Here is a 114,857-nt window from a genome sequence, read left to right on the forward strand (position 1 = left end):
TAGGAGCGGCTTTAGCCGCGAAGAGGCCAGTCAATTTAGAGGAGATTCAGCGGGTAGCTCACGATCAACCGGTTTTCATCGAACGAGTTGGTGCTGAAATCCCGGCGCATCGTGGAGTTGCGCCACTTCACCGACAAGTCCTTGAAGGAGCCAGACTGGATCACATAGGCCAGCTCGCTCTCCCGCGCCCATTCCTTGCCGTCGGTCACGCCGCCGGCGGTGACATTGTCGCCCTTGATGTAGCGGTTCATCAGGGTCAGGCCGGGGATGCCGACGGTGACGAAGTTGAAGTCGTGGCGTACCTGCCAAGAGCGTTCCTTGGCATTGTCGAAGCTTGAGTTGTAGCTGTCGTTGGCCAGGGTGCCACCGCTGGTGCCGTTGACCCGCAGCCATGCGTTGTCACCGCTGACCTTCTGCAGGCCGACGTAGAAGGTGTTGCCCTTGTAGCGCGCCGACAGCATTGCCGATGCCGTGCGGTTGTCCAACTGGCCTGCGCGTTCCGCGCCATCTTCCTTGCCCCAGAAGTAGCCCAGGTTGGCACCCAGGGTCCACTCGCCCAGCGGCTGGCTGTGCACCAGGTTCAGGTATTGCTGGCGGTAGATATCCTTGAGCTGGGCGTCCCACAGGCCGATCATGGTGCGCTTGTCGTTGAAGGAGTATTCACCGCCGCCGAAATTGAAGCGGTCTGAGGTGAAGGCAGCGCGGCCGTTTAACGACATGTCTTCCATGCTGGCATCGTTGCGCGGGCTATTGCCGCGGAACTGGCCGGCGTACAGGGTCAGCCCTTCGATTTCCTTGGAAGTGACCTGGCCACCACGGAAGGTCTGCGGCAGCGAGCGGCCGTCGTCCGAGCGTAAAATCGGCAGTACCGGCATCCATTCGCCGACTTTCAGTTCGGTCTCGGACAGCTTGGCTTTCAATGCCACACCCAGGCGGCCAAAGTCGTCAGCCGGGCGGCCGTCGTCATGCACCGGTAGCAACTGGGTGTTGGCAGTACCTTTGCCGCCATCGAGCTTGACCGAATACAGGCCCAGCACGTCCACGCCGAAGCCGACGGTGCCCTGGGTGAAACCGGAGCGGGCATCGAGGATGAAGCTCTGGGTCCATTCTTCGGCCTTGCCTTGCGGGTAGGCGGGGTCGACGAAGTTGCGGTTGATGTAGAAGTTGCGCAGGTTGAGGCTGGCCTTGGCGTCCTCCATGAACCCGCCATTGTCGGCGGCGCATACAGGCAGGGCGCAGGAAATGGCCAACAGGCCGGGCAGCAGCTGGCGTGCGGGTTGCGAAGTGCTCATCTGTCGTGGATCTCTTGTTTTTATGGGCGAGCCTGCGCTGCAGGGTGCGGCCTGCAGGCACGGGTCTTTTGATGAACTTGTGCAGCGTTGCGTGGGGGATGGTGCGGGGCAGGGCGAGGGTGAGGCAATTCGCCGCAAACGGTATTGGGCGATAATCGAACGCTATGTTCCGGTTGGTTAATTTTGCCCAATAAAAAGCCCAGCGCGAGGCTAGGCTTGATGCTGCTGCAGTTCGATCAGCTCTTCGGCGTGTCTACCGAGGCTTGCTGATTGGCTTGGCCAGTCTGCTCGTACCAGCCACCGCCGAGCGCCTTGTACAGGTTGACCTCGCTGGTCAGCTGCGAGAGGCGGTCGGTGATCAGCGACTGCTGCGAGGAGTACAGGTTGCGCTGGGCATCGAGGAAGGTCAGGTTGCTGTCGATACCGATGCGGTAGCGGCGCTCGGCCAGGCGGTAGTAGTCCTGGTTCGCCTGCACCAGGTCGCGTTGCGCCTGCAGCTGCTCTTCGAAGGTCTTGCGCGCCGCGAGGCCATCGGAGACTTCCTGGAAGGCGGTCTGGATGGTCTTTTCGTACTTGGCGACGTTGATGTCCTTCTGGATCTTCGAGTAGTCCAGGCTGGCCTTCAGGCTGCCGGCGTTGAAGATCGGCAGGTTGATCTGCGGCTGGAACAACCAGGTGCCCTGGCCGCCCGCGAACAGGTGACCCATGTCGGGGCTCAGGCTGCCGGCATTGGCGGTCAGGCTGATGCTCGGGAAGAACGCTGCACGGGCCGCGCCGATGTTGGCGTTGGCGGCCTTGAGCAGGTGCTCGGCTTCCTGAATGTCCGGGCGGCGCTGAAGGATGTCGGACGGCAGGCCGGCTGGCACTTCGGCCAGCTGGTCGGCATTGAGCTCCAGCGGCTTGGCCAGGTCGGCCGGAATGCCGGTACCCAGCAGCACGGTCAGGCTGTTGACGTCCTGGGCGACCAGGCGCTGGTATTGCGAGTACTTGACCCGTGCACCTTCCACGGCGGTACGCGACTGGCTGACGTCGAGCGCCGAAGCCACACCGACTTCATTGCTGCGGCGGGTCAGGTTGTAGCTTTCCTCGTAGGTCTTGAGCGTCTCTTCGGTCAGCTTGAACAAAGCCTGGTCGGCCTGCCAGGTGTAATAGGCGTTGGCCACGCTGGCCACAAGGGCGATCTGCGTGGAACGGCGCGCCTGCTCGCTGGACAGGTAGGTTTCCAGTGCCTGCTCGGTCAGGCTGCGTACGCGGCCGAACAGGTCCAGCTCATAGGCGCTGACGCCCAGGGTGGCCGAATACTGGCTGGTGATGCCTGACTCGCCGGTTTGCGACATGTTCGCTGGCACGCGCTGGCGGCTGCCGCTGCCGGTGGCCGAAACCGCCGGGAACAGGTCGGCACGCTGAATGCGGTACTGGGCGCGGTAGGCGTCGATGTTCAACGCTGCCACACGCAGGTCGCGGTTGTTCACCAGCGAGGTCTGGATCAGCTGCTGCAATGCCGGGTCATGGAAGAACTGGCGCCAGCCCTGTTCGGCGGCGGCAACCTCGGCCGACTGGGTCGGCGAGTACGCAGGGCCTTGCGGCCACTGCGCAGCCACCGGCGATTCCGGGGTCTGGTAGTCAGGGATCAGCGAGCAGCCGCCGAGAATGAAAGCGGTTACCGCCAGGGACAACAAAGACTTGGTCATTGCCCAGCCTCATAACGTGGAGTTTCAGGGGAGTCGTGTTTTTCCGGCTCTTTGCTGCCGAACAGCGACGACACTGCGACGAAGAATAGCGGTACCCAGAAGATTGCCAGCACGGTCGCACTGATCATGCCGCCGATCACGCCGGTGCCGATGGCGTGCTGGCTGCCGGCGCCAGCGCCGCTGGCGATGGTCAGCGGTACTACACCGAGGATGAACGCCAGCGAGGTCATGATGATAGGGCGCAGACGCATGCGGCATGCCTCGATGGCCGCGTCATACAGGCTGCGGCCCTGCTCGTGCAGTTCCTTGGCGAATTCGACGATCAGGATCGCGTTCTTCGCCGCCAGGCCGATGGTGGTCAACAGGCCGACCAGGAAGTACACGTCGTTGGACAACCCGCGCAGGCTGGTGGCGATCAGTGCACCGATGATACCCAGTGGGACTACCAGTACGACGGCGATCGGGATCGACCAGCTCTCGTACAGTGCTGCCAGGCAGAGGAACACGAACAGTACCGAGAGGGCGAACAGCGCCGGCATTTGCGAACCGGAGAGTTTTTCCTCGTAGGACATGCCGGTCCAGGAGAAGCCGATACCGCTTGGCAGTTCGCCGGCGATACGCTCGACCTCGGCCATGGCCTCACCGGTACTGTAGCCCGGCGCTGGCGCACCCAGGATTTCCATCGCCTCGACGCCGTTGTAACGCGACAGCTTCGGCGAGCCGTAGGTCCATTCGCCCTTGGCGAAGGAGGAGAACGGCACCATCTCGCCCGCGCCGTTGCGCACGTACCACTTCTGCAGGTCTTCCGGGCTCATCCGTGAGTTGGGTTCACCCTGGATGTACACCTTCTTGACCCGGCCACGGTCGATGAAGTCGTTGACGTAGCTGGCACCCAGGGCAATCGACAGGGTGTTGTTGATGTCGGCGATGGTCACACCCAGGGCGCTGGCACGTTCGTCATCGATGGTCAGCTGGTATTGCGGTTCATCGTTCAGGCCGTTCGGGCGCACGGCGCTGAGGATCTTGCTCTGCGCGGCCTTGGCCAGGAACTGGTTGCGAGCCTCCATCAGCTTGGCGTGGCCGACACCGCCGCGGTCCTGCAGGAACACGTCGAAGCCGGTGGCGTTACCCAGTTCGAGTACCGCAGGCGGGGCGAAGGCGAACACCATCGCGTCACGGAACGTGAAGAAGTGCTGCTGGGCACGCTGGGCCAGGGCGAATACGCTGTTTTCCTTGGAGCGTTCATCCCAGGGCTTGAGCATGATGAACGCCATGCCCGAACTCTGCCCGCGACCGGCAAAGTTGAAGCCGTTGACGGTGAACACCGACGCTACGGTGTCGGATTCTTCCTTGAGCAGGTACTCACGCATCTGGTCAACCACCACCTGGGTGCGCTCGGCACTGGAGCCGGCCGGCGTTTGTACCTGGGCGAACAGTACACCCTGGTCTTCTTCAGGCAGGAACGCAGTAGGGATGCGGGCGAACAGCCAGATCATGCCGACCACGATCAGCGCATAGGCCAACAGGAATGGAACCTTGTTGCGCAGGATCGTGCCAACACTACGCTCGTAACCATTGACGCTGCGGTCGAAGTTGCGGTTGAACCAGCCGAAGAAGCCACCTTTGGCGGTGTGGTGCTCGCCTTTCTTCAGCGGCTTGAGCATGGTTGCGCACAGGGCCGGAGTGAAGATCAGCGCCACCAGCACCGAAAGGCCCATGGCCGAAACGATGGTGATGGAGAACTGCCGGTAGATCACGCCGGTGGAGCCACCGAAGAACGCCATGGGCAGCAGTACCGCCGACAGCACCAGGGCGATACCCACCAGGGCACCCTGGATCTGCTCCATCGAGCGCTTGGTCGCCTCCTTGGGCGGCAGGCCCTCTTCGGACATTACCCGCTCGACGTTCTCCACCACGACGATGGCGTCGTCCACCAGCAAGCCGATGGCCAGGACCATGGCGAACATGGTCAGGGTGTTGATGCTGAAGCCCGCAGCGGCAAGGATGCCGAAGGTACCCAGCAACACCACCGGGACAGTCATGGTGGTGATGATGGTGGCGCGGAAGTTCTGCAGGAACAGGTACATCACCAGGAACACCAGGACCACGGCTTCGATCAAGGTGTGGATCACACCGCTGATCGATTCGGTGACCACCGGAGTGGTGTCATACGGGAATACCGCTTTCACCCCAGGCGGGAAGAACGGTTCCAGGTCGGAAATGGTCTTGCGCAGGGCCTTGGCAGTGTCCAGGGCGTTGGCGCCAGTGGCCAGTTTTACTGCAAGGCCGGAAGCCGGCTTGCCGTTGAACTGGGCGCTGACCGCGTAGTTTTCGCCGCCCAGGCCGACCTGGGCAACATCACCCAGGCGCACCTGCGAACCGTCGGTATTGACCTTAAGCAGGATCTTCTCGAACTGCTCGGCGGTCTGCAGGCGGGTCTTGCCAATGATGGTGGCGTTCAGCTGGGTGCCAGGCATGGCTGGCAGGCCGCCGAGCTGGCCGGAGGACACCTGCACGTTCTGCGCGGCAACGGCGGTCTTGACGTCGACCGGGGTCAGCTGGAACTTGTTCAGCTTGGCCGGATCGAGCCAGATACGCATGGCGTACTGCGCACCGAACACCTGGAAGTCACCCACACCGGCAGTCCGCGAAATCGGGTCCTGCATGTTGGAGACGATGTAGTTGGCCAGGTCATCCTTGGTCATGCTGCCGTCTTCGGACACCAGGCCGATCACCAACAGGAAGTTCTTCACTGCCTTGGTGACGCGGATACCTTGCTGCTGCACTTCCTGCGGCAGCAGCGGGGTGGCCAGGTTCAGCTTGTTCTGCACCTGGACCTGGGCGGTGTCAGGGTTGGTGCCCTGCTCGAAGGTGGCGGTAATGGTCATGCTGCCGTCGGAGTTACTTTCCGACGACACATAACGCAGGTTGTCGATACCGTTGAGCTGCTGCTCGATGACCTGCACCACGGTGTCCTGCACGGTCTGCGCCGAGGCGCCCGGGTAGGTCACGGCGATGGCGATGGCCGGCGGCGCGATGCTCGGGTACTGGTTGATCGGCAGCTTCAGGATCGACAAGGCGCCGACCAGCATGATCACCAAGGCAATCACCCAGGCGAAGATCGGGCGATCGATAAAGAACTTCGACATGGTTTACTCCGCTTTGGCGTCTGCTTTGGCCGCGTTGGCCTGATCAGGGCTGCCTGGCTTCTTGACGTTGGTGGCGTCGCTGACCTTGACCTCGACGCCTGGGCGTACGTACTGCAGGCCTTCGGTGATCAGGCGGTCGCCCGGGTTCAAGCCTTCCTCGATCAGCCAGTCGCTGCCCAAGGTACGGCTGGCCTTGAGCTGGCGCAGTTCGACCTTGTTCTCCTGGTTGACCACCAGCGCGGTTGGCGCGCCCTTGAGGTCGCGGGTCACGCCCTGCTGCGGGGCCAGGATGGCGTTGGCGTTGACCCCGGCCTTGAGCCGCGCATGCACGAACATGCCAGGCAGCAGGGTGTGATCGGGGTTGGGGAAGAGCGCGCGCAGGGTCACGGAGCCAGTGGTCTCATCGACCGCGACTTCCGAGAACTCCAGGCGACCTTCCTGCTTCAGCAGGCTGCCATCCTCAAGCACAAGCTGCACCGAGGCGGCGTTGTCGCCGGCCTTCTGCAGCTGGCCGCTTTCCAGGTCACGGCGCAGCTTGAGCAGCTCGGCAGTGGACTGGGTGACGTCGACGTAGATCGGGTCGAGCTGCTGGATGGTGGCCATGGCGTTGGTCTGGCCATTGCTCACCAGGGCGCCTTCGGTAAACGAGGAGCGGCCAATACGGCCGCTGATCGGGGCGAGTACCTTGGTGTAACGCAGGTCGATCTGCGCGCTTTTCAGCGAAGCTTCGGCCTGCAATCGTTTGGCACTGGCGTCGTCGTATTCCTGTTTCGAGACCGCCTGTTCGTTGACCAGCTGCTTGTAGCGCTCGGCCAGCGACTTGGTCGCCTGCAGGTTGGCCTGGGCGTTGGCCAGGGTGGCTTCGTAAACGGCAGGGTCGATCTGGTACAGCTGCTGGCCTTCCTTGACCTCGCTGCCTTCCTTGAACAGGCGCTTGAGGATGATGCCATTGACCTGCGGGCGCACTTCGGCGACGCGGAAGGCGCTGGTGCGCCCTGGCAGTTCCGAGGTCAGGGTGAAGGATTGTGGCTGAATGGTCACGACGCCGACCTGAGGAGCCTGCGCTGCGGGCGCGGCTTCTTCTTTCTTACAGCCACTTAGCAGGGTTGCCAGGGCGACGGCGGAAACCAGAGCGGTAACGGCTGGCTTGAATTGCATGAGGATCCTCGGGTCGCAAGAGCAGGGAGACGCTCAAGAGTAATGGAAGAGTCTTGTCAGAAAAAAACTATCCGGTGGATAAATAGCTTACTAACGAATATACTTACATTCACGGTTGTTTGTAAATACCGCTGGGTAGTACTTGGCTACTACCACAGCCCTTGATTAGCCCATCCGGGAGGCACCCTGCAGAGGTGACCCCGGCGATTTTCCCCGGCTGCGCAGCGCAGCGGGCCCAGATGAGGTTGCACTGCCATGGTCCGTCGAACCAAAGAAGAAGCCCAGGAGACCCGCGCCCAGATCATCGAGGCCGCGGAAAAGGCCTTCTACAAGCGCGGGGTTGCGCGAACCACACTGGCTGACATCGCCGAGCTGGCGGGCGTGACCCGGGGGGCCATCTACTGGCACTTCAACAACAAGGCAGAACTGGTGCAGGCACTGCTCGACAGCCTGCATGAAACCCATGACCACCTGGCGCGGGCCAGTGAAAGCGAAGACGAACTGGACCCGCTCGGCTGCATGCGCAAGCTTTTGCTGCAGGTGCTCAATGAGCTGGTGCTGGACGCCCGTACCCGGCGTATCAATGAAATCCTGCATCACAAGTGCGAGTTCACCGATGACATGTGTGAAATTCGCCAGCAGCGCCAAGGTGCGGTGCTGGATTGCCATGTGGGCATCAAGCTGGCCTTCGCCAATGCCGTGCGCCGCGGCCAGCTGCCTGCGGATATGGATATAGAACGAGCGGCCGTGGCTCTGTTCGCCTATGTCGATGGCCTGATCGGGCGCTGGCTGCTGCTGCCGGACAGTTTCGATCTGCTGCGCGACGCTGAAAAATGGGTCGACACAGGGCTGGATATGCTGCGCTTGAGCCCAGCGCTACGCAAATGACACTTTGTTAAGGATTGTGAGGAAGTGTTTTCCTTGTGTATTAAGCGAGCATTAATACCTTTCGGCACTCGAGCTTAGATGAAGCTCCACAGCTTTCAACGGCCGCGCAACTGACGGTCTGGCAATGCCAGGGCCGCCAACAGCCCCAGCAGCGCAACCCCCGCACTGCCCAGCAGCAGGTGACGGAACGTTTCCAGCAGCCGCATCTGCGTAGCTGGATCCGCTTCGCCGGCCTTGAGGCTCCCCAACAGCGGGTTGCCCAGCAACTCGAAACCACCCTGTTGCAGCAGCGCCAGCAGCAGGCTGGACATGCATGCCACACCCATGGCTCCACCCAGCGAGCGGAACAGGTTGGTGGTACTGGTGGCCACGCCGATGTCCTTGCTTTCCACTGCGCTCTGCGTACCCACCAGCGAGGTCGGGAACTGCAGGCCACAGGCGATACCAGTCAGCAGCATGAACACGGCACTGAACAAGCCTGACTGCGGTGGGGTGATGGCCATGGCGAAGATCGCCACGGGCATCAGCACGGCGCCTGCCAGAATCTGTGGTTTGAAGCGCCCGGTGCGGCTGGTCATGCGCCCGCCGGTGAAGGCGCCGATGGGCAGGCCCATGGCCAGCGGCAGCAGGTGCAGCGCGGCGCTGTCGGCACCGGCCCCGGTGATGCCCTGGTAGCGCAGCGGCATCAACATGGTCAGCGAGATCGACTGGAAGCTGGCGAAGAAAATCACCCCCCAGCACAGCACGGCAACCCGGTTGCCGAACAGGCCCATGGGCAGCAGCGGTTCCTGGCAGCGCCGCTCATGGCCGATGAACAAGCTCAGGCCAAGCAATGCGCAGGCGAACAGGGTCAGCACGGCGGGTGAGCCCCACGCCTGGCCCTGGCCGACCAGGGTAATGCCCAGCAGCAAACTGCCCAGGCCCAGGATCATCAGCATCGCGCCGAGGTAGTCGACCCGCGCCTGGCGACGCTGCACCGGCATCCCGGCCAGGGCGCGGCGGATCGCCCACAGCGCGACCAGGCCTAGCGGCAGGTTGATCCAGAATACCCAACGCCAGGACAGGTACTCGGTCAGCCAGCCGCCGAGCACTGGCCCAGCCACGCTGGCCACGGCGTACATGCTGCTGAAGTAGCCCTGGTAACGGCCACGTTCGCGCGGTGGCACGAAGTCGCCGATGATCGCCTGGCTCACCGACACCATGCCGCCGGCACCGATGCCTTGCAGCACGCGCGCCATGACCAGTTGCTGCATGTCCTGGGCCAGGGCGCAGGCGATCGAGGCCAGGGTGAACAGGCTGATGCCGGTGAGGATCATGCGCCGGCGGCCATACAGGTCGCCGAGCTTGCCGTAGATCGGCACCGCCACGGTCATCGCCACCATGTAGCCGGAAATCACCCAGGCCAGCAGGCCGACGTCATTGAACTGGGCCGAAATGGCCGGCATGGAAACGGCGACGATGGTCTGGTCGAGGGCGCCAAGGAAGATCGCCAGCATCAGGGCGGTCAACACATTGCGCAGGACGGTCGGGGGCAGGGCGGCGGTCACGGGGGGTACCTTGTCTGGGAGGTGACGCGAATAGCGGAATTGTAACCCGAGTTAGGTAGCTTCCTATGTACTATCTGCATCGCCTATGCAAGATCGGCATTGGCGCATTCATCCAGAGCTGCATGGCCGCGTGATATCGTTGGTATGCCACAGAGGCTGAAAGCCGCGGCCTGCACCAGCTTGGTGCAGCATTTTGCCGCAGGTCTGCACGCCGCTGTCTCCCACACCTTTTATTCCTCTGCCTGCATGTCGAGCATGACCGCCCAGATGGCGACGGTTGGAACAGGTCAGGTAGACCCGATTCAGGGGTCGGTAGCAACCGTTCAATTTCCACATATATAAGCGGAGTGATCATGCCCAAGGCTTCCCATCAAGATCTGCGTTTTGCCTTCCGCGAGCTGCTCGCTTCAGGTTCCTGCTATCACACCGCCTCCGTGTTCGACCCGATGTCGGCACGCATCGCTGCCGACCTGGGCTTCGAAGTCGGCATCCTCGGCGGTTCGGTGGCTTCGTTGCAGGTGCTGGCCGCACCCGACTTCGCCCTGATCACCTTGAGTGAGTTCGTCGAGCAGGCCACCCGTATTGGCCGCGTTGCGCAACTGCCGGTGCTCGCCGATGCCGACCACGGTTATGGCAACGCACTCAACGTCATGCGCACGGTCATTGAGCTGGAGCGTGCCGGCGTGGCTGCGCTGACCATCGAAGACACGCTGTTGCCCGCCCAGTTCGGGCGCAAGTCCACCGACCTGATCTCGGTCGAGGAGGGCGTGGGCAAGATCCGCGCGGCCCTGGAAGCGCGCGTCGACTCTTCGCTGTCGATCATCGCCCGGACCAACGCCGGGGTGCTCACCACCGAGGAAATCATCGTTCGCACCCAGAGCTACCAGAAGGCCGGTGCCGACGGTATCTGCATGGTCGGGGTGAAGGATTTCGAGCAGTTGGAGCAAATTGCAGAGCACCTGACCGTGCCGCTGATGCTGGTGACCTACGCCAACCCCAACCTGCGTGACGATGAACGCCTCGCTCGCCTGGGCGTGCGTATCGTGGTCGATGGCCATGCCGCCTACTTTGCCGCGATCAAGGCCACCTATGACTGCCTGCGCCTTCAGCGCGGCCAGCAGAACAAGTCCGAGAACCTCAGCGCCACCGAACTTTCGCACACCTATACCCAGCCAGAGGACTACATCCGCTGGGCCAAGGAGTACATGAGCGTCGAGGAGTGATCGGCGTGGCGCCGCTTCACTAACGAACGGCGCTCAAGGTTGCGGTGTGGGGCACGCAGTGTTCCTGCTCGCAACGGTTGGCCGTACTGGGCTGGCTGCGAAGCAGCTCGGCGCGCCAGCAGGCGGAGCCGTACAGCGCCGCGACCGCGGTCAGGGCCATGACCATGGCGACTCTTCTGGACTTGATGCCCATGGTGCTCACCTCCTGTTAACTGCCACAGGTGACACCTTTAAGCATAGTCAATACAGATCGCGGTCCCACTCCGGTTCGTCCTTGAACCGATGCACCAGAAAATCCAGCATGCTGCGCAAGGTCGCCGGCATATGCTTGCGCGAGGTGTATACCGCGTTCAGGTTCAGCTCCCGTGGCCGCGCTTCGGGCAGCAGGCGCAGCAGGGCGCCACTGCGCAGGGCCGTGGCTGCCTGGTAGGTCGGCAGCATGGCGATGCCGGCGCCTGCCAGTGTTGCATTCTGCAGTGTCATGACCTCGTTGGCGCTGATGTTGCCTCGCACCGGCACGGCGATCTGCTGGCCGTCTACCTCGAAATGCCAAAGGCTGTGGCCGAAATAGGCATGGGTCAGGCAGTTGTGCTGGCTCAGTTCCTCGACCCGTTGCGGTGTGCCGTGCTCGCGCAGGTAGGCGGGCGTCGCGCAGATCACCGAGCGGCACACGGTCAGGCGCCTGGCGATCAGGTTCGGGTCCAGATCGTTGCTGGTGCGGATCGCCAGGTCGATGCGCTCATCCACCAGGTTGACCGTGCGATCGAGCATCTGTAGTTCAACGTTCACGCCTGGGTAACGCCGTACATAATCGGCTACCGCACTCACCAGCTGCGCTTGGCCAAACGACGTACTGACGCTGATGCGCAGTGCACCCTTGGGCGCATCTTCCGGTTGTTGCACGGCGGCCTGCAGGTCGCCGGCCAAGTCCAGCAACTGGCGGCAGCGGGGCAGGGTCTCCTGGCCGGCGGCTGTCAGGCTCAACTTGCGCGTGGTGCGCTGCATCAGCCGTGCGCCGACCCAGTCTTCCAGTTCGGCCAGGTAACGTGACACCACAGGCCGCGATAGTTGCAGGTGGTCTGCCGCTGCCGACTGGCTGCCCAGGTCGACGACGGTGACGAAAACGCGCATGGCGTTGAGACGGTCCATGATTTGCTCGATTTCAGAAACAAACTATGTCTGAGCATCGCATTTTTTGTCATGGATCGGGCAACTAAGCTGTTGTGCATTCGTTGTTCAACTGCTGGAGAATCTACCCATGAGCAAGATCGCAATCATTGGTGCCACCGGCCGTGCCGGCAGCCAATTGCTGGAAGAAGCCCTGCGCCGTGGCCACAGTGTCGTGGCCATCGCCCGCGACCCGTCAAAGCTGCAGGGGCGCGCCGGGGTAACCACCCAGGCGCTGGATGCCAAGGACAGTGCGGCCCTGCAGCAGGCGGTCGCGGGTGCCGATGCGGTGTTGAGTGCAGCGCATTTCTCGACTCTCGACCCCCACGCCATCATCGAGCCGGTCAAGCGCGCCGGGGTCAAGCGCCTGTTGGTAGTAGGCGGTGCGGGCAGCCTGCTGCTGCCTTCCGGGCACCGTGTGATCGACAGCCCGGACTTCCCCGAAGCCTACAAGGCTGAAGCCACTGCTGGTGTGCGTTTTCTCGAGGAGTTGCGCAAGGAGCAAACCTTGGACTGGACCTTCCTCTCGCCGTCGGCGGAGTTCGTCGAAGGTGAGCGCAGCGGGCACTACACGCTGGGCAAGGACCACCTGCTGATCGGTGCGGATGGCAAAAGCTGGATCACCTTTGCCGACTTTGCCATTGCCATGCTCGATGAGCTGGAGAAGCCAGCGCATTCGCGCAAGCGTTTCACCGTCGGTTACTGAGCCGCCTGCGCTTTTCTGTAGGAGCGGCCTTGCCGGGGCGCCGGACCGGTCGGAAAGGGCTGCGCAGCAGCCCCAGCAATTCAAGCATCAAGGCTGAATCCAGGGGCCGCTTTGCGGCCCTTTCCGACCGGTCCGGCGCCCCGGCAAGGCCGCTCCTACATTCGAAAATTGGCGCGATCTTCAAGCCAATCCAGCAACTCCACCAGCCCCGGCGGCAGGCTCTTCGCCTGGCTCACCAGGTAATATCCTTTGCCGGTTTGAACCTTCAGTGCAAATGGCATGCACAGCCGCCCACCGCGCAAGTCATCAGCGATCAGCGCCCAATCACCAATCGCCACCCCGGTTCCCTGGGAGGCCATTGCCATGGCCATGTCCAGGGTTTCGAAATGCTGCTTCGGCCCTTGCGCCTCCAGTACTACGCCTGCTGCTTGAAGCCACAGTCGCCAATCATGCTCATCCCGTGACGGGTGCAACAGCATATGGCGCGCCAGGTCCTGGAGCTGTTGCAGCGCAACCGGCCCATTCAACAGCGACGGCGCGCACACCGGCGTCAGTTGCTCGTCGAACAGCTTGCGCACCCTTAGTCCATGGTTGGGCACATCGCCATAGACGACGGCGGCATCAAACCCTTCACGCCGAAAGTCCACCCCATGCTGCACCGTGGTGGTCAACTCCACCGGCACGTCGGGCCGCAGCGCCTGCCACTCCATCAGCCGCGGCAGCAGCCAGCGCATCACGCAGGTTGGTGCCTTGAGCTGCAAGGTGGCTCTGCGCCCGCCCACTTCACGCACGCCTTGTTCGATGAGGCCGAAGATCTGCTGTACCCGTGGCAGCCAGTCCTGGCCCTCGCGGGTCAGGCTCAGGCCGCGGGCCTGGCGCTGGAACAAGGCGTAGCCCAGGTGCTCCTCGAGCCCGGCGATCTGCCGGCTCACGGCACCTTGGGTGATGTGAAGCTGCTGCGCGGCGCGGGTGAAATTGCAGTGCTGCGCGGTGACCAGAAAGGTGTGCAGGGCGGGTAGGGGCGGCAGGCGTTTCATTGTACTGAGCCATGATTACAGAACATGGCTAGTATGTGTTTTTTTGCATTGTGGCGGTAGCGGTGCCTTGGGTCCAATGGGGGCAGATTCCAACAAGATTCTCTCAAACAAAATCCTAGGTGAAACCCGATGGCAACCTGCGGCGAAGTTCTGGTCAAACTCCTTGAAGGCTATGGCGTGGACCATGTCTTTGGCATTCCCGGCGTACATACCGTGGAGCTCTACCGTGGCCTCGCGGGCTCGTCGATCCGCCACATCACCCCGCGCCACGAGCAGGGCGCCGGGTTCATGGCTGATGGCTACGCGCGTACCCGTGGCAAGCCAGGCGTGTGCTTCATCATCACTGGCCCGGGGATGACCAACATCACCACCGCCATGGGCCAGGCCTATGCCGATTCGATCCCAATGCTGGTGATCTCCAGCGTGCAGTCGCGCGATCAACTGGGTGGTGGCCGCGGCAAGCTGCACGAATTGCCCAACCAGGCAGCGCTGGTGTCGGGCGTAGCAGCGTTCTCGCAGACGCTGATGAGCGCAGATGACCTGCCACAGGTGCTGGCTCGCGCCTTTGCCGTGTTCGACGGCGCCCGCCCGCGCCCGGTGCATATCGAGATCCCGTTGGATGTTCTGGTCGAGCCCGCCGACCACCTGCTGCCTGGTCGCCCTGTGCGCAGTGCCCGCGCCGGCGCCTCACCCCAGGCAGTGGCCGCCATGGCCGAGCGCCTGGCCAAGGCACGCCGGCCACTGATTCTGGCTGGTGGCGGTGCGCTGGCTGCGGGGGCGCCGCTGGCGCTGCTGGCCGAGCATTTGCAGGCACCGGTGGCACTCACCATCAATGCCAAAGGCCTGCTGCCGGCCAGCCATCCATTGCAGATCGGTTCGACCCAATCACTGGTTGCCACCCGTGAGCTGGTGGAAGAGGCCGACGTTGTGCTGGCGATCGGCACCGAACTGGCCGAGACCGACTATGACGTGACCTTCAAGGGTGGCTTCAAGATTCCGGGCAGCTTGCTGCGCATCGACATCGACCCGGACCAGACCGTGCGCAACTATCTGCCGGAACTGGCGCTGGTGGCCGATGCCGAACTTGCCGCCCAGGCCGTGCTCGAGGCCTTGCGGCAGTTACCATCGCCGGTGCCTGCCGAGGGTTGGGGCGTTGCCCGTGCGCAGCGTTTGCGCGAGTCGTTGGCGGCAAGCTGGGACCAGCCGACGCTGAGCCAGACCCGCTTGCTGACAGGCATCTTGGAACGGCTGCCGAACGCCATCCTGGTCGGTGACTCGACTCAACCGGTGTACACCGGCAACCTGACCCTGGACATGCAGGCGCCACGCCGTTGGTTCAATGCTTCAACCGGTTACGGCACCTTGGGTTATGCGTTGCCTGCAGCGATGGGTGCCTGGTTGGGCTGCGCCGAAAACATCACCGAGCGAGTACCTGCGGTCTGCCTGATTGGCGATGGTGGCATGCAGTTCACCCTGCCGGAACTGGCCAGCGCGGTTGAGGCCCAGGTGCCGCTGATCGTATTGCTGTGGAATAACCAAGGCTACGAGGAGATCAAGAAGTACATGGTCAACCGGGCCATCGAGCCGGTCGGCGTGGATATTCATACCCCGGACTTCATTGGCGTGGCGCGGGCATTGGGCGCCGATGCCGAGCATGTGGCCGATGTCGAGCAACTGCAGGCTGCGCTGGGAAGGGCGGTGGAGCGCAAGGGGCCGACGCTGATCCAGGTTGACCAGAACCAATGGCAGGCGGCGGTCGCGGGCTGATTTCAACCCGCGCTGGAGCGCAACCTCGCCACATCCCGAATCGGCGGAGCACCATATAGCCGGCTGTACTCGCGGCTGAACTGCGACGGGCTTTCGTATCCCACCCGATAGCCCGCCACCGCCGCTTCCAGGCCATCGTTGAGCATCAGCCGCCGCGCCTCCTGCAGGCGCAGTTGCTTCTGGTACTGCAGCGGGCTCATGGATGTCACGGCCTTGAAGCGGTGATGCAAGGTCGAGGTGCTGAGGTTGACCTCGCGGGCCAGGTCTTCGATGCGCAGCGGTTGCTGGAAGTTCTGGTTGAGCCAGGTGATGGCCTGGCACACCCGATGGGTCTGGCTGTTGGCCAGGGCAATTTCATACAGGCGATAGCCCTGTGGCCCACGCAGCAGGCGGTACAGAATCTCGCGACGAATCAGCGGCGCCAGCATGCCGATGTCGCGCGGCGAGTCCAGCAAGCGGACCAGCCGCAGCAGCGCGTCGAGCAGTTGCGGGTCGGTGCGCTCCACATACAAGCCGCGGCCAGAGGGCAGGTTGGGCACCAGCATTGGCCCGCTCTCTGCGATCAGTTGGCTGATTTCGGCGGGGTCGAGGTCCATGCGGATGCCCAGGCTCGGGTTCTCCGGGCTGGCGTCCAGCTTCACGCCACTCAGTGGCAAGGTCACCGATACCACCATGTAATGCAACGGGTCGTAGGCGTATTGTTCGTCGCCGAGGAACAGGCTTTTGCTGCCTTGCGCCAGGATGCACAGCGCGGGTTGGGCCAAGGTTGGTACTGAACGGACGTTCTCGGTATAGCGCACCAGATACAGGTCGTCGATGGCCGAGGCGGGGCCATAAGGCTCACCGGCGTGCTTGCGAATCAGCTCGGCCAGTTCCTGGCGTTGCACTTCCAGAGTCGGGTCGATGGACGGGGCGGTGGTCATGATGGCTTTCCTCTGCTGACCGACGCAGCATAGGTTTGGGCAATGGCGGGCGCTAGTCGAAAGCTGCACGTCGATTGCCTGATCCTGCAGCGCTGCAGGATCAGGCAATCGGTGAGCAGTAATGGCCTAACGCGCCGCGCGCGCCAGCCCCTAACCTTGGCAGCCTGGTTTTTCCGCCCGCCTGCTTCAAGGAGATCGTGCAATGACCCTACGACAACCGGTCACCCACCTGGCTTTCATCCGTGCCAGCAGCGGTCGTTCCGCAGAGCTAGGCGCCCGCCTGCGCGACCTGCTGGAGCCGTCCTTGCGCACCCCGGGCTGCCTCAGCTTCACCGTGCAGCGCTCCCAGGCCGACGCTGACCTGTGGCTGCTTAGCGGCAGTTGGCAGGATCAGCAGGCGATGAGTGGCTACTTCGCTTCGCCTACCCTCAATGTGTTCGGCGAGCTGGTTCAGCAGCAGGTCGTCAGCAGCCTCGACTTGCATACCTTCGATTGAAACACGGTTAGAATGCCGCCCCTCGATCAACAGGCGGATGGCAACATGGCACGTAGAGAATTCCCGCATTTCGAAGCGGTTTCGGCGATGGTCCCGGTGGAAGGCGGTGGCTATAACGCCGCCATCGCGGTCAAGGCCCTGGGCATGGGCGGCGCACCGCGCTTTCACAAGGTACTCGACGAGCAGGTGTTCAAAAGCGCCATGGCGGCCGACGAGGCCGCCTGCGCAGAGCTCGCTCGCCTGCAGGGCGTGGGCGAGGAAGGCGAACTGATCTGGTGATCAAGCCTGTGGGCGAGCCATCTTGAACAGGTTGCCCAACTCGAAGTAGTCCGCCGGGCCACCGCCACGCAGGATCGGTTCGGCGGCAGCGGTATCGTAGATACCGTTCTTGAGCAGGTGCTCGGCAATGTGCACCGCCACCACTTCACCCAGAATCAGCCAGCTCGGTACCAATTCCTGGTCGGCGCGCTTGAGCTGGACAATCTGGCTCACCTTGCACTCGAAGGCTACCGGCGTTTCGCCCACGCGTGGCACCTTGACGATAGACGATGGCACCGCAGTCAGGCCGCTCAGTTCGAACTCGTTGACATCGGCGGCAACGGCCGCGCAGCTCTGGTTCATCTGCTCGGCTAGCGGGCGGGTAGCCAGGTTCCAGACGAATTCGCCGGTCTGCTCGATGTTGTTCAGGCTGTCTTTGCGCCCGACGCTGCAGAAACCGATGATCGGTGGAATGTAGTTGAAGGCGTTGAAGAAGCTGTACGGCGCTAGGTTAAGCTGGCCGTCCTGGCTCTGCGAGGAGATCCAGCCGATCGGGCGAGGGCCGACGATTGCGTTGAACGGGTCGTGGGGCAGGCCGTGGCCTTTGGCGGGTTCGTAGTAGTACATCTGCCAGCATCCTGGGAACGAAGTGCCTAGTGTGCCAAGCCTTTGTCCGCCTGGAAATGATCAAGCCCGGCCGAGGCCGGGCTGGTAGCGCGCAACAGGGATCAGCTGATGCGGTGGGCGTTGGTGCGGTCGAAGCCATCTTCGGCGAAGCGTTGGCCGCCAGTGCGGTCGAAACCGTCTTCGGCAAAGCGTTGGGCGCCAGTGTGGTCGAAACCGTCTTCGGCGAAGCGTTGTGCGCCAGTGTGGTCGAAACCGTCTTCAGCGAAGCGTTGTGCGCCAGTGTGATCGAAACCGTCTTCGGCATAGCTGGCCGATTGAGTCTGGGCGGCGGCGAAGGTGTGGGCGTTGGTACGGTCGAAGCCATCTTCGGCGAAGGCGCCAGCAGCAAAAACCGACAGGGCCAGGGTGAGGATCAGTTTGCTTTTCATGGTCGTTGCTCCTTTGGGTGCGAGAGGTTGTTTGTTTCTATGGGGTTAATGCTACGCCGATTAATTTGATTAAAAAGCGCAAAAAATAGCGCCTAAAAATCGAATTAATAGATGTATTTGGCCGCAAGCGATGCCAATAAAGGGCTGCGTATGCCTTATTTGATGTGCTTCAAATCCAAGGCGAGTGCAATGCTTTGCCAGCCATTGCAGATTGAGGGTGTGGGATTAATCGGGGGTTAAGAACTAAAAATCTTAATTTGTAACAGCGTATGAACGCTTTTTTCATATATCGCCAACCGATTTTTCAGGCCCGGCTCAGCACCATCGCCGCACCTATTTCCGGAGCGGCGAACAATGAACAAACTTCCGCAAATCACCTTGGCCTTCTGGGTCATGAAGATCTGCGCCACCACCCTTGGCGAAACCGCCGGTGATCTGCTGTCGATGACCCTCAACGTTGGCTATGCGGTCAGCTCGATGCTGCTGATCAGCGTGTTCCTGGTGACCTTGTTCGGTCAGCTGTATTCGCGGCGCTATCACCCGATGCTGTACTGGCTGGTGATCCTCTCGACCAGCACGGCCGGCACCACCATGTCCGACTTCATGGACCGCACCTTGGGCCTGGGTTATGCCTCGGGCTCTGCAATCCTCATTGGTATCCTGCTGCTGACCTTCCTGGTCTGGCGCCTGAGTGGCAACCCGCTCGACGTCACCCGCATCAAGAACCGCACCGGTGAAATCTTCTACTGGGTGGCCATCCTGTTCTCCAACACCCTGGGTACCGCGTTGGGTGACTACCTGGCGGATGACTCGGGCCTGGGCTTTGCCGGTGGCGCACTGCTGGTCGGCAGCGCCATCGCCCTGGTGGTACTGGCCCGTTACTGGACGCGCATCCCGGGTGTGGTGCTGTTCTGGGTAGCCTTCGTATTGACCCGCCCGTTTGGCGCCACCCTTGGCGACGTCCTGACCAAACCGCACGAGAAGGGCGGGTTGGACTTCGGCACCATCGGCTCTTCCGCTGTGCTGGGGGGCGTACTGCTGGTGCTGGTGCTGATGGCGAGCTGGTACCAGCGCCGTGAGCCGCGTCAGGTAATGGAGATGTCCTGAAGCAAAAAGGGCGCCCTTGAACGGGCGCCCTTTTTCAATGCGGTATCACAATCAGTCAGTCGTAATCCGCGAATGTTGCTTGGTGTCTTTCATGGTCGCATACACCAGCAACGAGCAGGCGATGCACGCCGTGACGTACCAGTAGAAGCCGCTTTCCATGCCGGCGCTCTTGAACCACAGGGCCACGTACTCGGCGGTGCCGCCAAAGATCGACACGGTCAGTGCGTACGGCAGGCCGACGCCCAGGGCGCGGATTTCGGTAGGGAACAGCTCGGCCTTCACCACGGCGTTGATCGAGGTATAGCCGCTGACGATGATCAGCGCCGCCATGATCAGGAAGAACGCGCCCCACCAGGTCTGGATGGTATGCAGGGTGCTGAGGATCGGCACGGTGAACAGGGTGCCGAGTACGCCAAAGGCGATCAGGATCGGGCGACGACCGATCTTGTCGGACAGGCCACCAATCACCGGCTGCAGGCACATGAACAGGAACAGCGTGGCCGCCGAGATGGTGGTCGAGTCGCTGATGCTCATGCCCACGGTATTGACCAGGTACTTCTGCATGTAGGTGGTGTAGGTGTAGAAGGCCAGGGTGCCGCCCATGGTCAGGCCAACCACGGTCATCAGTTCCTTGGGGTGGCGCATCAGGGTGCGCATCAGGCTTTCCTTGGCCTTTTCCTTCTTGGTGAAGGAGGCAGTTTCTTCCATGCCGCGGCGCAGGAACAGGGCGACTACCGCGCACAGCGCGCCTATCACGAAGGGTACGCGCCAGCCCCAGGCATACAGCTGCTCGGTGGTCAGGGTCTGCTGTAGGATGATCAGTACCGCCAGGGCGATGAGCTGGCCGGAAATCAGTGTCACGTACTGGAAGCTGGAGAAGAAGCCACGGCGGTCCTTGCTGGCCATCTCGCTCAGGTAGGTGGCCGAGGTGCCGTACTCGCCGCCCACAGACAAGCCCTGCATCAGGCGTGCAATGACCAGCAGGACCGGCGCCGCGACGCCGATGGTTTCATAGCCCGGGGTCAGGGCGATCACCAGGGAGCCGGCGCACATCAGCAGCACCGAAGCCATCAGCGCGGCCTTGCGGCCCTTGCGGTCGGCGTACAGGCCCATCAGCCAGCCACCGATCGGGCGCATCAGGAAGCCCACGGCGAAGATCGCAGCGGTGTTGAGCAGTTGTGCAGTGGAGTCGCCGGCGGGGAAGAATGCCTTGGCGAAGTACAGCGAGAATGCGGCGTAGACGTACCAGTCGTACCATTCGACCATGTTGCCGATGGAGCCACTGAAGATCGACTTGAGGCGGCTGGCGGTGGTTTTTTCAGCGGCGGGCGCGACGGCCGCCCCGGCTGGCAGGGAGGTGGCGTTATCCATCAGGGATACCTTCTCGTTGTTTTTGTGGAGCGCGCCTAAGCGCAGCTTGCCAAGGCAATTGCAGAAGGTGTGCCAAATGGGTGCGTGGAGATCCAAATGAGGGCGCTTTTAGGGCAAGCGACCCTCCAGACGCCGCATGCTACCTGAGCCGGTAGAATTCTCTATGGGAGCGGGCTTGCCCGCGAAGGGCTGCAAAGCAGCCCCGCTATGGGATAGGAATAAGCGGATATCTGCCTATTGAAATCAGGCGATAAGCGGATTTCCGCCTACTGGCGCGAGACAAAGTCCTCACGTACCAGACCATGCCGTTGCATCTTTTCGTTCAACGTCCGTCGAGGTAGCTGCAAGGCTTCCATCACTGCCTTGATCTCCCCGCCATGCTGACGCAACGCCGCCCGCAGGCACTGGGCCTCGAAGGCCTCGATCTGCTCGCCCAGCGATTGCCCTGCTGGCACCGTCTCGATGTCCGGTGAGCCCAGCCCCAAGGCATGCCGTTCCGCCGCATTGGCCAGCTCCCGCACATTGCCCGGCCAGTCATGGGACAGCAACTGCGCCAGTTGCGCGCCGGCCAACGGTGGCGCCGCGCGCCCCAGCCTGGAGGCGGCTGCACGGGCGAAATGCTCGAACAGCAGCGGGATGTCCTCACGCCGGTCACGCAACGGCGCCAGGCGCAGTTCCGCCACGTTCAGGCGATAGGCCAGGTCCTCGCGAAAACGCCCGGCGCGGGCCTCTTCGAGCAGGTCAGGCTTGGTTGCGGCAATGATTCGCAAGTCGACGCTGATGCTCTGGTTGGCCCCCAGCCGCTCCAGCTTCTGTTCCTGGATCACCCGCAGCAGCTTGGCCTGCTGGGCCAATGGCATGCTCTCGATTTCGTCGAGGAATACCGTACCGCCGTTGGCGTACTCCAGTTTGCCGATGCGTTTGCCCTGGGCGCCAGTGAATGCACCGCTTTCGTGACCGAACAGTTCGGCTTCGAACAGCGATTCGGGGATGGCCGCGCAGTTGAGTGCAACGAACGGTTTGTCGGCACGCGGGCCGAAGTCGTGCAGGCAACGCGCCACGCGCTCCTTGCCGCTGCCGGTCTCGCCGCGTATCAGCACATTGACCGGCAGGCTGGCCAGATCCAGCACTTGCCGGCGTAGCTGCTGCAAGCCTTGCGACATGCCCAGCAGGGTCACTTCCAGGCGCGACTTGAGGTCGGCCTGCTCATGCAGGCGACGGTTCTCGAGAACCAGCTGGCGTTTTTCCAGGGCGCGGCGCAGGCTGCCCAGCAGGTGCTGCGGGGTGAAGGGCTTTTCCAGAAAGTCGTAGGCGCCGTTGCGCATCGCCTCGACCGCCATCGGCACATCACCATGGCCGGTCAGCAGGATCACCGGCAGGTCAGGGTCATCCGCCTGCAGGCGTTCGAGCAGTTGCAGGCCACCCATGCCCGGCATGCGTACATCGCTGATGATCACCCCGGCAAAGTGCGCGGGCAGTTGGGCCAGGCAGTCTTCGGCGCGGGCGAACAGCTGCACGCTGAAGCCAGACAGGCTCAGCCATTGCTCGACCGCAGTGCGGATGCTGGCTTCATCATCGACAACGATCACCGAATTCAACATACAGGCTCCAGGTCACGGGGCAGTGTCAGGCTCAACCGGGCGCCGCCCGGCAGGTTCTCGGCGTGCAACTGGCCGCCGGCTTCGACGATGATGCCATAGGAAATAGCCAGGCCCAGGCCCAGGCCTTCACCCACCGGCTTGGTGGTGAAGAAAGGGTCAAAGACTTTCGCCAGGTCCGCTTCAGCAATGCCGCCGCCGGAATCCAGCACGCTCAGGCGCCATTGCTCGTGGTCCGGTTCTATACGGACTTCCAGGCGTTTGTAGCGTTTGTCGGCCATGGCGTCGAGGGCGTTGCGCAGCAGGTTGATCAATACCTGTTCGAGGCGAATCGCATCGCCCCGGACCCATGCCGGGCGTGCCAGGTAAAGGGCTACCTCGACTTCCTCAGTGCGAATGCGGGTGTCCAGCAGGTGCAAGGCCTGGTCGACCACGGTGGCCAGGTCGAGGCGTTCGCGCAGGCCTACCGGGCTGTTGCGGGCGAAGGTCTTGAGGTGGCTGGTCAGTGCGGCCATGCGCGTGAGCATCTGTTCCAGCGGTTCGAGGGCCTTGCGCGCATCGTCGTAGCGACCGTGGTCGAGCAGCAGGCGCAGGGTTTCCAGCTGCATGCGCTGGGTGGTCAGCGGCTGGTTGATTTCGTGGGCCAAGGCTGCGGACATCTGCCCCAGCGCGGCCAACTTGGCTGACTGCACCAGGCCTTCCTGGGCGGTGCGCAGCTCGCGGGTGCGTTCCTCGACCTGGCGCTTGAGCTCATCGCGGCTGCGCTGGCGCAGGCGGGCCAGGCGCAGGCGCTGGCTGACGAACAGCGCGGCGAACACCAGGCTCAGCCACACGGCGGCGGCACCCAGTGCGGCGTTGCGGCCAGCGGCTTCGACCTGGGGCTTGCGCAGCAGGTGCAAGGTCCAGTCTTCGCCTTCCAGCGGCAGGCTTTCCCAGAGGTATTCGGCGGTGCCATCGGGGCTCTGCACACGGCTGAGGTGACTGTTGTTGGCGAAGCGGGTCAGTACCTGATGCTGAAGCGGCACCAGCGGTTGCTTATCGTACTGGCGGGTTTCGGCCAGCTCGGCGCGGTCGGCGCCACTGAGTGGCTTGAGTTCGCGGTAGCGCCAGCCATCCTGGTTGGCGATGAAGGTAATGCCGCGGGCGTCACTGACCAGTAGGATGTCGCTGCCCTGGCGCCACTCGCGCTCGAGCTCCGGGAACTCCAGCTTGACCACCATGGCGCCGAGGAAGCGCCCATGCTCGTCGCTGACTGCACTGGACAGGAAGTAGCCCGGCACGCCACTGGTCACGCCCACCGCGTAGAAGCGGCCGCTGCCCTGGCTGCGGGTCTGTTTGAAGTAGGGGCGAAAGCCGTAGTTGGAGCCCACATAAGTGGTCGGCAGGCGCCAGTTGCTGGCGGCCACGGCCAGCCCGGTGCGGTCGAGCAGCTCCAGGGTGGAAGAGTTGGCGGCGCCATTGATGCGTTCGAGTTTGAGGTTGAGCGCCTGCTGCACCTGCTCGCTGACAGGTCCGCGCAGGGCCTCGATCAGCTCCGGGTCCAGCGCCAGCACGGCGGGCAGGGCGCGGTAACGGTCGATCAGGGTGTGCAAGGCGTTGGCGTACAGCACAAGCTGCTGGCTGGCGCGGCGGGCGTCATCCTCCATTGCCTGGCGTTTGGCCTGGTGCATGGCCCAGCCGGCGCTGAGGGCGGTACCAAGCACGATCAGCAGGGTGATCAGCCCCAGACGCAGGGCGCGAAAGGAAAAGGGCATGGGGCGGATCCGGGTGATGGAAATATCAGGTCCGGCCTCTTCGCGGCGGTTCGACGACTCGATAAACCGCTCCCACAGAGGCCGGATCAGGCGACGAACCTGTTACAGCAGTTCGAAGCTCTGCTGTTGCACCGCCTCGGAATCCAGCCCGACCTGGACATTGAACTCGCCAGGCTCGGCCACCCGCTGCAGCTGACCATTGTAGAACTTCAGGTCGTCCTCGCTGATGCGGAAGGTCAGGGTCCGCGATTCACCGGCCTTGAGCATCAGTTTCTGGAAGTTCTTCAGCTCCTTGACCGGGCGGCTCATCGACGCCGAAACATCCTGCAGGTACAACTGCACCACTGTCTCGCCCTCAAGCTTGCCGGTGTTCTTCACCGTCACCTTGGCTTCCAGCGTGTCGCCACGCTTGAGGTTCTTGTTCGACAGGGTCAGGCCCGACAGCTCGAAGCTGCTGTAGCTCAGGCCATAGCCGAACGGGTACAGCGGGCCGTTGGGCTCTTCGAAGTACTGCGAGGTGTAGTTACCCGGCTTGCCTGGGGTGAACGGCCGGCCGATGCGCGTGTGGTTGTAGTACATCGGGATCTGCCCGACCGAACGCGGGAAGGTGATGGCCAGCTTGCCTGACGGGTTGTAGTCGCCGAACAGCACGTCGGCAATCGCGTTGCCGCCTTCGGTGCCGGAGAACCAGGTTTCGAGGATGGCATCTGCCTGCTCACGTTCCCAACTGATCGACAGCGGGCGGCCGTTCATCAGGACCAGCACCAGCGGCTTGCCGGTGGCCTTCAGGGCCTTGATCAGCTCGCGCTGGCTGGCCGGAATTTCCAGGGTGGTGCGGCTCGACGACTCGTGGGACATGCCACGGGACTCACCGACCACGGCCACCACCACATCGGACTGCTTGGCAGCCTTGACTGCCTCATCGATCAACACCGCCGCAGGGCGTGGGTCATCGACGATTTCCGGGGCATCGAAGTTGAGGAAGTTCAGGTAGTCGAGGATCGCCTTGTCGCCAGTGACATTGGAGCCTTTGGCATACACCAGCTTGGCCTTGCCCTCGACAGCGCGGCGCAGGCCTTCGCGCACGGTTACCGAGTGCATCGGCTTACCGTCGGCGGCCCAGCTGCCCATCATGTCGATCGGGGCATCGGCCAGCGGGCCGACCAGGGCAATGGTGCCGGCCTTCTTCAGCGGCAGGGTCTGGTTGCGGTTTTCCAGCAGCACCAGGCTGCGGCGCGCCACGTCACGGGCGGCGTCGCGGTGCAGGCGGTTGTCGGCGTAGTAGTCTTTCAGGTCGGTTTCGGCCTTGCCGATGCGCACATACGGGTCCTTGAACAGGCCCATGTCGTACTTGGCGCCGAGTACCTCGCGCACGGCCTGGTTCAGCTCTTGCTGGGTCACTTCGCCGGACTTGAGCAACCCTGGCAGCTCTTCGCCGTACAGGGTGTCGTTCATGCTCATGTCGATGCCGGCCTTGATCGCCAGCTTGGCGGCTTCGCGGCCGTCGCGGGCGACACCGTGGCGGATCAGTTCCTGGATGGCGCCGTGGTCACTGATGGTCACGCCCTTGAAGCCCCATTGCTTGCGCAGCAGGTCGTTCATCAGCCAGGTGTTGGAGGTGGCTGGCACGCCGTTGATCGAGTTGAGCGCCACCATCACCCCGCCAGCACCGGCGTCGAGCGCGGCGCGGTAAGGCGGCAGGTAATCGTTGTACATTTTCGGCAGGCTCATATCGACTGTGTTGTAGTCGCGCCCGCCTTCCACCGCGCCATACAGGGCGAAGTGCTTGACGATGGCCATGATGCTGTCGGGGTTGGCCGGGCTGCTGCCCTGGAACGAGCGGACCATGACCTGGCCAATCTTCGAGGTCAGGTAGGTGTCTTCGCCGAAGCCTTCACTGGTGCGGCCCCAGCGTGGGTCGCGGGCGATGTCGACCATCGGCGCGAAGGTCATGTCCAGCGCGTCGGCCGAGGCTTCGATGGCCGAGGTGCGGCCGACCTTGGCGATGGCGTCCATGTCCCAGCTGGCGGCCAGGCCCAGGCCGATCGGGAAGATGGTACGTTCGCCGTGGATGGTGTCGTAGGCGAAGAACATCGGGATCTTCAGGCGGCTGCGCATGGCGGCGTCCTGCATCGGCCGGTTCTCGGGTGCGGTGCGCGAGTTGAACGTGCCACCAATGCGCCCGGCGGCGATTTCTTCGCGGATCTTGTCGCGGGGCATTTCCGGGCCGATGCTGATCAGGCGCAGCTGGCCGATCTTTTCGGCTTCGGTCATCTGGCTGATCAGATGGTCGATGAAAGCCTGCTTGTCCTGCAGGGGCGGGGCGGTAGGGGCGGCAAGGGCCGCCTGGCTGGCAAGGCCCATGGCCAGGCCCAGCAAAGACAGTTTCATCATCAATTCCATTGTCGAGGCCCTTGCCGTATTCACAGTGATACGCGCGTGGCCGAAGTTTTCAGGCGGCTATTGTTGTACGATTCGCCGGTAATTCATCCAGCGGCGGATTATGCCTGAATATGTCGGCCGCGGAGGAAGACCCGTATGCCGGGAAAACAACTATAAGAACGCTGACGAGACTGAAGGCATGACTCCCCTCGACGAATACCAACGCCGGCAGGTGGCCGAGGCCATTGCCCGGGTGGAGCGGCGCACCGATGCGCAGCTGGTGACCGTGCTGGCGCGCCGTGCCGATGACTACGCATACCTGCCACTGTTCTGGGCCGCCGTACTGGCGTTGGCCGTGCCTGGCCTGTTGCAGTGGCTGCTGGGGTGGCCCGGAGTACGTGGGCTGCTGATTGCCAACGTATTGCTGTTCATCGGGCTGTGCCTATTGCTGCGCAGCCCGCGCGTGGCCGCCTGGCTGATCCCGAGCGCGTTGCGCCGCTGGCGTGCCTCCAGCCTGGCGCGTCAGCAGTTTCGCGAGCAGAACCTGCAGGGCACGGAGGGTGCCACCGGGGTGCTGATCTTTGTCGCCGAGGCTGAGCGGCATGTGGAAATCCTTGTCGACCAGGGCATCGATCAGCATCTCGATGCCAAGGCACGCGCCGTAATGGTGGCGCGTTTCACCGAACAGGTCCGTCAAGGGCGGACCTTGCAGGGCTTTGTCGATTGCATCGAGGCGTGCGGCGAGCTGCTGTGCGAGCACGTGCCTCGCACCCATGCCCGCAACGAACTGCCCAACCGTCTGGTGATTCTCGACTGAAGCGGCTGCTGCAGGGTGTAGAATGCGCGGCATTGCGCAACGCGCCCCCTGTTTCCGAGGCACCTGTTTTCCATGTCCGCCAGTACTTCCGCTTCCCCTGCGCCGGATGCGCGCGCCCAGTTCTTCGACTTGCTGGGTGCTGCCCTGCACGGCAACACCTTGGTCAAGCTGGTGCTGGCGCGCCATGTCGGTGCCGACCAGACCTTGCAGCGCATCATTGCCAAGCCGCTGCTGGTGAAGGGGCAGGCCCAGCTGTCGCTGGTCTACCGCCACCAGACCCGCGACATCACTCGCAACCTGCCGCTGGACCAGGCCCAGGCGCTGGTTGCCGAGCTGCTGCCGGAGAGCTTCCGCAACGCCCATTTGTTCGACGCCGACGGCGAAGTGCAGCTGACCTTCAGCAAGAAGGGCAAGCCGATGCTCCAGCGCCATGGCGCGCAGGCGCCACGCGAGGCGGTTGCCAATACCGGCCATGACCGCGAGAAGAAACGCTACCTGGAGCTGTCGCGGCCATTCCTGCGTGACCTGGGGGTGACTGATGCCCAGGGTGCGCTGATCCCGTCGATGTCGCGCAAGTGGAAGCAGATCAACAAGTTCATCGAAGTCTTCGACCACGCCCTGGCCAATGCCCCGGTGCCGGCGGAGCAACCGCTGCGTGTGGCTGACTTTGGTTCCGGCAAGGGCTATCTGACTTTTGCCATGCACGACTACCTGCGCAACACCCTGGCCCGCGAGGCAGAGGTGACCGGGGTTGAACTGCGCCAGGACATGGTCGACCTGTGCAACGCCGCTGCGCAGCGCCTGGAGCATTCTGGCCTGGAATTCCAGTGCGGCGATGTGCGCAGCGTAGTACCCGAGGCCATCGAGGTGATGATCGCCCTGCATGCCTGCGACATCGCCACCGACTACGCCATCCATACCGGCATCCGCTGCAACGCCGCGATCATCATGTGCTCGCCGTGCTGCCATAAACAGATCCGCCCACAACTGCACAGCCCGGGGTTGCTGCAGCCGATGCTGCAATACGGGCTGCACCTGGGGCAGCAGGCCGAGATGCTTACCGACAGCTTGCGCGCGCTGTATCTGGAAGCCTGTGGTTACGAGACCAAGGTGTTCGAGTTCATCTCCCTGGAGCACACCAACAAGAACAAGATGATTCTTGCGGTGAAGCGCCGACAGGTGGGGGATAACGCGGCATTGCTGGAGAAGATCGGGCAGCTGAAGGCGTTTTATGGGGTGCAGGAGCACTGCCTGGAGACGTTGTTACGGGCGGATAAGCTGATCTGACCACAGCAAGATGAGGTGCATTGGAGCACCGCTCCTGTATTCCTGTGGGAAAATTCCCAAGAGCAACCAGGAGCCGTTTTGACCCTCAAGAGTTCTGTAGTGTGGCGTGATCGTTTGTCAGCTCAGAAGGTTGTCATTTGACAACCTGCTATTCACAAGCTCAGCTCAGGCGCGTCGTGGACAACTGCACCAGCAGCATGATCAAGGCTGGTGAGGAGAGGTAGCAGTGGAATACGAATTCACCCTGAAATATCCACTGATCGAAGACGAAAGCGTTGATGCGATGCTGGAGCGTCTGGCCGTAGCTGGCTGTGATGACGCAGTGGTGGGGGTTGGGCAGCTTGGCCGCTTGGCATTGGCTTTTGTACGTGAAGCGCCCTCTGCCATGGAGGCTATTGAAAGTGCGCTGAGTGATGTGCTTACAGCAGTGCCCGGTGCCCGCTTGATCGAAGCAACCCCCGACTTGGTGGGGCTTACTGATGTAGCTGAAATCATCGGTGTGTCACGGCAAAACATGCGCAAGTTGATGCTTTCGCATATGTACAGTTTCCCGACACCAATCCATGAGGGCAGTACATCGCTCTGGCATCTTGCGGATGTTCTGATGTGGCTGCAGGCGCGGGGAAGTTACGCTATTGGTCAGGACATTGTAGAACTGGCCAGGGTTGCAATGTCAGTCAATGTGTCCCGAGCGCATCAACGCATTTTTGGTTGAGCGTCTAACGCGTATCGAGCCCGTCATCTAGCGACGCGCTGACGGAACCTCGATCGCCAATCCCTCAAGCCCCAACGGGTGCGTGCTGGCATCGAAGAAGTGCAGTGCCGCCCCCGTCATGTCCCCGAACCGCTCGACAAAATGCTGCTTCTGGTTCAGCACAGAAGCCTCGCTCAATGGCCGGATGGCAATCGACAGATGAGCCGGCCGCGCCTGGCGTATGGCTTCGACCAGGTGCTGGTCAGTGCTGTCCAGATGCTGCCCGAACAGGCACATGCCCTGGCTTTCCTGTGCCAGTTGCCCCAACCCCCAGGCCAGGTAGTCCGAGTTGCGGATGGCACGTAGTTTCTCGTCGCTGCGCTCTTCGTTGACGAACAATGGCACCTCACCGGGAATGTTCACGGCAAAGCCGTCCAGCAACTCGGCGTTTTCGGCGCTGCGCTGGCGGGTGCTGCCGTCGGGCAGCTTGAGCAGGTGCAGCCCGCCGTGCAGGTGCAGCACGCGGGTGCCTTCGCTGCGGGTGCGGCGTACGTCGAAGAAACCTTGCTCGTCGAACAGTGCGGCAAAGCCCTGCGGGTCGTGTTGCAGGGCCCAGGGCAGGATCAGGTCGTAGTTGCTGGTGTAGACAGTGCGGTACTCGCGCAAGGCCTGGTTGATCGACGCCAGGGTGGCGGCGGGCATCAGCGGCCAGGGTAGGTGCAGGGTGCGGATGGCGTGGATCAGGCCTTCCTTGATCGAGTAGTAGCGGTTTAACGGCGCGGTGGAGTTGATGGCCAGGGCGGCATTGGCACGCACGGTGTGGTTGAGGGTGCTCAACACCGGCTCGAACAGCTCGGTACCCAGCGACTTGAACAGGGCCTGGTCGCTGATCGCCAGGCCTTTCTTGCGCCCGGCGCGCTGGGCCTCCTCGTACAGCGAGAAGTAGCCGAACGGTTTCCACAGCGCGCGACTGGCGCCGTTGCCCAGCAGCAGTGCGTTGCAGGGGTGGCGCTGGTTGAGGTCTGGCCAAGAGGCGAGGCGGGCGTCGTGAGCTGGCATGTGCGGTCCGTTCGGTGGTGCGGGAAACGGCGGGGACTTTAGCATGTCATGCAAGGTGTGCGAGGGTTGCTGTTTACATTGCCGTCTTGTCTTGCCTGCGCCGGCCTCTCGCGGGTGAACCCGCTCCCACAGGATTACCACTTGCTTCAGGGTGGTGCGATAGCTGTGGGAGCGGTTTTACCCGCGAGGGGGCCGGAACAGGCAGCACAAGGCCCGCAGGATGAAAGAGGACTTCTCCATGCGCAACCCGCTGCTTCGCACTATGGCCCTGAGCATGCTGTTGTCGGCGTCACTGGCCTCGGCCAGCGACGGCAAGACCCTGGCCGCGGCCCAAGGTATCCCGTACCCGGCCGTGATCGCCCACCGCGGCGCTTCCTACGATTCCCCCGAATCCACCACACCCGCCTACTTGCTGGCCCGTGAACTGGGCGCCGATTATCTGGAACTTGATCTGCAGCGCACCCGCGACGGCGTACTGGTGGTGGTCCACGATGATGAGCTGTCGCGCACCAGCAACGTTGCCGACCGATACCCTGAGCGCAGGAAAAGCCCGGTGAGTGCCTTCACCCTCGCCGAGCTCAAGTCGTTGGATGCTGGCAGTTGGTTCAACCGGGCTTATCCGCAACGTGCCCGGCCATCGTTCGAAAAGTTGCCGATATTGACTCTGGATGAAGTCATCGATATCGCCGAAGGCAATCCCGACCGCCACCCAGGCCTTTATATCGAGACCAAGGTACCCAACCAGTTCCCCGGTATCGAGAAGGACCTGAAGGCACGGCTCGAAGCCCGTGGCTGGCTCGACCGACCGGGGCGGGTGGTGCTGCAGACCTTCGACCGCAACAGCTTGAGGCTGCTACACGAGGCGATGCCCCAGGTGCCGAAGATCCTCTTGCTATGGGTGGGTAACAAAGGTATCGCAGCGGCATCCGGGCAGGATTTCGCCCAGTCGGGCGAGCAGGACAAAGCCGCTTTCTATGCTCGTCAGCAGCCCAAGGACAAGGAGGAATTCCTGCGCTGGCTCGACCATGCAAAGCAGGCGGGCGCCATTGGCACCGGCCCGTCAGCCACGCGAACTCACCTGGGTGAGCAGAGTTACAGCGACCTGATCCAGCCGTGGATGAACCAGGCCAATCACGAACGCGGACTGTTGGTTCACGCCTATACCCTCGATGACAAGGTCGATTTCGACAAGGCCATGAAGTCCGGCGTCGACGGGATCTTTACCAATCGGGCGGGAGAGCTGTTGCGTTTCCAGCAGCGACCAGTGAAACGCTCCGAACTCGAACAGCTGGAAACCTTGGGTTACTGATTATCCAGGCTTGCCTGTGGCTTCTGTTCGGCCACAGGTTCCTTGCGACTCCTGTTCCGCCAGACTCGATAAGCCCGTATCCCCGCCCGCACCGAGCCGAAGAGCAATTTTTCTTCCATCTCCCGTGCCATCCCCGAGCGCACCAGCATGCGCAGGAAGGTGCCGCGGGCGCGGGCGATGGCGAAGTGGATACCCTGCGCAGTGAGGGTGTCGCGCACCTCGCGCAGGGCGGCGATGCCGCTGACGTCGATGCTGCTGACCGCTTCCGCATCGAACAGTACCGCCTGAGGCTGGGCCTGGCTTTGCACGGCTTCGAGCAGGCGCATCTTGAAGTAGTCGGCGTTGAAGAACAGGATCGCGTCGTCGAAGCGGTACACCACCAGGCCCGGCACGGTGCGAGCGTCCTTGTTCTTGCGGATGTCGACCTGGCCTTCGGTACCCGGCAGCCAGCCGAGCACGGCATCGGTGGGTTGGTAGATGGTGTAGAGCAGGCGCATGATCGCCAGGGTCACGGCAAACACGATGCCCGGCAGTACGCCCAGGCCGAGCACGCCGACCGTGGTCAGCAGGCACAGCCAGAACTCGAAGCGGCTCAGGCGCCTGATGCTGCCCAGCGATTTGATGTCGATCAGGCCCCAGCCGGCCATCAGCAGCACTGCACCCAGCACCGCCTGTGGGATCCACGCCATTGGTGCGGTGAAGAACAACAAAATCAGGGCGATGACCAGTGCGGCGATGATGCCGACCAGCTGGCTCTTGCCACCGACCATGTCATTGACCGCGGTGCGCGAATCGGCACCGCTGATGGCAAAACCCTGGGAGATGCCGGCAGCCAGGTTGCTCACGCCCAGGGCGACGAACTCATGGTTGGCGTTGATCGCATAGCCGTGCCGTGCGGCGAAGCTGCGGGCGGTAAGCATGGCGCTGCAAAAACTCACGGTGGCGATACCCAGGGCATCGCGCAGCAGGCTCTTGGTTTCATCCAGGTTGCTGTGTGGCCAGGCAAGCTTGGGGATGCCGGACGGTACCGGCCCGAGAATGGCGACGCCAAAACGGTCCAGGCCGAGCAGGCCGGCAAGCAGGGTGAAGACTGCGACGGTCACCAGGGCCGCCGGCAGGCGAGGGTAGCGGCGCGGCAGCCAGATCAGCAGCGCCAGCCCGGCCAGGCCGATGGCCAGTGTCATCCAGTGGATCTCGTTCAGGCGTTGGAAGAAATTCACCACGCTGAGGATGAACCCGTCACCCTCGATCTTGAACCCCACCACCTTGGACAATTGCCCGGCAATCAGGCTAAGGCCGATGCCGTTCAGGTAACCGATCAGGATCGGGCGCGAGAAGAAGCTGGCGATGAAGCCGGCGCGTGCCAGGCCGGCGACAATCAGCATCACCCCGACCAGCACGGTGACGATCACCGACAGTTCGGCGATGCGATGAGGGTCGCCCATGGCTAGCGGCGCCACGGCACCGGCGATCATCGCGCAGGTTGCTGCGTCCGGGCCGACCATCAGTTGGCGCGAGCTGCCGATCAGGGCATAGACCATCATCGGCAGCACGCACGCGTACAGGCCGTATTGCGGCGGCAGCCCGACGATCTGGGCATAGGCGATGGCGATGGGGATCTGGATTGCTGCCACCGAAAGCCCTGCCTGCAGGTCGGCATGGAACCACTCGCGGCGGTAGTGCAGCAGGTTGGCAAGGCCGGGGAGCCAGCGGGAGAGAAACATGCGTCGTCCTTTCGAAATGTTTCACGGATCCATGAAGCATATGCGCCCCAAGCCGTTTCGCTTGCAAGCGAATTAAAACGGAAGACGCCAAATGCGGCCATGGCCCCTGTCAATGAAAGGAGCAGAAACGAAAAAAGGAGCCGTGGGCTCCTTTTGACAGCGATGACGTTGCTGGAACGCCATGCGGGGAATGCAATGTGTGGAGCGGGTAGAGGGAATCGAACCCTCAACTAAAGCTTGGGAAGCTTTCGTTTTGCCACTAAACTATACCCGCGTCTGCGCTGGACTTTTTACCAGAACCCTCCCTGAAATAGAAGCCCAAGTTATAAAAAAGCTTGTCGGCGACCCATAACCTGCGGGTGTGGGCTACAGGACGCCGATGCGCTCAGATGGCCAATGCATGCTGCCCCTGGGTGTATGAGTTACCGCGTTGACGGGACTCGCGCACGGTCGGCTTGAGGAAGCCAAGCATGACGTTGCGGGTGTCTTCACAGGCTGACTTGTTTTCCATGTCGAGGAAGTGGCCAGCGTCGCGGATCACGCTGAACTGGCTGTTGCCTACGTGCTTGCCGAACTCGCGTGCATCTTCGACAGTGGTGTATTCATCGCGCTCGCCGTTGATGAACAGCACCGGAATATCGATGTTGCGCGCACCATTCAATGCCCGTTGCAAATCACGCTGCAGCACTTCGTTGATGTGGAAGTGCATCTGCGCATACTCGTGGCTGTCCAGGCTGCTGACATGCCGGTAGTTGAAGCGCTTGAACAGTGATGGCAGGTGCTTGCCGATGGTGTCGTTGACCAGGTTGCCGACCTGGTAGCGATCGCAGGCGGCCAGGTACTGGCAGCCACGCTCCAGGTAGTCACGCATCGGCTCGTTGATCACCGGCGAGAACGAACTGACCACTGCCTTCTTCACCTGCCGCGGCTGGTGCGCCAGCGCCAGCAAGGTGCAGGCACCGCCCCAGGAGAAGGACATGACGTGGTCGCACTGGAAGCGCTCGATCAGCTCGAGGAGGATATGCGCCTCATCCTCCTTGCTGATCAGCCGTTCCTGGCGGTTGTGCGGCTTGGACTTGCCGGCATACGGCTGGTCGTACAGCACAACGTTGAATTGCGGGTGCAGGTTACGCACCGTCTGGGCGAACGAGGCCGTGGTGGCCAGCGAACCATTGATCAGGATGATCGTCTTCTCGGCCGCATCCGCGCGATAGAACTCCGTGTAAACCCGATACTGACCTTGGATATCAAGTACAGCGATTTCTGGCCTCATGTCATCGACTCCTGGCGCAAAAAGGGTAATCGCGTCACCTAGGGTGCACGTTCTTTATGACAGGTAGGCATTTGCCTGGAATAAATCGGGGGCCCTGTGTCGATCCTTCGCACACGTGTCGACGATATTGTTCTGGCGGGCAAATTGCCGTGCCCCAAGGCATCAAGGCTTTGGGTGGCCGGCAAAAAGTGTCATGAACTGCGGGCGTGACTGGCTGGTCACTCGCGGACTGACGAGTTAGGAGTCAAGCAGCGGGTCGGGGATCCCGCAAGTGCCGTTTGCGCAAATTTGTGACTCGGGGCGCTCAGCGGTCGTATGCCTGTATTACGGCATTCACACCGAGGCGATTTCTTCTGCCGTCAGGTCCCTGAATTCCCCGGGTTGCAGGCTCGGATCGAGGCTGATCGAACCCATGCTTTCGCGATGCAGAGCGACCACTTTGTTGTCGAAATGGCCGAACATGCGCTTGACCTGGTGATAGCGCCCTTCGACGATTGCCAGCCGCGCCTGGCGCGGGCCGAGGATGTCGAGCCGGGCGGGCAGGGTGGTCAGGTCTTCGAAGGCGAAATAAAAGCCTTCGTGGAACTTGGCGGCATAGTGCGCGCCGATTTCGTCTTCGGTTTCCACCAGGTAGTGCTTGGGCAACTTGGTGGTCGGCTGGGTCAGGCGCCGCGACCACTGGCCGTCGTTGGTCAGGATCATCAGGCCAGTGGTATTGAAGTCCAGGCGCCCGGCGATGTGCAGGTCGTCGCGCAATGCGCCTGGCAGCAAGTCGAGCACGGTGCGGTGCTGCGGGTCTTGCGTGGCGCTGACACAGCCGGTGGGTTTGTGCAGCATCAGGTAGCGGGCGGGGCGGCCGACCTGCAGCAGTTGATCGTCGACTTCGACGCGGCTGAACTCTCGGACTTCTGCTTTAGGGTCGTTGACCACTTCGCCGTTCACGCGCACACGGCGCTGCACCAGCAGCAGTTGCACTTGCTGACGGTTGTAGCAGGGCAGGTTGGCGAGGAAACGGTCGAGGCGCATGGCAGAGAGAAAGCAGAACGGGGAGGCAGTTTAGCGGTTTTTCACCTTAGAGCGGTGCCGGCTTCTTCGCGGGCAAGCCCGCTTCCACAGTATGCTGCTCTGCAGCTTCAAGCTGGTCTTGCACAGCGGCGCAGCGGGGGCACAGGCACGCCTTGTTGCGCAGCTCGGCAGGCAGGGCCTGGAGCACGGCAGGGTCGATGCTCACGCCGTAGCACCAACAGGCCTGGGTGGCACTGCGTGGGTCGGCCAGGCTGCACTGGTTGAGGGCGCCACAGGCGGGGCAGTGCTGGGTGTCATTCATGTTCGGGTCCGGGTGATTCACTGCAGACGCGGTTGCGGCCGGCCTGCTTGGCACGATAGAGCGCACGGTCGGCGCGGGTCAGCAGGGCGTGCAGGGTGTCGCCCGGCTGCAAGGCGCTGAGGCCGATACTGGTGGTCAGGCGCAAGGGTTGATCTTCGTAGCTGAAGGTCAGTTGCTCGGTGCGACGGCGGATCTTTTCCGCCACTTCGATGGCCTGCGGGCCTTCGGCTTCACGCAGCAGCACGATGAACTCCTCACCGCCCCAGCGGCAGAGTATATCCGACTGCCGCAGGCTACCTTGCAGCACGTTGGCGAACTGGCGCAGCACTTCGTCGCCTGCCAGATGGCCATGGGTATCGTTGAGCACCTTGAAATGATCGAGGTCGATCAGCAAGGCGACCAGCGCTGCGCAATCGCGCTGAGCTTCCTGCAGAGCCTGGGCGGCCAGCAGGTCGAAGCTGCGCCGGTTGGGCAGCCCGGTAAGGCTGTCGAGGGTCGCCAGCGCCTCGGTGCTGGCCTGGTGGCGCCTGAGCATGCCATTGAGCAGCGACAGCACCACCAGGGTGATCATTGCGCAGATCGCCAGGTTCAGGTACAGCGAGTGGCGGATGCGGTCGAGGGCGCCGGTCTCGCGTTTGTCGACCAGCAGGTACCAGCCCAGTTCCGGCAGTTGCCGCACGTTGAGGAAGTGGCTGTGGCCTTTGCTGTCCTTGTACTCATGGCTGCCCTCGGTGGGCGTTGGGCGCTGCGCCAGCAAATCACTGAGGTCGGCATTGTCGGTCAAAGGCTGGCCGACCTTCAGGCCGTGGGGGCCACCCTCCGAGCCGGTCAGAATGACCTTGCCCTTGGCGTCGGTGAAGAACACCGAACGCTGGTAGCGGCGCTGATACGTATCGATCAGCTTGATCACCGCGTCCACGCTCAGGCCAACCCCGGCGGCGCCGATGAAGCGCTGCTGGTAGTCCAGCACCCGGTAGTTGATGAACACCGTCAGGCTGTCCTGGTTGGCCATGTCCAGGTCGACGTTGATCTCATACGGCGCTTTCATCTCGCGCAGTCGGAAGTACCAGGCATCACGCCAGGTGTTCGGTACCACGCGTTTGAGCACGCCCTTGGCCTGGTAGTAGGTGAGGCTGCGGTCGGAGACGAAAAACGATGTGAAAGTGTCCTGCTTGCCCATCACCTCGCCGAGGAAGCGGGTGATGCGCTGGGTGTCCTGTTCGCCCGCCAGCACCCAGTCGCGCAGGAAGGTGTCCTGGGCCATCATCGAGGCGATCAGCACCGGGCGGATCAGGTCTTTCTGGATCTCCGAATAGACGGTATCGGAGGTCAGCGGCAGTTCGGTATTGACGATGCCGTCACGGATCGCACTGCGCGAGGCGAAGTAGCTGATCAGCGATGTGGCAAGGAAGCCGCAGGCCAGCAACAGCAGCAGGGCAAGGATCAGCGAGCGCTGTGAAAACAGGGCGGAGCGTGAAGGCATGATCTTCCCGTGATGTGTGCCGAGGCGCTCATTCTAGTGAGATGACAGGCAAATGACTGCATGTTTTTCAGGGTTATTTCGACCTGTATCAAATTATTGCTGAAATGGCACTGCACCTCGGCGCAGTTGTCTGATTCATTGTCGATGAACGCTTTTTCGTCGACGCTCGCCAGCGCCGCTGTTCGGGCACCTTAGCGGTCCAGGAGGCCGCCATGTCCTATCGAATTCTGTTGATCGCCCTGTTGGGTCTGATGACGTCCGCCTGCGCCCCCTACTACGAGGGTGGCGGCTATTCCCGTTCTGAATACTATTCGACCGACCGCTACGTTACGCCGGGCTACTACGGCTATGACCGCTACTATGTGACGCCGCAGCCGCGCTACTACTACCAGCCGGCGCCTCGTTACTACCGCCCGGCACCCGCACCTTACTACCGGCCTAATCCACAGCCGGGGATGAACCAGTGGCACGGCAACCCGCGTTACGACTATGGCAATCGTCAGCGCAATGACTATGGCCGCGATCGCGACCGCAATGACTATCGCGATGGCAGCCAGCGCTACCAGCATGATCGCTGGCACTCCAACAACCGCGGGGACAACGACCGTCGGCCAGACGGTGGGCGCGGAGGGGACCACAACTGGCAGCGCTGAAGGTGTCATGACCCCAGGTCGGCCAACGGATGCCGGCCTTCCCACACCTTGGCGAAATGCGCCTCGACCACTGCTGCTGGCACTTGCGCCACATCCGGCCAGTGCCAGCGTGGCTGGTTGTCCTTGTCCAGCAGGCGGGCGCGCACACCTTCGCTGAATTCCGGGTGTCGGCAGCAATTGAGGCTCATGCTGTATTCCATCTGAAATACCTGGGCCAGTGACAAGTGCCGGGCACGCCGGATCTGCTCCCAGACCAGATGCGCTGTCAGCGGGCAACCTTCATGCAGGCGTTGGCCGGCTTCGGCCAGCAGCGGATCAGTGTGATGCTTGAGGCCTTCAAGTGCCCGCCAGGCCGCAGCCGGGTCGGCCACATCAAGCAGTTGGTCGATTACTTGGCGCCGCGGCAACCACTGCGCTGCAGGCAGTTCGGCCCAGGCGCGATGTTGTTCGGCCTTGAGCAGGCTGTTCAACTGCAGGTTGGTTTGCTCCTGCCAGTTAAGTTGCAACAGCTCTTCGATCAACGCCTCTTGCTGTTCTTCCCCGAAGAACCGGTCCGCCAAGTCCAGGTCAAGTGCATCACGGGCATTGATCGGTGCCCCGGTCAGCCCGAGGAACAAGCCGAGCTTGCCGGGCAGGCGTGCGAGAAACCAGCTGGCACCCACGTCCGGATAAAGGCCGATGCTGATTTCCGGCATGGCCAGGCGGCTGCTTGGTGTGACGATGCGTACCCCGGCGCCTTGCATCAGCCCCATGCCGCCGCCCAGCACATGCCCATGGCCCCAGCACAGCAACGGCTTGGGGTAGGTGTGCAAGAGGTAGTCGAGGCGGTATTCGGCGGCAAAGAAGGTGGCGGCCAGCGGTGGCACGTTGCCAGGGTGGGCAAGGCAGGCCTGGGCCAGTGCCCGCACATCGCCACCGGCGCAGAAGGCCTTGGCACCGTTGCCGCGCAACAGTACGCAGACTACCCCAGGGTCGCTGGCCCAGCTGTGCAACTGCTCGCCGAGCACTTCGATCATCGGCAGGTTGAGCGCATTGAGCGCCTTGGGGGCATCGAGCGTGGCGATGCCGATTCGGGCGCCATCGACGCCGGTGAGTACCTCGCAATGAATGGCCATGGACTACCTCGCGCAAGTCATCCCCCAAGTATGGCCCGCATGGCCGATCATGCCGGTCGTCGGTCGGATCGATTGACAAGGGCAGGTGGCTTACCTAGTGTCGCGCCATTGTTTACGGATGGCCCCATGACTGAAGACGATCGCATCAAACTCGAACCCGGCTGGAAGGCTGCATTGCGCGCCGAGTTCGACCAGCCCTACATGCATCAGCTGCGTGAGTTCCTGCGCCAGGAGTACGCGGCCGGCAAGGAAATCTACCCACCGGGGCCGCTGATCTTCAATGCGCTCAATTCCACACCACTGGAGCAGGTCAAGGTGGTGATCCTCGGCCAGGACCCGTACCACGGCCCGGGCCAGGCCCACGGCCTGTGCTTCTCGGTGCAGCCAGGCGTGCCGACGCCGCCGTCGCTGGTCAATATCTACAAAGAGTTGCAGCGCGACCTCAACATCCCGATCGCCAGCCACGGCTACCTGCAAAGCTGGGCCGAGCAGGGCGTGCTGCTGCTCAACACGACCATGACCGTCGAGCGCGCCAATGCCGCTTCACATGCGAAGAAGGGGTGGGAGTTCTTTACCGACCGGATCATCCAGGTGGTCAGCGAGCAGTGCCCGAACGTGGTGTTCCTGCTATGGGGGGCGCATGCCCAGAGCAAACAGAAGCTGATCGATGGTACCAAGCACCTGGTGCTCAAGTCGGTGCACCCGTCACCGCTGTCGGCGTATCGCGGGTTCCTGGGCTGCGGGCACTTCAGCCGCACCAACGGCTTCCTCGAGCAGCGTGGCATGGCGCCCATCAACTGGGCATTGCCACCACTCTGAGGCCGACAGGGGCTGCAGGGCAGCCCTTATTCCTGAGCCTTGGCCCAATACCTGAACAACGGCTCCGCCAGAAACAGCACCAGGATCAACCGCACCACTTGCAGTGCGGTCACCAGTGGCACCGACAGTTGCAAGGTTTCGGCCGTAAGGCTCATCTCGGCTATGCCGCCAGGCATCATCCCCAGCGTCAGTGAACGCAGGTCCAGCTCGGTCATCACGCTCAACCCCCACGCTGCACTACCGGCAATCGCCATGCACAGCGCCGTGGCCAGCAGCGTGCGCCCGAGAAATGACGGCGCGCGGCGGAAGAACGCGCGGTTGAAATGGCAGGCCAGGCCGCTGCCGATCAGCCACTGGCCGATCTGGCTGGCACCGTTGGGCAAGGCGATCTGCAGGTTGCCTGCCAGGCTCACCGAGGCGGCCACCAGCAACGGCCCGAACAGCCAAGGATTAGGCTGGCGCAAGCGCTGCCAGATAAACCCCACTGCCACACCCAGCGGCACGATCAGCGCCAGCCAGCTCCAGCTGACGCTGCCATTGTGATTCAGCGGCACCCCGTCACCGAGCAGGAACTTGAACAGTGCCGGCACGCACAGCACCACGGTCAGCACGCGCAGGCTCTGCGCTGCGGCCACCTGGCTGAGTACCGCGCCGTTGCGTGCGCCAAGGTTGACCATCTCGCCCGAGCCACCGGGCATGCTGGCGAAGAATGCCGTGGCACGGTCTTCACCGGTGCGTCGCAGCAGCCACACGCCGATCACGCTGGAAAGCGTGGTGAACAGCGCGCCGAAGCAGATCAGCGCGAAGTGGCTGGCAACCTGCTCGATCACCGCCGGGGTAAAGTGCAGGCCGATACCGATACCGATGATGCATTGCCCGCATTTGCGGCCATTGGGTATCTCCGACAGCTGCCAGGGCGTCAGGCAGCGCACCAGGATGATCGCCAGCAGCGAGCCGACCATCCACGGCAAAGGCCAGCCGACCTTGCTGGCGGCAAAACCGCCAGCAAGGCCGACCAGCCCGGTCGCGACAAACAGTGGCAGTGGCCGATCAGGCATCGGCCATCGCCCGACGCTGCAGGCTGCGCTTGCGCCAGCTGCGCAGCAGCGGCAGGGTCAGCATGCAGAACACCAGCACCCACACGCCCATGCTGATCGGGCTCGACCAGAGGATGCCCAGCTCACCGTTGGAAATCGACAGCGCACGGCGCAGGTTCTGTTCCATCAACCCACCGAGGATGAAGCCGAGCAGGATTGGCGACAGTGGGAAGTCCAGCTTGCGCAGGATGTAGCCCATGATGCCGATGCCGACCATCAGGAACAGGTCGAAGGTGGTGGCATGCACGGCGTATACACCGATCGCGGTGATGATCGCGATCACCGGCACCAGCGCCCAGTTCGGCACGGCCAGAATGCGGGTGAAGATGCGGATCATCGGGATGTTCAGGATCACCAGCATGATGTTGGCGATGAACAGCGAGGCGATCAGGCCCCAGACGATGTCCGGCTGCTGTTCGAACAGCAGTGGGCCCGGGGTGATGTTGTACAGGGTCAGCGCGCCGATCATCACCGCCGTGGTGCCCGAACCGGGTACACCTAGGGTCAGCATCGGCACCAGGGCGCCACAGCAGGACGCACCGATGGCGGTTTCCGGGGCCGCCAGGCCGCGGGCGTCACCTTTGCCGAATTTGCCCTTTTCACCGGCGATGCGCTTTTCGGTCATGTAGGCCACGGCGCTGGCCAGGGTCGCGCCGGCACCCGGCAGTACACCCATGATGAAGCCCAGCAGGCCGCAGCGGATGTTGACCACGAATACCGACGCTGCTTCCTTGAAGTTGAACAGCATGCGCCCGGTGGCCTTGACCGCTTCGTGGCCATGGTGGGTCTTCTCCAGCAACAGCAGGATTTCGCTGACGGAGAACAGGCCCAGTACCAGCACCACGAACTGGATGCCATCGGCCAGGTGCACGCTGTCGCCGGTGAAGCGGTACACGCCGCTGTTGGCATCGATACCGACAGCCGACAGGAACAGGCCGATCAATGCGGCGATGAAGGTTTTAAGTGGCTTGTCACCGGCCATGCCGCCGAGGGCGACGATGGCGAACACCATCAGCACGAAGTACTCCGCCGGGCCAAAGGCAATCGCCCATTTCGCCAGCAGCGGGGCGAACAGCACCATGCCGCAGGTGGCGATGAACGCACCGATGAACGAGCTCCACGCCGACAGCGACAGGGCCACACCGGCCAGGCCCTGGCGGGCCATCGGGTAACCGTCGAGGGTGGTCATCACGGTCGAGGCTTCGCCCGGAATGTTCAGCAGGATCGAGCTGATCCGGCCGCCGTATTCGCAGCCCAGGTACACCGCAGCCAGCAGGATCAGTGCCGACTCCGGCGGCAGGCCGAGGGCGAAGGCGATGGGGATCAGCAGGGCCACGCCGTTGATCGGGCCCAGGCCCGGCAGCAGGCCGACCACGGTGCCGATCAGCGTGCCCGACAGGGCAGTGACCAGGTTGTAAGGGGACAGGGCGACGCCGAAGCCCTGGCCCAGGTAGCTCAAGGTATCCATGTGTCAGTTCTCCAGTACGCTCAGCAGGCCAAGGGGCAGGGGTACGTCCATGACGCGGTCGAACAGCCAGTAGAGCAGCACGCTCATGCCCACTACCACGAGGGTGCTGTGCAGCCAGCGGCCGCCATACAGACGGGCCATGGGGATGCCGACCAGGATGGCGCTGAGAATGAAGCCCAGGGCTTCGAATGTGCCGGCGAAGACGATCAGCAGACCGACGCAGGCGGCGATCTTGATCAAGGTTTCGCGGTCGAGCTCCGGCTCGTCGTCCTTGCGCACGATGGGGGTAGGGCGGATGGACAGGTACAGCAGGCCCAGGCTCATCAGGCCGAGCATCAGCAACGGGTAGGCACGCGGCCCCACCGGTTCGTAGGAAAATGCGGCCTGATAGGGCCAGGCCATCACGGCCAGGGCGGCGCACACCGCCAGCAGGGCCAGGGCGAAGATGCGTTGCAGGATCATGAAGGAATCCTCGTTGTATACGGCACGACGCGGACCCTTTGTAGGAGCGGCCTTGTGTCGCGAAAGGGGCGCATAGCGGCCCCAGGGTTTCAGCGGCGCTACGAATATTGCCGGGGCCGCTGCGCAGCCCTTTCGCGACACAAGGCCGCTCCTACAAAGAGCGAATGGCGTAGGGGGCTTACTGAATCAGGCCGAATTCCTTGGCCAGTGCCTTGTAGTCAGCCACCTGCTTCTTCACATAGCCGTCCAGCTCCGCGCCGGTCATGGCGAACGGGAACAGCTCGCGCTGGTCGCGCAGCTTGGCGAAGTCTTCCGAGGCCAGCATCTTGTCGAACGATTCTTTCCACCAGGCGTAGTCTTCGTCGCTCACCTTCGGCCCGAGGTAGAAACCGCGTACCACCGGCCAGACGATGTCGTAGCCCTGCTCCTTGGCGGTAGGGATGTCTTTCATTTCCGGCTCGTCCAGGCGGTTCGGCGAGAACACCGCGAGGATGCGCATGTTGCCGCTCTGGATGTGCGGCATGGAGTCGGAGATGTCGGTGGAACCGACCTGGATGTGCCCGCCCAGCAACGCGGTGGCGATCTCGCCGCCGCCTTCCAGGGCCACGTAGCGCAGGTCACGCGGGTTGATGCCAGCGGCCTTGGCGATCAGCGCGGTCTGCATCCAGTCCTGGCTGCCGACGGTGCCGCCGGAACCGATCACGACTTTGCTCGGGTCCTTCTTCAGTGCCGCGACCAGGTCGTCGAGGGTCTTGTAGGGCGAGTCACTTTTCACCGCGATGGCGCCGTAGCTGGTGCCGACCGCAGCCAGCCATTTCACCGCGTTCTCGTCGAAGCGGCCGAACTTGCCCTGGGCCAGGTTCAGCAGCGAACCGCTGGACCAGGCCACCAGGGTGCCGGCATCGGCCGGGCGCTGGGCGACCACGGCGTTGTACGCCACGGCGCCGACACCGCCAGGCATGTAGGTCACGCGCATCGGCTTGCTGAGGATCTTCTCCTGCACCAGGGCGCTTTGCACCAGTTTGCAGGTCAGGTCAAAGCCACCGCCGGGCGAGGCGGGGGCGATGCATTCAGGGCGTTTCGGTTCGGCAGCGAGGGCGTTGCCGGCCAGCAGCAAGCAGCCGGTGGCGAGGACGAGGCGGCGCAGTGAAAAGGTCATCGAATGTCTCCGTGAGCGTTGTTGTTATGGATTACCGCATTGGGCTACCACAGCGCGACGCTGTAGCTCACCAGCAACCGCACTTCATCCGCGTCGCGGGCGAAGTTGGAGCGGAAGGTGGCGTTGCGCAGGCGCACGGCGACGTTCTTCAACGGGCCGCTTTGTACCACGTACTTCAGTTCGGTGTTGCGTTCCCACTCCTTGCCCTCGCCACCGGCGGCGCGGCTGACGTTGTCGCCGTTGATGTAGCGGGTCATGAAGGTCAGGCCGGGGACGCCGAGGGCGGCGAAGTTGTAGTCGTAGCGTGCTTGCCACGAGCGTTCGTCGGCACCGGCGAAGTCGTTGATCTGGACGAAGTTGACCAGGTATGGGTCGGCGCCATCGATGTAGGGGAATGCGCTGTCGCCCGACAGTTGCTGCCAGGCGGCGCTGACCTTGTGCCCGCCCAGGCTGTAGCTGAGCATCGTGTTGAAGGTGGTGTTGTCGATCCGCCCGGCCTTGGCCGCGCCGGCATCGTCGCTGATTGCCAGGCGCACGTCGGCGCCGAAGGTGCCCGGGCCCCACGGCTGGGTGGCGAGCATGCCGATGAAGTGCTGGCGGTAGATGTCATCGAGCTGGGCGAAGTGGTAGCTGCCGGTGATGCGGTCGGTGAACTTGTAGTCCAGGCCGGCCAGGTCGAGGTTGTCGGCGCTGAAAGTGCCACCGAAGCGGCCGTTCTTGTTGTTGAGGGCCAGGTCTTCCCAGTTGGTGTCGTTACGGTCCTTGGCCTTGTCCAGGCGCCCGCCGGTGAAGGTAAGGCCCTTGATTTCCTGGGAGGTTAGCAGGCCGCCCTCGAAGGTTTGCGGCAGGATGCGGCCGTCGTTGGGCTGCAAAGTCGGCAGTTCAGGGATCAGAGTGCCGATCTTCAGTTCGGTCTTCGACACTTTCACCTTGCCAGTCAGGCCGAGCTTGGAATACTCGTCGGCGGCCTTGCCGTCATCGTGGGTCGGCAGCAGGCCGGTGTCGGTGCGGTCGGGGCTGGAGTCGAGCTTGATGCCCAGCATGCCCAGCGCATCCAGGCCGAAACCCACAGGGCCGTCGGTGTAACCGGACTCGAAGTTGAGCATGAAGCCCTGGGCCCATTCGTCGCGCTTGGATTGCTGCGCGCTGGTGCCGTCGCGGAAGTCGCGGTTGAAGTACATGTTGCGGGTTTCGAAGGTGGCCGTGCTGTCTTCGAAGAAGGCGGCCTGGCTCAGCGGGGCAACACCGGCAAGTGCAAGGGCGCAGGTGTAGGCAGAAGGGCGTGCGGACAGGGAACGGCTAGGCGCGAACGCCTGAGGCTGTGATGACAGCATCGGGATGACTCCGTTTTTTTGTTCTTATTCGTTGCACCTTGCTGGTGCTTTTTTCGGCGCGTGGAGCGACCGTGGTGCGATGCTAGGTAATGAACCTTTCGCTAACCTTTCAGCGTGAAAGGTTTGTTACAAGGGGCTTCACAGGCTTGAGGACGGCGGTACACTCCGCGCCACCGCCCCACCCGAGCAGGGAGAATCCGATGCGTGTGCTGCTGGTCGAAGACCATCTGCAACTGGCCGAAAGCGTGGCCCAGGCCTTGAAAAGCCAGGGCCTGACCGTGGATGTATTGCATGACGGCGTGGCTGCCGACCTGGCCCTGGCCAGCGAGGAATACGCTGTCGCCGTGCTCGACGTGGGCCTGCCGCGCATGGACGGCTTCGAGGTCTTGGCGCGCCTGCGCGGCCGGGGCAAGACCCTGCCGGTGCTGATGCTCACGGCTCGCAGCGATGTGAAGGACCGCGTGCATGGTCTGAACCTTGGCGCCGACGATTATCTTGCCAAGCCTTTCGAGCTAACCGAGCTGGAAGCACGGGTAAAAGCTCTGCTCAGGCGCAGCGTGCTCGGTGGCGAACGCCAGCAGCGCTGCGGGCCGCTGGTCTACGACCTGGACACCCGCCGCTTCAGCCTCGGCGAGGACAACCTGACCCTGACCTCGCGCGAACAGAGCGTGCTCGAAGCCTTGATCGCCCGCCCCGGTCGGGTGATGAGCAAGGAACAGCTGGCCGCCCAGGTTTTCGGCCTGGATGAAGAAGCCAGCCCGGACGCCATCGAAATCTACATACACCGCTTGCGCAAGAAGCTCGATGCCTACCCGGTCGCCATCGTCACCTTCCGCGGCCTGGGTTACCTGCTCGAGCACCGTGATGCGTGATAACGGCAGCTTGCGCGGGCGGCTGCTGGGCAACCTGGCGCTGTTGCTGGTGGTGTTGATGCTGGCCAGCGGCCTGAGCGCCTACTGGAATGGTCGCGAAGCCGCCGATACCGCCTACGACCGCACCTTGCTGGCTTCGGCGCGGACCATCGCCGCCGGGCTGTCGCAGCGGGATGGCAGCCTCAGTGCCGATGTGCCCTACGTGGCGCTGGACACCTTCGCCTACGACAGCGCCGGGCGTATCTACTACCAGGTGCTGGACATCAACCAGAAGCTGATTTCCGGCTACGAGCACCTGCCGCCACCGCCGCCAGGCACACCGCGCACCGACGACTATCCGGCACTGGCGCGCTTCTACGACGCCACCTACCTCGGCCAGGATGTGCGTGTGGTCAGCCTGCTGAAGGCAGTGAGCGAGCCGAACATGAACGGCATGGCGGAAATCCGCGTGGCCGAGACCGAAGAGGCGCGGGTGCGCATGGCCCGCGGGCTGATGGCTGACACCTTGCTGCGCCTGGGCATGCTGGCGCTGGGCGCGCTGGTGATGGTGTGGTTTGCGGTGAGCGCGGCGTTGCGCCCGCTGGAGCGCCTGCGCACGGCGGTTGAAGAGCGCCAGCCGGATGACCTGCGGGCGCTGCCAGTGGTGCAGGTACAGCGCGAGCTGAGCCCACTGGTGCGTGCCTTGAACCACTTCACTGAGCGTTTGCGCGGGCAGTTCGAGCGCCAGGCACAGTTCATCGCCGAGGCTGCCCACGAACTGCGCACGCCGCTGGCGGCGCTGAAGGCGCGAGTCGAGCTGGGGTTGCGCTCGCAGCAGCCTGAAGAGTGGCGGCAGACCTTGGAGTCGGCTGCACAGGGTACCGACCGCCTGACGCATCTGGCCAATCAGTTGTTGTCGCTGGCGCGGGTTGAAAACGGTGCCCGGGCGATTGCCGAAGGCGGTGCCCAGCGCCTGGACCTGAGCCAGCTGGCCCGTGAACTGGGCATGGCCATGGCGCCATTGGCGTACAACCGGGGCGTAGCCTTGGCGCTGGAGGCCGAGGCGCCAGTGTGGTTGAAAGGTGAGCCGACGTTGCTTAACGAGCTGCTCAGCAACCTGGTGGACAATGCGCTGGCGCATACCCCGGCGGGCGGCAACGTGATTCTGCGGGTGCTGGCGCCGGCGGTGCTGGAGGTCGAAGACGATGGGCCCGGGATTCCCGAAGATGAGCGCGAACGGGTGTTCGAGCGTTTCTATCGGCGGGGTGTGCAAGGCAGCGGGCTGGGGTTGGCCATCGTCGGTGAGATCTGCAGGGCGCACCTGGCGCAGATCAGCCTGCATGATGGTGAGAAAGGTGGGTTGAAGGTGAGGGTGAGTTTCATCGCCGACTGATCTTTATCCTGCACTGGCCTCTTCGCGGGTTTACCCGCGAAGAGGCCAGTGCAGGCAGTAAGAGTCAGCGCAACATGCTCCGTGCTTCCAGCAACTCGGCAATCTCCAGTTCGGTCCCGTACGGCAATCCAAGGTGCCGATAGGCCGGCAACGCCGGCAATGGTCGGCTACGCCCGCGCTGGCTCAGGCACTTGGCGATCTGTACCACATCGATGTAATCGACCTTGTCGGTGCGCCGGTCCAGGTCTTGCACCTGGCTTGGCAGGTTGACCAATTGCTCGGGAAACTCCCACGAAGACAGAATCTTATCCCCCAGCACCGGCTGGATCTGCTCGATCACATAGTGCAGGCAGACCGGGTCGGAAAGCAGCTCGTTGTGTTCTTCGGCGTAGATCAGCACCGGCAGCGCACCGATCTGGTTGACCAGCCCGCCGAGGGTCGCCTGGTCAGGTTTCAGCTGAGTATAGCGGCGGCACAGTTCATAGCTGATGCCCGCCACTTCAAGGCTGTTCGACCAGATATCCCGTAGCTTTTGCTCAACCGCAGACGAGCGGGCATGGAAGATCTGTTCGATCACCAGGCCGATGGCCAGGTTGCAGCTGTAGTTGATGCCCAGGCGCGTGATGGCCGTGTGCAGGTCGGTGACTTCGACCGCTGCGCGCAACAGGGGGCTGTTGACCACCTTGATCAGGCGCGCCGACAGGGCAGCGTCGCGCCCGATCACCTTGCTCAAAGCGGCAACGCTGATTTCACTGTCTTCAGCCGCCTCGCGAATGCTCAGGGCAACCTCGGGCAGGGTTGGCAGAACCAGGTCATCGTTGTCGATGGCAGCCAGCAACTGCGCTTGAACCATCTCGGCCAGCTTGTTCATGAACGTCTCAACGGCAAGGGTGGTGCATTGTTCAGCGCTGGATTTCCCGGTCGCGGTCCAGCTCGTACGGCAGGGTCAGTACCTGCAGGCGCGGGCCTTCCAGGCTGCCCAGGTGCAGGTTGTCGTCCTCTACCGATTCAGCGCTCAGTACTGCCAGCAGCTCGCAACCCTGGCCGGTGCTGGCGGCGATTACCACCTCGCCAACTGACGAGCCATGGGTCGGCGAGAATATTTCCGTACCGGGTGCCGGAATATCCTGCTGTTCGAGCGCCAGGCGGTACTGGCGGCGCTTGAGCTTGCCCAGGTACTGCATGCGCGCGACGATTTCCTGGCCGGTGTAGCAGCCCTTCTTGAAGCTCACGCCATCGACAGCCTGCAGGTTGATCATCTGTGGGATGAACAGCTCACGGGTCGGGCCCATGACCTGGCCGATACCTGCGCGCACCTGCCCAAGCAGCCAGTCGTTGAGGTTGCCTTCCGGCAACGTGGCTGCCAGCTGTTGGCGAACGCTGGCGGCCTGATCTGCCGGTACCCAGAGCTCCACGCGATCTGCGCTGACGGCAATAGCGATCAGGCCATCATGGCGTACGGTGCTCCCTGCTGCAGCCGGAACCTCCAGCCCCAATGCCTGCAGCGCGGCGGCGCCACCTTGCAGGCCGAAGCGTGCCCAGGCCGCACTCTCGTCAGTGAGCGTGGCCTTGGAAAACACGGCGTACTTCTTCAGGTCGGCCAGTTGCAGCTCCAGCAACTCGCTGGCCATGGCCAGCAGGTAGCCATTGCCCTCGGGCAGGATGCGGAAGCTCGACTGCATGCGCCCCTTGACCATGCAGCGCGCGCCGAGGCTGGCGTGCTCGGGGCTGAGGTAGTTGATGTTGCAGGTCAGCTGGCCCTGCAGGAACTTGCCGGCGTCGGAGCCGCGGACGGCGAGGATGCCCTCGTGGGACAGGGGGCTGAAGAAAGCGGAATCGGCCATGGGTCATCGCGGTGGCTAAAGACTGGCGGCCATCATAGAACGCCAGTAACAAAATAGGTAGGTGACTAGACCAACGCCCTGTGCCGCTTCGTTCACTGCGCGGTATACTGCGCGACCATTCGAGGAGGGCCCCATGGTCGAACAAACTGAACTCAACCGGCTTTTCTGGCACAGCCGCCGCGGCATGCTGGAACTGGACGTACTGCTGGTGCCATTCACCCAGGAGGTCTACCCGACCCTGAGCGAAGCCGACCGCGAACTTTATGTCCGCCTGTTGAGCTGTGAAGACCAGGACATGTTCGGCTGGTTCATGGAGCGTACCGAGTCGGAAGACCCGGAACTGCAGCGCATGGTCCGCATCATTCTGGACCGTGTCCAGCCCAAGTGAGTATTTCGAGTGCCGTTGGCAGGGCTCGCGCCTGTTGCTGGCGGCCTACCTGGGTTGCCAGGTGCTGGCGCTACTGGTCTTGTGGCTGAGCCCGCTGCCCTGGTGGCTTGGCCTTTGTGTTCTTTGCGCTTGTATTGCCCACGCCTGCTGGGCCATTCCCCGCCGTATTCTGCTGACGGATGCCCGTGCCGTTACCGGCCTGCGCCGTGACCCTTTGGGCTGGCGCGTGTTCAACCGGGCGCAAGGCTGGCAGCCGGTTCGTTTGTGCCGCGACAGTGTGGCGCTGCCGGGGTTGGTGGTGCTGCGGTTCGTCAGGGCAGGGCACTGGCTTGGCGAGAGCCAGTGCGTGCCTCGAGATGCCCTGGGGGCTGACCTGCACCGGCGTTTGCGGGTGAGGCTGAAGTTCAGTCGGCGCCGGTTCGACAGCTGTATCAGATCGGGCTGAGGATGGTGTCCTTGGCCTCGGGCAGCATCCCTGGATAATCCAGCGTGTAATGCAGCCCGCGGCTTTCCTTGCGCTGCATCGCAGAGCGGATCATCAGCTCCGCCACCTGGGCCAGGTTGCGTAGTTCGATCAGGTCGCGGCTGACCTTGTAGTTGCTGTAGAACTCGTCGATCTCGTCGAGCAGCAGGCGAACGCGGTGTTCGGCGCGCTGCAGGCGTTTGCTGGTGCGCACGATACCCACGTAGTCCCACATGAAGCGCCGCAGTTCATCCCAGTTGTGCGCAATGATCACGTCTTCGTCCGAGTCGGTCACCTGGCTGGCATCCCAGCAGGGCAGGGCCCTGGGCATGGCGATCTGGTCCAGATGCGCTTCAATGTCCGCTGCTGCGGCACGGCCATAGACAAAGCATTCCAGCAGCGAGTTGCTGGCCATGCGGTTGGCGCCATGCAAGCCAGTGAAACTGGTTTCGCCGATAGCGTACAGGCCGGGTACATCGGTATGGCCACGGTCGTCGACCATCACACCGCCACAGGTGTAATGCGCCGCCGGAACCACCGGGATCGGCTGGCGAGTGATGTCGATGCCAAAAGCCAGGCAACGCTCGTAGACGGTCGGGAAATGGTTCTTGATGAAGTCAGCCGGCTTGTGGGTGATGTCCAGGTAGACACAATCGACGCCCAGGCGCTTCATTTCGTGGTCGATGGCGCGGGCGACGATGTCGCGAGGGGCCAGCTCTTCTCGCGGGTCGAAGCGCGGCATGAAGCGCTCGCCATTGGGCAGGCGCAACAACGCACCTTCGCCACGCAAGGCCTCGGTGACCAGGAAGCTCTTGGCCTGCGGGTGATACAGGCAGGTCGGGTGGAACTGGTTGAATTCCAGGTTGGCTACCCGGCAGCCGGCGCGCCAGGCCATGGCGATGCCATCACCGCAGGCGCCGTCGGGGTTGCTGGTATAGAGGTAGACCTTGGCCGCGCCGCCGGTGGCCAGCACGGTGAAGCGTGCGCCGAAGGTGTCGACTTCGCCGCTGTTGCGGTTCAGCACGTAGGCGCCCAGGCAGCGATCGCCCGCCAGGCCCAGGCGGCGTTCGGTGATCAGGTCGACCGCCACGCGCTGCTCCAGCAACTCGATGTTCGGGCGCTTGCGGGCTTGCTCCAGCAAGGTGGTGAAAATCGCCGCACCGGTGGCATCGGCAGCATGGATGATGCGCCGGTGGCTGTGGCCACCCTCGCGGGTCAGGTGAAATTCGAAACCGCCATCATCGACGCTGTAGTGTTCATCGCGGGTAAAAGGTACGCCTTGCTCGATGAGCCATTCGATGGCTTCACGGCTGTGCTCGACGGTAAAGCGAACCGCCTCTTCGTCGCACAGGCCGCCACCGGCATTGAGGGTGTCCTCGACATGCGACTGCACAGTGTCGGTATTGTCCAGCACGGCAGCGACCCCGCCTTGGGCCCAGAAGGTCGAGCCGTTGGCCAGGTCGCCCTTGCTCAGCACGGCAATGCGCAAGTGGCCGGGAAGGTTAAGTGCCAGGCTCAGACCGGCTGCGCCGCTGCCGATCACCAGGACATCATGTTGGAATTGTTGGCTCATGTCGGGACACTAGTAATCTTTGGAAAGGGCGCGGCACAATAGTCACGTGCAGATGGCAATGTGAAACTATCGTGAATGCTGGCCGGGCTGCCTTTATAGCAGCCTGCGGCAACCAATTTCCATGCCAGTTGGGGCGTTGCGTCAATCTTTGCGGGAACTTTCCGACACGGCCGGAAATCCTATGAAGGCTGTCCGCACGCCACAATTTGCCGCGGCGACGCGGGGCGGCAGCTCTATCCGGGCTGACACCTGCGTATTCGAAACCTGATTATCGACGCAGCGGGCCGTGACCGCGCCGCGTCTTCCGTGCGAGCCGACCAAGGGCCGCAGGAAACTTGCTTGGAGGGGAGAACTTTTGCGCAAAGCCCGAGTCTATGGTTGCAAGCCCGAACAAAGGCTGTTGCCACGCTCCTTCGAGTTCACTGAGGAGTGTTCATGCTAACCCAGGAAGAGGATCAGCAGCTTGTCGAGCGTGTGCAACGCGGAGACAGGCGAGCGTTCGATCTGTTGGTGCTGAAGTATCAGCACAAGATTCTAGGGTTGATCGTGCGGTTCGTTCACGACACCCACGAGGCCCAGGATGTGGCGCAGGAAGCCTTTATCAAGGCCTACCGTGCGCTTGGCAATTTCCGCGGTGACAGTGCGTTTTATACCTGGCTGTACCGCATCGCCATCAACACGGCGAAGAACTACCTGGTGTCCCGTGGAAGACGGCCACCAGACAGCGATGTGAGCTCCGAGGATGCGGAGTTTTACGACGGCGATCATGGTCTCAAGGATCTCGAGTCCCCAGAGCGCTCGTTGTTGCGGGATGAAATCGAAGGCACTGTCCATCGCACCATCCAGCAACTGCCCGAAGATCTGCGCACGGCTTTGACCCTGCGTGAATTTGACGGATTGAGTTACGAAGACATTGCCAGCGTCATGCAATGTCCGGTGGGTACCGTGCGCTCTCGAATCTTCCGCGCTCGGGAGGCCATAGACAAAGCCCTGCAGCCGTTGTTGCAGGAAACCTGAGACAGCGGCGACAGCCAAGAGAGGAACCGCCATGAGTCGTGAAGCTTTGCAGGAATCGCTGTCCGCGGTGATGGATAACGAAGCGGACGAACTGGAATTGCGTCGGGTGTTGAATGCCGTCGACGATGCCGAAACCCGTGCCACCTGGTCGCGTTACCAGGTAGCCCGCGCAGCGATGCACAAGGAGCTGCTGCTGCCCAAACTGGATATCGCCTCGGCGGTGTCCGCCGCGCTGGCTGATGAAGCCGTGCCGGCCAAGGTCAAGCAGGGCCCGTGGCGCAGCATTGGCCGCCTGGCCGTCGCTGCCTCGGTCACCGTAGCGGTGCTGGCTGGCGTGCGCATGTACAACCAGGACGAAATCACCGGTGCCGAGCTGGCTGCCCAGCAGCCTGCACAGCAAGGCCTGAGCATGCCACAAAGTCAGGGCCCGGCGGTTTTGGCAGGCTATAGTGAAAGCAGTGAGCAACCGACCGGGCCGATGGCCAACGGCGTGCTGCAGAACCAGGCCGGCTGGGATCAGCGTCTGCCAGGTTATCTGCGCCAGCACGCGCAGGAATCCGCGCTCAAGGGCACTGAAACCGCCCTGCCGTATGCCCGCGCCGCCAGCCTGGAAAACCGCTAAGTAAGGAGGATCATGCGCGCGCTACCTCTCCTGTCGCTGCTGATAGGCAGCTGCATGACGGTGCCAGCGTTGGCGGCCAACTCATCGCCCGAGGCGAGCGAATGGCTGAACAAGCTGGCACAGGCCGAGCAGAAGCAAAGTTACCAGGGCTCCTTCGTCTACGAACGTAACGGCAGCTTCTCTTCCCACGATATCTGGCATCGCGTTCAGGATGGCAAGGTCAGCGAGCGGCTTCTGCAGCTCGATGGTGCCGCCCAGGAAATCGTGCGCGTGGATGGCAAGGTGCAGTGCGTGAGTGGTGCCCTGGCAGGCGGGGCTAATGGGGTTACCAACCCGCCTGATGCCGCGCAGCGCTCGCTCGATCCCCTCAAGCTGATGAGCTGGTACGACCTGAGCGTGGCGGGCAAATCAAGGGTTGCTGACCGCGACGCCGTGATTGTCACGCTGACGCCCCGCGACCAGCATCGCTACGCTTTCGAACTCCATCTGGACCGCCGTACCGGCCTGCCACTGCGCTCATTGATGCTCAATGACAAGGGGCAGTTGCTCGAGCGCTTCCAGATGACCCGTCTGGATACCGACGACCTGCCCAGCGACCATGACCTGCAAGCCAGTGCCGCCTGCAAGCCGATCGAGCGGGTGGCAAGCAGCGCCAGTGAAGCCGTCGCCGGTTGGCGTTCAGACTGGCTGCCGCCGGGTTTTGAACTGATCAACAGTACGGTGCGCCGCGATCCTGAGCGCAACAGTTCGATCAGCAGCCTGATGTATGACGATGGCCTGGCCCGTTTCTCGGTGTTCCTCGAGCCCGTGAAGGATGATGCCGGTGCCGATGTGCGTACCCAGCTTGGCCCGACCTCGGCCGTTTCGCGCCGCCTGAACACACCCAAGGGCAAGGTGCAGGTCACCGTGGTTGGCGAGATTCCGCTGGGTACGGCAGAACGTGTCGCGTTGTCGATGCGCCCTCAGGACGCCCAGGCGCGCCAGTGATGGCGCGTTCTTGCGAGCCGGTTCAAGGGCAATGCACAGGTCAACGGACATGCGGCTGAAATGAAATTAAAGCATTGTCATTTGCAATCTTTCGGCAAATTTTCTATAGGTCAGGCTTCTAGGAGTCTGGCCTTTCCTGCTTTGGGCAGGGCTATTTCCAACTACCGCTCGTTGTGACGGGAGCCGTATGTCAATACCACGCTTGAAATCCTACCTAACGATGTTCGCCGCTGTGCTGATGCTCGGCCAGGTGCTCAGCGCCCAGGCCGAGGAAGCCCTGCCGGACTTCACCACCCTGGTCGAGCAGGCCTCGCCGGCGGTGGTCAACATCAGTACCAAGCAGAAGCTGCCGGACCGCGTCGCCTCTGGGCAGATGCCGGACCTTGAAGGCTTGCCACCGATGTTCCGCGAGTTCTTCGAGCGCAACATGCCGCAGCAGCCCCGTTCGCCACGTGGTGATCGCCAGCGCGAGGCCATGTCGCTGGGTTCGGGCTTCATCATTTCCAGCGATGGCTATGTACTGACCAACAACCACGTGGTTGCCGATGCTGACGAGATCATCGTCCGCCTGTCGGACCGCAGTGAGCTGCAGGCCAAGCTGATCGGCACCGACCCGCGCACCGACGTGGCCCTGCTCAAGGTCGAGGGCAAGAACCTGCCGACCGTCAAGCTGGGTGACTCCGAGAAACTCAAGGTCGGTGAGTGGGTGTTGGCCATCGGTTCGCCGTTCGGCTTCGACCACTCGGTGACCAAAGGTATCGTCAGCGCCAAGGGGCGGACCCTGCCCAACGATACCTATGTACCGTTCATCCAGACCGACGTGGCCATCAACCCGGGTAACTCCGGCGGCCCGTTGTTCAACATGAAGGGCGAAGTGGTCGGTATCAACTCGCAGATCTTCACCCGCTCCGGCGGTTTCATGGGCCTGTCCTTCGCCATCCCGATCGACGTGGCCATCGATGTGTCCAACCAGCTGAAGAAAGACGGCAAGGTCAGTCGCGGCTGGTTGGGCGTGGTGATTCAGGAGGTCAACAAGGACCTGGCTGAATCGTTCGGCCTCGACAAACCGGCTGGCGCCCTGGTGGCGCAGGTGCTGGAAAACGGCCCGGCAGCCAAAGGTGGCCTGCAGGTGGGTGACGTGATCCTGAGCATGAACGGCCAGCCGATCGTCATGTCGGCTGACCTGCCACACCTGGTTGGCAGCCTGAAGGACGGCGAGAAGGCCAAGCTCGAGATCATCCGCAACGGCAAGCGCCAGACCCTGGACGTTGCCGTCGGCCCGATGCCGGATGACGATGCCGACATCGCAGCCGGCAGCGGCCCTGAAGGCGGCGCCGAGCGCAACAGCAACCGCCTGGGTGTGTCGGTCTCGGACCTCACCGCCGAGCAGAAGAAAACCCTGGAGCTGAAGGGCGGCGTGGTCATCAAGGAAGTCCAGGATGGCCCGGCCGCGATGATCGGGCTGCGCCCGGGTGACGTCATCAGCCACCTGAACAACCAGGCGGTCGCTTCGGCCAAGCAGTTCACCGAAATCGCCAAGGACCTGCCGAAGAACCGTTCGGTGTCGATGCGCGTGCTGCGTCAGGGGCGTGCCAGCTTCATCACCTTCAAACTCGCTGAATAAGCGGGCTCAAGGGTAGGAAAGGGCAGCTTCGGCTGCCCTTTTTCATGAAAGTTCACAATTGCGGATGCAAATGCTGTGTACAGTCCGATAGAGGAATCTCCCATAACCCACCGGCTTAAGGTACAATTCCCGGCTATTTTTCGGCGGGCGTCCGGCTCGCAGCCTTTTCCGAGTGTTGACCCGTGAGTGATTTGAGTCATATCCGCAATTTCTCCATCATCGCCCACATCGACCATGGCAAGTCGACGCTGGCCGACCGTTTCATTCAAATGTGCGGTGGCCTGTCGGCGCGCGAAATGGAAGCCCAGGTACTGGACTCCATGGACCTGGAGCGCGAACGCGGTATCACCATCAAGGCCCACAGCGTCACGCTCAACTACAAGGCGCAGGACGGCAAGGTCTACCAGCTGAACTTCATCGACACCCCCGGCCACGTCGACTTCACCTACGAAGTCTCGCGTTCGCTGGCGGCCTGTGAAGGTGCGCTGCTGGTGGTAGACGCCGGCCAGGGCGTCGAAGCCCAGTCCGTGGCCAACTGCTACACCGCCATCGAGCAGGGCCTGGAGGTGATGCCGGTCCTCAACAAGATGGACCTGCCGCAGGCCGACCCAGACCGCGTCAAGGACGAGATCGAGAAGATCATCGGCATTGACGCCACCGACGCCGTGGCCTGCAGTGCCAAAAGCGGCATGGGCGTGGACGAGGTGCTCGAGCGCCTGGTACAGACCATCCCCGCGCCGGAAGGCGATATCGAGGCGCCGCTGCAGGCGCTGATCATCGACTCCTGGTTCGACAACTACCTGGGCGTTGTCTCGCTGGTGCGTGTGCGCCACGGCCGCGTCAAGAAAGGCGACAAGATCCTGGTCAAGTCCACCGGCAAGGTGCATCTGGTCGACAGCGTCGGTGTGTTCACCCCGAAGCACACCCAGACCGCCGACCTGAAGGCCGGTGAAGTAGGCTTCATCATCGCCAGCATCAAGGACATTCACGGTGCGCCGGTGGGTGACACCCTGACCCTGTCCACGACCCCCGAGGTCGAGGTGCTGCCAGGCTTCAAGAAAATTCAGCCGCAGGTCTACGCCGGCCTGTTCCCGGTCAGCTCCGACGACTTCGAAGACTTCCGCGACGCCCTGCAGAAGCTGACCCTCAACGACTCGTCGCTGCAATACATGCCGGAAAGCTCCGACGCCCTGGGCTTCGGCTTCCGTTGCGGCTTCCTCGGCATGCTGCACATGGAGATCATCCAGGAGCGCCTGGAGCGCGAATACGACCTGGACCTGATCACCACCGCGCCAAGCGTGATCTACGAGCTCGAACTCAAGACCGGTGAGACCATTGTCGTCGATAACCCGTCTAAGCTGCCGGATGTTTCAGCCGTGGCAGATTTCCGCGAGCCGATCGTCACCGCGACCATCCTCGTGCCGCAGGAGCACCTGGGTAACGTCATCACCCTGTGCATCGAGAAGCGTGGCGTGCAGCGCGACATGCAGTTCCTCGGCAGCCAGGTGCAGGTGCGCTATGACATGCCGATGAACGAAGTGGTACTGGACTTCTTCGACCGCCTGAAGTCCACCAGCCGCGGCTATGCTTCGCTGGACTATCATTTCGATCGCTACCAGTCGGCCAACCTGGTCAAGCTGGATGTACTGATCAACGGCGACAAGGTCGATGCCCTGGCATTGATCGTGCACCGCGACAACGCGGCCTACAAAGGCCGTGCGTTGACCGAGAAGATGAAGGAGCTGATCCCTCGGCAGATGTTCGACGTGGCGATCCAGGCAGCCATTGGCGGCCAGATCATCGCGCGGACGACCGTCAAGGCACTCAGAAAGAACGTACTGGCCAAGTGCTACGGTGGTGACGTCAGCCGTAAGAAGAAACTGCTGGAGAAGCAGAAGGCCGGTAAGAAACGCATGAAACAGGTGGGCAACGTGGAGATTCCACAGGAAGCCTTCCTCGCCGTGCTCAGGTTGGATAGCTAGGTCCTATGTCGCTAAATTTCCCGCTGTTGCTAGTCATCGCCGTCTTCGTCTGCGGTCTGCTGGGCTTGATCGATCTGCTGTTCCTGGCCCCGCGCCGGCGGGCAGCGATCGCCACCTACCAGGGCAGCGTCACCCAGCCAGAAATGGCGGTGGTCGAACGCCTGAGCAAGGAGCCGTTGCTGGTCGAGTACGGTAAGTCGTTCTTCCCGGTGCTGTTCATCGTGCTGGTATTGCGCTCGTTCCTGGTCGAGCCGTTCCAGATCCCTTCGGGGTCGATGAAGCCGACCCTGGAAGTGGGCGATTTCATTCTGGTGAACAAGTTCTCCTACGGCATTCGTCTGCCGGTGATCGACAAGAAGGTCATCGAGGTCGGTGACCCGCAACGCGGCGATGTAATGGTGTTCCGCTACCCAAGCGACCCGAACGTCAACTACATCAAGCGCGTGGTCGGCCTGCCGGGCGACAAGATCAGCTACACCAGCGACAAGCGGCTGTTCGTCAACGGCCAGCCGATCGCCGAGCAGCTGGTCGGCGCCGAGCCAGGTACCTTGGGCAGCGCCGAGCTGTACAAGGAAAAGCTCGGCGAAGCCGAGCACCTGATCCGCAAGGAGATGACCCGTTATCGCATGCCGCCGGACCAGCAATGGACCGTGCCTGCCGGCCATTACTTCATGATGGGCGACAACCGCGACAACTCCAACGACAGCCGTTACTGGGATGACCCGAAAATCCCGAAAGAACTGCACGGCATGGTTCCGGACCGGAACATCGTCGGCAAGGCCTTCGCGGTATGGATGAGCTGGCCAGAGCCAAAACTCAGCCACTTGCCCAACCTGTCGCGGGTCGGCCTGATCCATTGATACCCTTCGGCGCTGTCCTGCAGACAGCGCCGAATGCATTTCTGACATAGGCTGTGTTCTCAGGGATCGAGAGATTCGTCGCCCACCGCGACGGACCACAGCCAAACAGTCTTTCAGGATGTTGATTTGAACAACGCGTTGAACAACCAACGGGTGGCTGCATGAGTGCTTCCCTTGCCCGTCTCGAGCGCAAGCTCGGCTACACCTTCAAGAACCAGGAGCAGATGCTGCTGGCCCTGACTCACCGCAGCTACGCCGGGCGCAACAACGAGCGCCTGGAGTTCCTCGGTGACGCCATTCTCAACTTCGTCGCCGGCGAGGCGCTGTTCGAGCGCTTCCCGCAGGCCCGCGAAGGCCAGCTGTCGCGCCTGCGCGCCCGTCTGGTCAAGGGCGAGACCCTGGCCCGCCTGGCCCGTGGTTTCGACCTGGGCGATTACCTGCGCCTGGGCTCGGGTGAGCTCAAGAGCGGTGGCTTCCGCCGTGAATCGATCCTGGCCGACGCCCTGGAGGCGCTGATCGGGGCAATCTATCTGGACGCGGACATGCAGACCGCGCGCGAGCGTGTCCTCGCCTGGCTGACCGACGAGTTCGAAGGCCTGACCCTGGTCGACACCAACAAGGACCCGAAAACCCGCCTGCAGGAATTCCTGCAATCGCGCAGCTGCGAGCTGCCGCGTTACGAGGTGGTCGATATCCAGGGCGAACCGCACTGCCGTACCTTCTTCGTCGAATGCGAAGTGGTGCTGCTGAACAACAAGAGCCGTGGCCAGGGCGTCAGCCGGCGTATCGCCGAGCAAGTCGCCGCCGCTGCTGCATTGATCGCCCTGGGCGTGGAGAATGGCAATGACTGATAACAATCCGACCCGCTGCGGTTACGTGGCCATCGTCGGCCGCCCGAACGTGGGCAAGTCGACCCTGCTCAACCACATCCTCGGCCAGAAGCTGGCGATCACCTCGCGCAAGCCGCAGACCACTCGCCACAACATGCTCGGCATCAAGACCGAGGGTGACGTGCAGGCGATCTACGTGGATACCCCGGGCATGCACAAGGCCAACGACAAGGCCTTGAATCGCTACATGAACCGCAACGCCTCGGCGGCCCTGAAGGACGTCGACGTGGTGATCTTCGTGGTCGACCGCACCAAATGGACCGACGAGGACCAGCTGGTGCTCGAGCGCGTGCAGTACGTGACCGGCCCACTGATCATTGCGGTCAACAAGACCGACCGCATGGAAGAGAAGGCCGATTTGATCCCGCACCTGCAGTGGCTGCAGGAGCAACTGCCAAACGCTGAAGTGATGCCGATTTCCGCGCAGCAGGGCCACAACCTGGAAGCGCTGGAAGCCCAGATCGCCAAGCACCTGCCGGAAAACGATCATTTCTTCCCTGAAGACCAGATCACCGACCGCAGCAGCCGCTTCCTCGCCGCCGAACTGGTGCGCGAGAAGATCATGCGCCAGCTGGGCGCAGAGCTGCCGTACCAGATCACCGTGGAAATCGAAGAGTTCAAGCAGCAGGGCCACGTGCTGCACATCCATGCACTGATCCTGGTCGAGCGTGATGGCCAGAAGAAGATCATCATTGGTGACAAGGGCGAGCGTATCAAACGCATTGGTTCTGAAGCACGCAAGGACATGGAAGTGCTGTTCGACTCCAAGGTCATGCTCAACCTCTGGGTCAAGGTCAAAGGCGGCTGGTCCGACGACGAGCGCGCCCTGCGTTCGCTGGGCTATGGCGACCTCTAAGCCGCTGCGCGCACTCCTGTAGGAGCGGCCTTGTGTCGCGAAAGGGGCGCGTAGCGGCCCCAAGATCTCGATTGGCACACAGATTTTGGGGCTGCTGCGCAGCCCTTTCGCGACACAAGGCCGCTCCTGCAGAGGTCGCGTCAAGCCCGGGCTCAGATATCGTAAATGGACCAACCCACCCCTCAGCCGGCCTACGTCCTGCACAGCCGCGCCTACAAGGAAACCAGTGCACTGGTGGACTTCTTCACGCCGCAGGGCCGCGTGCGTGCGGTGCTGCGCCGTGCACGCGGCAAGGGTGGCAGCCTGGTGCGGCCATTCGTACCGCTGGAAGTGGAACTGTTCGGCAAGGGCGAGCTGAAGAACGTCAGGCGCCTGGACACCGTCGGCATCGCCGCCTGGCTTAATGGCGACGCGCTGTTCAGCGGCCTCTACCTCAACGAACTGCTGATGCGCCTGCTGCCCGCCGAGGCGCCGCAGCCGGAGCTGTTCGAGCATTACGCCCTGACCCTGCAGGCATTGGCCGAGGGCAGGCCGCTGGAGCCGTTGCTGCGCTCTTTCGAATGGCGGCTGCTGGAAGACCTGGGTTACACCTTTTCGCTCAGCCACGACATCAACGACGACCCGGTCGAAGCCGACGGCCTGTACCGCCTGCGGGTCGATGCCGGCCTTGAGCGCGTGTACCTGGCCCAGCCTGGCCTGTTCAATGGCCGCGAGCTGCTGGCCCTGGCCCAGGCCGACTGGGACGCACCTGGTGCGTTGCTGGCGGCCAAGCGCCTGATGCGCCAGGCATTGGCGGTGCACCTGGGGCCAAAACCGCTGGTCAGCCGGGAACTGTTTCGCAAGCGCTGAGCACGTCGTATGCTGTGTGGCTCAAACTTCAGGAGAGCCTTTCGTGACTCATAGCAACCGCATGCTTCTTGGCGTCAACATCGACCACGTGGCGACCCTGCGCCAGGCCCGCGGCACCCGCTACCCGGACCCGGTCAAGGCTGCACTGGATGCCGAGGAAGCAGGCGCCGATGGCATCACCGTGCACCTGCGTGAAGACCGCCGGCACATCCAGGAGCGCGACGTGCTGCTGCTCAAGGACGTGCTGCAGACGCGCATGAACTTCGAAATGGGCGTCACCGAAGAGATGATGGCCTTTGCCGAGAAAATCCGCCCGGCGCATATCTGCCTGGTCCCCGAGACCCGCCAGGAACTGACCACCGAGGGTGGCCTGGATGTGGCTGGCCAGGAAGCGCGGATCAAGGCGGCGGTCGAGCGCCTGTCGCGTACCGGTGCTGAAGTGTCGCTGTTCATCGATGCCGACGAGCGGCAGATCGAGGCTTCGCGCCGTGTCGGTGCGCCGGCCATCGAGTTGCACACCGGGCGTTATGCCGATGCCGAAACGCCGACCGAAGTGGCAGAGGAGCTGCAGCGCATCGTCGACGGCGTGGCGATTGGCGTGGGCCAGGGGTTGGTCGTCAATGCCGGCCATGGCCTGCATTACCACAACGTCGAGGCGGTTGCGGCGATCAAGGGCATCAATGAACTGAACATCGGCCATGCGCTGGTTGCGCATGCCTTGTTCGTCGGCTTCAAGGCCGCTGTGGCCGAGATGAAGGCGCTGATCGTCGCGGCTTCGCGCTGATCCGTCGGTTGCTTGTACCGGCCCCTTCGCGGGTGAACCCGCTCCCACAGGGACAGCACTGCCCCAAGGTAATGTGCAGCGCCTGTGGGAGCAACTGTCTTCTTGTGGAAGCTGGCCTTGCCAGCGATGGGGCGCGTAGCGCCCCGAGCCCGACTCTGTCAGGCATCGCCAGCAAGGCTGGATCCTATGAGTGAACTACCTGTTCCTGCCAGGGCGTTCCAGTCTTGAGCATCGCGTTCAGCCGCACTATCAATACCCGCATGCACGCCACCACTGCTACCTTCGCGCATTTCCCCTGCGCTCGCAGCGCGTTGTAACGCTCGCTGAAGTCTTTGTTATGCCGGATCACCACCCAACAGGCCATATAGAGCGCCCGCCTGACTTGTGAGCGCCCACCCCAGATTGAACGCTTGCCCGACTGCTTGCCGCTGTCCTGATTGAATGGCGCAACACCGACCAAGGCGGCAATTTCCTTCTTATCCACCTGGCCCAGCTCTGGCAGCAAGGCCATCAGCTTTCCGGCAGTAATCAGACCAATTCCTTTGACTTGCGTGAGCTGTTTGACACGATCATCAGGCAAAGCTGCTGCCTGCTGTGCGATCTCCTGTTCCAGCGCTCGAATTTCACCCTTCAGATAGGCAATGTGTTGTTCCAACCGCAAACAAACACTGATAGCCCGCGCCTGCTTCAGACGCCGCTTGTCATCGTCGCGCTGTTGGACGAAGCGATCCCGCTGCATAAGCAGTTCGCGCAGCAAAGCTCGCTCAGGTGTCATCACCTGGCAAGGCCGTGGGGGCATCACTTCAGCCAGGTGAGCCAAAACAGCGGCGTCAATGGGATCGGTCTTGGCGCGTTTACCCATCGACTTGGCAAAGTCCCGGGCACGACTGGGATTGATCCGGCAAACCGGAAAGTCGGCATCCTGCAGCGCTTTGAGGACATTGCACTCGTAACCACCGGTAGCTTCGAGCAAAACCATTGAAACTGCATACCCGCCAAGCTTTTCGACGAGCAGTTGAAATCCTTTCAAGTCATTGGAAACACTGAAGTTCACACCCTCAGGGCGGATGTGAACGGCAAGTGTGGCACTGGAAACATCGATGCCGACAGAGGAAGACATGGCCAAACCCTCTTAAACTCAAGGAGTGAGAGCGCTTTGGCTTGGCCCACGCTTGTGATTCGAGATTACGGCCCTCATCCAACTGTTCGGGCTCTCGCCAAAGTGGAACGGTGAATGGCAGCTTTTGCTCCCACACGTGCTCAAGGCACCTCGGGCTATCAGCTTGCCATTCACCGCTCTCACTTCAGATTCTATTCCCTCGCCAAGACACAAGCGGGTTCACCCGCGAAGAGGCCGGTGCAGGCAACGCTTCACTCTGCTTGAAATACCAGTGTGAAGCGAGTCGGCCCTGAAGGGCTGCTGCTTACCTCGACCCGCCCACCATGCAGCTGCATGATCGACTTCACGATCGCCAACCCCAGACCCGTCCCGCCCTCCAGCCGCGAACGCCCCGACCCCACGCGGTAGAAGCGCTCGAACAACTGCGGCCAGTGTGCTTCGGCAATTCCCGGCCCCTGATTCTCCACCCACATCAGTACCTCGCTGCCCTGGCGCTCAATGCCCAGCTTCACCGCCTGTCCGTCTGGTCCGTGACGAATGGCATTGCTCAGCAGATTCGACAGCGCCCGCTGGAACATCAAGCGGTCTGCCAGCGCCGTACCCCAGCCCTGCAGGCGCAGCTCGATATGCTTCAACTCGGCACTGAAGGCAAACAGTTCGCTCACTTGCGCCGCTTCATCCGCCAACGCCAGCGGCTTGAGCGCCACCTGTGCCTGCGGCTGGCTGACCTGGGCGAGGAACAGCATGTCGTTGATGATGCGGTTGAGCCGGGTCAGCTCCTCGATGCTGTCTTCCAGCACCTCCCGGTAGTTCTCGCTTTCACGCTCGCGGGCCAGGGTGACCTGGGCCTTGCCCATCAGGTTGCTCAGCGGCGTGCGCAGTTCGTGGGCCAGGTCGTCAGAGAACTGCGACAGCTGGCGTACACCCTGATCCAGGCGGTCGAGCATCACATTGATGCTGCGCGCCAGCTCTGCCAGTTCCAGGGGCAGCCCGGTGGCGGGCAGGCGATGTTGCAGATCCTGGGCAGAGACCTGCCCGGCAATGCGGCGGAAGTGGCGCAGTGGCTTCAAGCCTCGTTGCATCAGCCACCAGGCGCCAGCGCCGATCAGCAGCAACAGCAGTGGCAGGGCCAGCAGGGTCGAGTGCAGGTAGGCCTGAAGCAGGGCGTGGTCATCGGCCCGGTTGAGCGACATCATCACCCGCACCGGGGTGTCGTCGCGAAGGCGCATCTGGCGGGTGACGGTGAGGATCTGGCTGCCGCTGCTGTCACGCCATTCGTGGTAGTTCAGGCGTGCATCGGTGTGCAACTCACCAACACGCGACTCAAGTGCAGGGCCGAGGCTGAGCAGGTGCGGGTGGCGGCCATCGAGGGCCAGCACGCTGAGGCTGAGGTTGTCGTGGCCCATCACCAGGTCGAGCAACGGATGGGCACGGCTGCCAAGGTCCTCGCTGCGCAAGTCGACTCGCAGGTTGTGTTCCACCTGCAACATCTTGCGCGCCAGGTCCTTGCGGGCGCGGCTGTCCAGTTCGTGGTCGAGGGCGAACACTGCCAGGCAGGCGAGCAGCAGCACCAGGGCGGCGCCCATCAGGGTCACACTCAGGCCCAGGCGCAGCGACAGGCTGGCGTGCTTCACACGCGGGCCTCAAGGACATAACCAACGCCGCGCAGGGTATGGATCAGCTTGTCGTCGAACGGGTCGTCGATCTTCGCCCGCAGCCGGCGGATCGAGACTTCGACCACATTGGTGTCGCAATCGAAGTTCATGTCCCACACCAGCGAGATGATCTGCGTGCGCGATAGCACTTCGCCGCTCTGGCGCATCAGCAGGTGCAGCAGGGCGAATTCCTTGGCGGTCAGTTCGATACGCTTGCCAGCGCGGTAGGCGCGGTGGCGGCCGGGGTCCAGCTCGAGGTCGGCGACGCGCAGGGTGCTCGGTTGCAGTTGCTGGTCGTTACGGCGCAGCAGGCTGCGAATGCGGGCCAGCAATTCGGGAAACTCGAACGGTTTGAGCAGGTAGTCGTCAGCGCCCAGATCCAGGCCTTTGACCCGGTCTGCCAGGCGACCATGGGCAGTGAGCATCATGATGCGCGTGGCCGCTTCGGCGCGCAGGCGTTGCAGCACCGTCCAGCCGTCAAGTTCGGGCAGGTTGACGTCGAGAATGATCAGGTCGTAGGGCTGCTGGCGTGCCAGGTGCAGGCCGTCGGTGCCGGTGTGGGCGCAGTCGACCACGTAGCCGTTTTCGCGCAGGCCTTGTTGCAGGTAGTCGGCAGTACGCAGTTCGTCCTCGATGATCAGTAGGCGCATGGGCGGGCTCGGTGTGCTGGAAAGGGCAGGATTCTCAAGCCTGTAGGGGCTTCAGGGTCAAGCCGCAGGATGTTACGGCATGCGAATGGCCCATCGGCGTAGATAACGGATTTGTAATCCTGGTGTTATCTGGCGGTTGGCCAAGGCTACCTTGCAAGACTGTAATGCCCGCCTCACCTTGGCGTTAGCTACCCTTGGATACGCTTGCCCTGTCTGATCGGTTATCAACGAGGCAAGCACGATGAACCTGACCAAATACCTGCTGTTGGCGACCCTTGCCCTGGGCAGCGCCAGCGTTTACGCCGAAGGCGGCGCCGAACGTTCCAAGCAATTCTGGCAAGCGTTCCGCCAGGACCAGGAGCGCCTGCATGGCGACAAGCAACAGGCTGTCGCCGAGCGCGAGCGCAAGGCACAGGAGAAGGCCCGCGAGGTGGCCAAGGACTGAGTGAGCAACAGCAGCTGTGCCAGCACTGCTCCCTGGCACCGCTGTGATTCAGGCGTCCATATGGACGCCTTTTTTATTTGCGCGCCAGCAGCGTGGCGCGGCGCGGGGCCGGCAGGCCTTCGATGGTCTTGCTGTGGTCGTTCGGGTCGAGGAAATCGCCCAGTGACTGATAGCGCATCCATTCGGTGCTGCGCTGTTCCTCGACGCTGGTGACACTCACGTCCACGCAGCGCACATCAGTGAAACCGGCGCGGCGCAACCAGCGCTCCAGGGCCGGTACCGACGGCAGGTACCAGACGTTGCGCATCTGCGCGTAGCGGTCTTCGGGTACCAGCACCTGGTTTTCATCGCCTTCGATCACCAGGGTTTCCAGCACCAGTTCGCCGCCTTTGACCAAACAGTCCTTGAGCGCCAGCAAGTGCTCGATGGGCGAGCGGCGATGGTAGAACACACCCATGGAGAACACTGTGTCGAAGCCTTCGAGGTTGGCCGGCAGCTCTTCCAGTGCGAACGGCAAGTGCCAGGCGGGCAGCTCGGGCAAATACTGCTGCACGGCTTGGAACTGGCAGAAGAACAGCCAGTTGGGGTCAACGCCGATGACCATGTCGGCGCCGGCACCGAGCATGCGCCACTGGTAGTAACCGTTGCCGCAGCCGACATCGAGCACGCGTTTGCCCTTGAGGTCCAGGTGCGGACCGACCCGCGACCACTTCCAGTCCGAGCGCCATTCGGTGTCGACATGTACACCGAACAGGTCGAACGGCCCCTTGCGCCAGGGCGACAGGCCCATCAGCGCCTGGCGCATCTGCGCGCGGGTGGCGTCATCGCAGTCGCAATCCAGGCGCAGGCCGTCGGCCAGGTCGATAACGCTCGGCTGCAGGGCCGGCAGCGCATCGAGCGCGCCGCGCCAGCGGTCGAGGTCGCCATGGCCTTTTTCCAGCTTGGCTTCCAGTTGAGCTTGCAGGCCCTGGGACCAGGCAGCCAGGGGGGTGCCCGCCAGGCGGCGGACGAGGGGGGAAAGATCGATCATGGCAAGGCTATCAGCGAGGCGAAGTTAAGGCATTGGAACCACGGCACCACCTTGGAGAAGCCGGCCGCGCGCAGGCGTTCTTCATGGGCTTCCAGGGTGTCGGGCTTCATCACGTTCTCGATGGCGCTGCGCTTCTGGGCGATTTCCAGTTCGCTGTAGCCATTGGCCCGCTTGAAGTCCAGGTGCAGTTCGTTGAGCAGGTTCTGCTCCGCGTCGTCGGCGAAGCGCAGTTTTTCAGAGAGGATCAGCGCGCCGCCGGGCAGCAGTGCCTGGCGAATCCGGCCAAGCAGCGCCAGGCGCTGTTCCGGGGCGATGAACTGCAGTGTGAAGTTCATCGCCACCACCGAGGCCGGTTCGAAGGGCAGGGTAAGGATGTCGGCGTCCAGCACTTCGACTGGCAGCAGTTCCTGGAACATCGAGTCTTGGGCGGTGAGGTACTGGCGGCATCGTTCGACCATGGCAGCGGAATTGTCCACCGCGATTACCCGGCAGCCGTCGCTGCGCACATGGCGGCGCAGCGACTGGGTCACGGCACCCAGGGAGGCCCCGAGATCGTACAGCGCAGTGTTCGGCTGGGCGAAGCGCGCAGCCAGCACGCCAAGGTTTTCGACGATGGTCGGGTAACCGGGCACCGAGCGCTTGATCATGTCCGGAAACACGCGCACCACGTCTTCGTTGAACACGAAGTCGGGGACTTGCTCCAGGGGTTGGGCGAAAAGGCGGTCGGGTTGTTTGCTCACGGTGAATCCAGGCGGCTGGCGATATGCAGGGCCGGCATTCTAGCCAAACCGCGGCGCGGATGCATGGTTCGCTGACCAGCGCTGTGCGTTCAGTCGACGCGGATCGCGCAGTCGAAGGTCTGTACCGGGCGTACTTCCGGGGCCCAGGGTTGCTGGTAGACCAGCATCAGGTGGCCTTCACCGGCGGCACGGGCCTGGTAGCGCCAGGTCGAGATGCCCGAGCTGCCGACGATACCGGCGTCTTCGGGTGCACTGTAGACCTCGGGGCCCAGGCTTTGTAGCACGTTGGATGCCGGGTTCTGCACCAGCCAGCGGTAACCGGTGGTGGGGTTGCTGGGCAGGGTCAGGGTGATGCTCTGGCCGACCTGCAGGCGCTTGGGGCATTCGCTTTCGGCGTCCAGTTCGACGGTTTGTTTCGGCTGCTGGGCGCAGGCGGCGAGCAGGGCGAAGCTCAGGGGAACGAGCAGACGAGGGGCAGTCATGGTGGCTCCAGAGGCTGACGATGGCCTGAGGATAACCGATGTTGCGGGCAATCGTACGCCCGACACTGTTGCTGTAGGAGCGGCCTTGCGTCGCGATAGGGCTGCGCAGCAGCCCCGGCATCGATGCAGTGGTCGAGATCCCAGGGCCGCTTTGCGGCCCATTCGCGACACAAGGCCGCTCCTACAACAAACGAGGCGGTGGGTCAGAACAAGACTTTGGCGACGTCCGTGAAGCGCTTGGCGAAATGCACGGTCATGCCTTCGCGCAGGTAGTCCGGCAGTTCCTCGAAATCACCACGGTTGGGTTCGGGCAGGATCAGCTCGAAAATCTTCTGGCGCCGCGCCGCGATCACTTTTTCGCGCACGCCGCCAATCGGCAGCACCTGGCCGGTGAGGGTCAGCTCGCCGGTCATGGCGACGCCTTTCTTCGGCGCCTGGTCGCGGGCCAGCGAAAGCAGCGCGCTGGCCATGGTGATACCGGCACTTGGGCCATCCTTTGGTGTGGCGCCTTCAGGCACGTGCAGGTGAATGAACGCTTCATTGAAGAAGCCCGGGTCGCCGCCAAACTGCTTGAGGTTGGAACTGACGTAGCTGTAGGCGATTTCGGCGGACTCCTTCATCACATCGCCGAGTTTGCCGGTGAGCTTGAAGCCGCGGTTCAGGGTATGGATGCGCGTCGCCTCGATCGGCAAGGTCGCGCCCCCCATGCTGGTCCAGGCAAGGCCTGTTATCACCCCTTTGCCAGCCAATACCTGCTCGCTGCGGAACACCGGCATGCCCAGGGCAGCCTCCAGGTCCTTGTTGCCGATCTTGATCTTGGCATCCGGGTCCTCCAGCAACCTGACCACGGCCTTGCGCACCAGCTTGCCCAGCTGTTTCTCCAGCTGGCGTACGCCGGCTTCACGGGCATAGCCCTCGATCACCGTGCGCAGGGCGCTGTCGCTGATGCTCAGGCTGGTCTTGGCCACGCCGGCCTTTTCCAGCTGCTTGGGCCACAGGTGGCGCTTGGCGATGGCCAGCTTCTCTTCGGTGATGTAGCCAGACAGGCGGATCACTTCCATACGGTCGAGCAGCGGCCCTGGGATTGAGTCCAGGGTGTTGGCGGTGCACACGAACAGCACCTTGGACAGGTCCAGGCGCAGGTCCAGGTAGTGGTCCAGGAAGTCGACATTCTGCTCCGGGTCGAGGGTTTCCAGCAGCGCCGAGGCCGGGTCGCCCTGGTAGCTCTGACCCATCTTGTCGATCTCGTCGAGCATGATCACCGGGTTCATCACCTCGACCTCTTTCAGCGCCTGCACCAACTTGCCTGGTTGGGCGCCGATGTAGGTGCGACGGTGGCCCTTGATCTCTGCCTCGTCGCGCATGCCACCGACGCTGAAGCGGTAGAACGGCCGGCCGAGGGATTCGGCGATGGACTTGCCAATGCTGGTCTTGCCCACCCCGGGCGGGCCCACCAGCAGCACGATCGAGCCGCTGATTTCACCTTTCCAGGCGCCGACCGCGAGGAATTCGAGGATGCGTTCCTTGATGTCGTCCAGCCCCGCGTGGTGCTGGTCGAGCACCTTGCGCGCGTGCTTGAGGTCGAGCTTGTCCTTGCCGTACTGGCCCCAGGGCAGGGCGGTGGCCCATTCCAGGTAATTGCGGGTGACGGCGTATTCGGGCGAGCCCGTCTCGAGAATGGCCAGCTTGCCCATTTCTTCGTCGATGCGTTTTTTCGCCTGGTCGGGCAGGGTCTTGCCGGCAAGGCGCTGCTCGAACTGTTCGAGGTCGGCGCTGCGGTCGTCCTTGGTCAGGCCCAGCTCCTGCTGGATGACCTTGAGCTGCTCCTTGAGGAAGAACTCGCGCTGGTGTTCGCCGATCTGCCGATTCACCTCGGCGGAGATCTCGTTCTGCAGGCGCGCAACTTCGACCTCCTTGCGCAGCATCGGCAAGACCTTCTCCATGCGCTTGAGCATGGGCACGCAGTCGAGCACTTCCTGCAGCTGGTTGCCGGTGGCAGAGGTGAGCGCGGCAGCAAAGTCGGTGAGCGGTGACGGGTCGTTGGGGCTGAAGCGGTTGAGGTAGTTCTTCAGCTCTTCGCTGTACAGCGGGTTGAGCGGCAACAGCTCTTTGATCGCGTTGATCAGCGCCATGCCGTAGGCCTTGACTTCGTCGGTCGGCTCGGCCGGCTGGCGCGGGTACTCGACCTCGACCAGGTACGGTGGGCGATGGTGCTTGAGCCAGGTGCGGATGCGCACCCGGGTCAGGCCCTGGGCGACGAACTGCAACTTGCCGTTTTCACGGCTGGCGTGGTGCACCTTGACCAGGGTGCCGTATTCCGGCAGCGCCGAAGTGTCGAAGTGGCGGTGGTCCTCCGGCGGGGTGTCCATGAAGAACAGTGCCAGCGAGTGGTGCTCGGTCTTGGCCACCAGGTCGAGGGTTTCGGCCCAAGGCTCTTCATTGACGATCACCGGCAGCACCTGCGCGGGGAAGAACGGGCGGTTGTGGATCGGGATCACGTAGACCTTGTCCGGCAGCTGCTGGCCGGGCAGGGCGAGGGCGTGGCCGGTTTCGGCCTGGGTGTCGGGCTGTTCGACTGCGCTGTGTTCGTCGGGTTGTTCCGGGAAATCCTGCTGGTCGCTCATGGGGCACCTGCGTAAATGACTATGGTGCTTAGATGGGGCGCGGGGGGATGGGTTTCAATGGTAGACGAAGGGCGCAGAGGGAGGGTTTCATCTTTGCCAGATGATAATGGCCTTGTCTGTGTAGGAGCGGCCTTGTGTCGCGAAAGGGCCGCAAGGCGGCCCCAGAATTTCAGCGGCATTGCAGAAATAGCGGGGCCACTTTGCGGCCCTTTCGCGACACAAGGCCGCTCCTACAATGACCGCATTTGCCGGCAGAGCCCCTGAGCGGGGCTCGAAAGTGTTACTCGGCCAATTTGTAAGCGATGATGTAATCGCCCATTTTCGTGCCCAGGGAGCCGTGGCCGCCAGCAACGATCAGCACGTACTGCTTGCCGTCCTTGCCGGTATAGGTCATCGGCGTGGCCTGGCCACCTGCAGGCAGGCGGGCCTTCCACAGTTCCTTGCCGTTGTTCACGTCGTAGGCACGCAGGTACTGGTCCAGGGTGCCGCTGAGGAAGCCGACGCCGCCCGCGGTGACGATTGAACCGCCCATGCTCGGTACGCCCACCGGCATGCCGATCGGCACCGGGGTGCTATCACGGGTGGTGCCGTTCTTGCGCTTCCACACTACCTTGTTGGTGAACAGGTCGATGGCTGCCACATAACCCCAGGCTGGAGCCTGGCAGGGGATGCCGATCGGCGACATGAACGGGTGCATGGTCACCGCGTACGGCGCGCCGGTGTTCGGCTGCACACCGCTGGTCTCGCTTTCGCGCTTGCTGCCGGCGGCCACCTGCTCGCGTGGCACCATCTTCGACACGAAGGCCATGTAGTTGGGCGAGGTGAACAGCAGCTGGCGCACCGGGTCGACCGACACGCTGCCCCAGTTGAACACGCCGACGTTGCCTGGGTAGATCAGGCTGCCCTGTTCGGATGGCGGGGTGTACTGGCCTTCGTAGCGCAGCTCGCGGAACTGGATGCGGCACAGCATCTGGTCGAACGGCGTGGCGCCCCACATGGCCTGTTCGGTCAGCTCAGGGCCAAGCAGGTTGAGGTCGGAGCGGGCCTGGGTCGGCGCAGTATGGTCACCCTTGACCGCGCCCTGCGGGACCGGAATCTCGCGGATCGGCACGATCGGTGTGCCGTCGCGGCGGTCAAGCACATACAGGCTGCCCTGCTTGGTCGGCACGATGATCGCCGGCTTGATGTCGTCCTTGGTTTTCAGGTGCACCAGGGTTGGCTGGCTACCGACGTCCATGTCCCACAGGTCATGGTGGGTGAACTGGTAGTTCCAGCGCGCTTTACCAGTGGCCAGGTCCAGGGCGACCACGCCAGCGCTGTACTTCTCGGCGCCCGGTGTGCGGTTGGCGCCCCACTGGTCAGGCGTCTGGTTGCCCAGTGGCAGGTAGACCATGCCCAGGTCTTCGTCGACGCTGGCCAGCGACCACATGTTGGCCGAGTTGCGGCTGTACGTCTTGCCAGGTGCCAGCGGCTTGGTGTCGTCCGGGTTGTTGCTGTCCCAGTTCCAAACCAGGCGGCCGTCGTGCACGTCGTAGGCGCGGATCACGCCGGACGGTTCGTTGGTCGACTCGTTGTCGGTGACATGGCCGCCGATGATCACCAGGCTGCGGGTGATCGCCACCGGCGAGGTGGAGTAGTAGCCGCCAGCGGTGAACGGGCCGATGCCGGTGGTCAGGTCGATGGCGCCCTGGTTGGCGAAGCCTTCGCAGACCTTGCCGTTGTCGGCGTTGATGGCGATCAGCCGCGCGTCGGCGGTTGGCAGGTAGAGGCGGCGCGGGCAGGCCTGGGCCACGGCCTGGCCGGCATCGGAGACCTTCGGCGCCGGGCTGCCGTCACGGCTGACGTAGCTGTTCTCGTCATAGTACGAGACGCCACGGCAGGTCATGTGGGCGAAGCCCTTGAAGGTACCGACCGGGGTCTTGATCTGCGGGTCGTAGCGCCAGATTTCGGCGCCGGTGTCCGGGTCCAGGGCCAGCACCTTGCTGTGGGCGGTGCAGGCGTAGAGCATGCCGTTGGCCTTCAGCGGGGTGTTTTCGTTGGTCAGCTCGACCGGGTCGTTGTCGGTCGGCAGGTCGCCGGTGCGGATGCGCCAGGCTTCTTCCAGGCGGTAGGCGTTCTGCGGGGTGATCTGGCGCAGCGGCGAATAGCGGTCGCCGTGCTCGGTGCGGCCATAGGCCTGCCAGTCGCCATCGGGCATGGCCGGTGCGGCGCTGCCCATTTCGCTGTTGTCGCGGCCGAGTTCGCCGAACACTTCACCCGGGTGGGTAAATTGGCTGCCCAGGGCACAGGCCCCCGATGCAAGCACGGCGACGCTCAGCAGTGCGGTATTGGCCTTGGATGCGGGGCCGGTCAGCGGGCGACGAGCCCACGGCAGCAGCAGCACCACGCCGATGGCGAACCAGATGGCCAGGCGTGGCACCAGTTGCCACCAGTCCAGGCCCACTTCGAGCATGGCCCATACGGTGCTGCCCAGCAGCACCAGGCCATACAGGCCCAGGGCGATGCGGCGCTTGGCCAGCAGCAAGGCGCCCGACAGGGCAAAGCCGATACCGGCAATCAGGTAGTACAGCGATCCGCCCAGCTGGCTCAGCTTGATGCCGCCGGCCAACAGGGCCAGGCCCATCAGCAACAGCAGCACGCCCATCAGGCGCGGTAGCCAGCGGGTTCCTTGGTTGGCACCGTCAGTGCTCATCGTAGGTTCTCCGTTATGTGAAGGTGGTCAGTGTGAAAGTGGTCAGAAAGTGCTTTGGATCTTCAGGCCGCCGATCAGCGCGCTGTCGACCTGCGACACCCCGCCCGGATGGCGGATGTACTGCAGGTTCGGGCGCACCGTGAGCCAGTCGGCCAGATGAATGCCGTAATAGAGTTCGGCGCTGTACTCGGTGTCTTGCACCGGCAGGTAGCCTGGGTTGTCGTAGTCGTCGATGCCGGCCACCTGATTGGCCAGGCGGGCGTTCTTGCGGTAAGCCGGGTTGGCGTGCACGCGGGCGACGGCGAAGCCGATGTCGTCCTTGGCGCGGGCGTCGAAGGGGCCTTTGTAAACCAGTCCAGCTTGAACATAGTTGTCGATGACATTGGTCTTCTTGTCGTGCAACGTGGCGTTGGCGAACAGGCTCAGGCCGCGCGACTGGTCGGATGCCAGCGAGGTGACCTGCTGCTGGGCCCCGAGCCACAAGCCGTGCTTGCTAGAACTGCTGCGGTAGGCGGCGCCGCTGAGGGCGGCCGGCTGGCCGTTGCTGTCCTTGAGAACATCCTGTGCCTTGGCATTACTGTAGTAGTAGCCGGCGCGATATTCCCCTTTCAGGCCATTCAGGCGTGGGCTCCATACCAGTTCGACTGGCATTACCGCGCCCTGGGTACCGCTGCCGCTGAGCTTGAAACCGTTGCCCGATTCGAGGTTGGACGGGTTCTGCTCATATACGCCGACCTGGGCGTACAGATCTGGGTTGAGGTTGTAGCGCACGCGCATGGCCCACTGGCTGACGGGCCAGTTGTACCAGATGCCGCCGACCCAGTTGCCCACCTGCGAGCCGCAGAAGGCCAGGTTCTGGAAGTCGCAGGGGAAGCTGTTGAAGTCCTCGCCTTCGCCAAAGCGGCCGACTTTCACGTCCAGGGCGCCGTCGAAGTATTTCTGCTTGATCCACATTTGCGTGAGCCGCCAGGTTTCGCCACGGCCCCAGACTTCCTGGGCCGAGGTGAAGCCGCCCACACGTGGGTCGTTGATGCGGTCGTTGCTGATGTTGTCGCCATGGCGCTCGGTGATGGTCAGCTGCAGCTCGGTGTCGTTCCAGCCGAGTATCTTCTCCAGGTCCAGGTGGCTGCCGAAGGTGAACTGGTCGCTGTAGCGCGCGGTGCGGTCGTGGTCATAGCCGCCGTGCAGGTTGCTGCCCATCTCGCCGGTGTAGCCGAGGGTGAAGTCGTAGCCTTTTTCCAGCAGCTCGCTGCGGCTGCCGCCCCAGTCGCCGAACATCCACGGGGAGTCCTTGACGAACGCTTCGCTGGCGTTTGCTGTGACGGGTAAGCCTGCGGCAATGGCGATGAAAACCAGGCCGGTGTAGCGGGGTTTGGGCAGTTGGAACATGAGATAGCGCTATCTTTTGATTATTGAGAAAACGGCGAGCGCACCGAGGAGCGGGCTCTTCGATGGAAATGGCAATTGGGAATGCTGGGTGAAGCGATTCAGCTTGCGACGGGGAGGATATAGGGGAAGTTGTAAGAAAAAAAGACAAAATGTCGCAGTTGATTGTTGCTGATCTGGCAACAGTGTGGGCCTTTTCGCGGGCAAGCCCGCTCCCAGAGGTAAAGCTGAGTACCTTGTGGGAGTGGGCCTGCCCGCGAAGAGGGAGACGCCAATCAGAAGGTGGTACGCAACCCGACTTCCACGCTACGCCCCGGTGCCGGCGCTATATCGCGCAGAATTGAACTGGCATAGCGCACGGTCTGATCGGTCAGGTTCTCGCCGCGCACGAAGGCCAGCCACTGGCTCTGGCCAATATCGAAGCGGTAGCCGACGCTCGCGCCCAGCGTGGTGTAGCCAGAGGTGCTGGTCTCATTCTCAGGCTTGCGATGCTGCGAAGCGGCATGTTGCACATCGACCCGCGCCTGCCAACGATCCAGTTCCCACACCAGGCCGCTGTTCAAGCGCAGCGGGGAAATGCGCGGCAACGGCTCGCCGCTGTCGAGGTTCTTGGCCCGGGTGTAGTCGCCAGACAGCTCCAAGGCGAAGCTGCCATAGCGGTTCTCCAGCAGCTTCCAGCGGTCCTGCGCCTCGATGCCATAGAAGCGCGCGCGCACGCCCTGGTACTGGTACTCGGGGTAGCCGCCGTCGTCATGATCGTGGTCGTGATCATCACCATCATGGTCGTGGTCATGGCCTTCACGCAGGTTACCGGTGCCGATCAGGCCGATGTAATTGCGGAAGTGGCTGTAGAACACCCCGACGCTGCCTTTGTGGGTGCCATTGTCAAAGCGCAGGGCCAGGTCGGCGGAAATGGCTTTTTCCTTGTTCAGGCTGGCATCACCAACTTCGAATGCGCCGGTGGCCACGTGGGCGCCGTTGGCGTAGAGCTCATAGAACGTCGGGGCGCGCTCGGTATAGCCGAGGTTGGCTGCCAACGACCAGATCGGGTCGAGCTGGTACACCGCGCCCGAAGACAGGCTGAAGGCGTTGAAGCTGCTGGCGCTGTCGGCATCGGCGAAGTTTTCGTTGCCCTTGGCGTCGGGGTCGACGCGGGTGTGCTCCATGCGTGCACCAAGGCTCAGGTTCAGGCGCTCGGTGGCCTGCCACTGCTCGAGCATGAACAGCGCCAGGCTGTCGGTGTCGGTGTGCGGGACGAAGGCTTCCTCGCCCAGTGCCGAGAATTCGTTGCGGCTGACCTGTGCGCCAATCACGCCTTCTACTGGCCCGAGTGGCTGATGACGGGCTTCGATGCGTGCTTCGTAGCCCTTGTTCTTGAAGGTGGTGTGTACCTCACCTTCTTCGATCTCGCTGTGCTCGTAGTCGGTGTAGCCGGCATCAACCTTGACCGAGCTGAACGGGCCGTCCAGGTCTCGCAGTTCCGAGGCAAAGGCGTAGTGGTCCTGTTTCATATCCAGACGCACGCCGGATTCGGCCACCGAGCCGTAGTTGCTGTCGTAGCGGCTGTAGGACAGGCCGGCATAGCCATGCTCCCAGTTGTAGGAACCGCCGATCGCGCCACCGTCCTGGCGGCCGTCGCTGTTTTCCAGGCGGTGGCGGCTGCCTGGTGCGTCGGGGTCACGAACCTTGGAGCTCTGTGCGTAACCGGGAATGCGCAGGTCGTTGAACTGGCGGCTGTTGGCGTCCAGATGCAGGGCGAAGGTGCCGTCACCGGCTTCCAGCTTGCCAGCACTGCTGCGGGTGGTGTCGGCGCCGCCGTAGCGCAGTTCGCCGGCACCGTGGATGCCCTCGATCGGCGAGTCAGGGATACGGTTGTCGAATGTGTTGATCACCCCGCCGATGGCATTGCCGCCATAGAGCAGGGCGGCCGGGCCGCGGACGATTTCCACGCGCTCGACCGTGACCGGGTCCAGCGGTACCGCGTGGTCGTAGGACAGCGACGAGGCATCCAGAGCACCCACGCCATTGCGCAGGATGCGGATACGGTCGCCATCCAGGCCGCGAATCACCGGGCGGCTGGCACCTGGGCCGAACCAGGTGGAAGACACACCGGGTTGCTTGTTCAGGGTTTCACCGAGGCTGCCGTGCTGCTGTTGCAGCAGGTCGTCACCTTCGAGCACGGTACTGGGCGCAGCCAGTTGACGGTTACCCAGCGGGTTGGCAGTGACGACCTGGGGTTCCAGTTCCACGGCTTGACCGGGTGATGAAGCGAGCCACAGGGCGACAGCGAGGGGGGAGAGGCGGAGCGGGATGTGCAGCATGGGGATGAGGCGTTCCTTGGCAGATACTTTTGTGTTGTTACAATATAACATCACTATTTCAGCACAGAGGTTTTACGCCTGGCCAGCGGTTTTTCCGCAGGCAACACGGATCCCACCTGCCACTACACTCGTGTAAGGTGCGCATCTTTCCTACGGAGCACTGGCATGAGCACGGCCCAACACAACGCGCTGCACGGCAAGACCCTCGAACAGATCCTCACCGAACTGGTGGCGCACTACCAATGGCAGGGCCTGGCCGAACGCGTTGATGTGCGCTGCTTCAAGAGCAACCCGAGCATCAAGTCGAGCCTGACCTTCCTGCGCAAGACGCCTTGGGCGCGGGAGAAGGTCGAGCAGTTGTACGTGAAGCTGCAGCGCAAGGCCTGACATGCCACGGCGCCCCTGGCTGACGTCGATGGCGTTGCTTGGCTGGTTCGGCCTCACCGTGCAGGTTTACCTGGTGCTGCTGGCGCGTTGGCAGGAGCAGGCCAGCCTGATTGGCGGGCTGATCAATGTGTTCGGTTACTTCACCGTGCTGACCAATACCTTGGTGGCGACGGTAGTCAGTTACGCAGCCTTTGGCCGGGAGTCAGCGGCCAGGCGCTTCTTTCTGTCGCCATCGGTGAGTTCTGCCGTGGCGGCCAGCATCGTGCTGGTGGCGCTGGCTTACAGTGTGCTGCTGCGCCACCTGTGGCAGCCCGAAGGCTGGCAGTGGCTGGCGGATGAGCTGCTGCACGATGTGATGCCGCTGCTGTTCGTCTTGTACTGGTGGTACGAGGTGCCCAAGGGCAGCCTGCGGCTCCGGCACCTGGCAGTGTGGGCATTGTATCCGGCGGTGTATTTTGCCTATGCGCTGTGGCGGGGGAGTGAGATTGGGGCCTATGCCTACCCGTTCATCGATGTGGCGAGCCTGGGGTATGGGCAGGTGATGCTGAATGCGCTGGGGGTGCTGGCGGGGTTCTGGGGGATTGGCTTGGTATTGCTGGGGTTGGATCGGTGGCGAGCAACGCAGCAATTTGTGTAGCCTGCACCGGCCTCTTCGCGGGCAAGCCCGCTCCCACAGGTACTGCACAAGACTCGAGGGCAGTGACTAAACCTGTGGGAGCGGGCTTGCCCGCGAAAGGGCCAGAACAGGAATAACCAATCATTCGTCGTCTGCGGTCCCGTCGGCTCGCCAGTATGCGGCGGCCTTCAGGGCATCTTCCGCCACGCCTTTCTCCAGCAGCAGTGCCTTGGCCTGCCGGGTCAGCGCCTTCTCCAGCGCGACCCAGCTGTACAGCTTGCCTGCGGGCAGATTCAGCCCCTTCAGCAGCGCCAGCAGGTCCTCATCCCGCTTGACCCAGATGACTTCTACCTGCGCCGGGCTCGGCAGCGGCTGGCGCTCCTGATCATCCTCGATCTGGATTACCGCCAACACCTGACGCCCCGCTGGCAGTTCTTCAAGGCGCCGGCCAATTGCCGGGATCGCCGTCTCGTCACCCACCAGCAGGTAGCTGTCGAATATGTCCGGCACCACCATCGATGCCCGTGGCCCGGCAATGTTCAGGACCTGCCCTGGTGCAGCCTGTGCCGCCCAGGTCGACGCAGGGCCGTCGCCATGCAGCACGAAGTCGATGTCCAGCTCGTTGGCCACCAGGTCGATACGCCGCGGCGTGTATTCGCGCATGGTCGGCCGGGCGCCGCCGTCACGCCCCAGGTTACGGGCATCGATGGCCTGCTGCTGCTCGGCATTCTCGGCGAACAGCAGCTTGATGTGGTCGTCACTGCCCAGGCTGGTGAAGCCCTGCAGCTCGTCGCCGCCGAGGGTGATGCGGCGCATGCGCGGGGTCAGGTCGGTGACCCGTAGCACCTGCAGGCGACGTTGGCGGATTTCGTGGTTGACGCGGTGAATGGTGTCACTCATGGGGATTCTCCCTGACTGGATCGGCCGGCCCGGAGGCAATGGCCTTGGCAGTGTCGTTGAGCAGGTTGCGCACCCGTTCGATTTCTTCCGGCGTCCAGCGGCCACTGTGCATGTGCAGGGCATGGCGCAGGTTGCCGACTGCTTCGTGGATTTCTGGCGGGCGGTCGTGGCCACGCAGGGCGCGCTTGCTGACCTCGATGCGCATGCGCACACCGTCGAGGGCAACGGCCTGGTCGGCCAGTGCGTTATGGCCGGCCGTGGTGATGGCGTACAGGCGTTTGCTGCCGTGCACCTGGCCGCTGATCAGCTCGGCTTCTTCGAGGAAGTTGAGGGTGGGGTAGATCACGCCGGGGCTTGGTGTGTAGCTGCCGTCGAACAGGTTCTCGATCTGGCGGATCAGGTCGTAGCCGTGGCCTGGTTGCTCGGCCAGCATCGACAGCATCAGCAGCTTGAGGTCGCCCGGGGCGAAAACCCGCGGGCCACGCTCACCACGTGCGGGGCGGCGTTCGAAAGGATCATGTGCGGAATGGTCACGCATGAAGAGGCTCCTTGTGTTTCGATATATCGCAAGATATTACTCAAGATATATCTAAACACAAGTCTCTAAATGCCGATGATTATCATCTACGTTTTAGATGAGTCGCTGCCATGCATGGCAATCTGTGGCGGCTTGCACTCGTTCGGATTGCCCGGCTGCAAGTACGGCATCAGGATCGGCGCCATGCCCTTGAGCACCTGCACCGGCAGCGCCGAGGTGAACTTGAACGCCTCCGCTGAGCGCCCAGGGACGAAGGCCGTCAGGGTGCCGAAGTGGTTGTCGCCGAGGAAGAACACGAAAGTGGCGGTGCGGTTTAGTGAGCGCGAGCCGATCAGGCGGCCGCCAGCGCCGAAGCTTTCGATACGGTTGTCACCGGTACCGGTCTTGCCGCCCATTACCAGCGGCGTGCCGTCATTGAGCTTGAAGCTGCCGGAGATGCGCCGTGCGGTACCGGCATCGACCACTTGCGACATGGCGCCTTTCAGCGCCCGCGCCACTTCTACCGGCAGAATCCGCACACCACGGTCTGGGTCGCTGACCAGCTTGGTCTCGTAGGGCGTGTTGGCGGCGAAGTGCAGGGTATCGATGCGCAGCGTGGGCAGGCGCACACCATCGTTCTGGATGATGCCGACCAGTTCTGACAGTGCGGCCGGGCGGTCGCCGGAGCTGCCAATGGCAGTGGCCAGCGAGGGCACCAGGTGGTCGAACGGGTAACCGACGCGTTTCCAGCGTTGGTGGATATCGAGGAACGCCTCGATCTCGACCATGGTGCGGATGCGGCTGTCACGCGCACCCTGGTGCCGGCTTTTGAACAGCCAGCTGTAGACTTCCTGGCGCTCGAAATGGCTGGCGTTGACCATTTCCGTGAGCGTGGAGCTCGGGTGCTTCAACAGGTAGCCCAGCAGCCACAGGTCCAGCGGGTGGACCTTGGCGATGTAGCCCTGGTCAGGCAGGTCGTACTTGCCGGGGCCATAGGCTTCGTACATCTCCGCCAGCTTGCCGTCGGTGAGTTTGCCCAGGGCGATCTTGTCGTCCTTGCTGTGGGCGCGGACGAAGGCATTGAAGGTTTCCTGGCCAGCTTCCGGGAACAGGTAGCGGTGCACTGCAGCCAGGCGCTGCGGGGTGGCGCGCATGCTGTCGAGGAAGGTGTCCAGGCGCTGCTGGGAGGTCTTGCGCTGGTATTTCTTCCAGAAACGCATCAGGTAGCTGGTGCCTTCCTTGTCGGCGAAGCGGGCAAGGTATTCCTGGCGGCGCGGGTCGGAGTCGTCCTTGAGCAGCGGTACGCGATTGAACGGCTGCTGGTAGGTGACGTAACGCACCAGGTCACGCATCAGGCGGATGAACGGCAGGTTGATTGACTCGCGCAGGGCATCCTTGAGGGTCGGGTTGCGGTTGTTGTCCTCCTTGCGGAAGTTGTTGAACACGTGCATGCCGCCGCCGGTGAAGAAGGCTTCGCCGGTGTTGGCCGAGTACTTGCGCTCCAGCGCCGCATCGAGCATGGCGTCCAGGCTCTGGTTCTTGCTGTTCTGCGCCAGCCACTCCAGCGACCACTGGGTGATGCGGTCGAGTTCGGCGACTTCGACTTTCTTCAGCTCGGCAGCGGGTTTGCCGGCGTACTTGTCGTGCAGTTCGGCGATGATCTCCAGGTAAGTCGTGAGCACCCGCAGCTTGGCGGTCGAGCCCAGTTCCAGCTTGCTGCCTTCGTTGATGTCGAAGGGCTGGTTGGTGCTGTCGGTCTGTACACGTACCCGCGAGCCATCGGCGGTGCGTTCGAATAGGGTGAAGCTGTAGCTCACCTGGTCGGTGGTCTTGGAGGTGAGCAGGCGTTCGCCGATCAGGCCCATCTGCGCAGCGAATTCTGGGTCGGCAAGGTTCTTCAGGTACTGGCTGACCTGCAACTGCAGGTCGGCCTGCAGGGTGCTGGTGGCAGACACGTCGAGCCGGTCAAGGTCGTACAGCGGGCGGTTGAGCATGGCCGCGAGGCGGTTGCGTGCCAGGCTGATGCCCTTGTTGGTGATGATCGGCACGATGGTCGGTTGCGCTACCCAGTCGCGGTACACCGCCTTGCTGGCCAGCGCCGCATCGGCCAGCGGTTGGTCGATGATCTTGCTGGCTGCCAGCACGCGGATGTGCGAATCGGTGAGCTCGGCCAGTTCGACGCGGCCTTTGGACAGGTAATGCGAAGGGCGACGCTGGGCGATCATCAGCGACAGCACCTGGCGCAGCGCCAGGCCGCGTGCGGCCATGCTCTCAGGGTCAGTGGCAGTCGAGGTCAGCGCCTGGTTGACCTGATCGAAATCGGCGCCGTACCACACCCGCAGGCCTTCGGCCATGCCATGCACTTCGCCATGCCCGGGCACAGCCGACAGCGGCACGCTGTTGAGGTAATCACGCACGATGCGGTGGCGCGCTTCGCTGGTGTCAGGGCCGCCCTGGTAGGCTCGCACGCTGGCCGAGATCATCTGACGGATCTTCTCGGCACCATTGACGGTCAGGCCATCTGGTGAGTGGCGGTACTTCTCCAGCTGGGTGGCGAGGGTACTGCCACCGGCAGACTGGCCGGGCAGGGCCAGGTACTTGGCGACCTGGCTGTAGGCGGCCTTGGCAAAGCGCGGCCAGTCGACGGCCGGGTTGTTTTTCACGTCCTTGCTATCGAGCAGGTCGCGGTTTTCGATGAACAACAGGCTGTTGACCATCACCGGCGGGATGGAGGCGAAATCTGGGTAAAGGTGCTGCGGGTAGTTGTACTGGTACAGCGTGTCGCCGCGGCAGTCGGTGATCGACAGGCCGGCCTGGATCTTCTCGATGTAGGGGGCGAACAGCCCGTGATCGACGTAGCTCATCAGGGCCGGGGAGAACTGCACCTGTTCGCTGATCAGGTAGTCGCGTTTCAGCAGGCGCGGCAGGAACTCGCCCAGCCCGCTGTAGCCCAGGCGCTTGTCGAACGGCCCGTCGCCCGGATAGACGATCGCATCGCTCGGCCCTGGCTGCAGCGAATAGGTCAGGGTGGTGGCCAGCTTGCTGAATTCACGCGACTGCAGGTTGGAGGTGCGGAACTCGTCGTAGGCGGCGAAACCGATGGCAATCAGTGCTACCAGCAGGATCAGGAAAATCAGCCGCCACCAGAGCCTGCGCTGACGGGGGGGCTGCGGTTGTGGCGTCTTGGCCGGCGGTGCTTCAGGTGCTTCCGTTCTGGTTGGTTCCGATTGCCACAGTGCGCCCATAGTCTTCTATCCGGCCAGGTGTTTTCGTCTTGCTTGTCTGAAGCTTAGACGTTGACGGGAGCAGGTGAAAAAATTGTAGGAAGCCGAGAAAAGTGGCGTAGGGCTATGCGGCTTTGGTGTGGGTTTATTCCTGCAGTGATGTTGTTAGGGTGACATTGGAATCGGGGTGGCGCAGCAGCAGGCCGAAAAACTCGCTGAATTTCCCTGTTTATACAGCGAAAACCCCTGTAACGGACTTCCTATACTGCTCGGCCCTTCGCCCTGCCGACCGCTCTGGACCGGCACACGGGCCGGCCCACAAGGCCAGCCTGGCAAGCCAACGCCACGCCTATCGGCATGGCCGGCGCTGCACGAAGGTCAAATCCAATAACAAAATGAGGTTGTATTGCTATGCCAGTCGGCAACCATCCTGCCCCTGCCGAGCCCGTCGAGGGCGGCCCGCTCAAGCGCGAGCTGGGCGAACGGCACATTCGTCTGATGGCGCTGGGCGCCTGTATCGGCGTCGGTCTTTTCCTCGGTTCGGCCAAAGCCATCGAAATGGCCGGCCCCGCGATCATGTTGTCCTACATCATTGGTGGCCTGGCGATTCTGGTGATCATGCGTGCCCTCGGCGAGATGGCCGTGCACAACCCGGTCGCTGGCTCGTTCAGCCGCTATGCCCAGGATTACCTTGGCCCGCTGGCGGGCTTCCTCACTGGCTGGAACTACTGGTTCCTGTGGCTGGTGACCTGCGTCGCGGAAATTACCGCCGTGGCCATCTACATGGGCATCTGGTTCCCCGACGTTCCACGCTGGATCTGGGCCCTGGCGGCACTGGGCAGTATGGGCGCGGTCAACCTGGCGACCGTGAAGGCGTTTGGCGAATTCGAATTCTGGTTCGCCCTGATCAAGATCGTCACCATCATCGCCATGGTCATCGGTGGCATCGGCGTGATCGCGTTTGGCTTCGGCAATGATGGGGTCGCCCTGGGGATCTCCAACCTCTGGAGCAACGGCGGTTTCATGCCCAATGGCGTGACTGGCGTGCTGATGTCGCTGCAGATGGTGATGTTCGCCTACCTGGGCGTGGAAATGATCGGCCTCACCGCCGGCGAAGCACGCAACCCACAGAAAACCATCCCCCAGGCCATCGGCTCGGTATTCTGGCGCATTCTGCTGTTCTACGTCGGCGCGTTGTTCGTGATCCTGTCGATCTACCCGTGGGACGGCATTGGCAGCCAGGGCAGCCCGTTCGTCATGACCTTCGAGCGTCTGGGCATCAAGACTGCCGCCGGCATCATCAACTTCGTGGTAATTACCGCTGCGCTGTCGTCGTGCAACGGCGGCATCTTCAGCACCGGGCGCATGCTCTACAGCCTGGCGCAGAATGGCCAGGCGCCGGCCGCCTTTGCCCGCACCTCGAAAAACGGCGTGCCGCGCAATGCGCTGCTGCTGTCGATCGGTGCGCTGCTGCTGGGCGTGCTGGCCAACTACCTGGTGCCGGAGAAGGTGTTCGTCTGGGTAACCTCGATTGCCACCTTCGGCGCGATCTGGACCTGGGTGATGATCCTGCTGGCGCAGATCAAGTTCCGCGCTGGCCTGTCGTCTACCGAGCAAAAGGCGTTGAAATACCGCATGTGGCTGTGGCCGTTGAGCTCGTATCTGGCCCTGGCTTTCCTGGTGCTGGTGGTGGGCCTGATGGCGTACTTCGAGGATACCCGCGTGGCGCTGTACATCGGCCCGGCGTTCCTGATACTGCTGACCGTGCTGTATTACGCGTTCCGCCTTGCGCCAAAGCAGGAGCAAGGCATCGTCAGCCCGGTTTCCTGATGTGAATGAGGGGCTGCTAGGCAGCCCCTTGTCCTGCGATTACGGGTGCCACGATGGGCTGCCCCAACTGTTTGTTCCATTCCAGCCACCCCGCCAGCAACAGCATGGCCAGCAGCCCGCCCAGCGCGGTCAGCAACTGCACTGGCCAGCGATCCCCGCCCATGGCATTGAACATGTCCGCCATCGGCGCCAGCAACACCCCCAGGCAGAACACTTCCAGCGAATAGCGCCCCATCCTGCAACTCTGCCGTGCCACCCAACCGCCCAGCCATGGGCCGCAGGGCACCAGCCTGGCGGTGCAATAGGCCAGCGCCAGAAACTGCACCAACCGCAATGGCGACAGGTTGGTCTTGTCGATCGGGTACAGCCACTCGCCCAGCCAGCGCGGGATCAGCACATCGTGCAGTGCCGTCCAGCGCCAGGACAGGGTGACCAGTGCGCTGATCAGGACGATAGTCGCGGTGCCCACGAACAATGGCTGGCGCCATGCAACTGGTGCGGGGGCTGACGGTCGGCGCTGCCCATGCACGGCGGCTGCACCACCGAGTACGAACAGCAGTTGCCAGGCAAGCGGGTTGAAATACCAGACTCCACCTTCCTGAGCCGGCAGGTTCCACTTGAATACCTGCACCAGCGCGTAGAACCCCAGCGATAAGCCCACCGCCAGCGCCATGCGCTGCATCAGCAGTGGAAGCAGCAGCGGCAACCCCAGCAACAGCAGAATGTACAGCGGTAGCGGGTCCATCAGGTTGGGCTTGAAGCGCAGCATCAACTCGTCCACTAGCGCCTGCTGAGGGTCGTGGAGGAAGTAGCTGAGCCCCATGCCCTCGACCATGTCCCGCTGGGCATGATGGTTGGCAACAAACACCATCCCCATCAGCAGCGCCAGCAGAAAGATATGCGCCACGTACAACACCCAGACCCTGCGCAGGATGCGCATGCTCGCCACCAGCCAGCCATCGCGCCGGGCGACCTTGCCGTAGGCCAGCACGGCCGCGTAGCCTGCGAGGAACACGAAGATCTCCGCCGCATCGCTGAAGCCGATATTGCGCACGGTGATGTTGCCCAGCGGGTTGTCGGGGATGTGGTCCCAGAAGATGAACACCAGAGCCACGCCACGGAAGAAGTCGATTCGAAGGTCGCGGCCGTTGTTCATGATCAGTGCCCTGGTCTGGAGGTTTCAGAGAAGATCGTCTGGTGCATCAGGCGGTTCCCTTTGCCATCAGTCAACTGGCATTTCTGTCAGTGGTCCCCTTGTCGTGCTTCACCTGACTTCGTTAATCGCCAACGCCCGGTTCACCTTCAGGGTGCCCGTTTCATTCATACGCTACTGCGCGCTCGTGGCGGGGATGGGTAGCCTCAGTGCGATACTGGGTACCTCACCGCCCCCCGTGGCTGGGCCACCACCGTTGAGGGTCGGGCTGTTCTGTGTGGCCACCTTGCCGCAGGCTTTTGTATTTTCGCAATGGGCTTCACGAAGAAGCGTAGATGGATACTTCGCTGATCGTGCCGGTATCCAATGAGGAGCAGGCGATCAGACCGTTCACGAGGTCTGCTTTTCGAACCCACCCCATCCATCAATTGATAGCGACTACGTTCAGGCGGCTTGCGGTTCGAAGCTGTCGGCCCGCGCCATCTGCCACATGCGCGAATAGAATTGCCCATCGACCTCGCCAGTGAGCAACTCGCCCGGCTTGAGGAACACATGCATCTGCGAGAACAGCTTGATCTCGGTGGCTGACACACGCCGAACCAGGTGCTTGGCCTCCAGCTGCGCCGGATGCTCCAGGCCCGCTGCCGCCAGCATTTCGGCCAGCGCCCGCAAAGTGTTGTGGTGGAAGTTCAGCACCCGCTGGGCCTTGTCCGGCACCACCAGGGCGCGCTGGCGCAGTGGGTCTTGCGTGGCCACGCCGGTCGGGCACTTGTTGGTGTGGCAGCTCTGCGACTGGATGCAGCCGATGGCGAACATGAAGCCGCGCGCCGAGTTGGCCCAGTCGGCGCCGATGGCCAGCACGCTGGCGATGTCGAAGGCGCTGACGATCTTGCCGCTGGCACCGAGCTTGATCTTGTCGCGCAGGTTCAGGCCGACCAGGGTGTTGTGCACGAACAGCAGCCCTTCGCGCAGCGGCACGCCGATGTGGTCGGTGAATTCCACCGGTGCGGCACCGGTGCCGCCCTCCTTGCCGTCGACGACTATGAAGTCCGGCAGGATGCCGGTTTCCAGCATGGCCTTGGCGATGCCCATGAACTCCCACGGGTGGCCGAGGCAGAACTTGAAGCCAACCGGTTTGCCGCCGGACAACTCACGTAGCTGGGCAATGAAATGCATCATCTCGATCGGCGTGGAGAAGGCGCTGTGGCGCGATGGCGAGATGCAGTCCTCGCCCATCAGCACGCCGCGGGTTTCGGCGATCTCCTGGGTCACCTTGTGCTTGGGCAGGATGCCGCCGTGGCCGGGCTTGGCGCCCTGGCTCATCTTGATCTCGATCATCCGCACCTGTGGGGTGCGGGCCTGGGCAGCGAAGCGTTCGGGGTCGAAACGCCCATCGGCGGTGCGGCAGCCGAAGTAGCCGCTGCCCAGTTCCCAGACCAGGTCGCCGCCGTTTTCACGGTGGTAGGGGCTGATGCTGCCTTCGCCGGTGTCGTGGTGGAAGTTGCCCAGCTTGGCGCCTTTGTTCAGGGCGCGAATGGCGTTGGCGCTGAGCGAGCCGAAGCTCATGGCCGAGATGTTGAAGATCGACGCCGAGTACGGCTGGCTGCACTGCGGGCCGCCGACGATGACCCGGAAGCTTGCCGGGTCGGTCAGTGGCGCCGGGCGCATGGAGTGGCCGATGAACTCGAAACCCGACTCATAGACGTCAATCAGGGTGCCGAAGGGCTTGTCCGAGGCTTCGTTCTTGGCCCGGGCATACACCAACGAGCGTTGGGCGCGGGAGAAGGGCAGGGCGTCGCTGTCGGCCTCCAGCAGGTATTGGCGGATTTCCGGGCGAATGCCCTCGACCAGGTAGCGGATGTTGCCGAGGATCGGGTAGTTGCGACGCACTGCATGGCGTTGCTGCAGCAGATCGAACAGCCCGATCAGGCTGAGCACGCCGGTGGTCAGGGTGAACGGCCACAGCCATTCGTGGTGGAGGTACGGCAGGCTCGCCAGGGTGAACAGCACACAGGCGGCGAAGAAGGCATAGCGGCTGAGAAGTGACAGGCTCATACAGGATCCTTGCGATGGCGCGGTCAGGCTCAGGGCCTGGGGCAAACCCCGACCATAGCCAACTTGTGTGGCAGTGCAAATCAAAATCGGGGTAGCGAAAATCATTCTCGCCTGGGAGTGTTCGCCGATAAGGTTTCGGTGCCCGGGAGATCGAGCGCCACCCGCGCGGTGCATCGCGGATGAATCCGCTCCTACAGTTTGTTGCAACGCGCCGAACCTGTAACGCCATGCTCACCTGCCTTGGCGCATGTCTTGAGTCTTGCAAACCGGCTGATACGCATGGCCTCACAGGCATGGCCACGTTGCAACAAACTGTAGGAGCGGATTCATTCGCGATGCGCCGCGCGGGCGGCGCTCGATTTCACAGGCGCTAAAAGCCTGTCGGCGAACGCAGCAGTCTCTCCTTCCAGCTCGCTTGCTCCTGCGTCGAGGCATCCACCAGATAGCTGTATCGCCCAGCCACCCGCGCCGCCACTGGCACGCCGTCGCGATACAGCAGCCGGTTGCCACCAACGGCAGGCACTTTTGCCCCGGGCAGCAGCGACCCGATCAAGTTCAGCGGGTCGCTTGCGCTCACTACTACCAGCACCTCTTCCAAGGCTCGCCGCCGCACTTGCCTCAGCAAGCCGACCGCCTCCGGCAAGGCGAACTGCTCACCTGCCAACCCGGCAATGAAACGCCCGCCACGAATCTCGCCACGGGCCTCCAGCCGGTGATAGCAGCGCAGCAGTTCACGCCAGGGCGGCAATACATCGCTTTCCCGTTCCAGCAGCCGCCAGCAGATCACCCCATAGCGCCGTAGCAGGGCGCGGGCGATGTGCTCGGTGCGCTGGCCCTCGTCGACGCTGGCGCTGCCCCTGCGCAGCAACGCCCAGCGCCCGGCATGGGCCATGCTGCTGGACAGCGGCGGGTGACCGCGGCGGCTGTTGCGCGATGTACGCTTCGCCGCCGGGGTGATCAGGCTGCGCAGCCCGGCGAAACTGTCAGCGCCCACCAACCCGGCACCGACCAGTTCCTGCAATGCCGTCTCCAACTCGCTAGGCAACAGGTGAGCTTCGATGGTCAGTTCGTCGAAGAACAATGCACCCTGCGTTTGCAGTGCCTCAATCACGCGTTGCGCTCGCCCGCCAAGGGCTTCCCGGGCAGGCTCTGGGGCGAGGCTGCGCCATTGGCCCATGTGCTCGCGTGGCAGCAGCACCAGCGGCGTGCTCGACAAGGTATTGCTCGCCACCGTCGCGGCCAGCCGGCTCCACGCAAACTGCCCGCTGCGGCAGGCATCATCCAGCCAGTGCGGGCTGTAGTCCTTGATGCGTGCGGGCAGCAGTTCCGCTTCCCAGGCGCCGGCAGCACTGGGAAAACCCTGCAACTGGCCCAGCACTTCGGCTACCGCTTCTGGGCCACGCAGGCGCTCATCTGGGGCCAGGTGCTGCCAGTCGAACAGAAAACGCATGAAATCCTGCAGGCTGACCGGTTCGATCTCTCGGCGCAGGCGTTTCACCGTGTAGCGATGAATGCGTGCCAGCAGGTGGCGTTCGCACCATTGCAGGTCTGCTGCCCCTGGGCTGAAGTGGCCGCGCAACACATAGCCTTCGGCTTCCAGGCGGGCCAGCGCCTGCTCGACCTGCACTGCAGGTTTGCCCAGTGGCGCGGCAATCTGTGCCACGGTCAGCGGGCCATGGCCACTCAGGCGGGCGCGCAGTAATTCACTCAGTGCGCTGTCGGGGTCGATGGGGTGGTCGAAGCCGGGCAGTACTTCCAACGCGGGCTCCTGGCGCGCTGCGGGATACAGCATTTGCAGCAGGTTCAGGCGCTCGCGCGCCAGCCAGAGTTTCTGATCTACAAGGCGCAGAGCACGCCCAGCTTTCGCCAGCTGGCGCAGCAGCAGGTCCCAGCTGGTGTTGGCCTGGACTTCATCATGGCTGACGGCACCCAGGCTCATCAGCGCCTCGTGCATTTCATCGGCATTGCCCGGCTGCGGCCATGCTTCGGCCTGCACGGCGGCAATCGCGTCGGCATCCAGAGCGCCCATGTCATCGCCGCTGTGTACTTCGTTCCAGCGCCGGTTGAGCACCGCCTGGGTACGTCGCTCTTCCAAGGGGGCGTCATCGAGGAACGCGTATGGCCTGGCGTTGAGGATGGCCGAGGCCAGTGGTGAAGGCGCTGGCAGATCGCGGCACAACAGGCGCACCTGGCCGCTTTCCATACGCCGTAGCAGGGCCAGCCAACCTTCGCTGTCCATGGCCTCGTGCAGGCAGTCATCGAGTGTCTGCTCGACCAGCGGGTGATCGGGGATCTGCCGCTCGCCGACGATGTTCTCCAGGCAGGCGATCTGGTCAGGGAACACGGCGGCAATCAGGTCCTCGCTCTTCATGCGCTGGATCTGCGGTGCCACCTTGCGCCCGCCGACGAAGCGCGGCAGGGCCATGGCCACACCTGCGTTCCAGCGCCAGCGCACGCCGAACAGCGGCGCATCAAGCATGGCCTGGATAAGGATCTGTTCAGCGGTGCGGCTGTTGAGGTAGCGCCAGACCTCATCCAGTTCGAAACTGTGGCTGGTCGACAGTGACAGCACGATGGCATCTTCGCTGGCCGCTGCCTGCAACTCGAAGTTGAACGTGCGGCAGAAGCGCTTGCGCAGGGCCAGGCCCCAGGCGCGGTTGATGCGGCTGCCATAGGGCGAATGGATGATCAGTTGAGTACCGCCGGACTCGTCGAAGAAGCGCTCCATCACCAACGTCTGCTGTGAGGGCAGGGCGCCCAGCACTTCGCGGGTGCGGCCCAGATAATCGAGCAACTGGCTGGCGCTGGCTTCGCTCAATTCAAACGTGTTCTGCAGCCACTGCAGTACTGCTGCAGGGTTCCCCTCATTCAGCCCAAGCTGTTCGTCGATGCCTGCCTGCAGGCGCGCGACAGCAGCGGACAGTTCATCGCTGCGCCCTGGTGCTTCGCCAAGCCAGAACGGAATGGTCGGTGGCAGGCCCTGAGCGTCTTCGACCCGTACCCGGCCGGCCTCGACCCGTAGAATGCGGTAAGACGCATTGCCCAGCTGGAAGATATCGCCCGCGATGCTCTCCACGGCGAAGTCTTCGTTGACGCTGCCGATGTTCAGCGCCTGCGGTTCGAGCAGCACGGCATAGTCGGCGGTTTCGGGGATGGTGCCGCCGCTGGTCAGCGCGGCCAGCTGGCTGCCCCGGCGCCCACGCAAGGTGCCGCTGACCGCATCGCGATGCAGGTAGGCGCTGCGCACGCCCTGGCGGCCGTTGTAGCCTTCGGCGAGCATGCGCAGCAATGCCTGGTAGTGCTCAGGGTCGAGAGCGGCATAAGGCGTGGCCTGGCGCAGGCAGTCGAACAATGCCAGTTCCTGCCAGGCCTGGTTGCTGGCTTCGGCAACGATCTGCTGGGCCAGTACATCCAGGGGGGCATTGGCGATGTGCAGTTCGTCGAGTTCACCAAGGCGGATGCAGTCGAGCAAGGCCACGCATTCGATCAGGTCGTCTCGCGAGGTCGCGAACAGTCGCCCCTTGGGGATGCCATCGACCTGGTGCCCGGAGCGCCCGACACGTTGCAGGAAGGCGGCGATCGAGCCGGGTGATTCGATCTGGCAGACCAGTTCGACATCGCCGATGTCGATGCCCAGTTCCAGCGAGGCGGTGGCCACCAGCACCTGCAACTGGCCGCTTTTCAAACGTTGTTCGGCATCCAGGCGCAGTTCCTTGGCCAGGCTGCCATGGTGCGCGGCCACTGCCTCCTTGCCCAGACGGTCACTGAGATGGCGGGTAATGCGTTCGGCCAGGCGCCGGGTGTTGACGAACACCAGCGTGGTGCGATGCTCCCGGGCCAAGGTGGCGAGGCGGTCGTAGACCAGGCCCCAGACATCCGTGGCCATGACCGCGCCGAGCGGCACCGGGGGCACTTCGATGGCGAGGTCGCGCTGGCGCGCATGGCCAACATCGATGACCGCGCACGGGCGTTGCTGGCCGACCAGGAACTGCGCCACGCGCTCCACCGGACGTTGGGTGGCGGACAAACCGATGCGTCGCAGCTGCCGCCCGCACAAGGCCTGCAATCGCTCAAGGGTCAGCGCCAGATGGGCGCCTCGCTTGTTGCCGGCCAGGGCGTGGATCTCGTCGACGATCACCGTGTGCACGCTGGCCAGGCCTTCGCGGCCGGACGCCGAGCCCATCAGCACGTACAGCGATTCGGGGGTGGTCACCAGAATATGCGGTGCCCGCTTGCGCATTGCCGCACGCTCTTTCTGCGGGGTATCGCCAGTGCGCACGGCAGTGGTGATACGCGGTGCTTTCAGGCCTTGGTCTTCAACGGCCTTGCTGATGCCTTCAAGCGGGGCCTGCAAGTTCAGACGGATGTCATTGGACAGCGCCTTGAGCGGCGACACGTAGACCACCTGGGTGTGCGCAGGTAGTTCGCCGTCATGCTCCAGGCCTTCGCGGAACAGTTCGTCGAGCACGGCGAGAAAGGCGCTCAAGGTCTTCCCCGAACCGGTCGGTGCGGCAAGCAGCAGCGACTGTCCTGCATGGATCAGCGGCCAGGCACGGGCCTGGGCGTCGGTGACCGTGGCAAAGTGGCGGCGGAACCAGGTGCCGACGGCCGGGTGGAACAGCTCGAGCACCGGGTGCTGGTGGGCTGGCAGGTTCATGTGTTGGTTATGGCGGGTGAACGGCGGGTTGGCAAGGGGCCGTTCGTCGTTGATCTTCTGTAGACTGTGTCATTTTCCAGCGAGCACACCCATGCCCAACATCATCCGCATCGCCGCAGCCCTGCTGATCGACCCGCAAGGTCGCACCCTGCTGGTGCGCAAGCGCGGTACCCAGGCTTTCATGCAACCGGGTGGCAAGATCGATGCGGGTGAGTCGCCGGTTCAGGCGCTGGTGCGTGAACTGCACGAAGAGCTGGGGCTGCAGATTGACCCGGAGCGGGCGGTACACCTGGGCCAGTTCAGCGCGCCGGCTGCTAACGAGCCGGGCTTCCAGGTGCAGGCCGAACTGTTCCGCGTCGACAGCGCCGAGGCCGTAGCCCCGGCGGCAGAAATCGAAGAAGTGCGGTGGCTGGCCGCCGATCAGGCTGCAACTTTGGAGCTGGCGCCGCTTACCCGCGACCTGATCCTGCCTTTGTACCGCCAGGCCGTCAGCGTACCGCGCTGACCCCGTCGAGGGTGGCGAACGAGGTATCCTTCGCGGTCAGCAGGAAGTCACGCATGTAAGGCGCGTCAAGCATGTCGGTGCGCACGGCCGCATACAGCGTGGCGAACAGGCCTTTCTCGCCCAGGCGCTTGCCTTTCACGTAGCCGCGCGAGCTGTACTCGTGCAGCGCCCAGTGCGGCATGCCGCAGACGCCGCGGCCGCTGGCTACCAGCTGCATCATCATCACGGTCAGCTCGGACGTGCGCACGGCGGCCGGCTCGATGTCGGCCGGCTCCAGGAAACGGGTGAAGATGTCCAGGCGGTCCCGCTCCACTGGGTAGGTGATCAGAGTCTGGTCGAGCAGGTCCTGGGGCACGATGTACGGCTTGCTGGCCAGCGGATGCTGGTTGGCCACGGCGAGCATGGCTTCGTAGGTGAACAACGGCACGTAGGTGATACCGGCCAGGTCCAGCGGGTCGGAGGTCACCACCAGGTCGAGGTCGCCACGGGCCAGCGCCGGCAATGGGGCGAAGGCGAAGCCTGAGGCCAGGTCCAGTTCCACTTCCGGCCAGGCATCGCGGAACTGGTCGATGGTTGGCATCAGCCATTGGAAGCAGCTATGGCACTCGATGGCCATATGCAGACGCCCTGCGGTGCCGCCAGCCAGCCGGGCGATGTCGCGTTCGGCGCCGCGCAGCAGCGGCAGGGTGGCATCGGCCAGTTGCAGCAGGCGCAGCCCGGCGCTGGTGAAGCGGATCGGCTTGGTCTTGCGCACGAACAGCGGCAGGCCCAGGCGCTCTTCCAGTTCCTTGAACTGGTGTGACAGCGCCGACTGGGTCAGGTGCAGGCGCTCGGCGGCCTCCACCAGGCTGTCGGCCTCGCGCAGGGCATGAAGGGTTTTCAGGTGGCGGATCTCCAGCACGGCTGACTCCGAGAGAATAATTTGAGGAAACAGGGAATGAGTTGAGTTTCGCTCATGTTGCCCCAGGCTGTCGACTGGACCATGCGCCGCACCGCTCGGCAGGGTTCATCAAACTGTCACTGAACTGTGGCAGCGCGCCCGAATTAAATTCATCAGACTCGCGCTCTACTGGGGATCTGCATTCTGGTGTTTCTTTCATGCGGGCTTTTCTGCTGTTTTTCTTTCTCGTGTTCAACGCTTCGGCCAGCTTCGCCGACTCGCGTTGTGACGCCCATGTGCCGGTGCAACGTGCCGAAATCGGTGAACTGAGCCTGGTCTATCAGAGCGTCGGCGCGCCTCGTGACCCAGCCTTGCTGCTGGTCATGGGCCTGGGCGGGCAACTCATCCACTGGCCGGACGATGTTGTCGAGGCGTTGTGCCGCCAGGGCTTTAGGGTCATCCGCTATGACAATCGCGATGTCGGCCTGTCACGCTGGAACCAGCTGCCGCCGTCGGCCAACCTCACTGTCGAGCTGTTGCGCTACAAGCTGGGCCTGCCTGTCGCCGCGCCTTATACCCTGACCGATATGGCGAACGATGGCCTGCAACTGATGGATGCGCTGGGCATTCACCAGTTCCATGTGCTGGGCGTGAGCATGGGCGGGATGATCGCCCAGCACCTGGCGGCCATGGCCCCTGAGCGGGTTCGCAGCCTGACACTGGTGATGTCCAGCTCGGGCGCGGCAGGGCTGCCGGCGCCGGCCCCCGCGCTGGTGCAGTTGCTGGCGCGGCGCAGTGCACCAAACCGCGAAGTTGCCATCGAGCAGCAGGCTGACCTGCTGGCGGCGTTGGGCAGCCCGCAAGTACACGATGACCGGGCTGTGCTGCTGCAGCAGGCGGCGGTGGCGTATGACCGGGCGTTCAACCCCGATGGTGCGAAGCGCCAGATCATGGCGATCCTGGCTGAGCCGAGCAGGGTGCAGTTGCTGAACGGGTTGCGGGTGCCGACGCTCGTGGTGCATGGCACGGCTGATCCGCTATTGCCGGTGATGCACGGCGTACACCTGGCGGCGCATATCCAGGGGAGCCAGTTGCGCTTGATCCCAGGGTTGGCGCACCGCTTCCAGGAGCCGTTCAAGGCACCCTTGCTGGCAGCGGTGCTGCCTTATCTGCAATCGCACCGGCAGGATGTCACCCATATCGCCGGGCTTTGAATCGGCGTCGCCTGCTTCGCGGGTAAACCCGCTCCCACAGGTGCTGTACAAGCCGCAGGCAAGGCACTAGCCCTTTGGGAGCGGGTTTACCCGCGAAGCAGGCGACGCTGCTCCATCAGCCGAGCCCATATTTCTTGACCTTGTCGAACAGCGTGGTCTTGGCCATCCCCAACTCTTGGCTGGCCTGGCTCAGGTTGCCACCGGTCCGCTGCAGGGCATCGCTGAGCAGGTTGCGCTCGAACGCTTCAACCGCCTCGGCAAATCCAACCCCCTGGCTTGCACCGCTGCTTGGCCCCTTCTTGAACGCTGGCAACCCTAAGGCATAACGCTCCGCCACATTACGCAGCTCGCGCACGTTGCCCGGCCAGTCGTGGGCCATCAGGCGCGATAAGGTATGGCTGTCCAGCGTCGGCGCCTCGCGGTCGAAACGCAGCGCCGACTGCTGCAAGAAGTGCTCGAACAGTTGCAGGATGTCCTCGCGGCGTTCACGCAGCGGCGGTAGCTCAAGGGTCACCACGTTCAGGCGGTAATACAGGTCGCTGCGGAACTGCCCTGTCTGGCCGAGCGCGTCGAGGTCGGATTTGGTGGCTGCGATCACCCGGCAATCCACCGCGATGCTCTGGTTCGAGCCCAGGCGCTCCAAGGTGCGTTCCTGCAGCACGCGCAACAGCTTGATCTGCAGGTTAACCGGCATGCTTTCCACTTCGTCGAGGAACAGCGTGCCACCGTTGGCGTGTTCGATCTTGCCGATGCGGCGCTTGCCGGCCCCGGTGAAAGCGTTGGCTTCGTGGCCGAAGATCTCGCTCTCGAACAGGTTTTCCGGCAGGCCACCACAGTTCAGCGCCACGAATGGCTGTGCCTGGCGCCGGCTGAAGTCGTGCAGGCAGCGGGCGACCAGCTCCTTGCCGGTGCCGGTTTCACCTTCGATCAGCACGTTGGCCGAGGTATCGGCGACGTTGGCGATCAGTTCGCGCAGGTGCTCCATGGCTGGCGAGCGACCGATGATGCGCCCCTCCAGGCTGCTCTGCTCGGCCAGCTGCCGGCGCAGGGCCACCACTTCGCGAGACAGCCCACGTTGCTCCAGCGCACGGCGTACCACATCGACCAGGCGCTCGGGAGAGAAGGGCTTTTCCATGAAGTCGTAAGCGCCATTGCGCATGGCACCCACGGCCATGTCGATATCGCCGTGGCCGGTGATCAGCACCACAGGCAGGCTGCGGTCGCGCGCCTTGAGGCGGTTGAGCAGCTCCAGGCCATCGATGCCGGGCAAGCGGATGTCGCTGACGACGATCCCGGCAAAATCATCGCCGATGCGCTCAAGGGCCTGTTCGGCACTGCCGACCCCCTCGCAGGCGATGTCTTCCAGGGCCAGCGCCTGCTGGCAGCCGAGCAGCACATGCGGGTCGTCTTCGACGATCAGAACGGTAAGTGGCGCTTGGTTCATGGTTGCTCTGCCGATTCGCTGGGGGGCGTGACCAGGGGGAGGGCGAGGACGAAGGCCGTGCCGCCGGTGGCGGGGTGCTCGACGTTCAGGCTGCCTTTGGCGGCGGCGGCAAGGCTCGCCGACAGGGTCAGCCCCAGGCCCAGGCCGTGTTCGCCCGGTTTGGTGGTGAAGAAGGGTTCGAACAGGTGCTTGCGGGTTTCGGCGTCGATGCCGTGGCCGTTGTCGCGTACCCGCAGGCGGTATTTATCACCCGACAGCTCACCTTCCAGCCACAGTTCGGGCAGCGGTTGGGTAGCCATGGCATCGAGCGCGTTACCGATCAGGTTGACCAGGATTTGTTCCAGGCGGGTCTGGTCGATAGCCAGTTGATGGTCTTCGAACTGGCTGTGCAGTTGCAGATGGCACCCGGAAATGCGGTTGCTCAGCACCTGCAGGGACGCCTCCACGGCCTTGGCCAACGACGCCTGGCCGCTGTCGTCGCCGCGCCGGGCGAATGAGCGCAGGCTGGCGGTGATGCGGCCCATGCGGTCGATCAGGTCGTTCATGGTACGCAGGTTGGTGCTGGCGGTATCCAGCGCACCGCGTTCGAGGAAGCGCACGGTGTTGCCGGACAAGGTCCGCAGTGCCGCCAGGGGCTGGTTCAGCTCATGGGCGATGCTGGTGGACATCTGCCCGATCGCTGCCAGCTTGCCGGCCTGGACCAGTTCGTCCTGGGCATGGCGCAAGGTCTGTTCGGCATGCCGGCGTTCACGAATCTGGCCCTTGAGACGTTCGTTGCTGGCGCGCAGGTCGGCCGTGCGGTCGGCGATGCGCCGTTCCAGCTGGCTGTTGGCTTCTTCCAGTGCTTCGCGGGCGGCCAGGCGCGTGGCAACGACCTTGCGCCGCTCGTTCCAGGCGATACCGAGGATCGTCAGCAGGGCGAAGGCCACGCTGACCAGGATGCCCTGCACCATGGATTCGCGGCGCAGGTCCTGCAGTGGGGTGAGCAGGGTAAAGTGCCAGGGCGTGTCGGCCAGGCGCCGGGTCTGCGCCAGGTAGCTCACTTCGTGGGGCTTGCCCTGGGCGGTTTCGGCGTTGGCCGGGAAGGTCAGTTTTTCCACGCCATCGGCCAGGGTTTCCCGCGCCAGCGGCTGCAACTCGTTCAGCGGCCACCAGTAGTATTGCAGGCTGCGCGCCAGCCGTTCTTTGATCTGCGGGGTCAGTGGGCGCACTGATTTCAGGCGCCGCGCCGGGTCGCTGGAAAGGATGATGATGCCATTCTCGTCACTGACGAAGGCTTCTAGCCGGGCGCGCTGCCAGCGCTCTTCGAGGGTGTCCAGGCGCACCTTGATCACCGCCACGCCGATGATCTTGCCGTGCTCTTCAAGGCCGTGAGCGAGGTAGTAGCCTGCCTCGCCGGTGGTGCTGCCGATGCCGTAGAACCGGCCCGGCTCGCCGCGCACGGCGCTCTGGAAATAGGCACGGAACGACAGGTCTTCACCGAGGAACGAGTCGGCATCGCGCCAGTTGCTGCTGGCCTGTACCCGGCCGTTGGTGTCGAGGACGAAGATAGCCCGGCTGCGGCTGCGCCGGTTCAGGCCTTCGAGGTATTCGTTGACGGCTTGCCGGTTGGCGCCATCAGGGTCGGTGAGCAGCTGCGAGACGCTGTCTTCCAGCTCCAGCAGGCTCGGCAGGTAGGTGTACTTGCTGATTTCGCTTTCGACCGTGCGTGCATGCAGTTCGAGCGCGCGCTCGCCGTTTTCGCTGAGGGTGCGGATGCCGTTGCTCTCGCTGATCAGGAAGCCGGCCAGGCCCAGGCCGACCATCAGCAGGATGATCAGTGGCGGCAGCAGCAGTTGACGGATCAGGCGGGATTTCACGGCGGGCTTGGCAGGGCGAAGTAGCGAGGGATCGCATTTCATCACAGTGGCCTTGTCACGACCAGCATCCGCTGCCCGGAGAGCCCCGGGGCAGCGGAAACGGTGGCCGACTTAGTGTTGCAGGATCTTGCTGAGGAAGTGCTGCGTGCGTTGGTCACGGGCACCCTGGTCGCCGAAGAACTCTTCCTTGGTGCAGTCTTCGATGATGCTGCCCTTGTCCATGAAAATGACCCGGTTGGCGACCTTGCGGGCGAAGCCCATTTCGTGGGTCACGCACATCATGGTCATGCCTTCGTTGGCCAGTTGCACCATCACATCCAGTACTTCGCTGACCATTTCCGGGTCCAGCGCCGAGGTCGGTTCGTCGAACAGCATGACGATCGGGTCCATGGCCAGTGCGCGGGCGATCGCCACGCGCTGCTGCTGGCCGCCCGAGAGCTGCCCGGGGTGCTTCTTGGCGTGCGCACTGAGGCCGACACGCTCGAGCAGGGCCAGGCCTTTCTTGGTGGCTTCTGCCTCGCTGCGGCCAAGCACCTTGCGCTGGGCGATGGTCAGGTTCTCGGTGATGGTCAGGTGCGGGAACAGCTCGAAATGCTGGAACACCATGCCCACCCGCGAACGCAGCTTGGGCAGGTTGGTCTTGGGGTCGGCGATCGAGGTGCCATCGACCACGATGTCGCCTTTCTGGAACGGCTCCAGCGCGTTGACGCACTTGATCAGGGTGGATTTGCCCGAGCCCGATGGGCCGCACACCACCACCACTTCACCTTTCTTGACCTCGGTGCTGCAGTCGGTCAGTACCTGGAAGTCGCCGTACCACTTGTTGACGTTCTTGATGGAAATCATACGGTGATCCTTTTTTGCAGGCGCTTGACCAGCCACGAAGCGGAGAAGCTGATGAGGAAGTAGACGACCCCGGCGAAGATCAGGAACTCATGGGAGCGCCCGATGATGTCGCCGTTGGAGCGTGCCGAGTTGAGGAAGTCCACCAGGCCCACGGTGTACACCAGCGATGTGTCCTGGAACAGGATGATGCTCTGCTGCAGCAGCAGCGGGGTCATCTTGCGGAAGGCCTGGGGCAGGATGATCAGGCGCATGGTCTGGCTGTAGTTCATGCCCAGGGCCTGGGCGGCGCCCATCTGGCCCTTGGAGATCGACTGCACGCCGGCACGGACGATTTCGCAGAAGTAGGCGGCCTCGAACATCATGAACGCCACCACGCACGAGGTGAAGGCACCCACCGGGGTGTCCTCGCCGGTGATCCAGCGCAGCACGAACGGCACTGCCAGGTAGAACCAGGTGATGACCAGCAGCAGCGGGATCGAGCGGAAGTAGTTGACGTAGGCACCAGCCAAACGTGACAGCAGCTTGCTCGACGACAGGCGCATCAGTGCCAGGATGGTACCCAGCACGATGCCGCCGACAATGCCCATGACCATCAGTTGCAGGGTCATGATCATGCCGTCCCACAAGGCAGGCAGGGCCGGGATGATTTCGCTGAAATCCATGTCCATTTACTTGCCCCCCACGGAGATCAGGCCAGGCACGGCAACTTTCTTCTCGACCATGCGCATCAGCAGCATCAGGCCCATGTTGAGGGTGAAGTAGATCAGCGTGGCCAAGGTGAAGGCCTCGAACAGGTTGGCCGAGAATTCGGCGGTCTGCTTGGTCTGTGCCAGCAGCTCCATCAGGCCGATCAGCGAGGCCACCGAGGAGTTCTTGAACACGTTCAGGAATTCCGAGGTGAGCGGCGGAATGATGATCCGGTAGGCTTGCGGCAGCAGTACGTTGTTGTAGATCTGCGGCAGGCTGAAGCCCATGGCGCGGGCGGCGGCTTCCTGGCCGCGAGGCAGCGCCTGAATGCCGGTGCGCACCTGCTCGCAGACGCGGGCGGCGGTGAACAGGCCCAGGCAGATCACCACGCTGATCAGCGCCGAGGTGGTCGGGTTGAGGTCCTGCTTGAACCATTCCTGCAGGCCTTCGGGCAGCAGGTCCGGCACCAGGAAGTACCAGATGAACAGCTGCACCAGCAGCGGCACGTTGCGGAACAGCTCCACGTAGGCGGTGGCGATGCCCGATACCAGACGGTTCGGTACGGTACGCATGACGCCGAGGACCGACCCCAGCAGCAATGCGATGATCCAGGCGGTGATCGAGATGGCGATGGTCCAGCCCAGACCGGTGATGTACCAGTCCAGATAGGTCTCGCTTCCCACGCCGGTGGACTTGAAGAACACGCCCCAGTCCCAGTTGTAATTCATCGGGATTTCCCCTCAGACGGTTGTTTCACGGGCACCTTCGAGCATCCGAGGGCGTTGAACGCCCTCGGATGAAAGGGTAGACACTAAAGCGTGGCCTGTGGGTTCAATCGCGTGCGGATGCGCACCAGGCCACTATTGGCTGAGGATCAGGACTTCTTCTCGTCCGCGGCCTTGTCGGTCGGCTCGGCGATCAGTTTCTTCAGCTCGTCGCTCATCTGGAAGTTCAGATTGAGGCCTTTTGGCGGGATTGGCTGGGTGAACCACTTGTCGTAGCTCTTGTTGACTTCGCCCGACTTGAAGTAGCCAACGATGGCGTCATCGACCGCTTTCTTGAATGCCGCGTCATCCTTGCGCACCATGCAGCCGTAGATTTCGTACGACTGTGGAGTACCGGTAATGACCCAGTCTTTAGGATTGCGGGCCTTGGCCATTTCGCCAGCGAGCAGGGCGTCGTCCATCATGAAGGCCACGGCGCGGCCGCTTTCGAGCATGTTGAAGGCTTCACCGTGGTCCTTGGCGGAAATCACGTTCATCTTCATCTGCTTGTCGGCGTTCATCGCCTTGAGGATGCGCTCGGAGGTGGTACCGGCGGTGGTTACCACGTTCTTGCCAGCCAGGTCCGGGAAGTCCTTGTAGGAAGGCTGACCGTCCTTGACCTTGGTCAGCAGGCGGGTACCGACTTCAAAGATACCGACCGAGAAGCCGACTTGCTGCTGGCGTTCGACGTTGTTGGTGGTGGAGCCGCACTCCAGGTCCACGGTGCCGTTCTGCACCAGCGGGATGCGGGTCTGGGAGGTGACCAGGTTGTACTTGACCTTGATGTCGGTGCCCAGTTGCTTCTTCAGGGCGTCGACCACGGCCAGCTGGATGTCGTGGGAGTAGCCCACAGGTTCCGGCTTGCCTGCCAGGTAGGAAAATGGAATGGAGGAGTCTCGGTGCCCCAGGGTGATGGTGCCCGAATCCTTGATCTTCTTCAGGGTGCCGGTCAGCTCCTCGGCCATGGCGGGCGAAGCGATGACAGCGGCCGCGATGGCGGCGCCCAGCAATTGACGAACGATACGCATCAAATTTTCCTCGACGTGTTTGTTTTTTTTATGGAGCCGTTGGCGGACTCTTTCGTTCAACGAATACAGCATGAAGCGGTGCATTCGGCTTCCAAGTGTAGAGCATGAGTCGTGCCAAGCTCTGATTCTGATCATAACGCCCCGTAGAAGCTGGCGATCAATAGTTTAGCGGTTGTCATGTAACAGATTTTTGTCCGAATCTCCGAATGAATCGCTGCCAATTCGTTCGGTAATCCGAACGAATCTTCTTGGGCAAAATGCTAGTGCTATTTAATTAATACTTAGTTGAGGTCCGTATCAGGCTTCTTGGTCGCTTCTCAAGAAATGGAGAGGCAACCCATGATCGACTCCCCTGAACACGACCTGCCACCCGACTCGATAGAAGCCTTGATCGCCAAGCAGTTGCCTGATTGGCTCAAGAATGCATCTGGCGAGGCACGAGAGGCACTTCACCTTTCCTTGATTCAGCAGCAGCAAAGTGCCGAGCAGTTGAAGCGGCTGTTGAGCGGGATTCCCGACTTGATAGCGTTTTGCGCTCCGCTGCTGGAAGAGGCGCTGTACAAGGAGCACAACATCCATGTCGATGTACGAACGGCGCAGTTGTGTACCGTGGTGCGCAGGTCCTATCCCAGCATCTTTCCTTTGCCGCCGATCGAGAGGACGGTGCGTACAAACTCCATACCGCTGCTGTCGGCGGCGATGCACAACTTTGCCGAGGATGAAATCGTAACCAGGCCGCGTATTCGTCGACAGCTGGAGGCTCCGTCGGGCGCCAGGCTGTCTGTTTCGTTTGTGCTGTTCGCAAAGCTCTGTCATTCGTTGGACCTGGGCGGCCGTTATCAAGGCCTGCTGCGCCAGCATTTGCTGCCAGCTGACAAGGCGGGTGACCCGCCAGGAGATGCCCGACGCGAGGTCGAGGTAGTGTTTGAAGAAGCACAGCGCACGGCCTTGGAGGCGGCAGTGCGTGTTGCCTTTGTCAGAGCCGACATCGATGAGCGCAGTTATTTGCAGATGCTCAGGGTAGTTGCGGCAAAGCCGATTGTGCCGGCCGATACGACGCTGCTCACCTGCAGGCAGCTGTTCCTGCTGGGCAAGTGCATCCAGGGTGTGGTGGTGGTCGAGTGGCGTGAGCAGGGTGGGACCACCCCCGCCGGTCTTATCGTCTGGATTCCGGGCGATGCTGACCGGCCTGTTCGCCAGCATGCCTCCTGGGCCGCGCTCTACGGGGATTTGGGGCTGCGCTTGCGCGAAACAAGCTATGCAACGTTCTTCATGCGATTTATTGGTGAGCGTGAGCGTATGGCCTTCAGCACAGCTCTTGAGCACCTGCAGGCCAAGACTGCGGCAGGCGTGACGCTGGAACTCGACGGGCGTAATTTTGCGTTGGACAAACCGTTGTTTGCCCATCTGCGTTCGCAGCACATCGACAAGATTCTCGACGACGCTAGGGTGCTGGCGGTACCGACCAAAGATGAAGATGCCGCCGCTCGTAGCCGGCGTCTCGCCAGCTATGAAAATGCAGGCCTGACGCTGCTGGGCCTGGCTGGGCTGTTCATACCCGTCCTGGGAGAGCTGATGCTGGGTGTTGCTGCACTTCAGGTCGCCGACGAAGTCTATGAAGGCTATCAGGATTGGCAGCTGGGGGATCGCGAGGCTGCCCTGGGGCATGTGTTCGCGGTTGCGGAAAACCTGGCGGTGGGCGCGGCAGTGGGGGCTGGGGCAGCCGTTGTGAAAAAGCTGGCTCCCGTGCTGCTCGACGCTGGGCGGTTGAGGCTCTGCTCCCTGGACATGGCGCCTTACCAGATCGAACAACCGCCTGGCGTGTCGGTGGTGCAAGGCGAGGGCTACCTGGGGCGTACTCAAGTGCAGTTTCACGAAGGCGCTTTCCAGATGGCGCGTTCGCAGGATGGCAAGGACCTGGTCATCCGTCACCCAACGCGTGAACAGGCATACCGACCGTTGCTCCGGCGCAACGGCAGCGGCGCGTGGCGACATGCGCTGGAACTGCCTCAGGAGTGGACGGGGGAGCTGCAACTCTTGCGGCGTCTGGCAGCGGCATTTTTTGAAATGACACCTGAAGAAGCGACTGCCGTGCTGGACTGCACCGGTTTTGACGAGGCGCGGCTACGCCAGCTGCACGTGGAGCACGCCCCGGCGCCTGCACGGTTGCGGGATGCTTTCGACCGTTACCGCCTGCACGTCCTGCACCCAGCCATGGAGGCGGAGGCCTTTGAATTGTTGGTCGCTGCAGCCCAGGAGGCCGAGGAAGTAGAGGATGCCTTGATGCGGCGATCCTTCCCTGGGCTTTCGGTGCGAGGGGCGAAGGAGATACGCAAGCAAGTCGACAATCAGCTTCTCGAACAACTGCGCTCAAGCGGACGGGTTCCGCTGGCAATGGCTGAACGAATCCGTTGGTTCCTGCATGACAGCCGGCTGGATCGCGCCTGTGCCGGTTTGCGTCAATGGCAGGCAGTCAATGGCGATACTGAAAGACTGGCGATCGGTTTGATCCATGAGCTTGCGCCCTGGCCTGAAGCGTTGCGTATCGAGCTTCGTGCCGTCTCAGCACAAGGTACCTTGCTGGCGCAGGCGGGCGCAGAGGCAGCGCAGGAGGTGGTATGCATCGTGCGAGGCGAGCAGACCTACAGCATCCATGATCAGGCGGTGCATCCTCGTACCCCTGCAGCGCCCACCAACAGCCTGATGCACGCGCTGCTGTTGTGCATGGACGACCAGCAGAAGATCATCCTGGGCAATGCCATGCTGGGCGAGCAGCAACTGGTCGATCGGCTGGCAGGCCACGTGCGGGTGCACCGGGACCTGGCATCAAGGCTCATAGGCCAAGTGCCGATCTCCGGTGGTGTCCGTCCTCCCCTGCGCTTTGCCGATGGTCGTCTTGGCTACCCGCTCAGTGGTCGAGGGGAAACCAGGGGGCAGGCGGCCAGGCGCGGCATTTTGCAGGTTTATCCAACCCTGGACGATACGCAATTGCAGCAGTACATGCTCAATCTGATTAGCGAGCAGGTCGATCCGTGGTCGCATTACGAAGCGTTGTATCAGCAATGGATGGCATTGCGTTCAGCATTGACGAACTGGAGAGCCGGGTACACAAACCTATTGGATCTTCTAAGGCGCAGCAGGGTAGTCAACACGCTACGACGCTGCTGGCGGCGCAAGTTACGGCTACGGAACGATGGCAGCTACGCACTGGAGATCAGCGGTGAGCGCGTGGGTAGCCTGCCCGATTTGCCGGCGGGCATTACCTTCGGGCATGTGACACGCCTGGCGCTGCGCGACATGGATCTGCAGAGTGTCGATACCGATTTCCTGGAGCGTTTCCCTAACCTTGTGGAGCTTGACCTGCGCAGCAATCGACTGCTGTCCATCCCGCAAGGTCTGGAGCATCTGACCGAACTGCGCCTCTTGCGGCTCGATAATAACCAGATAGTCCTGACGCCGGCGGACAGCCAACGCATCAATGCGCTGCACAACCTGGAAAGGATCGAACTTAATTACAACCCGTTGGGTAACCCTCCCGAGGTGAGGCGTTTGTTGAACGTGCGTCAGTTGGGCATGCGTGCGGCAGAACTCGAGCAAGTGCCTGGCGATGTTCAGCAAGTGCCCTGGCGAGGGATCGCCGACCTGCGGGATAACAGCATTCGGCAGGTCAATCGCGACCTCGAAGGGTTGAGGGTTCGTTTGCAGCAGATGGCGCTGCACGATAATCCGCTGGATGAAGCCAGCGAGGCATTGCTGGACGAGCAACCGGGTCCGTCGAGTGCTTCTGGTCATGATGTCAGGCACAGTCCTTACTATCGGCATCATCCTGTACTGCAAGCCGAGTTGAAGGAGTGGTTGACGGGCACCAAAGGCGTGTTGCGCGCCGAACGCGAAATGCTGTGGAGCAACGTGCGCAGTGAGGCGGGCTCGGATGACTTTTTCAACTTCCTTCGTGACTTCGCACGGTCGCCGGATTACTTGAAATATCCGGCGGACTACCGGGCCAGGGTGTGGCACATCATCGAGGCATGCGAGCAGAACAGCGAGTTGCGCGAGCTTTTATTCGAGCAGGCAGGCGGTATAGCCAGTTGCGAAGACAGGTTGCTGTGGTTGTTCAGTCAGATGGAGACTCGTGTGCTGGTTCACCTGCAGACGGCGGGCCTCGCCCAGATGCAAAGCGAGGCCGCTTTGATGAGGCTGGGGCGTTCGCTGTTTCGCTTGCAACAGGTGGACAGGATTGCCGCACGCAAGCTGGCGTGGCTCCGGCAGGTTAACGCGAATGTACCTGGCAATCTTGAGCGGATCGACGATATCGAAACCTATCTGGCATACCGGGTGAGACTGGCCGGGCCGCTGCAACTGCCGGCTCAACCTGTGCGCATGCATTACGAGCAGGAATCTTTCGTGACGGCGCAGGACATCAACAGTGCCAGGGTTGAGATCCTGTCTTCCGAGTCCACCGAGCAACTGGTGCAATCTCTGGCAGATCAGGTGTTCTGGCAGGATTATCTGCGCCAGACATACTTCATGCGATTCAGGGCGTTGGTAGATGCTCAACGTCCTGCTATGGAGCAGTACGAATTACAGGTAGAGAGCGGCGAGATCAATGAGCTGACGTATCTTGAACAGTCCCATGCGTTGAAAGTGCTCCTGGAAGCGCATGAAACTGCCCTTATCAAACGCTTGACTGAAGAGGCGTACGCGCGTTGGCCCTTGTAGCTCGATGAGGCACTGATGCAGCGCCTTGTTCATGGTGAGGCGCTGCATCAAGATGCCTTCAGGCCGCCTGGACACCTTCGCGTACTACCTCTTTCAGGTACTCCGCCAAGGCCTTTTGCTCCGCCGCCGTGGTGAACAGGCCCAACTTGGTGCGGCGCCACAGAATGTCGTCGGCAGTCAGCGCCCATTCTTCGTTGCACAGGTAATCCACCTCCTGTGCGAACAGGCCACCACCGATTGCCTGGCCAAGGTCGGCCGGCCCTTTGACACCCTCCAGCAGCTGCCATGCGCGGCTGCCGTAGGTGGTTGCCCAACGCTTGGCAATGTCTGCAGACAACCACTCGTGGCGTTTGAGCAAGCCATCCACCAGGGTTTGTGCATCGCTCATGTTCTCGCCACCCGGGAGAGGGCTTTCAGCCGTCCAGCTGCCGCGCATCTGGCTGAAGAATGGCTTGAGCTCGCCCATGGCCGATTCAGCCAGCTTGCGGTAGGTGGTGAGCTTGCCACCGAATACCGACAGCAACGGCGCCTGGCCTTCACCCGCAGACAGCGCCAGGGTGTAGTCGCGGGTCACGGCCGAAGGGTTGTCCGATTCGTCGTTGCACAGCGGGCGAACGCCGGAGTAGGTGTGCAGGATGTCGGCACGGCTGAGCTGATGGTTGAAGTGCTCGTTGACGACCTTGAGCAGGTAGTCGGTTTCGCCGTCGGTGATTTTTACCTGAGCCGGGTCGCCGCTGTATTCACGGTCGGTAGTACCGATCAGGGTGAAACGCTCCAGATACGGGATGCAGAACACGATGCGCTGGTCTTCATTCTGCAGGATGTAGGCATGCTCACCTTCGTACAGGCGCGGCACGATGATGTGGCTGCCCTGGATCAGGCGGATGCCGTAGGGGGCGTCCAGCTTGAGATCGTCCTTGATGAAGCTGGCTACCCAAGGGCCGGCAGCATTGACCAGGGCGCGGGCGCGAATCGTCTGCAGGCGGCCGTCGGCATGCTGCAGTTCGACCTGCCATACGCCGTCAACGCGCTCGGCGCGCAGGCAGCGGGTGCGGGTGACGATATCGGCACCGTTCTCGCGGGCGGCCATGGCATTGAGCACCACCAGACGGGCGTCGTCCACGGCGCAGTCCGCGTATTCGAAACCCCGGGTGATCGCCGGCTTGAGCGGGTAGCCCGGGCCGAAGCGCAGGCTGCGCGAGGCGCCCAAGCGCTTGCGCTTGCCCAGGTGATCGTAGAGGAACAGGCCGGCCCGGATCATCCACGCCGGGCGCAGATGCGGGCGGTGCGGTAGCACGAAGCGCATTGGCTTGACGATGTGCGGCGCCTTGGCCAGCAGTACCTCGCGTTCGGCCAGCGCCTCACGCACCAGGCGGAATTCGTAGTGCTCCAGGTAGCGCAGGCCGCCGTGGATCAGTTTGCTGCTGGCCGAGGAGGTGTGCTGGGCCAGGTCGTCCTTCTCGCAGAGAAAGACCTTCAGGCCGCGGCCGGCGGCGTCGGCCGCGATGCCCACGCCATTGATGCCACCGCCGATCACGGCAAGGTCATAGCAGTCGGCGAGTGATGGCTGGGACGGAACGGGCTGGGACACGGGCAAGGCCTCCTGGGGGCTGTTCACATCGAATATGAACATCTATGTTCGTTTCCGAAAATACTAGCGCAACAGAAAGCCAGTCGCCAGTCAGTCTTTATAGAAAAAACTGATCAGATGACAAAGAAATGAACATTTTCGAATATTCTGGGTGATCAGTTTGCGCCTTTTGGCGCCTGTGAGATCGAGCGCCGCCCGCGCGGCGCATCGCGGATGAATCCGCTCCTACATCTGTTTCGGGCCAGTTCCGCCTGTGAGATCACCTTTGCCCGCCTCGTTTGTTCCCTACAATTTCGAGGTGGGCGGCAAGGCGGGCAGCCCATCTGGCGCAGGACAGACTGGCCCGAAACAGATGTAGGAGCGGATTCATCCGCGATGCGCTGCGTGGGCGGCGCTCGATCTCACAGGCGCGAAAAGGCTCACGTCATGCCCCCAGAGCCCTCACACAACCTCAAGGCGGATCTTGTACTGGTTCAGCAGCTGAGTGAGGGCGGGCGTCGGCGCCTGATCGGTCACCAGGCAGTCGACCAGGCTGATCGAGCCTAGGCGCACCATGGCATTGCGCCCGAACTTGCTTGAGTCGGCGGCGAGGATCACTTGCCGGGCGTTGGCGATGATCGCCTGCGACACCCGCACCTCCTGGTAATCGAAGTCGAGCAGGCTGCCGTCTTCGTCGATGCCGCTGATGCCAACCAGGGCGAAGTCGACCTTGAACTGGTGGATGAAGTCGACGCTGGCCTGGCCTACCACGCCGCCATCGCGGCGTACCGTGCCACCCGCCACCAAAACCTCGAAGTCGTCCTTGGCCGCGAGAATCGCCGCGACGTGCAGGTTGTTGGTGATGACCTTCAAGTGGTTGTGGTTGAGCAGCGCCCGGGCAATCGATTCGGTGGTGGTGCCAATGTTGATGAACAGCGAAGCATGGTCGGGAATCTGCTTGGCCACGGCTTCAGCGATGCGCTGTTTTTCATCGCGCATCTGGTCGGCGCGCATGGCATAGGCGGTGTTCTCGATGCTCGAATCATAGGCTGCACCACCGTGGTAGCGGCGCAGCAGGTTGAGCTCGGCGAGCTGGTTGATGTCGCGCCGGATGGTTTGCGGGGTGACGACGAACAGCTGCGCCATTTCTTCGATGCTGACATAGCCGCGGTCGCGCACCAGCTCGAGGATTTGTTGTTGGCGTGGGGGCAGATTCATGGGCGGTCCTTTGGGGCTGCCGGACAAATTCTGCAATGATGCCGTAGGAAGGGGACTACGGCCAGTAGACGATGGGGAAGTGACGCGCTGTTGGTGTGGGAGCGGCCTTGTGTCGCGATAGGGCTGCGAAGCAGCCCCAAGGTTTCAGCGTCAAGGCACAAATTGCTGGGGCCGCTTCGCGACCCTTTCGCGACACAAGGCCGCTCCCACACTTAAGGCGTGGCTGCTGAGGAAGGGTCAGACCTCGTGATCTTCCCAGTCACGGGTGCGGTCAACGGCCTTCTTCCAGCCGGCATACAGTTTCTCTTTCTGCGCCTCATCCAGCTGCGGGCTGAACTCGCGTTCGATGATCGCCTTGTCGCGCAGTTCTTCCAGGCCGCTCCAGAAACCACAGGCCAGGCCTGCCAGGTAGGCGGCACCGAGGGCGGTGGTTTCGCGCATTTTCGGGCGCTCCACGCAGGTGCCGAGAATGTCGGCCTGGAACTGCATGAGGAAGTTGTTGGCCACCGCACCACCGTCCACGCGCAGTTCCGACAGGCGTTCGCCGCAGTCCTGCTGCATGGCGTCAAGGACGTCGCGGGTCTGGTAGGCGATCGATTCCAGCGCAGCGCGAATGATGTGGTCGACCTTCACCCCACGGGTCAGGCCGAACAGCGCGCCACGGGCATACGGGTCCCAGTACGGAGCACCCAGGCCAGTGAAGGCCGGCACCAGGTATACACCGTTGCTGTCCTTGACCTTGCTGGCGAAGTACTCCGTGTCCAAGGCGTCATTGACGATCTTCAGCTCGTCACGCAGCCATTGTACGGTGGAGCCGCCGTTGAATACCGCGCCTTCCAGGGCATAGGCCACCTCGCCACGCGGGCCGCAGGCGATGGTGGTGAGCAGGCCGTGGGAGGACTTGACTGCCTTGTCGCCGGTATTCATCAGCAGGAAGCAGCCGGTGCCGTAGGTGTTCTTGGCCTGGCCCGGTTCCACGCACATCTGGCCGAACAGCGCCGACTGTTGGTCACCGGCGATACCGGCGATGGCGATACCGCTTTTGGTGTGGCCGTACACTTCCGAGGAAGGACGCACCTCGGGCAGCATCTGCCGCGGGATGCCGAGGATTTCCAGCAGCTTGTCGTCCCACTGCAGGCTGTGGATGTTGAACATCAGCGTGCGCGAGGCGTTGGTGTAGTCGGTGACATGCACCTTGCCGCCGGAGAACTTCCAGATCAGCCAGGTATCGATGGTGCCGAACAGCAGCTCGCCGCGCTCGGCGCGTTCGCGTGCGCCTTCGACATTATCGAGGATCCACTTCAGCTTGGTACCGGAGAAGTACGGGTCGGTAACCAGGCCGGTGGCTTCGCGAATGTACTCCTCATGCCCATCGCGCTTGAGCTGGGCGCAGATTTCGGTGCTGCGGCGGCACTGCCAGACGATTGCGTTGTACACCGGGCGGCCGGTTTCCTTGTCCCACACCACGGTGGTTTCACGCTGGTTGGTAATCCCCAGCGCAGCAACTTGCGCATGGCTGATACCGGCCTGGGCCAGGGCCTCGACCATGGTCGCGCTCTGGGTGGCGAAGATCTCCATCGGGTCGTGCTCGACCCAGCCAGCTTGTGGGTAGTGTTGGGCGAACTCGCGCTGCGAGGTACCTACCACATTGGCATCGCGGTCGAAGATGATCGCCCGCGAGCTGGTGGTGCCCTGGTCCAGGGCGATGATGTAGTTCTTATCCTGGGTGTCTGTCATGTTCGTAGGCCTTGCAAAAAGAGGAGTTCAGGGCGTCAGCATCAATTGGCTTGAGTATCGCCCTGGCGATTGTCGGTTGTCTCGGCGCTTGCGCTTTGCGCCGTCGGCAGGTTGCGGGCGATCAGGCCGCGATAGATCGCGGCACCCAGGCAAGCGCCGAGAATCGGTGCGAACACCGGAACCAGGAAATACGGAATGTCCCGACCGCCAGTGAAGGCGATTTCGCCCCAGCCAGCCAGGAAGGTCATCAATTTTGGCCCGAAGTCGCGGGCAGGGTTCATCGCGAAGCCGGTCAGCGGGCCCATGGCACTGCCAATCACGGCGATCAGCAGGCCGATCAGCAACGGTGCCATGGCGCCGCGTGGCAGGCCGTTGTTGTCATCGGTCAGGGCCATGATCACGGCCATCAGGATTGCGGTGATCACCACTTCGACCAGGAAGGCCTGGCCAGTGGAAAGTGACGGGTGCGGGTATGTCGAGAATACCGAGGCCAGCTCAAGGCTTTCGGTGCTGCCACGCAGCATGGCGTGGGCCTGTTCGTAATCGAAGAACAGGTTGCTGTACAGGGTGTAGACCAGCGCCGCGCCGCAGAAGGCGCCGCAGATCTGGGCCAGTGCGTAGAACGGCAGCTTGCGCTTGTCGAAGCCGGCGAACAGGGTGAGCGCGATGCTTACGGCCGGGTTCAGGTGCGCACCGGAAATGCCTGCGGTGAGGTAGATCGCCATGCTTACACCGACGCCCCAGATGATGCTGATTTCCCATAGGCCGAAGCTGGCGCCAGCGACTTTGAGCGCGGCGACGCAACCGGTACCGAAGAAGATCAGCAAGGCGGTGCCGAGAAACTCGGCCAGGCATTGGCTGGACAGTGTGGGTTCGCGTAGAGCAGTCGTCATGTATGACCTCGTTGTTTTTGTTGTGAGGCGCGGAGCGCTCGACAGCAAAGCCTGATGTCTATCCCCATTGACCTCAGGCGGGTGTTAAGAAGCGCACCTTGAAAGGGCACCATTTATTCAGAAACGAAAAAATATAGACAAGAAACGCTGATGTCAAAGGTCGAAAGTGAACGGGTAGTCACGTTTTGGACGCCTGTTTCAAAGGCTGAAGCCCGTAGTAGAGGGGCTACGTCAGGCATTGGCTGGCTGGGATGTGGGATTTGCCCTAAAGTAGCCGCGACCTGTCCCAGACTGGAGCACTGCATGACCCCCGCACTCGACCTGCTGAAGAAAGCCCGCGCTGAACATCGCGTGCACAGTTACGAACATGACCCCAAATCGGCGTCATACGGGCTGGAGGCGGCGGAAAAGCTTGGGCTCGATCCGCAGCAGGTGTTCAAGACCTTGCTGGCGAGCAGCGAGAAGGGCGAATTGCTGGTGGCGGTGGTGCCGGTGGTGGGGACGCTCGACCTCAAGGCACTGGCTCATGCGGCTGGGGTCAAGAAGTGTGAAATGGCCGACCCGGCTGCGGCACAGCGAGCGACTGGCTATCTGGTGGGAGGGATCAGTCCGTTGGGGCAGAAGAAGCGCCTGCGTACGTTCATCGATGATTCGGCGCAAAATTTTGCAACCATCCATGTCAGCGCCGGGCGGCGGGGGCTGGAGGTTGAGTTGGCGGCGGCGGTACTGGCCGAGCATACGCAGGGTAAGTTCGCCGCAATCGGCAAGGCTTGAGGCCATTGGGGCCGCAAAGCGGCCCCAGGTCTAATCAGGTCGCCGAACTGTAGCGGCGAACCCCGTTCTCCTGGCGCGACAACTGCGCCGAGACGCTGCCTGGCACCGGGAACAGCACCAGGTGATCGGCCTTCACCGCAATCCCCACATCTTCACCGACCTGGTGGTCGATATGGCTCGGGAAGATCGCCTCGAGCTGGCTGCCAGTAGGCAACTGCAAACGGTACAGCGTCGATGCGCCAAGGAAGCTCTTGCCAACGATGTTCGCCTGCAGCGCGCTGCCAGGGGCCGGCACGATGTCATCAGGGCGCAGCAGCACATCCACCGAGCTGCCCGGCGCCATGGTGTAGGCACGGTTGCCACGCAGCTCGCCCAGTTCGGTATTGACCGCTTCATGGCTGCTCATCTGGCCGCGGATGAAGTAACCCTGGCCGACGAAACTCGCCACGAACGGCGTCTGCGGTTCGTGATAAAGGTTGTAGGGCGTGTCCCACTGCTCCAGCCGGCCTTCCTTGAACACACCGACGTGGTCGCTGACGGCAAACGCTTCCTCCTGGTCATGGGTGACCAGGATAGCGCTGGTGCCGCGGCTCTTGAGGATGTCGCGCACTTCGTGGCTCAGGCGCCGGCGCAATTCCACATCGAGGTTGGAGAATGGCTCGTCGAGCAGCAGCAGCTGCGGCTCAGGTGCCAGTGCGCGGGCCAGGGCGACACGCTGCTGCTGGCCACCCGAGAGTTCATGCGGGTAGCGCCCGCCGAGGCCGCCGAGCTTGACCAGTTCGAGCATTTCTTCGATCACCTGCGCCTGGTTCGGGTGCTTGCTGATGCCGAAGGCGATGTTCTGCGCCACGGTCAGGTGCGGGAACAGGGCGTAGTCCTGGAACACCATGCCGATCCGGCGTTTTTCCGGCGCCAGGGTGAAGCCTGCGCGGGAAATGACCTCGCCGGCCAGCTGGATCTCGCCTTCGTGCACCGGCTCGAAGCCGGCGATGGCCCGCAGGGTAGTGGTCTTGCCGCAACCCGAGGAACCCAGCAGGCAACCGATGTCGCCTGCGTTCAGGTGCAGGTTGAGGTTCTGGACGATGCGCTGGTCGCCATAGCCGCAGGCGAGGTTGCGCAGGTTGAGCAGTAGGGGTTGACTCATGCGTGGTGGTAAGCCGGTTCGACAAGGAATTCGAGAAGGGCCTTCTGTGCATGCAAGCGGTTTTCAGCCTGGTCCCAGGCGACCGAACGAGGGTCGTCGAGCAGGTCATGGCTGATTTCCTCACCACGGTGGGCGGGCAGGCAGTGCATGAACAGGGCGTCGGGTGCCGCCAGGTCGAGCAGTGCGCGGGTGACCTGGTAAGGCGCGAAATGCGCCAGGCGCCGTGCAGTTTCCTCTTCCTGGCCCATGGAAGTCCAGACATCCGTGGTCACCAGGTGCGCACCCCGTACGGCTTCCTGTGGATTGCGGATGATTTGCACGTGATCGCCACCCAAGGCCATGAAGCGTGGATCGGGCTCATAACCTTCTGGGCAGGCGATGCGCAGCTGGAAATCGAACTGCTTGGCCGCTTCGATGTACGAGTTGCACATGTTGAAACCGTCGCCGATCCAGGCCACG

94 protein-coding genes and 1 tRNA gene (1 of these 95 cut by a window edge) are annotated in these 114,857 nt (G+C 62.8%); 35 read left to right on the forward strand and 60 right to left on the reverse strand.

All coding sequences use genetic code 11. From position 1 onward, the window contains the following. Window positions 1-35: 35 nt before the first annotated feature. The 4 genes from BUQ73_RS03610 to ttgA form a co-directional block, all read right to left on the reverse strand. Window positions 36-1,292 (reverse strand): OprD family porin, encoded by a 1,257-nt coding sequence (locus BUQ73_RS03610; protein WP_079226701.1) that lies wholly within the window; start codon window positions 1,290-1,292, stop codon window positions 36-38. Window positions 1,293-1,528: 236 nt separating this feature from the next. Continuing rightward, on the reverse strand, window positions 1,529-2,983 hold the full coding sequence (locus BUQ73_RS03615; protein ID WP_079226702.1) for an AdeC/AdeK/OprM family multidrug efflux complex outer membrane factor: 1,455 nt from the start codon (window positions 2,981-2,983) through the stop codon (window positions 1,529-1,531). Further along, the gene (gene ttgB, locus BUQ73_RS03620) at window positions 2,980-6,132 is read right to left on the reverse strand and encodes a multidrug efflux RND transporter permease subunit TtgB (RefSeq protein WP_079226703.1); all 3,153 of its coding nucleotides are present in this window, start codon (window positions 6,130-6,132) and stop codon (window positions 2,980-2,982) included. The genes BUQ73_RS03615 and ttgB overlap by 4 nt, the downstream gene beginning before the upstream one ends. Before the next feature lie 3 nt (window positions 6,133-6,135). Beyond that, entirely contained in the window at window positions 6,136-7,290 is a 1,155-nt protein-coding gene (gene ttgA / locus BUQ73_RS03625) for a toluene efflux RND transporter periplasmic adaptor subunit TtgA (protein WP_079226704.1), read from the reverse strand. Between the two features lie 255 nt (window positions 7,291-7,545). Here ttgA and ttgR point away from each other — a divergent pair, with 255 nt between their 5' ends. Then, window positions 7,546-8,178, forward strand: a complete 633-nt coding sequence (gene ttgR, locus BUQ73_RS03630) for an efflux transport transcriptional regulator TtgR (protein ID WP_079226705.1) — start codon at window positions 7,546-7,548, stop codon at window positions 8,176-8,178. 95 nt (window positions 8,179-8,273) lie between these two features. On the opposite strand, the gene BUQ73_RS03635 is transcribed toward ttgR, so the two are convergent. Continuing rightward, on the reverse strand, window positions 8,274-9,725 hold the full coding sequence (locus BUQ73_RS03635; RefSeq protein WP_079226706.1) for an MDR family MFS transporter: 1,452 nt from the start codon (window positions 9,723-9,725) through the stop codon (window positions 8,274-8,276). A 353-nt stretch (window positions 9,726-10,078) separates the two neighbouring features. Between BUQ73_RS03635 and BUQ73_RS03640 the strand changes: the two genes are divergently transcribed. Continuing rightward, complete coding sequence (locus BUQ73_RS03640; RefSeq protein WP_027917915.1) at window positions 10,079-10,948, forward strand: isocitrate lyase/PEP mutase family protein; 870 nt, start codon at window positions 10,079-10,081, stop codon at window positions 10,946-10,948. A gap of 19 nt (window positions 10,949-10,967) precedes the next feature. On the opposite strand, the gene BUQ73_RS28440 is transcribed toward BUQ73_RS03640, so the two are convergent. Further along, the gene (locus BUQ73_RS28440; protein ID WP_192858682.1) at window positions 10,968-11,141 is read right to left on the reverse strand and encodes a hypothetical protein; all 174 of its coding nucleotides are present in this window, start codon (window positions 11,139-11,141) and stop codon (window positions 10,968-10,970) included. A 47-nt stretch (window positions 11,142-11,188) separates the two neighbouring features. Continuing rightward, entirely contained in the window at window positions 11,189-12,097 is a 909-nt protein-coding gene (locus BUQ73_RS03645; protein ID WP_079226707.1) for a LysR family transcriptional regulator, read from the reverse strand. Window positions 12,098-12,206: 109 nt separating this feature from the next. Between BUQ73_RS03645 and BUQ73_RS03650 the strand changes: the two genes are divergently transcribed. Continuing rightward, window positions 12,207-12,821 (forward strand): NAD(P)-dependent oxidoreductase, encoded by a 615-nt coding sequence (locus BUQ73_RS03650; protein ID WP_079226708.1) that lies wholly within the window; start codon window positions 12,207-12,209, stop codon window positions 12,819-12,821. A gap of 155 nt (window positions 12,822-12,976) precedes the next feature. Here the strand turns inward: BUQ73_RS03650 and BUQ73_RS03655 are convergent, their stop codons facing one another. After that, window positions 12,977-13,858, reverse strand: a complete 882-nt coding sequence (locus BUQ73_RS03655) for a LysR substrate-binding domain-containing protein (protein ID WP_079226709.1) — start codon at window positions 13,856-13,858, stop codon at window positions 12,977-12,979. Window positions 13,859-13,987: 129 nt separating this feature from the next. Here BUQ73_RS03655 and BUQ73_RS03660 point away from each other — a divergent pair, with 129 nt between their 5' ends. Then, entirely contained in the window at window positions 13,988-15,625 is a 1,638-nt protein-coding gene (locus BUQ73_RS03660) for a 5-guanidino-2-oxopentanoate decarboxylase (protein WP_079226710.1), read from the forward strand. A 2-nt stretch (window positions 15,626-15,627) separates the two neighbouring features. Here BUQ73_RS03660 and BUQ73_RS03665 read toward each other — a convergent pair whose 3' ends face one another. Further along, window positions 15,628-16,548, reverse strand: coding sequence for an AraC family transcriptional regulator (locus BUQ73_RS03665; protein WP_079226711.1), 921 nt, complete (start codon window positions 16,546-16,548; stop codon window positions 15,628-15,630). Between the two features lie 202 nt (window positions 16,549-16,750). Between BUQ73_RS03665 and BUQ73_RS03670 the strand changes: the two genes are divergently transcribed. Together BUQ73_RS03670 and BUQ73_RS03675 are read left to right on the forward strand one after the other, a co-directional pair. After that, a complete protein-coding gene (locus BUQ73_RS03670) occupies window positions 16,751-17,044 on the forward strand; it encodes a putative quinol monooxygenase (RefSeq protein ID WP_079226712.1) in 294 nt (97 codons plus the stop codon). A 12-nt stretch (window positions 17,045-17,056) separates the two neighbouring features. After that, a complete protein-coding gene (locus tag BUQ73_RS03675) occupies window positions 17,057-17,323 on the forward strand; it encodes a hypothetical protein (protein WP_079226713.1) in 267 nt (88 codons plus the stop codon). Here the strand turns inward: BUQ73_RS03675 and BUQ73_RS03680 are convergent, their stop codons facing one another. Together BUQ73_RS03680 and BUQ73_RS03685 are read right to left on the reverse strand one after the other, a co-directional pair. Beyond that, complete coding sequence (locus BUQ73_RS03680; protein WP_079226714.1) at window positions 17,324-17,929, reverse strand: flavin reductase family protein; 606 nt, start codon at window positions 17,927-17,929, stop codon at window positions 17,324-17,326. 101 nt (window positions 17,930-18,030) lie between these two features. After that, a complete protein-coding gene (locus BUQ73_RS03685; RefSeq protein ID WP_079226715.1) occupies window positions 18,031-18,357 on the reverse strand; it encodes a hypothetical protein in 327 nt (108 codons plus the stop codon). Window positions 18,358-18,711: 354 nt separating this feature from the next. On the opposite strand from BUQ73_RS03685, the gene BUQ73_RS03690 reads away from it, so the two are divergent. After that, window positions 18,712-19,464 carry a hypothetical protein gene (locus BUQ73_RS03690; RefSeq protein ID WP_079226716.1) on the forward strand — a complete coding sequence of 251 codons (753 nt, stop codon included), beginning with the start codon at window positions 18,712-18,714 and terminating at the stop codon, window positions 19,462-19,464. Between the two features lie 51 nt (window positions 19,465-19,515). On the opposite strand, the gene BUQ73_RS03695 is transcribed toward BUQ73_RS03690, so the two are convergent. The 4 genes from BUQ73_RS03695 to bglX all read right to left on the reverse strand — a co-directional run bounded on the left by BUQ73_RS03695 (window position 19,516) and on the right by bglX (window position 26,581). Further along, the gene (locus tag BUQ73_RS03695; protein WP_079226717.1) at window positions 19,516-20,835 is read right to left on the reverse strand and encodes an MFS transporter; all 1,320 of its coding nucleotides are present in this window, start codon (window positions 20,833-20,835) and stop codon (window positions 19,516-19,518) included. Between the two features lie 266 nt (window positions 20,836-21,101). Further along, entirely contained in the window at window positions 21,102-22,436 is a 1,335-nt protein-coding gene (locus tag BUQ73_RS03700; protein ID WP_079226718.1) for a sigma-54-dependent transcriptional regulator, read from the reverse strand. Beyond that, entirely contained in the window at window positions 22,430-24,187 is a 1,758-nt protein-coding gene (locus tag BUQ73_RS03705; protein ID WP_079226719.1) for an ATP-binding protein, read from the reverse strand. The genes BUQ73_RS03700 and BUQ73_RS03705 overlap by 7 nt, the downstream gene beginning before the upstream one ends. Window positions 24,188-24,289: 102 nt before the next feature. Then, window positions 24,290-26,581 (reverse strand): beta-glucosidase BglX, encoded by a 2,292-nt coding sequence (gene bglX / locus BUQ73_RS03710; RefSeq protein ID WP_079230477.1) that lies wholly within the window; start codon window positions 26,579-26,581, stop codon window positions 24,290-24,292. A 187-nt stretch (window positions 26,582-26,768) separates the two neighbouring features. Between bglX and BUQ73_RS03715 the strand changes: the two genes are divergently transcribed. The 3 genes from BUQ73_RS03715 (at window position 26,769) to BUQ73_RS03725 (ending at window position 29,388) form a co-directional block, all read left to right on the forward strand. Further along, complete coding sequence (locus BUQ73_RS03715; protein ID WP_079226720.1) at window positions 26,769-27,386, forward strand: TPM domain-containing protein; 618 nt, start codon at window positions 26,769-26,771, stop codon at window positions 27,384-27,386. Between the two features lie 72 nt (window positions 27,387-27,458). Continuing rightward, on the forward strand, window positions 27,459-28,673 hold the full coding sequence (locus tag BUQ73_RS03720) for a class I SAM-dependent methyltransferase (RefSeq protein ID WP_079226721.1): 1,215 nt from the start codon (window positions 27,459-27,461) through the stop codon (window positions 28,671-28,673). Window positions 28,674-28,899: 226 nt separating this feature from the next. After that, a complete protein-coding gene (locus tag BUQ73_RS03725; protein WP_079226722.1) occupies window positions 28,900-29,388 on the forward strand; it encodes a helix-turn-helix transcriptional regulator in 489 nt (162 codons plus the stop codon). Window positions 29,389-29,415: 27 nt separating this feature from the next. On the opposite strand, the gene BUQ73_RS03730 is transcribed toward BUQ73_RS03725, so the two are convergent. Further along, a complete protein-coding gene (locus tag BUQ73_RS03730; protein WP_079226723.1) occupies window positions 29,416-30,426 on the reverse strand; it encodes a DUF4917 family protein in 1,011 nt (336 codons plus the stop codon). Between the two features lie 238 nt (window positions 30,427-30,664). Between BUQ73_RS03730 and BUQ73_RS03735 the strand changes: the two genes are divergently transcribed. Beyond that, on the forward strand, window positions 30,665-31,735 hold the full coding sequence (locus BUQ73_RS03735) for a glycerophosphodiester phosphodiesterase (protein WP_416171806.1): 1,071 nt from the start codon (window positions 30,665-30,667) through the stop codon (window positions 31,733-31,735). Here the strand turns inward: BUQ73_RS03735 and BUQ73_RS03740 are convergent. From BUQ73_RS03740 to BUQ73_RS03765, 6 genes are all read right to left on the reverse strand, one after another. After that, the gene (locus BUQ73_RS03740) at window positions 31,729-33,459 is read right to left on the reverse strand and encodes a SulP family inorganic anion transporter (RefSeq protein ID WP_079226725.1); all 1,731 of its coding nucleotides are present in this window, start codon (window positions 33,457-33,459) and stop codon (window positions 31,729-31,731) included. The two genes, BUQ73_RS03735 and BUQ73_RS03740, sit on opposite strands and share 7 nt — an antisense overlap. 200 nt (window positions 33,460-33,659) lie before the next feature. Further along, a tRNA-Gly gene (locus tag BUQ73_RS03745) sits at window positions 33,660-33,733 on the reverse strand. A 111-nt stretch (window positions 33,734-33,844) separates the two neighbouring features. Further along, complete coding sequence (locus tag BUQ73_RS03750) at window positions 33,845-34,732, reverse strand: alpha/beta fold hydrolase (protein ID WP_079226726.1); 888 nt, start codon at window positions 34,730-34,732, stop codon at window positions 33,845-33,847. Between the two features lie 333 nt (window positions 34,733-35,065). Continuing rightward, complete coding sequence (locus tag BUQ73_RS03755) at window positions 35,066-35,758, reverse strand: pseudouridine synthase (protein ID WP_079226727.1); 693 nt, start codon at window positions 35,756-35,758, stop codon at window positions 35,066-35,068. Between the two features lie 46 nt (window positions 35,759-35,804). Beyond that, window positions 35,805-36,059 (reverse strand): cysteine-rich CWC family protein, encoded by a 255-nt coding sequence (locus BUQ73_RS03760; protein ID WP_079226728.1) that lies wholly within the window; start codon window positions 36,057-36,059, stop codon window positions 35,805-35,807. Further along, window positions 36,052-37,542 (reverse strand): sensor domain-containing diguanylate cyclase, encoded by a 1,491-nt coding sequence (locus tag BUQ73_RS03765; RefSeq protein WP_079226729.1) that lies wholly within the window; start codon window positions 37,540-37,542, stop codon window positions 36,052-36,054. Before BUQ73_RS03765 ends, BUQ73_RS03760 begins: the two co-directional genes overlap by 8 nt. Before the next feature lie 212 nt (window positions 37,543-37,754). Here BUQ73_RS03765 and BUQ73_RS03770 point away from each other — a divergent pair, with 212 nt between their 5' ends. Next, window positions 37,755-38,195, forward strand: coding sequence for a hypothetical protein (locus tag BUQ73_RS03770; RefSeq protein ID WP_079226730.1), 441 nt, complete (start codon window positions 37,755-37,757; stop codon window positions 38,193-38,195). A gap of 5 nt (window positions 38,196-38,200) precedes the next feature. Here the strand turns inward: BUQ73_RS03770 and BUQ73_RS03775 are convergent, their stop codons facing one another. Beyond that, window positions 38,201-39,310 (reverse strand): enoyl-CoA hydratase/isomerase family protein, encoded by a 1,110-nt coding sequence (locus BUQ73_RS03775; RefSeq protein ID WP_079226731.1) that lies wholly within the window; start codon window positions 39,308-39,310, stop codon window positions 38,201-38,203. 126 nt (window positions 39,311-39,436) lie between these two features. Here BUQ73_RS03775 and ung point away from each other — a divergent pair, with 126 nt between their 5' ends. Beyond that, window positions 39,437-40,129 (forward strand): uracil-DNA glycosylase, encoded by a 693-nt coding sequence (gene ung, locus BUQ73_RS03780; protein WP_060484030.1) that lies wholly within the window; start codon window positions 39,437-39,439, stop codon window positions 40,127-40,129. 26 nt (window positions 40,130-40,155) lie between these two features. Here ung and BUQ73_RS03785 read toward each other — a convergent pair whose 3' ends face one another. The 5 genes from BUQ73_RS03785 to BUQ73_RS03805 form a co-directional block, all read right to left on the reverse strand. Continuing rightward, entirely contained in the window at window positions 40,156-41,187 is a 1,032-nt protein-coding gene (locus BUQ73_RS03785; protein WP_079226732.1) for an AbrB family transcriptional regulator, read from the reverse strand. Beyond that, window positions 41,180-42,694 carry a tripartite tricarboxylate transporter permease gene (locus tag BUQ73_RS03790; protein WP_079226733.1) on the reverse strand — a complete coding sequence of 505 codons (1,515 nt, stop codon included), beginning with the start codon at window positions 42,692-42,694 and terminating at the stop codon, window positions 41,180-41,182. Before BUQ73_RS03790 ends, BUQ73_RS03785 begins: the two co-directional genes overlap by 8 nt. A gap of 3 nt (window positions 42,695-42,697) precedes the next feature. Next, complete coding sequence (locus BUQ73_RS03795) at window positions 42,698-43,156, reverse strand: tripartite tricarboxylate transporter TctB family protein (protein ID WP_079226734.1); 459 nt, start codon at window positions 43,154-43,156, stop codon at window positions 42,698-42,700. Between the two features lie 178 nt (window positions 43,157-43,334). After that, complete coding sequence (locus tag BUQ73_RS03800) at window positions 43,335-44,315, reverse strand: Bug family tripartite tricarboxylate transporter substrate binding protein (RefSeq protein WP_027917886.1); 981 nt, start codon at window positions 44,313-44,315, stop codon at window positions 43,335-43,337. A gap of 44 nt (window positions 44,316-44,359) precedes the next feature. Next, a complete protein-coding gene (locus BUQ73_RS03805) occupies window positions 44,360-45,649 on the reverse strand; it encodes an OprD family porin (protein WP_079226735.1) in 1,290 nt (429 codons plus the stop codon). A 200-nt stretch (window positions 45,650-45,849) separates the two neighbouring features. On the opposite strand from BUQ73_RS03805, the gene BUQ73_RS03810 reads away from it, so the two are divergent. After that, window positions 45,850-46,521: a response regulator gene (locus BUQ73_RS03810; RefSeq protein WP_079226736.1), complete on the forward strand. Its 672-nt coding sequence runs from the start codon at window positions 45,850-45,852 to the stop codon at window positions 46,519-46,521. Further along, window positions 46,514-47,893, forward strand: a complete 1,380-nt coding sequence (locus BUQ73_RS03815) for a sensor histidine kinase (protein ID WP_027917883.1) — start codon at window positions 46,514-46,516, stop codon at window positions 47,891-47,893. Before BUQ73_RS03810 ends, BUQ73_RS03815 begins: the two co-directional genes overlap by 8 nt. A 64-nt stretch (window positions 47,894-47,957) precedes the next feature. On the opposite strand, the gene BUQ73_RS03820 is transcribed toward BUQ73_RS03815, so the two are convergent. Together BUQ73_RS03820 and BUQ73_RS03825 are read right to left on the reverse strand one after the other, a co-directional pair. Next, window positions 47,958-48,764, reverse strand: coding sequence for an HDOD domain-containing protein (locus tag BUQ73_RS03820; protein WP_079226737.1), 807 nt, complete (start codon window positions 48,762-48,764; stop codon window positions 47,958-47,960). Between the two features lie 31 nt (window positions 48,765-48,795). After that, window positions 48,796-49,737: a YgfZ/GcvT domain-containing protein gene (locus BUQ73_RS03825; RefSeq protein WP_079226738.1), complete on the reverse strand. Its 942-nt coding sequence runs from the start codon at window positions 49,735-49,737 to the stop codon at window positions 48,796-48,798. 133 nt (window positions 49,738-49,870) lie between these two features. Here BUQ73_RS03825 and BUQ73_RS03830 point away from each other — a divergent pair, with 133 nt between their 5' ends. Together BUQ73_RS03830 and BUQ73_RS03835 are read left to right on the forward strand one after the other, a co-directional pair. Further along, window positions 49,871-50,125: a succinate dehydrogenase assembly factor 2 gene (locus tag BUQ73_RS03830; RefSeq protein WP_008094993.1), complete on the forward strand. Its 255-nt coding sequence runs from the start codon at window positions 49,871-49,873 to the stop codon at window positions 50,123-50,125. After that, on the forward strand, window positions 50,109-50,570 hold the full coding sequence (locus BUQ73_RS03835; protein ID WP_079226739.1) for a protein YgfX: 462 nt from the start codon (window positions 50,109-50,111) through the stop codon (window positions 50,568-50,570). Before BUQ73_RS03830 ends, BUQ73_RS03835 begins: the two co-directional genes overlap by 17 nt. On the opposite strand, the gene nadB is transcribed toward BUQ73_RS03835, so the two are convergent. Beyond that, entirely contained in the window at window positions 50,557-52,161 is a 1,605-nt protein-coding gene (nadB, locus tag BUQ73_RS03840) for an L-aspartate oxidase (protein WP_079226740.1), read from the reverse strand. The genes BUQ73_RS03835 and nadB overlap by 14 nt on opposite strands. A gap of 435 nt (window positions 52,162-52,596) precedes the next feature. Here nadB and rpoE point away from each other — a divergent pair, with 435 nt between their 5' ends. The 10 genes from rpoE (at window position 52,597) to pdxJ (ending at window position 62,632) form a co-directional block, all read left to right on the forward strand. After that, window positions 52,597-53,178, forward strand: a complete 582-nt coding sequence (rpoE, locus tag BUQ73_RS03845; RefSeq protein WP_003252049.1) for an RNA polymerase sigma factor RpoE — start codon at window positions 52,597-52,599, stop codon at window positions 53,176-53,178. A gap of 31 nt (window positions 53,179-53,209) precedes the next feature. Further along, on the forward strand, window positions 53,210-53,800 hold the full coding sequence (locus BUQ73_RS03850) for a sigma-E factor negative regulatory protein (RefSeq protein ID WP_027917878.1): 591 nt from the start codon (window positions 53,210-53,212) through the stop codon (window positions 53,798-53,800). A 12-nt stretch (window positions 53,801-53,812) separates the two neighbouring features. Next, window positions 53,813-54,787 (forward strand): MucB/RseB C-terminal domain-containing protein, encoded by a 975-nt coding sequence (locus BUQ73_RS03855; protein WP_079226741.1) that lies wholly within the window; start codon window positions 53,813-53,815, stop codon window positions 54,785-54,787. Window positions 54,788-55,007: 220 nt separating this feature from the next. Further along, the gene (locus BUQ73_RS03860; protein ID WP_416171813.1) at window positions 55,008-56,411 is read left to right on the forward strand and encodes a DegQ family serine endoprotease; all 1,404 of its coding nucleotides are present in this window, start codon (window positions 55,008-55,010) and stop codon (window positions 56,409-56,411) included. Between the two features lie 182 nt (window positions 56,412-56,593). Further along, on the forward strand, window positions 56,594-58,393 hold the full coding sequence (gene lepA, locus BUQ73_RS03865) for a translation elongation factor 4 (protein WP_079226743.1): 1,800 nt from the start codon (window positions 56,594-56,596) through the stop codon (window positions 58,391-58,393). Window positions 58,394-58,398: 5 nt separating this feature from the next. Next, entirely contained in the window at window positions 58,399-59,253 is an 855-nt protein-coding gene (gene lepB, locus BUQ73_RS03870; protein WP_079226744.1) for a signal peptidase I, read from the forward strand. 161 nt (window positions 59,254-59,414) lie between these two features. Further along, window positions 59,415-60,104: a ribonuclease III gene (rnc, locus tag BUQ73_RS03875; RefSeq protein ID WP_027917873.1), complete on the forward strand. Its 690-nt coding sequence runs from the start codon at window positions 59,415-59,417 to the stop codon at window positions 60,102-60,104. Next, window positions 60,097-60,999 (forward strand): GTPase Era, encoded by a 903-nt coding sequence (gene era / locus BUQ73_RS03880; RefSeq protein WP_079226745.1) that lies wholly within the window; start codon window positions 60,097-60,099, stop codon window positions 60,997-60,999. The genes rnc and era overlap by 8 nt, the downstream gene beginning before the upstream one ends. 165 nt (window positions 61,000-61,164) lie before the next feature. Continuing rightward, entirely contained in the window at window positions 61,165-61,848 is a 684-nt protein-coding gene (gene recO, locus BUQ73_RS03885) for a DNA repair protein RecO (protein ID WP_079226746.1), read from the forward strand. A gap of 61 nt (window positions 61,849-61,909) precedes the next feature. Then, window positions 61,910-62,632: a pyridoxine 5'-phosphate synthase gene (gene pdxJ / locus BUQ73_RS03890; protein ID WP_416171814.1), complete on the forward strand. Its 723-nt coding sequence runs from the start codon at window positions 61,910-61,912 to the stop codon at window positions 62,630-62,632. Window positions 62,633-62,816: 184 nt separating this feature from the next. Here the strand turns inward: pdxJ and BUQ73_RS03895 are convergent, their stop codons facing one another. The 3 genes from BUQ73_RS03895 to BUQ73_RS03905 form a co-directional block, all read right to left on the reverse strand. Next, window positions 62,817-63,752, reverse strand: a complete 936-nt coding sequence (locus tag BUQ73_RS03895) for an IS110 family transposase (RefSeq protein ID WP_079226748.1) — start codon at window positions 63,750-63,752, stop codon at window positions 62,817-62,819. Between the two features lie 251 nt (window positions 63,753-64,003). Beyond that, window positions 64,004-65,386, reverse strand: coding sequence for a heavy metal sensor histidine kinase (locus BUQ73_RS03900; protein ID WP_079226749.1), 1,383 nt, complete (start codon window positions 65,384-65,386; stop codon window positions 64,004-64,006). Continuing rightward, window positions 65,383-66,057 carry a heavy metal response regulator transcription factor gene (locus BUQ73_RS03905; RefSeq protein ID WP_079226750.1) on the reverse strand — a complete coding sequence of 225 codons (675 nt, stop codon included), beginning with the start codon at window positions 66,055-66,057 and terminating at the stop codon, window positions 65,383-65,385. The genes BUQ73_RS03900 and BUQ73_RS03905 overlap by 4 nt, the downstream gene beginning before the upstream one ends. A gap of 241 nt (window positions 66,058-66,298) precedes the next feature. Between BUQ73_RS03905 and BUQ73_RS03910 the strand changes: the two genes are divergently transcribed. Further along, window positions 66,299-66,502 (forward strand): hypothetical protein, encoded by a 204-nt coding sequence (locus tag BUQ73_RS03910; protein WP_079226751.1) that lies wholly within the window; start codon window positions 66,299-66,301, stop codon window positions 66,500-66,502. A 73-nt stretch (window positions 66,503-66,575) separates the two neighbouring features. Here BUQ73_RS03910 and cmoB read toward each other — a convergent pair whose 3' ends face one another. The 7 genes from cmoB to BUQ73_RS03945 form a co-directional block, all read right to left on the reverse strand. Further along, window positions 66,576-67,532 carry a tRNA 5-methoxyuridine(34)/uridine 5-oxyacetic acid(34) synthase CmoB gene (gene cmoB / locus BUQ73_RS03915; protein WP_079226752.1) on the reverse strand — a complete coding sequence of 319 codons (957 nt, stop codon included), beginning with the start codon at window positions 67,530-67,532 and terminating at the stop codon, window positions 66,576-66,578. Next, complete coding sequence (cmoA, locus tag BUQ73_RS03920; protein WP_079226753.1) at window positions 67,529-68,272, reverse strand: carboxy-S-adenosyl-L-methionine synthase CmoA; 744 nt, start codon at window positions 68,270-68,272, stop codon at window positions 67,529-67,531. The genes cmoB and cmoA overlap by 4 nt, the downstream gene beginning before the upstream one ends. Window positions 68,273-68,361: 89 nt before the next feature. Continuing rightward, window positions 68,362-68,754 carry a protease inhibitor I42 family protein gene (locus BUQ73_RS03925; protein WP_079226754.1) on the reverse strand — a complete coding sequence of 131 codons (393 nt, stop codon included), beginning with the start codon at window positions 68,752-68,754 and terminating at the stop codon, window positions 68,362-68,364. Window positions 68,755-68,957: 203 nt separating this feature from the next. After that, window positions 68,958-71,378: an endopeptidase La gene (lon, locus tag BUQ73_RS03930; RefSeq protein ID WP_079226755.1), complete on the reverse strand. Its 2,421-nt coding sequence runs from the start codon at window positions 71,376-71,378 to the stop codon at window positions 68,958-68,960. A gap of 280 nt (window positions 71,379-71,658) precedes the next feature. After that, window positions 71,659-74,070 (reverse strand): glucose/quinate/shikimate family membrane-bound PQQ-dependent dehydrogenase, encoded by a 2,412-nt coding sequence (locus BUQ73_RS03935; RefSeq protein ID WP_079226756.1) that lies wholly within the window; start codon window positions 74,068-74,070, stop codon window positions 71,659-71,661. 42 nt (window positions 74,071-74,112) lie between these two features. Next, a complete protein-coding gene (locus BUQ73_RS03940) occupies window positions 74,113-75,459 on the reverse strand; it encodes a carbohydrate porin (protein ID WP_079226757.1) in 1,347 nt (448 codons plus the stop codon). A gap of 272 nt (window positions 75,460-75,731) precedes the next feature. After that, window positions 75,732-77,777, reverse strand: coding sequence for a TonB-dependent receptor (locus tag BUQ73_RS03945; protein WP_079226758.1), 2,046 nt, complete (start codon window positions 77,775-77,777; stop codon window positions 75,732-75,734). 165 nt (window positions 77,778-77,942) lie between these two features. On the opposite strand from BUQ73_RS03945, the gene BUQ73_RS03950 reads away from it, so the two are divergent. Beyond that, a complete protein-coding gene (locus BUQ73_RS03950) occupies window positions 77,943-78,164 on the forward strand; it encodes a VF530 family DNA-binding protein (RefSeq protein WP_027917860.1) in 222 nt (73 codons plus the stop codon). A gap of 1 nt (window position 78,165) precedes the next feature. Continuing rightward, window positions 78,166-78,801: a Pr6Pr family membrane protein gene (locus BUQ73_RS03955; RefSeq protein ID WP_079226759.1), complete on the forward strand. Its 636-nt coding sequence runs from the start codon at window positions 78,166-78,168 to the stop codon at window positions 78,799-78,801. 120 nt (window positions 78,802-78,921) lie between these two features. On the opposite strand, the gene BUQ73_RS03960 is transcribed toward BUQ73_RS03955, so the two are convergent. The 3 genes from BUQ73_RS03960 to BUQ73_RS03970 all read right to left on the reverse strand — a co-directional run bounded on the left by BUQ73_RS03960 (window position 78,922) and on the right by BUQ73_RS03970 (window position 83,442). Continuing rightward, on the reverse strand, window positions 78,922-79,680 hold the full coding sequence (locus BUQ73_RS03960; RefSeq protein WP_079226760.1) for a siderophore-interacting protein: 759 nt from the start codon (window positions 79,678-79,680) through the stop codon (window positions 78,922-78,924). Beyond that, window positions 79,673-80,218: a PadR family transcriptional regulator gene (locus tag BUQ73_RS03965; protein ID WP_079226761.1), complete on the reverse strand. Its 546-nt coding sequence runs from the start codon at window positions 80,216-80,218 to the stop codon at window positions 79,673-79,675. Before BUQ73_RS03965 ends, BUQ73_RS03960 begins: the two co-directional genes overlap by 8 nt. Window positions 80,219-80,304: 86 nt before the next feature. Then, window positions 80,305-83,442 carry a transglycosylase domain-containing protein gene (locus tag BUQ73_RS03970; protein WP_079226762.1) on the reverse strand — a complete coding sequence of 1,046 codons (3,138 nt, stop codon included), beginning with the start codon at window positions 83,440-83,442 and terminating at the stop codon, window positions 80,305-80,307. 390 nt (window positions 83,443-83,832) lie between these two features. On the opposite strand from BUQ73_RS03970, the gene BUQ73_RS03975 reads away from it, so the two are divergent. Then, complete coding sequence (locus BUQ73_RS03975; RefSeq protein ID WP_079226763.1) at window positions 83,833-85,251, forward strand: amino acid permease; 1,419 nt, start codon at window positions 83,833-83,835, stop codon at window positions 85,249-85,251. A gap of 16 nt (window positions 85,252-85,267) precedes the next feature. Here the strand turns inward: BUQ73_RS03975 and BUQ73_RS03980 are convergent, their stop codons facing one another. The 3 genes from BUQ73_RS03980 to BUQ73_RS03990 form a co-directional block, all read right to left on the reverse strand. Continuing rightward, window positions 85,268-86,407 (reverse strand): OpgC domain-containing protein, encoded by a 1,140-nt coding sequence (locus BUQ73_RS03980; RefSeq protein WP_079226764.1) that lies wholly within the window; start codon window positions 86,405-86,407, stop codon window positions 85,268-85,270. A 441-nt stretch (window positions 86,408-86,848) separates the two neighbouring features. Beyond that, on the reverse strand, window positions 86,849-88,459 hold the full coding sequence (locus tag BUQ73_RS03985; RefSeq protein ID WP_079226765.1) for an FMN-binding glutamate synthase family protein: 1,611 nt from the start codon (window positions 88,457-88,459) through the stop codon (window positions 86,849-86,851). 370 nt (window positions 88,460-88,829) lie between these two features. Continuing rightward, window positions 88,830-93,116: a DEAD/DEAH box helicase gene (locus tag BUQ73_RS03990; RefSeq protein ID WP_079226766.1), complete on the reverse strand. Its 4,287-nt coding sequence runs from the start codon at window positions 93,114-93,116 to the stop codon at window positions 88,830-88,832. Between the two features lie 91 nt (window positions 93,117-93,207). On the opposite strand from BUQ73_RS03990, the gene BUQ73_RS03995 reads away from it, so the two are divergent. Further along, window positions 93,208-93,621, forward strand: a complete 414-nt coding sequence (locus BUQ73_RS03995; protein WP_079226767.1) for an NUDIX hydrolase — start codon at window positions 93,208-93,210, stop codon at window positions 93,619-93,621. Here the strand turns inward: BUQ73_RS03995 and metR are convergent. Then, a complete protein-coding gene (gene metR / locus BUQ73_RS04000) occupies window positions 93,605-94,522 on the reverse strand; it encodes a transcriptional regulator MetR (RefSeq protein ID WP_003258025.1) in 918 nt (305 codons plus the stop codon). The genes BUQ73_RS03995 and metR overlap by 17 nt on opposite strands. A gap of 197 nt (window positions 94,523-94,719) precedes the next feature. Between metR and BUQ73_RS04005 the strand changes: the two genes are divergently transcribed. Beyond that, a complete protein-coding gene (locus tag BUQ73_RS04005) occupies window positions 94,720-95,715 on the forward strand; it encodes an alpha/beta fold hydrolase (RefSeq protein WP_079226768.1) in 996 nt (331 codons plus the stop codon). Between the two features lie 115 nt (window positions 95,716-95,830). On the opposite strand, the gene BUQ73_RS04010 is transcribed toward BUQ73_RS04005, so the two are convergent. The 6 genes from BUQ73_RS04010 to BUQ73_RS04035 form a co-directional block, all read right to left on the reverse strand. Then, complete coding sequence (locus BUQ73_RS04010; protein ID WP_237772776.1) at window positions 95,831-97,108, reverse strand: sigma-54-dependent transcriptional regulator; 1,278 nt, start codon at window positions 97,106-97,108, stop codon at window positions 95,831-95,833. A gap of 47 nt (window positions 97,109-97,155) precedes the next feature. Beyond that, a complete protein-coding gene (locus tag BUQ73_RS04015; RefSeq protein WP_079226770.1) occupies window positions 97,156-99,060 on the reverse strand; it encodes a sensor histidine kinase in 1,905 nt (634 codons plus the stop codon). A gap of 69 nt (window positions 99,061-99,129) precedes the next feature. Next, the gene (locus tag BUQ73_RS04020) at window positions 99,130-99,864 is read right to left on the reverse strand and encodes an amino acid ABC transporter ATP-binding protein (protein WP_027918986.1); all 735 of its coding nucleotides are present in this window, start codon (window positions 99,862-99,864) and stop codon (window positions 99,130-99,132) included. Further along, window positions 99,861-100,532 carry an amino acid ABC transporter permease gene (locus tag BUQ73_RS04025; RefSeq protein WP_079226771.1) on the reverse strand — a complete coding sequence of 224 codons (672 nt, stop codon included), beginning with the start codon at window positions 100,530-100,532 and terminating at the stop codon, window positions 99,861-99,863. The genes BUQ73_RS04020 and BUQ73_RS04025 overlap by 4 nt, the downstream gene beginning before the upstream one ends. Continuing rightward, on the reverse strand, window positions 100,533-101,279 hold the full coding sequence (locus tag BUQ73_RS04030) for an amino acid ABC transporter permease (protein WP_060484008.1): 747 nt from the start codon (window positions 101,277-101,279) through the stop codon (window positions 100,533-100,535). 146 nt (window positions 101,280-101,425) lie between these two features. Continuing rightward, on the reverse strand, window positions 101,426-102,343 hold the full coding sequence (locus BUQ73_RS04035; RefSeq protein WP_079226772.1) for a glutamate/aspartate ABC transporter substrate-binding protein: 918 nt from the start codon (window positions 102,341-102,343) through the stop codon (window positions 101,426-101,428). 339 nt (window positions 102,344-102,682) lie between these two features. On the opposite strand from BUQ73_RS04035, the gene BUQ73_RS04040 reads away from it, so the two are divergent. Then, on the forward strand, window positions 102,683-107,062 hold the full coding sequence (locus tag BUQ73_RS04040; protein ID WP_079226773.1) for an NEL-type E3 ubiquitin ligase domain-containing protein: 4,380 nt from the start codon (window positions 102,683-102,685) through the stop codon (window positions 107,060-107,062). Between the two features lie 58 nt (window positions 107,063-107,120). Here the strand turns inward: BUQ73_RS04040 and glpD are convergent, their stop codons facing one another. From glpD to BUQ73_RS04060, 4 genes are all read right to left on the reverse strand, one after another. Further along, window positions 107,121-108,653, reverse strand: coding sequence for a glycerol-3-phosphate dehydrogenase (gene glpD / locus BUQ73_RS04045; protein WP_192858683.1), 1,533 nt, complete (start codon window positions 108,651-108,653; stop codon window positions 107,121-107,123). A gap of 441 nt (window positions 108,654-109,094) precedes the next feature. Further along, on the reverse strand, window positions 109,095-109,850 hold the full coding sequence (gene glpR / locus BUQ73_RS04050) for a DNA-binding transcriptional repressor GlpR (RefSeq protein ID WP_027918980.1): 756 nt from the start codon (window positions 109,848-109,850) through the stop codon (window positions 109,095-109,097). 237 nt (window positions 109,851-110,087) lie between these two features. Continuing rightward, window positions 110,088-111,587 (reverse strand): glycerol kinase GlpK, encoded by a 1,500-nt coding sequence (gene glpK / locus BUQ73_RS04055; protein ID WP_079226775.1) that lies wholly within the window; start codon window positions 111,585-111,587, stop codon window positions 110,088-110,090. Between the two features lie 41 nt (window positions 111,588-111,628). Next, on the reverse strand, window positions 111,629-112,480 hold the full coding sequence (locus tag BUQ73_RS04060; protein ID WP_079226776.1) for an MIP/aquaporin family protein: 852 nt from the start codon (window positions 112,478-112,480) through the stop codon (window positions 111,629-111,631). A 303-nt stretch (window positions 112,481-112,783) separates the two neighbouring features. Here BUQ73_RS04060 and ybaK point away from each other — a divergent pair, with 303 nt between their 5' ends. Next, a complete protein-coding gene (ybaK, locus tag BUQ73_RS04065; RefSeq protein WP_079226777.1) occupies window positions 112,784-113,254 on the forward strand; it encodes a Cys-tRNA(Pro) deacylase in 471 nt (156 codons plus the stop codon). 34 nt (window positions 113,255-113,288) lie between these two features. Here the strand turns inward: ybaK and BUQ73_RS04070 are convergent, their stop codons facing one another. Beyond that, window positions 113,289-114,398 carry an ABC transporter ATP-binding protein gene (locus BUQ73_RS04070; RefSeq protein ID WP_079226778.1) on the reverse strand — a complete coding sequence of 370 codons (1,110 nt, stop codon included), beginning with the start codon at window positions 114,396-114,398 and terminating at the stop codon, window positions 113,289-113,291. Next, window positions 114,395-114,857 carry the 3' portion of an ornithine carbamoyltransferase gene (argF, locus tag BUQ73_RS04075; RefSeq protein ID WP_079226779.1) on the reverse strand. 458 nt of this gene lie beyond the right edge of the window, so 463 of the gene's 921 nt are visible here — the last part of the coding sequence; the start codon falls outside the window, past its right edge; it ends in the stop codon at window positions 114,395-114,397. Before argF ends, BUQ73_RS04070 begins: the two co-directional genes overlap by 4 nt.

Origin of the sequence: Pseudomonas putida, from assembly GCF_002025705.1 — a bacterium.
Taxonomy (GTDB): domain Bacteria; phylum Pseudomonadota; class Gammaproteobacteria; order Pseudomonadales; family Pseudomonadaceae; genus Aquipseudomonas; species Aquipseudomonas putida_J.

Coding starts and splice junctions, on each gene's coding strand:
- BUQ73_RS03610 (WP_079226701.1), bottom strand. CDS start 1,292: ATGAGCACTTCGCAACCCGCACGCCAGCTGCTGCCCGGCCTGTTGGCC.
- BUQ73_RS03615 (WP_079226702.1), bottom strand. CDS start 2,983: ATGACCAAGTCTTTGTTGTCCCTGGCGGTAACCGCTTTCATTCTCGGC.
- ttgB (WP_079226703.1), bottom strand. CDS start 6,132: ATGTCGAAGTTCTTTATCGATCGCCCGATCTTCGCCTGGGTGATTGCC.
- ttgA (WP_079226704.1), bottom strand. CDS start 7,290: ATGCAATTCAAGCCAGCCGTTACCGCTCTGGTTTCCGCCGTCGCCCTG.
- ttgR (WP_079226705.1), top strand. CDS start 7,546: ATGGTCCGTCGAACCAAAGAAGAAGCCCAGGAGACCCGCGCCCAGATC.
- BUQ73_RS03640 (WP_027917915.1), top strand. CDS start 10,079: ATGCCCAAGGCTTCCCATCAAGATCTGCGTTTTGCCTTCCGCGAGCTG.
- BUQ73_RS28440 (WP_192858682.1), bottom strand. CDS start 11,141: ATGGGCATCAAGTCCAGAAGAGTCGCCATGGTCATGGCCCTGACCGCG.
- BUQ73_RS03645 (WP_079226707.1), bottom strand. CDS start 12,097: ATGGACCGTCTCAACGCCATGCGCGTTTTCGTCACCGTCGTCGACCTG.
- BUQ73_RS03650 (WP_079226708.1), top strand. CDS start 12,207: ATGAGCAAGATCGCAATCATTGGTGCCACCGGCCGTGCCGGCAGCCAA.
- BUQ73_RS03655 (WP_079226709.1), bottom strand. CDS start 13,858: ATGAAACGCCTGCCGCCCCTACCCGCCCTGCACACCTTTCTGGTCACC.
- BUQ73_RS03660 (WP_079226710.1), top strand. CDS start 13,988: ATGGCAACCTGCGGCGAAGTTCTGGTCAAACTCCTTGAAGGCTATGGC.
- BUQ73_RS03665 (WP_079226711.1), bottom strand. CDS start 16,548: ATGACCACCGCCCCGTCCATCGACCCGACTCTGGAAGTGCAACGCCAG.
- BUQ73_RS03670 (WP_079226712.1), top strand. CDS start 16,751: ATGACCCTACGACAACCGGTCACCCACCTGGCTTTCATCCGTGCCAGC.
- BUQ73_RS03675 (WP_079226713.1), top strand. CDS start 17,057: ATGCCGCCCCTCGATCAACAGGCGGATGGCAACATGGCACGTAGAGAA.
- BUQ73_RS03680 (WP_079226714.1), bottom strand. CDS start 17,929: ATGTACTACTACGAACCCGCCAAAGGCCACGGCCTGCCCCACGACCCG.
- BUQ73_RS03685 (WP_079226715.1), bottom strand. CDS start 18,357: ATGAAAAGCAAACTGATCCTCACCCTGGCCCTGTCGGTTTTTGCTGCT.
- BUQ73_RS03690 (WP_079226716.1), top strand. CDS start 18,712: ATGAACAAACTTCCGCAAATCACCTTGGCCTTCTGGGTCATGAAGATC.
- BUQ73_RS03695 (WP_079226717.1), bottom strand. CDS start 20,835: ATGGATAACGCCACCTCCCTGCCAGCCGGGGCGGCCGTCGCGCCCGCC.
- BUQ73_RS03700 (WP_079226718.1), bottom strand. CDS start 22,436: ATGTTGAATTCGGTGATCGTTGTCGATGATGAAGCCAGCATCCGCACT.
- BUQ73_RS03705 (WP_079226719.1), bottom strand. CDS start 24,187: ATGCCCTTTTCCTTTCGCGCCCTGCGTCTGGGGCTGATCACCCTGCTG.
- bglX (WP_079230477.1), bottom strand. CDS start 26,581: ATGATGAAACTGTCTTTGCTGGGCCTGGCCATGGGCCTTGCCAGCCAG.
- BUQ73_RS03715 (WP_079226720.1), top strand. CDS start 26,769: ATGACTCCCCTCGACGAATACCAACGCCGGCAGGTGGCCGAGGCCATT.
- BUQ73_RS03720 (WP_079226721.1), top strand. CDS start 27,459: ATGTCCGCCAGTACTTCCGCTTCCCCTGCGCCGGATGCGCGCGCCCAG.
- BUQ73_RS03730 (WP_079226723.1), bottom strand. CDS start 30,426: ATGCCAGCTCACGACGCCCGCCTCGCCTCTTGGCCAGACCTCAACCAG.
- BUQ73_RS03735 (WP_416171806.1), top strand. CDS start 30,665: ATGCGCAACCCGCTGCTTCGCACTATGGCCCTGAGCATGCTGTTGTCG.
- BUQ73_RS03740 (WP_079226725.1), bottom strand. CDS start 33,459: ATGTTTCTCTCCCGCTGGCTCCCCGGCCTTGCCAACCTGCTGCACTAC.
- BUQ73_RS03750 (WP_079226726.1), bottom strand. CDS start 34,732: ATGAGGCCAGAAATCGCTGTACTTGATATCCAAGGTCAGTATCGGGTT.
- BUQ73_RS03755 (WP_079226727.1), bottom strand. CDS start 35,758: ATGCGCCTCGACCGTTTCCTCGCCAACCTGCCCTGCTACAACCGTCAG.
- BUQ73_RS03760 (WP_079226728.1), bottom strand. CDS start 36,059: ATGAATGACACCCAGCACTGCCCCGCCTGTGGCGCCCTCAACCAGTGC.
- BUQ73_RS03765 (WP_079226729.1), bottom strand. CDS start 37,542: ATGCCTTCACGCTCCGCCCTGTTTTCACAGCGCTCGCTGATCCTTGCC.
- BUQ73_RS03770 (WP_079226730.1), top strand. CDS start 37,755: ATGTCCTATCGAATTCTGTTGATCGCCCTGTTGGGTCTGATGACGTCC.
- BUQ73_RS03775 (WP_079226731.1), bottom strand. CDS start 39,310: ATGGCCATTCATTGCGAGGTACTCACCGGCGTCGATGGCGCCCGAATC.
- ung (WP_060484030.1), top strand. CDS start 39,437: ATGACTGAAGACGATCGCATCAAACTCGAACCCGGCTGGAAGGCTGCA.
- BUQ73_RS03785 (WP_079226732.1), bottom strand. CDS start 41,187: ATGCCTGATCGGCCACTGCCACTGTTTGTCGCGACCGGGCTGGTCGGC.
- BUQ73_RS03790 (WP_079226733.1), bottom strand. CDS start 42,694: ATGGATACCTTGAGCTACCTGGGCCAGGGCTTCGGCGTCGCCCTGTCC.
- BUQ73_RS03795 (WP_079226734.1), bottom strand. CDS start 43,156: ATGATCCTGCAACGCATCTTCGCCCTGGCCCTGCTGGCGGTGTGCGCC.
- BUQ73_RS03800 (WP_027917886.1), bottom strand. CDS start 44,315: ATGACCTTTTCACTGCGCCGCCTCGTCCTCGCCACCGGCTGCTTGCTG.
- BUQ73_RS03805 (WP_079226735.1), bottom strand. CDS start 45,649: ATGCTGTCATCACAGCCTCAGGCGTTCGCGCCTAGCCGTTCCCTGTCC.
- BUQ73_RS03810 (WP_079226736.1), top strand. CDS start 45,850: ATGCGTGTGCTGCTGGTCGAAGACCATCTGCAACTGGCCGAAAGCGTG.
- BUQ73_RS03815 (WP_027917883.1), top strand. CDS start 46,514: ATGCGTGATAACGGCAGCTTGCGCGGGCGGCTGCTGGGCAACCTGGCG.
- BUQ73_RS03820 (WP_079226737.1), bottom strand. CDS start 48,764: ATGAACAAGCTGGCCGAGATGGTTCAAGCGCAGTTGCTGGCTGCCATC.
- BUQ73_RS03825 (WP_079226738.1), bottom strand. CDS start 49,737: ATGGCCGATTCCGCTTTCTTCAGCCCCCTGTCCCACGAGGGCATCCTC.
- BUQ73_RS03830 (WP_008094993.1), top strand. CDS start 49,871: ATGGTCGAACAAACTGAACTCAACCGGCTTTTCTGGCACAGCCGCCGC.
- nadB (WP_079226740.1), bottom strand. CDS start 52,161: ATGAGCCAACAATTCCAACATGATGTCCTGGTGATCGGCAGCGGCGCA.
- rpoE (WP_003252049.1), top strand. CDS start 52,597: ATGCTAACCCAGGAAGAGGATCAGCAGCTTGTCGAGCGTGTGCAACGC.
- BUQ73_RS03850 (WP_027917878.1), top strand. CDS start 53,210: ATGAGTCGTGAAGCTTTGCAGGAATCGCTGTCCGCGGTGATGGATAAC.
- BUQ73_RS03855 (WP_079226741.1), top strand. CDS start 53,813: ATGCGCGCGCTACCTCTCCTGTCGCTGCTGATAGGCAGCTGCATGACG.
- BUQ73_RS03860 (WP_416171813.1), top strand. CDS start 55,008: ATGTTCGCCGCTGTGCTGATGCTCGGCCAGGTGCTCAGCGCCCAGGCC.
- lepB (WP_079226744.1), top strand. CDS start 58,399: ATGTCGCTAAATTTCCCGCTGTTGCTAGTCATCGCCGTCTTCGTCTGC.
- rnc (WP_027917873.1), top strand. CDS start 59,415: ATGAGTGCTTCCCTTGCCCGTCTCGAGCGCAAGCTCGGCTACACCTTC.
- era (WP_079226745.1), top strand. CDS start 60,097: ATGACTGATAACAATCCGACCCGCTGCGGTTACGTGGCCATCGTCGGC.
- recO (WP_079226746.1), top strand. CDS start 61,165: ATGGACCAACCCACCCCTCAGCCGGCCTACGTCCTGCACAGCCGCGCC.
- pdxJ (WP_416171814.1), top strand. CDS start 61,910: ATGCTTCTTGGCGTCAACATCGACCACGTGGCGACCCTGCGCCAGGCC.
- BUQ73_RS03895 (WP_079226748.1), bottom strand. CDS start 63,752: ATGTCTTCCTCTGTCGGCATCGATGTTTCCAGTGCCACACTTGCCGTT.
- BUQ73_RS03905 (WP_079226750.1), bottom strand. CDS start 66,057: ATGCGCCTACTGATCATCGAGGACGAACTGCGTACTGCCGACTACCTG.
- BUQ73_RS03910 (WP_079226751.1), top strand. CDS start 66,299: ATGAACCTGACCAAATACCTGCTGTTGGCGACCCTTGCCCTGGGCAGC.
- cmoB (WP_079226752.1), bottom strand. CDS start 67,532: ATGATCGATCTTTCCCCCCTCGTCCGCCGCCTGGCGGGCACCCCCCTG.
- BUQ73_RS03925 (WP_079226754.1), bottom strand. CDS start 68,754: ATGACTGCCCCTCGTCTGCTCGTTCCCCTGAGCTTCGCCCTGCTCGCC.
- lon (WP_079226755.1), bottom strand. CDS start 71,378: ATGAGCGACCAGCAGGATTTCCCGGAACAACCCGACGAACACAGCGCA.
- BUQ73_RS03935 (WP_079226756.1), bottom strand. CDS start 74,070: ATGAGCACTGACGGTGCCAACCAAGGAACCCGCTGGCTACCGCGCCTG.
- BUQ73_RS03940 (WP_079226757.1), bottom strand. CDS start 75,459: ATGTTCCAACTGCCCAAACCCCGCTACACCGGCCTGGTTTTCATCGCC.
- BUQ73_RS03945 (WP_079226758.1), bottom strand. CDS start 77,777: ATGCTGCACATCCCGCTCCGCCTCTCCCCCCTCGCTGTCGCCCTGTGG.
- BUQ73_RS03950 (WP_027917860.1), top strand. CDS start 77,943: ATGAGCACGGCCCAACACAACGCGCTGCACGGCAAGACCCTCGAACAG.
- BUQ73_RS03955 (WP_079226759.1), top strand. CDS start 78,166: ATGCCACGGCGCCCCTGGCTGACGTCGATGGCGTTGCTTGGCTGGTTC.
- BUQ73_RS03960 (WP_079226760.1), bottom strand. CDS start 79,680: ATGAGTGACACCATTCACCGCGTCAACCACGAAATCCGCCAACGTCGC.
- BUQ73_RS03965 (WP_079226761.1), bottom strand. CDS start 80,218: ATGCGTGACCATTCCGCACATGATCCTTTCGAACGCCGCCCCGCACGT.
- BUQ73_RS03970 (WP_079226762.1), bottom strand. CDS start 83,442: ATGGGCGCACTGTGGCAATCGGAACCAACCAGAACGGAAGCACCTGAA.
- BUQ73_RS03975 (WP_079226763.1), top strand. CDS start 83,833: ATGCCAGTCGGCAACCATCCTGCCCCTGCCGAGCCCGTCGAGGGCGGC.
- BUQ73_RS03980 (WP_079226764.1), bottom strand. CDS start 86,407: ATGAACAACGGCCGCGACCTTCGAATCGACTTCTTCCGTGGCGTGGCT.
- BUQ73_RS03985 (WP_079226765.1), bottom strand. CDS start 88,459: ATGAGCCTGTCACTTCTCAGCCGCTATGCCTTCTTCGCCGCCTGTGTG.
- BUQ73_RS03990 (WP_079226766.1), bottom strand. CDS start 93,116: ATGAACCTGCCAGCCCACCAGCACCCGGTGCTCGAGCTGTTCCACCCG.
- BUQ73_RS03995 (WP_079226767.1), top strand. CDS start 93,208: ATGCCCAACATCATCCGCATCGCCGCAGCCCTGCTGATCGACCCGCAA.
- BUQ73_RS04005 (WP_079226768.1), top strand. CDS start 94,720: ATGCGGGCTTTTCTGCTGTTTTTCTTTCTCGTGTTCAACGCTTCGGCC.
- BUQ73_RS04015 (WP_079226770.1), bottom strand. CDS start 99,060: ATGAAATGCGATCCCTCGCTACTTCGCCCTGCCAAGCCCGCCGTGAAA.
- BUQ73_RS04020 (WP_027918986.1), bottom strand. CDS start 99,864: ATGATTTCCATCAAGAACGTCAACAAGTGGTACGGCGACTTCCAGGTA.
- BUQ73_RS04025 (WP_079226771.1), bottom strand. CDS start 100,532: ATGGACATGGATTTCAGCGAAATCATCCCGGCCCTGCCTGCCTTGTGG.
- BUQ73_RS04030 (WP_060484008.1), bottom strand. CDS start 101,279: ATGAATTACAACTGGGACTGGGGCGTGTTCTTCAAGTCCACCGGCGTG.
- BUQ73_RS04035 (WP_079226772.1), bottom strand. CDS start 102,343: ATGCGTATCGTTCGTCAATTGCTGGGCGCCGCCATCGCGGCCGCTGTC.
- BUQ73_RS04040 (WP_079226773.1), top strand. CDS start 102,683: ATGATCGACTCCCCTGAACACGACCTGCCACCCGACTCGATAGAAGCC.
- glpR (WP_027918980.1), bottom strand. CDS start 109,850: ATGAATCTGCCCCCACGCCAACAACAAATCCTCGAGCTGGTGCGCGAC.
- glpK (WP_079226775.1), bottom strand. CDS start 111,587: ATGACAGACACCCAGGATAAGAACTACATCATCGCCCTGGACCAGGGC.
- BUQ73_RS04060 (WP_079226776.1), bottom strand. CDS start 112,480: ATGACGACTGCTCTACGCGAACCCACACTGTCCAGCCAATGCCTGGCC.
- ybaK (WP_079226777.1), top strand. CDS start 112,784: ATGACCCCCGCACTCGACCTGCTGAAGAAAGCCCGCGCTGAACATCGC.
- BUQ73_RS04070 (WP_079226778.1), bottom strand. CDS start 114,398: ATGAGTCAACCCCTACTGCTCAACCTGCGCAACCTCGCCTGCGGCTAT.